Genomic DNA, 113,106 nt, shown 5'->3' with positions numbered 1-113,106 from the left:
TCCTTCTGGCCTCCGCTCATCTCTCTTCGCCCCCTCCTCCACCGGCCGCCGAGGCCTGGTGGGGACGGCTGGCTACAGTACGGCCATGACTTCCGAGGCCGTGCCCCTTCACCTCACGAGGCCGGCACCGGCCCACGTGGTGGCCGTACTCGCCTTCGACGGCATGGCGCCCTTCGAACTGGGCGTGGTGGTCGAGGTGTTCGGCCTCGCCCGCCCCGAGCTGGGGGACCTGCCCTGGTACGAGCTGCGGGTCTGCTCTGCGGAACCCGGCCGGGACCTGCGCGTGGTCGGCGGGTTCACGCTCCGCGCCGAACACGGGCTCGACGTCCTCTCCGCCGCGGACACCGTGATCATCCCCGGAGTCTCCCCGGCGGGTGGCACCATCGCGCCGGCGCTGGTCGACGCCCTGCTCAAGGCCCATGCCAGGGGGGCGCGCCTGGTCTCGATCTGCTCCGGCGCCTTCGCGCTCGCCGCGACCGGTCTCCTCGACGGCCGCCGGGCCACCACCCACTGGCGCTACGCCCGTACCCTCGCCGAGCGGCATCCCGCGATCGAGGTGGACGCGGACGTCCTCTACGTCGACAACGGCGACGTACTGACCAGCGCGGGCAGCGCCGCCGGCATCGACCTCTGCCTCTACCTGGTCCGCGCCGACCACGGCGCCGCCGTCGCCAACACCGTGGCCCGGCGCTTCGTCGTGCCGCCCCACCGCGAGGGCGGCCAGGCCCAGTTCATCGAGGCGGCCATCGGAGAGATAGGACCCGACGGCGCCGACGACGGGATCTCCCGGAGCATGGCCTGGGCCCTTCAGCGGCTGTACGGTCCGCTCTCGGTCCCGGCGCTGGCCCGCGCGGCGAACATGTCGGAGCGTTCCTTCCTCCGCCACTTCACCCGTCGCAACGGTGTGAGCCCGATCCGCTGGGTGGTCTCGCAGCGGATCGCGGCGAGCCTGCCGCTCCTGGAGTCGGGCGAGGGGACGGTGGACGAGGTGGCCGCGGCGGTCGGCTTCGACTCCACCGCGACGTACCGCCACCACTTCACCCGGCAGATGCGGACGACGCCGACGGCCTACCGGAAGGCCTTCGTCAGGGTCGCCGCAGTCGCCACACCCCTGGCGGGATCTTGACGAGTGGAGGCGTTTACGCCACTCGTCGCAGGGGTGGCGGGAACAGAGGATGGAGTCATCGCCGCAAGGGAGTCCACCCGGCCGGCGAGCCCCCGCACTCTGCCCCGCACAAGGAGTTCCCCGATGTCCGCGACCCTCTCGTCCACCGCTTCCGCCGCGCCCGCCACCGCCGCGCCCGCCACCTCTGAGCCCACCAGCGCCGTCCTCTCCGTCCCGGCCGCGGCTCCGGCCGCTGCGGCGGCCCACTACGCCGCCCGGCTCGCCTTCGAGGCGGACGTCTCGGACGTACGGGCCGACCTGCTCTCCGGTGTCCCGGGGCTGGTGGTGGTCGACTCCCGCAGCGAGGCCGCCTGGGACCAGGGTCACATTCCGGGGGCGCTGCATCTTCCGACGGCACGGATCGCGGAGCTGGCGCCCTCGCTGATCGACCCGGCGCTGACGGTGGTCACCTACTGCTGGGGCCCCGGCTGCAACGGCGCCACGCGTGCCGCCCTCGCCTTCGCCCGGCTCGGCTACCAGGTCAAGGAGATGCTGGGCGGGTTCGAGTACTGGGTCCGCGAGGGCTTCGCCTTCGAGACGGCCCGGGGCACCGACCAGCGCGCCATCGACGATCTGACCGCCCCGCGCTCGGGCATCTCCTGCGCCTGCTGAACGCCGTACGGTCGCGCGAGGGTCTCCTGCCCCCGGACCTGCCAGGGCCCCAGCCCGCCAGGCCCTCAGACCGCCAGGGCCGTCGTGATCACCAGGGGAGGCCTGGCCCGCTCCGCCGACCAGGTGCGGCCGGCGGCGAGGTCCGCGTCGACGAGGCCGGGGAGGCCCAGGGCCTCCTCCACCGTCGGGCGGTGCTGGACGAGGAGGGTGAATCCGGCCCGCTCCAGCAGGGCCGGGTAGAAGTCCACGGGCCACGCGTGGTTGGGCATCACCTGCCAGCTGCCGTCCGTGCGCCGGAGCCGTACGGGCAGCTCGTCGCCCGGGGCGTAGTGCCCACCCGGGTCGCCGATGCTCAGCGAGGCGTACTCCGTCCCGCTGCACGCGGGATCGGTGGCCAGCAGGACGAACGGGCCGCCGGGCCGCAGGATCCGGCGGATCTCCCGGAACACCGCGAGCACCGCTTCCTCGGTCGGCAGCGAAGCCAGGACGTGGTTGCACATCACGGCGTCGGCGCCGCCGTCCGCCAGGCAGGCCGCGCGCCCGTCCGTGACCAGGTGGAATTCGGCGACCGCCGTCCCGGCGCCGCGGGCCAGCGCGAGCATCTCGGGGGAGGTGTCCACGGCCAGCACCTTCGCTCCGAGCAGCCGGGCCCCGTGGTCGGCGACCTTGCCCGGCCCGCATCCGTAGTCCACCAGAACGGATCCGCTGCCGACCCACCGGGCCAGGGCCCGGAACACGAAGGGATACCCCAGCAGCCAGTCCGTGGCCGCCTCCACGGCGGCGAAGGCCTGCGCGCCCTCCGGCCCGGACCAGGCGACGGGCTCCTGCCCGCCGCCGTGGTCCGCGCCGCCCGTTTCGCCGCCCGTTCCGCCCCGCGCGGCTCGTCCGGGTCCCTCTGGCCAGTCGTTCACAGTTCCCACTATCGGGCCGTGGGGGCCCGGCCCGCATCCCGTTCCGCCGCCTCGGCGATCCGTTTGACGGCCGCCAGCCGTCGGTCCCAGTCGGCCGCGAGGGTGGCCATCCATCTGGCCGTCGCGTCCAGCGCCGCGGGCCGCACGGTGTACCGGACCTCGCGTCCGGCCCGGCTGCCGGAGACGAGCCCGGCGGCGTCCAGGACGGCGAGGTGCTTGACCACCGCCTGCCGGGAGACGGGCAGGCCCTCGGCCAGGGTGGTCGCGCTGACCTCGCCGTGAGCGGCGAGCAGGCCGAGCAGCTTGCGCCGGGTCGGGTCGGCCAGCGCGACGAGGACGTGGTCGACCGCCTCTTCGGCGCCGGGGAGTTCCCCGCTCACGCGACCGGTTGTTCGGCGCGCTTCCTGAAGGCGTCGAGCACCTGCGGCCAGCCGCCGGTGTTGTCCTTCAGCGCCTTGTCGCGCAGTTCCTCGGAGCCGGCCAGTGCCGCGAACCCGCTCTCCACGACGCGCAGTCGGGTCTTGTCCCCCTCACGGCTCAGGGTGAACTCCACCAGGGTGCTGTTGTCCTCGCGCAGCTCCTGCCCGGGGAAGGCGCTGGCCCACCGGTACGCCAGGTAGGTGGGCGGCTCGACCTTCTCCACCCGTACCGGGAACTCGCCGTACTCGCTGTTCTTCGCCACGACCGACTCCCCTTCCCTGGCCACCATGCCGGCCAGGCTTCCCTCGTCGGCCACCCAGAAGCCCGGCTCGGCCACCAGGGACCAGACCCGTTCCAGGGACGCCTCGATCAGGGTGTCGCGTTCGATCCGGTCCGCGTTCATCAGGGACTCCTTCGTCGCAAGCCATTGAGTGATTCGGTGCAACTCCAGAGTTGCACGTCGACCCTCGTCGCGCAACCGCAAGGTTGCACGAGGACGAGTGGTGCGGGTTCGCCTACGCTCGGGTCCATGGTGCAGAGCCGGGCGGAAGACGTGGACGCATACCTCGCCGAGGTCCCCGAGGAACGCAGGGAGGCCCTGACCCGGCTGCGCGAGCTGTGCCGGACCGAGCTGCGCGGATTCACCGAGGTGATGGCGTACGGGATGCCCGCGTACGAGCGGGAGGGCGTCGGGGAGATCGCCTTCGCGAGCCAGAAGCAGTACGTCTCCTTCTACCTGATGCGCGACGACGTCCGCGAGGCCTTCGAGGAGCGGCTCGCGGGCCATGACATGGGCAAGGTCTGCCTGCGCTTCCGCAGGCCGGAGAAGATCGACTTCCCCCTTCTGAGAGACCTGCTGCGGGCCACGGCGGCCGGTCCCGGGAAGGTCTCCTGACCGCCGCGGCGAGACGTTTTCGGAACAACCGAAAAGAAAGTTGCGCGCAGGCTGTCACAACCGTGGACCGGCCGGTGTCTTGTGTCCGAACCCTCGAAACGAAGGAGATGGACACCATGGCCGAGACCACCAACGTCATCGTGATCGGCGGCGGATACGCCGGAGTGATGGCCGCCAACCGCCTGAAGCAGCGCGAGGACGTCACGGTGACCCTGGTCAATCCGCGCGCGGTCTTCGTGGAGCGGATCCGCCTGCACCAGCTGGCGGGCGGAACCCACGGAGCCGTGGTCGCGTACGACGAGGTCCTGGCCGAGGGGGTGACCCTGCTCGTCGACTCCGTCGAACGCATCGACACCGCCGAGCGCGGCGTGACCCTGGCCTCTGGTGGCCGGCTCGCCTACGACTACCTCGTCTACGCGGTGGGCAGCGGCAGCGCGGACCCGACCGTGCCGGGCGCGGCCGAGTTCGCCCACCCGATCGCCACCCTGGAGGACGCGCAGCGGCTGCGGCCGGTCCTCGACGCCGCGCCGTCGACGGCCGCGGTGACCGTGGTCGGCGCCGGTCCGACCGGCATCGAGACCGCCGCCGAACTGGCCGAGCAGGGCCGGGCCGTGACCCTGGTGTGCGGCGGGGTCCTCGGCCCGTACCTCCACGCCCGCGGGCGGCGCTCCGTGGCCCGGCGGCTGACGGCGCTCGGGGTGAGCGTGCTCGAAGGCCCGGACACCAAGGTGACGGCCGTGACGCGCGACGCCGTCCGGCTCGCGAACGGCCGCGAACTGGCGGGCGCGGTGACCATCTGGACCGCCGGTTTCGGCGTCCCGGACCTGGCCGCGCGCAGCGGGCTGAGCACCGACGCCCTGGGCCGCCTGCTCACGGACGAGACGTTGACCAGTGTGGACGACGAACGCGTCTTCGCGGCCGGGGACTCGGCGGCGCCCTCGGGCCTGGCCCCGCGGATGAGCTGCCAGGCCGCGACGCCGATGGGCGCGCGGGTCGCCGACACGGTACTGAGCCGGATCGAGGGCGAACAGCCGGAGACCCTCAACTCCGTGTTCGCAGGCCAGTGCATCAGCCTGGGACGAGGCGCAGGCATCTTCCAGTTCGCCCACAAGAACGACACCGCGCTGTGGTTCCACATCGGCGGCCGGACCGGCGCGAAGATCAAGGAAGTCGTGTGCAAGGGCACCGTCAAGCACCTCGCCGCGGAGGCCGGCAAGCCGGGTTCGTACGGCTTGCACCGCGTGTCCGGAGGCGACGCCCGCGGCCGGCGCCTGGAGGCCGAGCAGGGCGGCATCAGGGCCGCCGCCGATCAGACCGCTTGAGCCTGCCGGCCGATCAGATGATCATGAGCTGATTCGAACCGCCCGAAGGCCAACGGAAACTGACGGAAGAGAAACCACCATGGACACCCCGGTGCAGGGACCTGATCAGGCGACCGAGACCTTCGTCGCCCACCGCAACCTGCTCTTCACGGTCGCCTACGAGATGCTCGGCTCGGCGGCCGACGCCGAGGACGTGCTGCAGGAGACGTGGCTGCGCTGGGCGGGCGTCGATCTCGCCCGGGTCACCGATCAGCGCGCCTACCTGGTGCGCATCACCACCCGCCAGGCGCTGAACCGGCTGCGCACCATGAGCCGCCGCAAGGAGGCCTACGTCGGCCAGTGGCTGCCGGAGCCGCTGCTCACCGCGCCGGACGTGGCCGAGGACGTGGAACTGGCCGAGAGCATGTCGATGGCGATGATGCTGGTCCTGGAGACGCTCGGACCGACCGAGCGGGCCGTCTTCGTGCTCCGCGAGGTGTTCGGCCTCGACTACGAGGAGATCGCGACCGCCGTCGACAAGACACCGGCGGCGGTCCGGCAGATCGCGCACCGGTCCCGAAAGCACGTCGACGCCCGCCGCCCCCGCCAGACGGTTTCCGCGAGCGAGACCCGGGCGGCCGTGGAATCGTTCCGCCGGGCGTTCGAAACCGGGGACCTGCAGGGCCTCCTCGACGTGCTCGCCCCCGAGGTCGTCTACATGGGCGACGGCGGCGGCATCAAGCAGGCCGCACTGCGGCCGATCGTCGGCGCCGTCAGCGTGGCCCGGGTCTTCGCCGGCATGTCGGGCAAGGCCGTCAAGGGCGGCATCTCGTTCTTCTTCGCCCCCACCATGGTCAACGGCACCCCGGCCCTGGCCGTCCACATCGACGGTGAGTTCGACGGAGTCATCGCCTTCCACGTCCAGGACACCCGCATCGCCGGCCTCTACTTCGTCCGCAACCCGGAGAAGCTGTCCCACGTCGCGACCGAGACCACACCCACCCTGCGGTGAACGCCGGGCGGTACCTGCCCGGCGGGGGAGGGCCGGTCGGGGATGGCTGGCAGCATGTCACCCATGCCCTCCCCTCCCTTCGCGGGTTCCGAGCCCGCACCCGCCGAACCGGTCCGCCACCGGGACCACGGCATGTGGCTGGCCGGCTTCACCGGCCGGGTGCTCGTGGTCTGTCCGCGGTGCGGCGGCCGCGCGCTCGTCCTGCCTCGGCCCGGCCTCCCGGAACCGAAGTACTCCGGCGCCCTGCTCTTCCAGCCCCGTCGCCTCGCCTGCGGGGGGTGCGGTGCGGTCGCCGACTGGGCGGCGCGGGAGCGGGGCGCCGCCCTGGTCGGGGTTTCGGTCGGCGGCACCGAGGACCCCTTCTTCCGGCGTCCTCTCTGGCTGCAGACCCGTTGCGCGGGAAAGGTCCTGTGGGCCTACGACGAGGAGCACGTCGAAGCCCTCGCGTCCTACGTGGGCGCCCGGCTGCGCGAGCGGTACACCTCCCCGACGTTGTCGATGTTCGCCCGGCTGCCTGCCTGGATGAAGTCCGCGGCGCGCCGTGACGAGGTACTGGCCGGCCTGGAGACCCTGCGGGGTCTCTCCCGGCTCTCGGCCCCCGCCGACCGCTCCGACGCGGCCCACGAACGGGGCGACCGCCCGCGCCACCAGGGCAGCGTGCTGTTCCGCGGCGGCCCCTACCCGGACGGGGCCGGTGACGCGGGCGGGTGACACGGGCCGCGGCCGGGCGGGCGGCCTGGCGGGCGGCCGCGGAGGCACGCACCGGCCGAATGCGGTGCGCCGGGGGGACCCGAACGTGTGGCTGTGGGAGGGGATGCCGGGGTGAGGGGCCGGTATGCGGGTACCTCGCATCCGAAACCCCGTCGCAGGAGGAACCCATGCTCGGTACCGACTACCGCACCGGCTCGCCCAACTGGATCGACCTCGGGAGCCCCGACATCCCCCGGGCCGCGGCCTTCTACCGGGCCGTCTTCGGCTGGGAGTTCCACCTGCTCGGGCCCGAGACAGGCGGGTACGGGTTCTTCCAGGCGGACGGGAAGACCGTCGCCGCGGTCGGGCAGCTCGACCCGGGTGCCACCTCCGCGTGGACCGTGTACTTCCGGACCGACGACGCGGAGGCCACCACCCGTGGTGTGCGCGACGGCGGCGGCACCGTCCGCGTCGAGCCGATGGACGTCATGGGGGAGGGGTGGCTCGCGCAGTACACCGACCAGCAGGGCGCCGATTTCGCCGTCTGGAAGCCGGGCCGGACCCCGGGACTGGAGCTGACCTCCGCCGACAACGCGCTGTGCTGGGTCGAACTGCACGTGCCGGACCCGATGGCGGCGCTGTCCTTCTACGGAGCTCTCTTCGGGACGCGCTCCCGGGAGATGGAGGCGCCCGGGATGACCTACCAGGTGCTCAGCACCGCCGACGGGGACCAGGAGGACGGCTCCTTCGGCGGGGTGGCACCGCTGACGGAGGGGGAGACGGACGCGCGCTGGGTGCCGTACTTCGCGGTCGCGGACGTGGACGCCGTGGTGAGCACCGCACGGACCGCCGGCGGCACGGTGCTGATGCCGGGCGCCGACGTGCCCGACGTCGGGCGGATCGCCTGGCTGGCGGACCCGAGCGGGGCGGTCTTCGCCCTGCTCAAGGCCGCGCCGCCGGCGGAGTGACCACGAACCGGACGGTCAGCCGGTGAAGGCTTCGACGAGCGTCCATACGGCCAGCACGGCCATGCACAGGGCGCCGAAGCGCTGGACGGTCTTGAGGGGGACCCGCTTGGCGATGAACCGGCCCACGATCAGGGCGAGGGCGGAGACCGACATGAGGGCCGCGGCGGAACCGATGGCGGTGGGCAGCCAGCCGTTGGTGGCGGCGAGGTTGGCGGTGGTGATCTGCGTCAGGTCACCCCATTCGCCGATGAAGACGGCCATGAACGCCGTGGTGAACACGGGCCAGAAACCGGTGACGGCCTTGGCCGCCGAGTCCGCCTCGTCGTCGTCCGCGCCGGAGCGCATCATGACGACGGCGCCGAAGGCGAACAGGGCGGCGGAGGTGAGCTTGACGGCCGTGTTCGGCAGCATGCCGATCAGGCTTCCGGCGCCGACGGCGATGGCCACGTGCACGATGAACGCGGTGGAGGTGCCGAACCACACGTACAGGGGCCGCATCCGGGTGCCCATGGCCAGTGAGGCGAACATGGTCTTGTCGGGGAGCTCGGCGAGGAAGATCAGACCGAAGGCGGTGAAGATCGCCACGGGGTCGAGAGTCATTCCGGATGCTGCTTTCTGCTGGAGCCGGGCTCTGATGGCTCGGATCGGCACCCAGCAGGGGGGGCGACGGGAAGAACCACTCGGCCCGGCACGACGAAGCGGCCCACACGGTGATGTGGGACGGGTCATGCCTTGGCCGAAGGTCTCGTCCGCCCCGCGCGTGAAGCGCGGTGGCCCGGTGGCCGGGACCCGTCGGGGCGTCCAGTATGTCGACCAGCGGTTTTCGGGACTACTCCCCTTCGCTGCCGACAACTGTAACAGCGGCGACGGGTGCCCCGTGAGGGCCGGAGGTCCCGGGGCGGCTATCCGAAACGGACCGGGAGGTACTTGACCCCGTTGATGAAGTCCGAGCGCAGGCGGCGCACCTCCCCCGTGAGGGACACCTCCGGATGGCGGCGCAGGAGCTCCCGGACCAGGGCCTTGATCTGGGTGCGGGCGAGGCCGGCTCCCAGGCAGAAGTGGGGGCCGCCGCCACCGAAGGTGAGGTGCTCGTTCGGGGTGCGGCGGATGTCGAAGGCGAAGGGGTCGGCGAAGACCTCCTCGTCGCGGTTGGCGGAGGTGTAGTACGTGACCACCTTCTGCCCCTCGGCGACGGGCCGCCCGTGCAGGACGGTGTCACGGGTGGCGGTGCGCCGGAAGTTGTGGATCGAGCCGCCCCAGCGCAGGAACTCCTCCGTCGCGGTGGTCCACAGGGCCTCGTCCCCGGGGGCCGCGGCCAGTTCGGCACGCGCCGCGGGGTGGTCGATCAGGGCGATCAGGGCCGCGGAGAGCAGGTTGCGGGTGGTCTCGTTGCCCGCGACGCAGAGCAGGACGAAGAACATGTTGATCTCGTCCGGCGACAGCCGGTCCCCGTCGACCTCGGCGTGCACCAGCGTGGAGAGGATGTCCTCCCGGGGGCGGGCCCGCCGCTCGTCGGCCAGCGCGTCGCAGTAGGAGTAGATCTCGGCGGCCGCGAGATCGCTGTCGTGTTTGCCGGCCGAGAGCTCGGGGTCCTGGGAGCCGGCCATCCGGTTGCTCCACTCGAAGATCAGCCGTTCGTCCCCCTCGGGCACGCCCACCATCTCGCAGATCGTCTGGATCGGCAGCCACGCGGCGACCTCCGCGACGAAGTCCATGTCCCGGCCCGGGGTGACCGCCCGCTCCACCAGGGTGACCGCCCGCTCCTGGATCCGGGCCGCGAGCCTGCGTACGACCCGGGGGGTGAAACCCGCGCTGACCAGCGAGCGGTACCGGGAGTGGCGCGGGGCGTCCATGCCCAGCAGGACCAGGCGCAGGGTCTCCAGGGACTCGGGGTTCTGGTCACGGATCATGAACGAGCCGAGTTCGGTGGACCAGAGCTCGGGGTCGCGGCTGACGGCTTTGACGTCGGCGTGGCGGGTGACGGCGTAGAAGCCGGCGTGCGGGCCCGGCACCTCGTGCCAGTGGACCGGGTCCTCCCGGCGCAGCCGGGTGAAATGGGCGTGCGGGACCTCACGGGCCCAGGTGTCCTCAAGGAGGTCTATCTCGCCGGTGGGCAGCATGGGGCGGTTCCCTTCGTCGGACGGTCGGGGTGGCACGGATCGCGGTCGTACGGATCTGGTCGTACGGATCGGGGTGGCGTGGATCGGGGTGGCGCGGACCGGGGTGGCCGGATCGGATTCGTGCGGGTCAGCCGGCCCTGCCGAGTCCCAGGACGGCGCCGAGGGCGTCGACGACGAGCCCGTCGGGGACCGCTCCCGGCTCCAGGCGGTGCTGCATGGCGAGTCCCAGGAGGATGCCGAGCACGAGGGCCCCGGTCTCCTCCGGCGTACGGGTCAGGGGGGTGCCCGTGGCCTCGGCCCAGTCGGCCAGGCCCTCGCCGAGCTGGGCGCGGACCTCGGTGTACCGCTGGGCGAGCCGGTCTCCGATGAAGGGGCGGCCGCGTGCGGCGTGCAGCCACAGCTCCGTCTCCAACAGGAGCCAGGAGTCGCCGTGCTCGGGGTGCGGGCGGGTGAGGCTGCCCCACATCGCGGAGAAGTGGACGGCCGGGTCGGCCGGGTCGCCGGCCGCGATCTCGGCCGCGAGCTCCTCGCTCGTACGCTCCTTCCAGACCTCCAGGAGAGCCAGCAGCAGGCCCTCCTTCCCGCCGAAATGGCTGTACAGCGCGCCCGTGGTGCGCCCGGCCGCCTCGGCGACGGCTTCGGCGGAGACGGCGTGGAACCCCTTGCGGGCGAAGAGGCCGGCCGCCGCGTCGATGAGGCGGGCGCGGCTCTCGGACTTGCGCTGCGCCTGCGGGGTGCGATGCCCCCGCGGGGTGCGGCGCCGGGGCTCTTCTCGCGTGCGGGACGGCTCCACGGGGCCTCCGGGGCGCTGGTCGTAGGGCAATGCCGGGTCGGACCGGGTGCGCAGCACATCGGGTGAGCAGCCACACCAGTGCGCAGCCACCTCGCGTGGCGAGTTATATCGGGCCGCCGATATAAGTTGCGCCCTTCCTGACGAAGTGTCAAGCGGTACCGCAGGACCGCACGGGCCCCCGGTGGCACGCTGAAAGGGTGCGCGCCGCCCTGATGGAGCTCCGTACGGGCACCGGCCCCCTGCCGGCGGCCGCGCGGCGGGCCGTCCGGGTCACCCTCGCCGCCGGCATCGGCTTCTACGGGTTCCTGTACGGGCTGGACCGGCCCGTCGAGGCCACCTATGCGCTCTTCGCGGCCGTCGCGCTGGCCGGGCTCTCCCGGATCCCGGGCAGCGGACGCCTGCGGGCCCGGGTCGTCGCCCGGGTGCTCCCGGCCGCCTGTGCGCTGGTGGTCCTGGGCACCTGGCTGTCCGTGCGCACCTGGGCCGCCGTGGCGGGCATGCTGGTCATCGGCTTCTGCGTGGCCTTCTCCTCGGCGGCAGGACCCCGCCTGGCGGGCGCCGCGCCCGGGCTTCAGCTGCTGTACATCCTGCCCAGCTTCCCGCCGTACGCCCCCGACACCCTCGGCCAGCGGCTGACCGGCACCGTCGCCGGGGTCCTGCTGCTGATCCTCGCCGAGGCCACCGTGCTGCCCGACCCGGTCGTCCCCGGCTACCGCGACCTGGCCGCCGCGGCCGCGGCGGAGGCGGCCAGGTGCGCCGCCGTGCTGGAGCGGCCGCCCCACACCCTGCCCATGGCGGAGGTCGCCCGTGCCTCGGAGCGGGCGCAGGCCCTGCGGCCCTCCAAGGTCGGGGAGGCACAGCGGCCCGCGGGGCCCGGCGTACGCGAACGCGCGCTGGCCCACACCGGGCTGGCGGCCCGCACCCTGCTGGCCCGGCTCCGGTCCCTGCCCCCGCTGGAGCCCATCGCGCCGGACGGGACGGCCGGGCTGGAGCTCGTACGGGCCGTGCGCGAGTCGGCCGACGGGACGGCCGCGCTGCTCGGGGAGGGAGGCCCGCCCCCGACGAGCTCCACGCGGCTGCGGGACCTGCAGGTCTCCCTGGCCCGGTCCGCGGTGACCGGGCCAGGGCCCGGGTTCCGCAACGCCGCGCTGCTGGAGCTGGCGGACGCCGCGCTCGTGCTGCGGGGCGCGGCCGGGATAGCCGTACGGGGGCGCGCGGGGGCCACGGACGTGGTGGTGCCCGGGGCGGATCAGGTGTCCGGGCCGGCGGACCGGTTCTGGTACGCCTGGGAAGGGCCGGTGAGGCTCTGGTGGCGCCGGCTGGCCGGGAACGGCGGGCCCCGTTCCGTGCACTTCCAGAACGCCGTCCGGATCGGCGTGGCCCTCGCCGTCGCCCGTGCCGTCGCCGGACTGGATTCCCTGCCGCACGGCTTCTGGGCGATGCTCGCCGTCCTCAGCCTGACCGGCACCAACGCCGTGCAGACCCGGGCCACCGTCCGGCTGGCCCTGATCGGCACCTTGGTGGGCGCGGTCGCCGCGGGCGGGGTCCTCGCGCTGGCCGGGGAGGCGAGCACGGTGTACGCGATCGTGCTGCCGCCGCTGATGCTGTTCGCCTTCTGCGTCGGGCCCGTGCGCGGCGTGGGATGGGCCCAGGCCATGTTCACGCTGGTGGTGGCCATGGCCTTCGCCCAGCTCTCCCCGGTCACCTGGCAGCTGGCCGCGGTCAGGTTCCTGGACGTGCTGGTCGGCAGCGCGATCGGGATGGTGTGCGGGCTGCTGGCCTGGCCGCGCGGCGCCCACGACGAACTGGGGCGGGCCGTGGCCGAACTGCTGCACGCCGCGGCCGAGGACGTCCAGGCGGCCACGGCTGCCTTCGGGCGGGCCCGCGCGGTCGAGCCCGACCAGCGGGTGCGGCACGCGCTGGCCATGGCGGAGAGCGCGTACGCCCAGTACCAGACGGAGCGCCGGCATCCGGCCGCCGCCGCGGGCGAGGACTGGCAGGCGGCGATGATGACGGGCCACCACGTCCTGTGGGGCGGCCGCAGGCCCCCGGGCGCCCCGCCCGGCCCGCCCGAGGAAGCGGTGGTGCGGGAGTACGGGGCCTGGGTGGCGGCCGGACTGCGCCGCGCGGCAGCCGCCGCGGACCCCGTACACGCCACCGGGCCCGCGGATCCCGGTCCCGTCGGCCCCGCGCCTCGCCGGTCCGGCCCCGAGGGCGCCCCGCCGGTGTTCTACACCGCGATGGCCTGGCTCGACTCGCTGAGCGCGGACCTGAACCTGCTCGACCGCGGGGCCGGGGCGTCCGGGGCGTCCGGGCCCGGTCCCGCGGCCCCCGGTCGGGCCTGAGCGCGCGGTGGTGCGCCCGGAGCGGGGCTCTGCGATCGTGGAAGGCGGGACTCCGGCAGGCGGCGGCGGGGCTGTGGCGAGGAGCGGTGATGTCCGGATTGTTCGAGGCGAGCGTCGAGATCGACCGGCCCGTCGCCGAGGTGTTCGCGTACCTCGCGGACGGGCGCAACGACCCCGAGTTCAGCCCGCGCGTCCAGCGGATCACCCGGACCCCGGACGGCCCGACCGCCGTCGGGACGGTCTTCCGCAGCACGGTGAAGGACGCGGGGATGAAGACCGCCCGGGAGTTCCAGATCACCGAACTCGAGGCGCCGGGGCGGATCCGCTGGTCGGAGCTGAGCGAGAACCTGGTGACCGCCGAGGGCGGCTACGACCTGACGGAACTCCCCGGCGGCCGGACGCGGTTGCGGGTCTTCAACACCCTGACCGGACACGGGTTCGGCCGCCTCCTCGTCGGCTTCGCCCTGGGCGCCGCGCGCAAGGACGCCCCCGACTTCGGCCGCCGGATCAAGGCGGCGGCGGAGGCGTCCCCACGCTCTCGGTGAGACCGGGCCGGGTCACCGGGTCACCGGGTTTTCCGGCTCACCGGGCCACGGGGTTTCCGGTCAGAAGCGTCCGGGCAGGGACGGAATCGGCAGGGGCTTCGCGGGTGCCCCCTGCCGGTCCGCGCCCGGTGACGGCGCGCGGCAGGTGATGTCCGCGGCCGGCAGCCGTCCGGTGACCAGGTAGTCGGTGACCGGTGCGTTGGCGCAGGAGGAGGGGTCGGCCAGGTACACCCCGTGGCCCTCGGCGCCCAGTGCCAGCACCATCCGCGAACCCTTCAGCGCCCGGTGCAGGCCCTGACCGCTGGCCAGCGGGGTTTGCGAGTCCCACTCGTTCTGCACGGTCAGCACCCCGGCCCGCGCCTTCATCGGGGTCTGCGCCTCGAGCGGGCGCGGCCAGAAGGCGCACGGCTTGATGTTCGAGGCGAAGTCCCCGTAGAGCGGGTACGCGGCCTTGTCCCGGACCGCGTCACGCCGGTACCGCTGGGGATCGCGCGGCCAGGAGTCCGTGTCCCCGCACACCACGCTCCAGAAGACGGCGACGCCGTTGTCGGAGGCGGGTTCCGCCGCCCCGGACCGGCCGGCCAGGGCCCGCTTCATGTCGAAGTCCGGCCCCGAGGCGCCGGGAGTACGGGCCGGCTTCCCCTCGGCCGCCTCCTTGAGGGCCACCACCAGCGGGGTCACCTGCGCCGGGTAGAAGAACAGGCCGCGCGCCCCCCGGATGTCGTCACCGTTGATCTTCTGCCCCTCGAAGACGATCGGATCCCGGTCGGCGCGCGCCACCAGGTCCCAGAACGTCTTCGACACGGTCGCCGGGCTCTCGCCGAGGTGGTACTCGCCCGCGCGCTGCGCAGCCCACCGCGTCCACCGGGCGAAGGCCGGCTCGGCCTCCGTCGCCCAGGTCTGGAACATGCCCCGCCAGATCCGGTCCGGGTCCACGCCGCTGTCGAGCACGAAGCGGTCGGTCCGGCCGGGGAACATCTGCGTGTAGACCGCGCCGAGGTACGTCCCGTAGGAGTAGCCCAGGTAGGAGAGCTTCCGCTCGCCCAGCACGGCACGGATCGTGTCCATGTCGCGGGCGGTGTTGCGGGTGGTGATGTACGGGAGCACGGAGCCGGCCTTCTCCCGGCACTTCTCGGCGATGGTGCGCGCCCAGGCCACGTCGGAGGGGAAGGATCCCGGTCGGTACGGCCGGTCGATGCCCTGCTCGGAGTCTTCCAGCCCGCAGCTGATGGGGCTGCTGGCACCGACCCCGCGCGGATCGAAGCCGATGAGGTCGTACCGCTCGCTCACCTTCGCGGGCACCACCTCGCCCAGACTCAGCGGCAGGTCGAGCCCGCTCCCGCCCGGCCCGCCCGGATTCATCAGGAGGACCCCGTGGCGCTTCGCGGGGTTCGTGCTCTTCACCCGGGATATCGCCAGGTCGAGGGTGCGTCCCCGGGGTCGCCGGTAGTCGAGCGGCACCTTGATCGAGGCGCACTCGTACGAGGCCGGCTGCTCGGCGCTGCACCGGTGCCAGGCCGGCCTCTGCCGCAGGTATGCGGCATCGGCCTGGAGGGCGTCCGTGGACTGGTCGGTGTCGGCGGACAGGACGGAGTCGGTGGGCAGGGCGGAAGCCTGGGCGGCCGCGAGCAGCGGCACGGAGCTCGCGAGGAGCCCGGCGGCGGTCAGGAGGGATGCCAGTCGTTTCTTGCGCACGAGGGCCGTTCCTTTCGGGTGGGCGGTGGTCCGCACCCACCCTGGGTCACCGCACGGTCCGGGCGAATCCACCTGAGGGCCGGGGCCCTCTACTCCTCGCGAATGACCGGAAATCCGGACAACTGGCCGACGCGCCGGGGTTTTTGTCCTCACGTCAGGCATCAGGGGCACGGGTGTACGGCGGTCCGGCGCGGCACCGTAGCAGTCTTTCGGAGGGTCGCCCTGATGTTTGTCCAGTCCGGATGGGCCTTCGGTGGGGGAGCCCCGGCCGGCACTAGCGTCCCTTGGCACCCGGGGACCGGGGAGCGGAGTGCTCCGTTCGGCTCCCGGGCCGTCCCGGGAGCCAAGGAGGCACAGTGCTGTCAATCCGTCGGACGAACGTCGGTGGCATGTCGGTCGCTTCGCGTCACGTGATGGGCACGGGCATCGTCCTCGGCGCCCTCGCCCTCACGCTGATCGCGCTGCTGATACCGGTGCAGAGCTTCGGCGGCAGAACCGCCACGGCCGCCACGGCCGGGGCGAACGCGGTCACGGCTGCCCCCGTTCCCGCATCCGCCTCCCCCGATGACGACGGCGCCGGGGTGATGAACACGGCCTTCGGGCCGCTGACCCCTCAGGACCGCGAGTTCGTGCGCAAGGTCCGCCTCGCCGGACTGTGGGAACTGCCCGCGGGCCGGCAGGCCCAGGAGCGGGGGACCCGCCGATCGGTGCGGACGGCCGGCGAGCACCTCGTGGAGGGGCACACCGAACTGGACCGGAGGGTCCTGGAGGTGGGCCAGGCCCTCGGCATGGAACTGCCGGACCGGCCGTCCGGCCAGCAGCAGGCCTGGCTCGACCAGTTGGACCGGGCCCAAGGGGCCACGTACGAGCGGCTGTTCGTGCAGCTGCTGCGGCGGGCGCACGGAAAGGTGTTCACGCTCGTCGCCCAAGTGCGGGCGCAGACCCGCAACTCCGTGGTCCGCGAGCTCGCCACGGACGCCAACACCACGGTCCTGGACCACATCGCGGTGCTCGAAGCCAGCGGACTGGTCGATTTCGAAGGCCTCGCGGACAGCCCTGCCGTGGCCGCCCCGCCCACGGCCGCCCCTCCCACCGACACCCGACCGAGGAAGTGAAGTGATCACATGCGCGACAACGACTCCACGCAAGGCCCGGCACGCCGGGACAGGACAGGACACAAACGCAGGGCCCGTCCCCTGTACAAGGTGCTCGCCGCGGCATCCGCACTGGTCCTGGGAGGCGGCGGGGTGGTGATCGCCGGGCAGGTGGCCTCCGCGGGCCAGGACCCGGCTCGCCGGGCACCGGTGACGGCCACCATCGACTGCCCCGACGTGGGCGAGCGGCTGCGCGAGGTTCCCGATCAGGTGCGCGGCGAAGTGGACCGGGAACTAGCCGGTCTGGACACCCAGATCGCCGAGGCCTACCAGCGGCTCGCCACCGGCCGGGCGCAGGCGGACGCACTGCTGGGGGAGCTGAAGGGCCGGCGCGACGCGTCGATCGGCCGGGTCTCCGAGGCGATCGGACGGACCGCCGCCCGCCCCGACGGGCTGGCGGAGCTGAGCGCCTGCGCGATGCGGGAGGCGCCGGCCGCCGAGGAGGAGACCGCGCGGGGCGGCACGGAGGCCGTCCTGAAGGGAGGACCGGCCCGCGCCGACTTCGTCCCCATCGGCTCGGTGAAGCCGAACGTGCGGCGCCCGGCTCCCAAGTCCGGTGCCTCCAAAGGTTCCTTCTCCGTGGAATGCGGGCGCAACGACGAGCGCCACCTCAACCCCGACAACGTGATCGTCGCCCCCGGGGTGAGCAACGGCGCCCACCACATGCACGACTACGTCGGCAACCGGACCACGGACGCCTTCTCCACCAACAACAGCCTCGCCGCCTCCGGGACCACCTGCACGAACGGCGACCTGTCCACCTACTACTGGCCGGTGCTGAGGCTGCGCGACGGCAAGGCCGAGCAGGACGCGGGAGCCCCCGGCGGCGGCCAGGACGCCAACGTCGGCACGATCCTGCGCCCGAAGCAGGTGACCATCCAGTTCAAGGGAAGCCCCGTCTCCCGGGTCGCCGCCATGCCCCGCTTCCTGAGGATCATCACGGGCGACGCCAAGGCCTTCACCAACGGCCCGGCCAACGCCAACGCCTCGTGGAGCTGCACCGGCTTCGAGAACCGGCAATTGAAGGACAAGTACCCGATCTGCCCCAAGGGCACCGACGTGGTACGGACGTTCGCCTTCCAGAGCTGCTGGGACGGCAAGAACACCGACAGCGCCAACCACCGCACCCACGTGGCCTTCGCCGGGCGGGACGGGTCCTGCCCGGCGGGCTTCAAGGCCGTCCCGCAACTGGTGCAGCGGATCGTCTACGCGACGCCCCCCGGCGCGCGCTTCGCGGTGGACAGCTTCCCCGAGCAACTGCACAAGCCGGTCACCGACCACGGCGACTTCATCAACGTCATGCCGGACGAGCTGATGGCCCGGGCGGTGCGCTGCGTCAACGGCGGACGTGCCTGCCGCTGACCCGGCGAAAGGCGGTGCCGGCCCCGGAGCACGCTCCGGGGCCGGCACCGCCTCGTTCGTTCGTCCGCTCCACCCGCTCGGGCTTGCGCCTTCTAGAGGCCGTTGACGCGGGCGATGCGGCCGTCGCCCGGAGACGGGCGGAAGTCGGCGGCCACCACGCGCGCCCGGCGGCTGCCCCGGACCGGCCGCAGCCGGACCTGGGCCATCAACCGGCGGCTGCGCAGCGCCAGTTCCAGTTCGAATCGGGTACGAGGGTCCCTCAGACCGGGCCCGAAGAGCTTCTCCAGCTGGCGCATCCGGTAGCGGACCGTCTGCGGGTGCACGCTCAGCGCCTTGGCCGCCTCGGGAGCTCCACCGCCCTCCAGCCAGGCGAGCAGGGTCACTTCGAGCCGCTCGCTCTGGCGCGGGGTGAGGTCGGCCAGCGGCCGCAGCCAGCGTGCGGCGAGTGCGTGGGCCAGCGGCTCGTCCTGGAGCAGGAGCAGCGTCGAGAGGTGGTCGTCCACGAAGACGGTCCGGGCGTCCGGACCGGACCGGGCCTGCGCCGGGACCAGCGCGAGCAGGCGTACCGCCCAGCGCAGGGAGGATGCGGTGTCGCCGGGGGCCACCGGGTGGCCGACCACGGCGAGCCGGCCGCGCAGCACGCCCTCCAGGGCGGTACGGGCCTCGGGGTCGGGGGTCGGGACGAGCAGGCACGGCTGGCCCGCGACCATCCCGCCGAGGCAGTCGTCGAGGAGGGCCGCGAGCTGCTGGGTCTCGCCGGGCGATGCCAGGGCGACCGCGCGTACGGCGACGGGGAGCGGCCAGCCGGCCGGTCCGGCCAGTTCGGCCAGTTCGGTCCGGGCCGATTCGCGGTGCGGGGTGTCACCCGTGAGCAGGGCGAAGAGTTCGCGCCGGGCGTGCTCGCGCACCGAGCCGAACCGTTGTAAAGGGACGGCTTGGAGCGGTGGCAACTCCCCGCCGCGGAAAGCCGCGTGCGGGTGTGCCTGTGGGTGGGGCCGGGCGTGCTCGGTTTCGAAGGCCGCGGCCGGCGTGGTGGTGGGTCCGGGGCCGGACCGGGTCTGCGCGTGGGGGTCCGGCGGCTCCGGCGCGGGGGCCGGTTCGGCTCCGTCGGCCGCGCCGGTGTCCGTGTCGCCGCACCCGGCGCCGCCACCGCCCTCGCGGTAACCGAGGGCGGTGAGCAGTGCCCCCTCCATCCTCCGTCTGACCACCTCGTCGCCGAGGTCCTCGACGAGCGCCGAGAATCCGGGGACGGTCTCCCGCAGTTCCTCCACCATCCCCGCCGCCACCGTGGGCAGTTCCTTGCGCAGGACCCGGGTCCACTCGCCGCGCGGGCGGGACCAGATGCGGTTCAGAAGTTCGCACATTGTTACCTCGTTCAAGCCGGGGTATGGCCTGCCCCGTGGGACGGTGGCAAGCCCGCAGTCCCGCGGCATCGGCTCGATCGCCGTCGGGGAGGTGCGGCGGCGGATCAGGCGTCAACCCCGTCGCAACCGCACCACTGGAAGGGAATCTTCCGGGGATGTTCGATGCGATGGCTGTGCGAGGGCCAGAAATTATCACGTTTCGATAAATCCTGTGGAGGGCTTGCATACCTCCACGATGCTTCTGCACTCCGGCCCCCGCTCCCGGCCGGCCCGGTGGGCCAAGTGCCCATCTCCCGCCCGCCGAGGAGCGGTTGCGACGTCGACCCCCGGGCGCCGAGCGCGAGGTGGAAGTGCTCGGGTCCGGACGTATGGGAGACCACATGCCCTTGCTCCAGCCCCGCCCGCCCGGTCGTTCGCACCGGGCCCGCCGTACGAGAGGCCGTACCCGGCGCCACGCCGGAGCGCCGTCCGCGCCGGTCTCGGGCCCGGTGACCGGCCCGATGTCAGGCCCGGCATCCGCAGTCGTCTCCCCGGCGGCGTCGACGCCGGCGGTGCCCGGCGCCTCCGGCCGGCGGGCGGTGCGGCGCCCGCCGCTGCTGTCCGCGTCCGGGGGGCCGCACCCCGCGGCCCTGGGTGCGGCCGGCCTCGCGGCTCTGGCGGCCCTGCTCGTGGCGGCCCGCGCCGGCGCACTGACCCGCCTGTGGGACTTCCTCGACTACGGGGCCGGCGTGCTCTCGCTGGTCTCCCTCACCGGCGCCGTCCTGTGGGGACTGGCGGCCACCGACCGCAGGCTCCTCGCCTCCGGGCACCGGCTCGTCGCCCAGGCCGCGCACCGGGGCCTGGCCGTCGCCGGCCTCGGCTTCCTCCTCCTGCACGTGTGGATCAAGGTCGGGCGGTCCCGGACCGACGCCGCCGCCGTGGTCCTGCCCTTCGCGGACGGCCAGCGCCCGCTGCTCATCGGCCTCGGCAGCCTGGCCGGCTACGGATTCGTCGCCGTGGCCGTCTCCGGCGCCGTCCGCGGCGCCTTCGCCACCCGGGGGCGGTCGCTGTGGTGGCGCGCCCTGCACATGGCGGCGTACCCGGCTTGGGGTGCCTCACTGGTCCACGGGCTCAAGTCCGGTCGCGCCGCCAGTGCTTGGGTGACCGTGGGGTACGCCCTGTGCCTGATCGGCGTCGCCGGACTGCTGACGCTGCGGCTGCGCGCGAAGCTGCGTACGCTCGCCGCCGCGAGGCCGTCCGGCACCCCGGCCGCGCCGGCGGCGCCACCGGTGCAGTCCCCGCCGCACGCGCCGTCCGTACCGCCCCGGGTGCCCGGGCAGGCGCCGCCGCACCGGCCGGCGCCCTTCGTGCGCAGGCCGGCGGAGTGGGCGGCCGAGCTGCTGACCGCGCGCCTGACCCGGCAGCCGGGCGCCACGGTGTTCCCCACCCGCCCGGAACGGGCCGCGGATCCGTCAGCGGGCCCGCGCGTCTCGCCGTCCGGCTCGTCTTCGCCCGAGCCGCTCGACGGCGTACGGAGCGGGCGGTGAACGGCGGCTCCGGAACGCGTCCCGCCCTCGGCTGCGTGGGAGGGCCCCGGCTGCTGGCGGGACTCGACGCCGCCGAGCGGCTGGACCGGGCCGGTCATCTGGACGTGCACGGCGCGCTGCCGCGCTACCCCTCCGAAGAGCTCGTCGCACTCGCCGAGGGCATCGCCCTGGGCGGGCGCGGGGGAGCGGGCTTCCCCTTCGCCCGCAAGCTCCGGGCCGTCATCCGGTCCGCCAGAGGTCAAGAGGGCCGCAGCGCCGTGGTCGTCAACGGCACCGAAGGCGAGCCGAGTTGCCTGAAAGACGCCGCCCTGCTCCTCTATGTGCCGCACCTCGTGCTCGACGGCGCGCTGGTGGCCGCCGCCGCGCTCGGCGCCGAGGACGTGGTCGTCGGCGTCACCCGGCCCGACGTGGAGCGGTCCCTCACCGAAGCCGTCGCCGAACGGGGCCCGGCCGGGCGGCGCGTGCGCGTCGTCCGGCTCCCCGAACGCTTCGTCACGGGCGAGGGAAGCGCCCTCGTGAACGGCCTGGACGGCGGGCCCGCCGTACCCTCCGGGCACCGGACGAGGACCAGCGAACGGGGACTCGGCGGCCTGCCCACCCTGCTGTCCAACGCGGAGACGTACGCACAGCTCGCCGTCGCCGCCCGCCTCGGCGTGTCCGAGTACGGCACGGCCGGGCTGCCCGGCGAACCCGGCACGACCCTGCTGACCGTCGCCGGGACGACCGTCGTCGAGGTACCCCTGGGCACCTCCCTGGAGTACGTACTGGACCTGTGCGGCACCGTGCCCGGACAGGGGGTGCTGATCGGCGGCTTCCACGGTCGCTGGCTGGATCCGGGGGCGGCGCGCGAGGCGTTGATCTCCCGGAAGTCCCTGGCGGCCTACGACGCGGTACTGGGCGCGGGCGCGGTGCTGCCGCTGCCCGAGGACACCTGTCCGGCGGGCGAGGTGGCCCGGGTCGCGCGCTGGCTGGCAAGGGAGTCCGCGGGCCAGTGCGGTCCGTGCGTACGGGGCCTGCCCTCGCTCGCCGACGCCGTGGAACGGCTCGTGACCGGCGGGGGCGGGGCGGCCCTCGACGCGGTACAGGCCCGGATGCGGGGGGTGCGCGGCCGGGGAGCCTGCTCCCACCCGGACGGCACGTCCTCGTTCGTGGCCTCCGCGCTGGCCGTCTTCCCCGACGAGTTCCGTGACCACGCACTCGGCAGCGGCTGCGGACGCCGCGTGCTGGGCGCCCTGCCGCTGCCCGAGGACGAGAGCCCCGAACGGCTCGTCGTGGACTGGACGTTGTGCAAGGGCCACGGCCTCTGCGTGGACCTGCTCCCCGATGTGGTGCGGCTCGACGAGGACGGATATCCGGCACGCGGCGTCATGCCGGTCCCCGGCCCGCTGCGGCCCAAAGCACTGCGCGCGGTGCGCCGTTGCCCGGCGCTCGCGCTCCGCATCCAGGAATGAGTTCACGCTTTGGCGTGATCTGACAAATTCCCGCGCGATCGAATGCAGCGGTCTCCGCAGACCTTATGAATATCCCGACGGAAGCGCGCCGGATGGAAACCGAAGGAGAAAACCATGGGCAACAGGAACCGGGCGACCACGGCCGCCGCCGGATCGGTGCTGACGGTACTTCTGCTCGCGTCGGGATGCGGCAGCGACGAGGGAGCCGCCCGTACGGTGACCGTCCAGGCGGCGGGAGCCGAACGGGCGGTGGGCCACGGCGCAGGGGACGGCAAGGGCTACGGCGCGGACGCGGAGGCCGAGGCCGAGGCGGAGGCGGAGGCCGAGGAGGGTTCGGACGCGGCCGGCAGGCTGGAGGTCCGGGAGATCCCCGACGTGGGCAGCGTGGTCACGGACGCGGCCGGAGCAACGCTCTACCGGTTCGACAAGGACACCGCCCGGCCGCCCCGGTCGAACTGCGACGACGCCTGCGCCGCCCTCTGGCCCGCGGTCCCGGCGGACGGAGCCCAGGCCCCGGCGGGCATCGACGCCGGGCTGCTCGGTTCGGTCGAGCGGTCCGACGGCACCCGCCAGCTCACGCTCGCGGGGTGGCCCGTGTACCGGTACGCACAGGACACCCGGCCGGGCGAAGCGAAGGGCGAGGGCGTCGGAGGCACCTGGCACGCGCTGGCTGCGGACGGCGGCAAGGCGGCGGACGGCGGCAAGGCGGCGGACGCCGGCAAGACGCCGGATGCCGGTGAGGCGGACGCCGCCGGTAAGGAATCCGCTCCGCTCTCCGCCGTGGCCGACGCGAAACTCGGAAAACTCATGGTGGACGCCCAGGGGCGCACCCTCTACCGCTTCGGAAAGGACAGCGCCTGGCCGATGAAATTCGGCTGCCTCGACGCCTGCTTGGACACATGGAAACCCGCCGCCCCCGTGGAATCGGAAAAAGCCGTCGGAATTCCCGCAGGACTGGTCGGATCCGTGGAACGTCCCGACGGAACCCGTCAATTGACGATCGACTGCTGGCCGGTCTACCTCTTCACCGGAGACACCGCACCGGGCCAGACCAACGGACACGGCGTACAGGGCCTCTGGTTCGCGGTGGACGACGCGGGCGAGAAGATCGCGGCGGCGGGCTGACCGGCCGTGCCCGGCCGGAAAGACGGGGCGCCCCGCGCGCCCCGCGCCATCGCCCTGCTCGCAGCCCTCCTCTGCGCGGCCTGCGTGGCCTGCACGGCAGGCGCGGGCCACGCAGGCGGAGGGAGGGCGGCGTCCCCGCCCCCCGCTCCCGAGCCGCTGGACCGGATCGCGGCCGCCCTGGGGTGCGTCCCCGAGGTGACGGTCGACGCGCAGGAGGTGCGCGAGGGCGCCTGCTCGGTGGAGGGGCAAGCCTTCCGGGTGGCCACCTTCGGCACGGCCCAGGGCCGGGCCGCATGGCTGTCGGAGTCCCGGCAGTACGGTGGCACGTACCTCGTCGGAGAACGCTGGATCATCACGGCGCCCTCGGCGGACGCCCTCACCCGGGCCCGGAGCCGCCTCGGCGGAACCCTGGACTCGGCGCCCGGACACACCCATGGCGCCCACCCCTCGGTGATCCCGACGGGCACGGGGGCGCGACGCGCCGCCGACGCCTGAGAGCACGGATGCCGCACCGAGGGTACGTACGGTCGGAGCAGCCGTCCCCGGCGGTCACCTCCACCCGGCAGCACCGGCCTCGCGCACCCGTCCACCGCCCCCGCGTCCCACCCCGTACGCGCGAGCCTCCCCCGCCCCGCCCGTCGTTGAGCGGAGACTCACAGATGGCACAGCCCACCCCCCTCGCCCTCAAGCCCGGCACGGCCTGGGCCGATGCCTGGCGGCGCGCCCTCGCCGCGGCCCCGGAGGCCTTCCGCGAGGACCGCGTCCTGAACCTCTGGGCCGGCGACTGGCAGGGCGACGGGCACGCGCTGCCCGCCACCAGCCCCGTGGACGGCAGCCCGATCGCGGGCCCGCCCCGGCTCGACGCGGACACCGCGACCAAGGCGGTACGGGCCGCCCTCGACCAGCACCGCACCTGGCGGCAGGTTCCGCCGGCGGAGCGCCGGGCCCGCGTGAGCGCCGCCCTCGACGCCCTCACCGAACACCGCGACCTGCTCGCCCTGCTCCTGGTGTGGGAGATCGGCAAGCCCTGGCGGTTGGCGTGCGCGGACGTGGACCGGGCCGTCGAGGGCGTGCGCTGGTACGTGGAGCACATCGACACGATGCTGGAGGGCCGGACCCCCCTCGACGGCCCGGTGTCCAACATCGCCAGCTGGAACTACCCCATGTCCGTCCTGGTCCACGCGATGCTGGTGCAGGCCCTCGCGGGCAACGCCGTCATCGCCAAGACACCCACCGACGGCGGCCTGGCCTGCCTCACCCTCGCCTGTGCGCTCATCCACCGCGAGAACATCCCGGTGACCCTGCTCAGCGGGAGCGGCGGCGAACTCTCCGAGGCACTCGTCCGCTCCCCGGAGATCGGCTGCGTCTCCTTCGTCGGCGGTCGCGACACGGGCGCCCGCATCGCCACTGCCCTCACCGACCTCGGCAAACGCCACATCCTCGAACAGGAGGGCCTCAACACCTGGGGCATCTGGGACCACACCGACTGGACGGCCCTGGGCGCCGCCATCCCGAAACTCTTCGACTACGGCAAGCAGCGCTGCACCGCCTACCCCCGGTTCGTCGTCCAGCGCACCGCCTTCGACGCCTTCCTCGCCGCCTACCTCCCCGCCGTCTCCGCCGTCCGCACCGGACACCCCCTCGCCGTCGCGCACCCCGAAGACCCGCTGCCCGAGCTCGACTTCGGCCCCCTCATCAACACCGCCAAGGCCGCGGAGCTCACCGAGCACGCCGCGCAGGCCGTCGACCGCGGCGCCGTCCCCCTCTTCCGCGGCACGCTGGACCCGGGCCGCTTCCTGCCCGGCCAGGACACCTCCGCCTACGTTGCCCCGCTGGCCCTCCTCAGCCCGCCGGCCTCCTCGCCGCTCTACCACGCGGAGCCCTTCGGCCCGGTCGACACGATCGTGCTCGTCGATACCGAGGCCGAGCTGCTGGCGGCGATGAACGCCTCCAACGGGGCCCTGGTCGCCACCCTCTCCACCGACGACCCGGCCACCTTCGGCCGCCTCGCACCCCAGATCCGCGCCTTCAAGATCGGCCACGGTACGCCCCGCTCGCGAGGGGACCGGGAGGAGCTCTTCGGCGGGTCGGCGCCTCCTGGCGGGGCGCCTTCGTCGGCGGCGAGCTCCTGGTCCGGGCCGTCACCCACGGACCTGCCGGCGAACGGCTCCCGGGCAACTTCCCGGAGTACCAGCTCATGCCCTGAGGAGGCGCCGAGGAGGCGCTGCGCCGGAGCCCGGGCGCTCTGATTACAGTGAGATCACCGCCGTGCCGTGCGGAACGCCAAGGGGGCGGACCGCCGCGGCCCGGCAAGAGCCTGGAATGGAGCCGCCAGATGGAGAGTCCCAGCCGTACCGCGCTGATCGAGGACCTGATGGGGCGCTTCCCGCACGTGCCCCGGGAAGCCGTGATCAAGGAAGACCTCCTGCGGGGCGGCATGGCCTTCGACGAGTCCGCGCTCAGCGGAGGCGCCGACGGGGCTTCGGGCGACGTCAAGCCGAAGTCGTACTTCATCTTCTCCTTCGACCACCGCACCCTCCCGGAGCTCGGCGCCGCCGCACTGAACCGGCCCCCCGAGGAGATCGTCCTCACGGGCGGCCCGTACGAACTGCGCCGCACCGTGGTCTCCGTACGGGTCAACCCGGACTCCCCGTACGTGGTGCGCGGCGGGGAGTCCGGCGCGCTCGGCCTGTACCTGGACGGCGTACGGATCGCGGACGTCGGCCTGCCGCCGATGCCGGAGTACTACCGGCACGAGCTGTCGAACGGCAAGTCGGTGATGGAGGTCGCGCCGACCATCCAGTGGGGCTACCTCATCTACCTGACGGTCTTCCGGGTGTGCCAGTACTTCGGTGCCAAGGAGGAGTGCCAGTTCTGCGACATCAACCACAACTGGCGCCAGCACAAGGCGGCCGGCCGCCCCTACACCGGTGTGAAGCCGGTCGAGGAGGTGCTGGAGGCGCTGGAGATCATCGACCGGTACGACACCGCGGGCATCTCCCGGGCCTACACCCTCACGGGAGGCTCGATCACCTCCAAGGTCGGCGGCCGCGACGAGGCCGACTTCTACGGCCAGTACGCCAAGGCCATCGAGGAGCGCTTCCCCGGCCGCTGGACCGGAAAGGTCGTCGCGCAGGCACTGCCCCGCGACGCCGTGCAGCGCTTCCACGACCACGGCGTCAAGATCTACCACCCCAACTTCGAGGTGTGGGACGAGTACCTGTTCAAGCTCCACTGCCCCGGCAAGGAGCGCTACGTCGGCCGCGACGAATGGCACCGCAGGATCCTGGACTCCACGGAGGTGTTCGGCCCGCGCAATGTGATCCCGAACTTCGTGGCGGGCATCGAGATGGCCGAGCCCTTCGGGTTCACCAAGGTGAGCGAGGCGATCGCGTCCACCCAGGAGGGCCTGCGGTTCTTCATGTCGCACGGAGTCGTCCCGCGCTTCACCACCTGGTGTCCGGAGCCGACGACCCCGCTGGGCAAGGCCAATCCGCTGGGCGCCCCCCTCGAGTACCACGTCCGCCTGCTGGAGACCTACCGGGCAACGCTGGAGGAGTTCGGCCTGAGCTCCCCGCCCGGCTACGGCCCGGCCGGCCCCGGGCGTGCGGTGTTCTCCGTCTCCTCCTTCATGGACAGCCTCGAGGGGCTGGAGGAGAAGGAGGAGACCGAGTAGCTCAGAGGTCGAGGACCAGGTCCGAAGTGGGCAGGGACTGGCAGGTCAGGACGTCGGTGTCGGGCAGGTCCTCCGAGGGGGCCACCAGGTGGGCGGCCGTGCCCTTGAGCACGGTGCAGGCACAGCTCTCGCACTGCCCGACCCGGCAGCCGCTCGGCATGGCCACCCCGGCCGCCTCGCCGAGGGCGAGGAGCGGGCCGTCGTCCTTGCGCCAGGTGGCGCTGCGCCCGGACCGGGCGAAGGTGACGGTGTACTCGGCGTCGTCGGGCACGGTCACCTCCCGCCGGGCCGGGCGGAACTTCTCGCTGAACACCTCGAAGCGGGGGACACCGCGCGCGATCAGCGCCCCGGTGAGAGCGTCGAGCATGGGCTGCGGACCGCACATGTAGAAGCGGGCGCGGCGGGCGATGAGACCGGGGTCGATGTCGTCGACCGTGATGAACCCCGTGCGGTCGAAGTCGCGGCCGAGGACGTCCTCCGTACGGGGAGCGGCGTAGTGGTCCACGACCGTCAGCGCCGGTATGCGGGCGGCCAGCTCGCGCAGCCGGTCCCGGAAGGGATGGTCGGCCGCGTTGTTGTTGCCGTAGTGCAGGACGACCTCGGGGACCGTGCCGCCGGTGGACGCGAGGGTTTCGAGGTAGCTGAGGAACGGTGTGATGCCGATGCCGCCGGCAAGCAGCACGACCGGTTCGCCGGTGTGCGTCGGGATGGCGAACACGCCTCCCGGGCTCGCCAGGTGAAGCCGGTCCCCGACCCGGAGCTCCTCGTGGATCCGGGTGGAGAAGGCTCCGCCGGGGATGTGGCGTACGGCGAGCCCGTAATCGGTGCGGCCTTCCGCGAGGGCGGCTCCGGTGAGGGAGTAGCTGCGTCCGTGGGCCGGGTCCTGGACGGTGCCGTCCGGGTTCTCGGCACGCACGGTCAGGTGCTGGCCGGGCCGGAAGTCGGGGAGGGCCCCGCCGTCCACGGGGGCGAGGCGCAGGCCCCGGATGCCGGGGCTCACCTCGTCAAGGGCCGTCACGGTGAAGGGGCGGGTACCGAGCCAGGAGCCGTCGCCGGGCACCGGGCCGATCCGGCAGGCGGCGGACCGCAGTGGCGCGGAGCCGCTGAGGGGGTCGGTGTCGGCATGGTCGACGAGCCGGTTGAAATTGCTGCCCGACGGGGCGGTCGGGTCGGCGCCGGGGAGGGCGAGGTCGGTGGCGTCCTGCCACCAGCCGTACTCGCCGACGACGACGGAGGGGTGGAGGGAGTCGTCGAAACGGGCGCGCAGCCGGATGGAGCCGCGGCGTGTGGCGAGCTCCACCCACTGGCCCTCGCCGATGCCGTGCGCGGCGGCCGTCCGGGGATGCAGATCCACCGAGGGGTCGGTGGCCCGGCGGCGCAGCGAGGTCAGGGAACGCTGCTGGCTGTGCACGAAGTAGCCGTGCTTGGCACAGGTCAGCACGAGGGGGTACGCGGCGTCCGTGGGAGCGGGGTCGTGGTGCTCGGGCACCGCCGGGTAGCCGTGCTCCAGCAGCCGCTCGGAGTAGAGCTCGACGCGCCGGGTGGGCGTGGCGAAGCCGGTCACGGTGTCCCCGTCCCCGTCCCCGTCGGCCGCTACGGGGGCGGCGTACGTGCGGTAGGCCTCCTCGCGGGGCACCCGGACGCCGCCCGGCTGCCGGCGCAGCTCCTCGACGGTCAGGCCGAGGGGTTCGAGCTGCCAGTTCCAGGCGGCCTCGACGTCCCCGCCGAAGAAGTCCGCCCCCATGCCCAGGCGGCAGGCGAGATCGAAGACGAACTCGGTGTCGCTGCGGGACTCGCCCTGCGGCTCGACCATCCGGGGCCGGAGCTGGACCTGCTCCTGGGCCCGGTGGCTGACCTCGAAGCCGAAGCGCAGGGCCTCGTGCTCGTAGGAGCTGTTGACCGGAAGGACGATGTCGGCGCTGCCGCTGGTCGGGTTGTGGAAGAGATCGAGGTGGACCTGGAAGTCGAGTGCGCGCAGCGCCCGCGCGGTGCGGTCGGAGTCGGGCTGGGCGACGACGAGGTTGGATCCGAAGCCGATGAGTGCACGGACCGGGTAGGGGCGGCCGGTCTCGATGGCCGTGCACAGGTCGCCGGAGTTGACGTAACCGGAGGCGGGCGGGCCCAGCGGGTGCTTGTCGAGGCCGAGGGCCTTGGCACGCTGCTCGGGAGCGAACTGGGCGACCGACGTGGCCGGGTTGTAGGGCGGGGCGGGGGCCACGTGGTTGCCGCCGCGGGTGTCGTAGGAGCCGGTCAGCGCGTAGAGGGTGGCCAGGGCCCGCTCGGTCTGCGTGGCATTCGTACTCTGCCCCACTCCGGTCCACCCGTAGTAGGTGACCGAGGGGGCGGCGGCGATCTCCGCGGCGAGGGCGCGGATCTCCCGCTCGGGGATCCAGGTGGTGGCCGCGACCCGGGCCGGCGGCCAGGCCGCGCAGGCGGTGGCGTACCGCTCGAAGGCGGGCGCGCAGTCGACGACCGAGCCGTCGCGGAGGGCGACCGGCCGGGTGCCGCGCAGCGCGAAGCGCTCCGGGCGGTGGGCGGCGCGAGCGGTGTCGCAGGCCTCGGCCCGGCCGGCCTCCGCGTCGAAAACGGCGAAGCCCGTGCGCTCCCGGGGCGTGCCAGGGAGCTCGTCCGCGCGCAGGAACCGGCCGGTGTCGGCGCGGACCAGGAGGGGAGCGTTGGTCCAGGCGCGGACGAAGGCCGCGTCGTACCCCTCGTCGGCGATCAGCAGGTGGGCGAGTCCCAGGGCGAGCGCGGCGTCGGTGCCGGGCCGGACCCGCAGCCAGTGGTCGGCACGCAGCGCGCTCGTGGAGCGGCGCGGGTCCACGACGGCGAGCTTCGTGCCGCTCGCCTGGGCGGCGGAGAGGGCGGCGGACTGGGCCAGCCAGGTCTTGGCCGGGTTGAAGCCCCACAGCAGGGCGAGGTCCGCGTTCGCGTAGTCGGGCGGCGGGATCGGCGAGCCGAAGGTGAAGGCGTGTGCGACGTCCTTGTGCCAGTTGCAGATCTCCGCGCTGTACACCGTGTTCGGGCTGCCGAAGCGGCGTACGAAGCGCTCGATCCACTCGGTGGCGTCCGAGACCATGGTCCCCGAAGGCGTGGCCACGGCGAAGGCCACCGACTCGGGGCCGGTCTCCGAGGCGATCGTTCCGATCTTCTCGGCAATCTCCGCCATGGCTTCGTCCCAGGAGACGGGCACCCAGCCCGGGTCAGGGTCCGACTTGGGGTTGGTCCGGCGCAGCGGGGTGGTCAGCCGCCGGGTGCTGTGCGCGATCTCGGGGGCGGAGCGGCCCTTGGGGCACATGGCCGTGCCGGTCGGATGGTCGGGGTCCGGTCGCACGCCGGTCAGCCGGCCGTCCTCGATGGTGAAGATCGCGCCGCAGCGCGACTTGCAGAGGGTGCAGAACCCTCGCTTCTCCTCGGACACGACATCCTCCTGGCTCGCAGACCTCTCTTCATTGGACAGTCCGGCGTACGGCACTGACCAGCGGCGATGGTCGCGAGTGGAGCACCGGAGGACCCGCCCGGCCGGGACCTTCGCCCCGGGCCGAACGGGTCGTGCACGCTGCTCAGGGGAGGTTCAGGGGTGTCGTTTGTGAACCAGGCGGAAGGCGGCATAGAGGGCCGCGGCGGCCAGGGCGAGGAGGATGGAGGTTTCGATGAGCTGGGTCGGCCAGTGGTGCGAGGCCGGGTGGAAGTCCAAGTACCGGGCGGTTACGTTCAGATCGGCGGGGCAGCCGGGCAGGTCCTCCATCCGCTCGAAACAGGCGCTCTCGGAAAGGCGCTCGCCGGTTGCGGTGAGGAACCCGGAGTCCATGACAAGGGCTGAGGGCGGCAGCGTCGGATCAGGGCTACCCGCCAGGGGTGCGGTCTGCGTCACCACGGGCAGGAAGGACCAGCGCAGCGTCCCGAGGACCAGCAACACGACGCCCGTGAGCAGACCCGTGACCGCCATGGCCGCCAGCGTCCGCCGGACCAACTGGCCGACCAGGGCGCCGAGGGCCACGCCGAGCAGGCAGTAGCCGAGGAGGACCGGGCCGGTGGCCTCGTACGGTCCGCGATCGGCCCAGTGGAGCTGCCAGGTCCCGCCCACCCCTGCCCAGCCCACGCGGTAGACCCCGATCAGGGCGACCGAGCCGAGCACTGAGACGGCGGCCGCCGGCAGGACCTTCGAGCCGAGCCAGGCCTTCGCCGTCGTCGACTGGGTGAGGGCGAGCCGCCAGGTCCCGCTCTCCAGCTCGCGGGCCACCATCGGGCCGGCGACGAAGGCCCCCACCAGGAGCGGGAGGAACAGAATGGTGTTGCCCGCGTACTGCACGAAGAGCCGGAGCGCCTCCCCCGCGTAGTACTCGGACGTCATGTACGTCCGGTCGGATCCCGGACCACCGCTCCACACGCGCAGCGTGATCATCGTGGCCAGGCCCACGGCCACGAGTGCGGGCACCGCCCGGAGCACCCTGCGGTGCTGGCGGACCGTGACCCAGTACGGCCCCTTCAGCGTCAGTGTGCTCATGCCGACACCCCCTCGGTGACATCGGCCTCGACGGCGAACGCCGGGGCTTCGGGCGCGCGCAGGTGGGCGAGCAAGAGTTCCTCCAGGGACGGTGGGGTCGTATGCCAGGTGTGGCTGTCGACGGGGCCCCGCGGCCGTACGAGTGCCGTGAGCTGGCGGCCCGTCTCGCGGGCCTCGACGACGGTGTGCGCGGAGAGTTCATCGCGGGCGGCGGCGGGGCCGGTGAGCAGCAGGTGCGCCGCGCCGACCTCGTCGATGGGGCCGGAGAGGCGGATCCGGCCGCCGTCGACCAGGAGGAGGTGGTCGCAGGCGCCCTCCAGCTCGGTGAGGATGTGCGAGGACATCACCACGGAGGTGCCGTTCTCGGCGGCGTCGGCCATCAGCGTGCCCATGAGCCGGTGCCGGGCGAGCGGGTCGAGGTCGGCCATGGGCTCGTCGAGCAGGAGCAGGCTCGGGCGTTTGCCGAGGGCCAGGGCCAGGGCGACGCGGGTGCGCTGCCCGCCGGAGAGCGTACGGATCTTCGTGCGCGGGTCGAGGTCCCCCGCCTCGACGACCCGCTCCGCCGTACTCGCGTCCCAGCGACCCGGGTTGAGCTCGCGGCCCATGCGCAGGGTCTCGCCGACGGTGAGCTGAGGGTAGAGGGGTTTCTCCTGGGCCACGAAGGCCAGTTCCTCGCGCGGCACCGAGCGGAGGTAGCCCTCAGTCGCGGACGCGAGCCCGGCAGCGATGGCCAACAGGGTCGACTTTCCCGCCCCGTTGGGTCCTACGAGTGCACAGACCCGGCCCTCGGGCAGCCGGAAGGAGCAGTCGCGCAGTGCCCACCTTCCCCGGCGTCCGTAGCGCAGGCCGAGGCCGTCCGCCTCGATCACGGTGTGCGTCATGCGTGTTCGTCCCCCTTGAAGTGCTCTTCCAGTACGGCCGAGAAGAGCGCGGCCGCGTCGTCCCGCTCCATCCCGGCATCCCGGGCCCGCCGTGCCCAGTCGGCGAGTTCGGCGCGCAGCGGGGATTCCGCCGGGGCGCCGCCCAGGGACTTGCGGATGAAGGTGCCCAGACCCCGCTTCGCCTCGACGAGCCCCTCGCGTTCCAGCTCGCGGTAGGCCTTGAGGACGGTGTTCGGGTTGATGGCGGTGGCCTCGACGACCTCGCGCGCGGTCGGCAGCTTGTCGCCCGGCTCCAACAGCCCCAGGCGCAGGGCCTGTTTGGTCTGCTGGACGATCTGCAGGTACGTGGCGATGCCGCTGCGACGGTCGATGCGGTACTCGAGCACGACAACACCACCCTTTCACTAGGCAAGTAGTGAAAGGGTGGTGCAGGGGAGTGCTTCTGTCAACAGTCCTCCGCTATCTCACGCGAAGGCGGGATCCGGAATCGAGCCGCGCAGCGCCGGAGCGATCCGGGACTGGAACAGTGCGAGGGAGTCACGGTGTTGGGCCTCGGTCAGCCCGCCGGGCTCGGCCTGGAGGTGCAGGACGGTGTGGCCGAACTCCTCGTGGTAGCGGTGCACCTTCTCGATCACCTGCTCGGGGCTGCCGATCAGGGCCGAACTCCGCTCGACGAAGTCCTCCAGGGTCGGGAACACCGGATCCAGCCCCTGCGCGGCGTGGGCCGCCAGGTACCGGGCGAACGCCGGCCGGTACGCGGCCACCGCGCCCTGTGAGGTGGGCGCCGTGTGGAAGCCGGCCGTGCCCGCGCCCACGACCGCGTGCGCCGGGTCGTGTCCGTAGTGCTCCCAGCGCTCGCGGTAGTGGCGGATCAACGCGGCGTACGGGCCGATGGGATGGGTGACGTTCGCGGAGAAGAGCGGGTCTCCGTAGCGCGCCGCGAGATCCACGGACTCCCGGCTCGTGGCGCTTCCGTGCCAGACCCGCAGAGTCTTCTGGAACGGTCGGGGCAGCACCTCGGCGCCGGTCAGCGCGGGGCGGAAGCGCGGCCGCGCCGTCACTTTGTCCTCCCGCCAGATCCGCCGGAACAGCTCGTAGCCCTCGGAGTTGCGCTCCCACTGGTCCTCGGAGGTCACGTCGAACAGCTCGCGCTGCGCGGAGCCGTTCCCCTTGCCGATCATCAGCTCGAGCCGGCCGTCACTGAGGTGGTCGAGCGTCGCGTAGTCCTCGTAGGCCCGCACCGGGTCCAGCAGGCTCAGGGTGGTCACGGCGGTGTACAGCCGGATGCGCCGGGTCAGGGCGGCGACGTGGGAGAGCACGACGGGCGGGGAGGACGACAGGAACGGCCGCTCGTGGCGCTCGCCGACACCGAACCCGTCGAAGCCGAGCTCCTCCGCCAGCAGTGCGGCGTCGACGACCTGCCGGAACCGTTCGCGGGTGGGGGTCGGGGCGCCCGTCGCCGGATCCGTGCCGTCCGTGATCAGGGTGATGGCCAGGAATTTCACGTCGACGCTCCTCGAAAAGGGCGTGCCCGAAAATAGGGGACGCGGAAATGGCGGGAGTATGAAAAGGAACCGGCACTGTTAAATGCGTGTGGCGGCAATGTGATCCGTGCCGCCCGGCGCCCGGAAGGCCAGGAAGAAAGGCCTGTGGCGCACGGTGAAACCGATCGACTCGTACAGGCGGATCGCACCGGTGTTCTCGGCGGCCGTGTGCAGGAACGGTACGTCCCCCCGGTCGCGGATGCCCGCCGCGACCGCGCGGACCAGGCGCGTCGCGAGGCCCCTGCCGCGGAAGCCGGGATGGGTGCAGACCGCGCTGATCTCCGTCCAGCCGGGCGGGCGCAGCCGCTCCCCGGCCATGGCCACCAGCCGGCCCCGGTGGCGGATGCCCAGGTACGTGCCCAGATCGATGGTGCGGGGCAGGAAGGGACCCGGCTTCGTCAGTCCGATCAGTTCCAGCATCTCCGGCACGTCGGCCGGACCGAGCCGCACCGCCTCGGGCGAGGGCTCGGCGCGCAGCGAGGTGTCGACCAGTTGGACGCCCCGCGCGGACCAGACGGTCTCCCAGCCGGGGGGCGGCGTCAGGACACCGGAGAGCGAGACGACCCCGTCGGGTCCGGCCAGGGAACGCAGCGCGTCCCAGGACCGGGGGTCGGCCGGATCGGCGATCGCGGAGAACACGGCGACGTCCGCGGCGTACCGGGCGGCGAGGCCGCCGGCCCGCACGGCGAACTCCGCGTGCGGGCCGGACAACGAGGCCCAGGCGGGGTTGTCGAGGACGTGCGGGGTGACCGGGGCCGCCGGGGTCCCCGGGCTGGTGGGCGCGGGCGCGGGCGTGGGCGCGGGCGTGGGCGTGGTGGTGGTCATGGGGGCGGAACCCTCCTTCCGTGGGATTGCCCGGGCCGGGGACGGCCGCGGGATCAGGAATTGGTGGTGGGCAGCCCGGGCGGGTTGACCTGGGAGGTGGTCACGGCCTCGTCGGAGAGGTGCCAGGCGGTGAGGAGCTGCGCGTACTGCCCGTTTCCGGCGAGGTGGTTGATGGCCTGCGCCACGGGCTCGGCCAGTCCGCTGTCCTTCTTCGCGGTCGCGGCGATCAGTCCCTGGAGGGTCTCGCCGGCGCCGGAGAACGAACCGGCCTTGCGGGTCGGGGCGTTGCCGCTCGCGGTCTGGGTGATGTGGTAGGCGATCGACGGGTTCGGACCGAAGTTGAGGTCGATCTTCTTGCCGCTCAGGGCCAGGTAGACGCTGTTCGCGTCGGGGAAGTACTTGACCGTGATGTCCTTGCCCTCGGACTGGAGCTTCTTCTGCCACTCGAGGAGGATCTTCTCCTGGTTGGTGCCCTTGCTGACCGACACCGTCCTGCCCGCCAGGTTGCGGTAGTCGCCGCCGAACTCCCAGGTGTTCTCCTTCAGGGCCTCGAAGGCCAGGTTGTCCTGCCGGTAGGAGGCGAAGTCGTACTTCTTCTTGCGCTCCTCGGTGACCGTGACGTTGGAGAAGGCCACGTCGACCTTGCCGCTGTCGATGCCGACGAAGAGGTTCTCCCAGGTGGAGTTCTTCACCACCGGCTTCAGGCCCAGGGTCGCGGCGACGAGGCGGCCGAGGTCGGGCTCCGCTCCGGTGAGGGTCTTCTGGTCGGTGCCGACGTAGGCGAGGGGCGGGAAGCCGGCCGGCAGGGCGCCGACCCCGATGACCAGCTCACCGCTGTCGCGCACGGCCTTCGGGAGCTGTGCGCGCAGGGACTCGACGACGGGGACGGACAGCTCGGCCTGCTGCGCGGCCCCGTTGGACAAGGCGCCGATGGTCACCTTGCCGGAGCCCGATGTGCTGCCGGTGGCCTTCGCGTCTCCGCCGCACGCGGTGAGTCCGGCGGCGAGGGCGATGGCGGCGGTCGTGGCGCCGAGGCCTCGGACGAGTCTGTTGCGCAGGGAGGACGGGTGTTGCATGGCGTTGCCTTTCGGGTGTTCGGCGATGCGGGGAAGGCCGATGCGGGGAGGGTGAGGCAGGGAAGGCCGTGGCAGGGAAAGCCGTGGCAGGGAAAGCCGTGGCAGGGGAAGCCGTAGGCAGGGGAAGCCGTGGGAAGGAGAAGGGGAGCCGAGGCGGGGAGCTCAGAGCACCTTGCTCAGGAACTCCCGCGTCCGCGGGTGCGCGGGGTGGTCCAGCACCTGCGCGGGCGGGCCCTGCTCCACGATGCGGCCCTCGTGGAGGAAGGCGATCTCGTCGGCGACCTCGCGGGCGAAGCCGATCTCGTGGGTCACGATGACGAGGGTCGTGCCCCCGGTGGCCAGGTCCTTGATCACGGAGAGCACCTCGCCGACCAGCTCGGGGTCGAGCGCCGAAGTGGGCTCGTCGAAGAGGATGACCCCCGGCCGCAGGGCCAGGGCCCGCGCGATGGCCACCCGCTGCTGCTGCCCGCCCGACAGCTGTCGCGGGTAGGCGCCGCCACGGTCGCCGAGCCCCACGCGGCGCAGCAACTCCTGCGCCAGGGCCTGTGCCTGCGGCCGGGACAGCCGGCCGGTGGCCACCGGGGCCGCGGCCACGTTGTCCAGTACGGTCAGGTGTGGGAAGAGGTTGAAGTTCTGGAAGACGAAGCCGATCCGGCCGCGCTGGGCGAGGATCGCCCGTTCCCTCAGCTCCTTGAGCCGGCCCCCGTGCCGCTGGACGCCGATCAGCTCGCCGCCGACGCTGACGTGGCCGGCCTCGGGCTTCTCCAGATGGTTCAGGACCCGCAGCAGGGTCGACTTGCCGGATCCGGAGCGTCCCAGGATCACGGTGACGGTGCCGGGCGCGACGGTCAGGTTCACCCCGTCGAGGACCCGCCGGCCGCCGAACCACTTGTGCACGTCGTGCACCTCGATGGCGGCCGGCCGCGGGATCGTGGCGGCGGTGGTACTCGCGCTCCCGGTCATCGGGCCGTCTCCTTCCGATAGCGGATCCGCAGGTCGCGCAGCCCGGCCCGGGCCCGCTGGAGGGGAGTCGGCGCCGGGGTGCGCAGGGCTCCGCGGGCGTAGTGCCGTTCGACGTAGTACTGCACGACGGAGACCAGGCTGGTGAGGATCACGTACCAGACGGTCGCCACCAGCAGCAGCGGCACCACGTCGCCGGGATAGGTGCTGCCGAGGCTCTGTACCGAGCCGAACAGGTCGAGCAGGGACACGTAGAAGACCAGTGAGGTGGCCTTCAGCAGGCCGATGAGCTGGTTGACGTAGGAGGGCACGATCGAGCGGAGCGCCTGCGGGAAGACGATCCTGGCGAACTGGTACCGCTTGGGCAGTCCCAGGGCCGCGGCTGCCTCCTGCTGCCCCTGGTCGACGGAGAGCACGCCGGCCCGGACGATCTCGGCGGCGTACGCGGCCTCGCTCAGGCTCAGTCCGACCACCGCGACCACCATGTCGGTGGCGAGCCGCGACTCGTCGAAGGTCAGGAAGGCGGGCCCGAAGGGCACACCGATGCTGAGGGTCGGGTACAGGGCGCTCAGGTTGTAGAGGAAGAGCAGGACGACGATCAGCGGCACGGAGCGCAGCAGCCAGATGTAGGTCCAGCTCACCGACCGCAGCACGGGGCTGCCCGAGAGCCGTCCGAGGGCCAGGAGGACGCCCCCGGCCAGACCGAGGACCGCGCTGTACGCGGCCACCTGGAGGGTGATGAGCAGCCCGTCCAGGATCACCGGGCGGGCGAACCAGTATGCGAAGCGGTCCCATTGGTAGAAGGGATTGGTGATCAGCCCGTGGGCGGCCTGCGACACGAGGACGAGGACGACGATGCCGGCGACCCACCGGCCGGGCCGGCGCAGCGGGAGGACCCGCTCGGCCGGCCCGGGCGGCCCGGGCGGCCCGGAGGGACCGGCGGGCGCGGAGAGGAGCAGTGATTCGGTCAAGGACACTCCACGGCATCGAATAGGCGCAGAATCGAAAAGCAGCCGTCAAGCCGAACAGGAGAGGCCGCCGATATCTCTTTGTCTGCGGCGTAAGCTAGGCAGCCCGGAGAAGGGGTGTCAACGGCCTGGATATCCGGATGCCTGAAGTCGTGTTCCGATTTCATCCGCCGTACATAAAACGCCTCTTGGTGAAATGAAACTCAGCGGCCGTCCGGTGCGGTCACCGAGTTCAGGCGGCCCCGCAGTCCGGCCACCCGGACGCGCAGCAGCCCCAGTGGCGTGGGCGGAAGGCCGCGCGAGCTGCCGCGCGCGTAGTGCCGCTCCACGTAGTACTGGCCCGCGCCGAGCACGGTGGTGACGGCGACGTACCAGAGGGTGGCCACCATCAGCAGCGGGATGACCTGGTAGTTCTGGTTGTAGACCAACTGCACCGAATACAGCAGGTCGTGCACGGCCAGCACGCTGACGATGCTGGTGCCCTTGAGGGTGCCGATCAGCATGTTCCCGGCGGTCGGAACGATCGAGCGCATTGCCTGGGGAACCACGATCCGGTAGAGCGTGCGGCGCCTGCTCAGCCCGAGCGCCTGCGCGGCCTCGGTCTGGCCGGGGTCCACGGAGAGGATGCCGCCGCGCACCACCTCGGCGGCGTACGCGGTCTCGTGCAGGGTCAGGCCGATGACGGCGGTGAGGGTCGGGCCGAGCAGGTTCACCGTGGTGACGGTGAAGAGCTGGGGGCCGTAGGGGATGCCCAGGCCGAGCGTCGGGTACAGGGCGCCGATGTTGAACCAGAACAGCAGCTGCACGAGGAGCGGCGTGGACCGGAAGATCCACACGTAGCCCCAGCTCAGGGTGCGCAGGACGGGGTTGGCCGACAGCCTCATCACGGCGAGCAGGGTGCCGAACAGGAACCCGAGGACCATCACCACGCCGGTCAGCCAGAGGGTCAGCAGCAGCCCGTCGAGCACGGCGGAGGTGGTGAAGTACCGTCCCACCAGGCCCCATTGAAAGGCGTCGTTGCGGACGACTGAGGCCAGCACCATCGCGAAGACCAGCAGCGCGGCGGCGGCGGACAACCGGCGGCCGACGCGCCGGCGGGGCACGATCGGCGGTGGCTCGGTACCGGGGGCGGATGCGGGGGACGCGTGGGGCCCGCGAGGCGCGCCGGAATCGCCGGAGCCGGAATGGCCGGAGCCGGAATGGCCTGAGCCGGAATGGCCTGAGCCGGAAACACCGGAGTCTGAGACGTCGGAAACGGTGGTCATGGAAGTACTCCGGAGAGTGGGAGGGACGGCGGGCGCGGCAGGGGCTGCCGGACACGGCCACGGGTACGGGTGCGGGCACGGGTACGGTCGTCGTCACGCTCGCCGTGTCCCTCAACACGGCCGGACCGGCCTGCGCGCAAGGCGGAGCCGGAACGCCGCCGATCGTATGCGGCCGCGGCACGAACGTGTCAACAGTGCGCGGTTCAGCGGACGGTCGGGCCCGTCCGGCATCCGGTCCGTCGCTTGACGAAGAGAGCTTCGTACTGTTCAAGTAGTCGCATGAACGCCCATCAGCGCCTGGTTTCGCGCGACTACATCGACTTCGGTCGGGTGTGGTCCGCGGCCTGTTGCGCCTGACGCGGCAGCGGGCCGTCTGACCGGCCCTTCCCTCCCTCGGTGACCCCGTTGCGGGCCGAGAACTCCCTTTGCGCAACCGTCCTGCGGGCCGTCACCGCCGCAGGGTACGGGCTGTCGCGAACCCGGACGCGCGCTGCCGCCGCACCCAAATGCCCTGCCCTGCCCTGCGTCGTCACGCCCACACCGTCACGCCCGCACCGTCGCGCACCCCTGCCCGGCCGTCCCGCCCCGCTTCGTCCGCAGCGCCACTCCGTTCCGTCCCGAGCCTGCGGGACTGACGGCTCATCACGCATCGCCGCTCCGCGGGTGGTTCACCCTGCCCGGGCGCGATCCGCCGCTCTTGCGAAAGGCCACACCCATGCCCGTGGAGTTCCTCGGCATAGCCGCCACCAACGACGGCTCCGAAACCACCGCACGATCCGGCGCCGCCTTCGACAAGGAGTACACGCTCAGGCTGGCCAGGGCGCACGAGGAGTACGGCTGGGACCGGGTGCTGTTCGCCTACGGTTCCGGTACCCCGGACCCGGCGCCGGCCGCCGCGTACATCGCGAGCAAGCTGGAACGGCTGCAGATCCTGCTGGCCCACCGGCCCAACGTCTCGTACCCCACCTTCGCCGCCAAGACCTTCGCGACCCTCGACCAGATCAGCGGCGGCCGCCTGGCCGTCCACTTCATCACCGGCGGCAACGACCACGAGCAGGGACGCGAGGGCGACGTCCTCGGCAAGGACGAGCGCTACGCCCGCACCCGCGAGTACATCCGGATCGTCAAGAAGATCTGGACCACCCACGAGCCCTTCGACCACGAAGGGGAGCACTACCGCTTCCACGACTTCGTCAGCGACGTCTTCCCCGTCCAGCAGCCCCGCCCGAAGGTCTCCTTCGGCGGTTCCTCACCCGCCGCCTACGCGGCCGGCGGCGCCGAGGCGGACATCTACTGCCTGTGGGGTGAACCCCTGGAACAGACCGCCCAGCAGATCGAAGCCGTACGGGCGGCGGCGCGGGCCGCGGGCCGTACCGAAGCGCCCCGCATCCAGGTCGCGTTCCGCCCGATCATCGCCCCGACCGAGGAGCTGGCCTGGGAGAAGGCCCACCGAACGGTGGGCGCCATCCGCGAGCGCAGGCGGGCGGGCACCGTGCAGCGCCACCGCAACGGAGTCTCGGAGGCCGCGGCCCCGCAGAACGCCGGATCGCAGCGCCTGATCGCCATCGCCGAGGCCGGGGAGCGCTACGACCGGGCGCTGTGGACCCCGACCGCGGCCGCCACCGGGGGCGCGGGCAATTCCAACGCCCTGGTCGGCACCCCGGAGACGGTGGCACAGGCGCTGCTGGACTACCACGACCTCGGCGTGGACATCCTGTCGGCCCGGGGCTACGACCTGCTCGGCGACGCCGTCGACTTCGGCCGGTACGTGATCCCGCTCGTCCGCGAGGAAGTCGCCAAGCGTGACGCCGCGCGGGACCCCGGACTCGGCGCCCGGTCCGAGGCCGGCTTCCCCCGCCAGACCCTGACGGCGGTGCGCGGATGAGCCCCCTCGCGAACGGGCCCCGGTCCGGACCGGGAAGGGCGCCGGGCTCCGCGGACGCCTGCGCACCGCGCTCGTACTCCTGCCCCTCCCCCTGCTGGCCACCCTGACGGCCTGCGGCTCAGGTGACGGATCCCTTCCGTCGGCCGCCGCCCTCGTCTCTCCCGCGCCGGCCGACGATCCGGTCGCCGCCGTCCGCGCCGTCGAGCCGATCGCCGCCCTGCTCCCGGCAGAGGTGCGCAAGGCGGGCAGCCTGCGACTCGGCGGCTCCGTCGGATCCCCTCCGTCGGCGTACTACCCGAACGGACAGGACAAGCCGCCCGCGGGCCAGGACATCGACATCGCGGCCGCGGTGGCCAAGGTCCTCGGCGTGAAGCTGGAGCGGCAGGACGCCTCCTTCGAGACGATCCTCCCCGCCCTGGGCAGCGGCAAGTACGACGTCGGCACGGGGAACTTCGGCGTCACCACCGAACGCCTGAAGTCCGTGGACTTCGTCACCTACATCAACGACGGCCAGGGCTTCGCGGTCCGGACGGGCAACACCGCCCTGACCGGCCAGGTCTCCGACCTCACCCAGCTGTGTGGGCTGACCATCGGCACCGGCGCCGGTACGACGTTCGAGAAGACCTTGACCGCGCAGAAGGAGGTCTGCGCGGCCGCCGGGAAGAAGCCGTACGAGGTCAAGGTCTTCTCCGAGACCGGGGCCGTGACGACGGCCCTCCAGCAGGGCCGGATCGACGTCGTCATGTCGACGATCAACGGGCTGCGCCACCAGGCCGCGCAGCCCGCCGCGCAGACCACCTTCCTCGGCGAGTACCACCGCCTCGACGTCGGCTTCGCCTTCAAGAAGGGCTCTGCGCTGACCCCCGCGTTCCAGGCCGCCGTCAACGAGCTGATCAAGGACGGCACCTACGCGCGGATCCTGAAGAAGTGGGGCACCACCCCCTCCGCGATCGACACCTCGCAGATCAACCCGGCCGAGCACACATGAGGGACCACGACCGCGACCACAGCCGCGCCCCCGAACGCGTCATGGTGGAGGTCCGCGGCGTCCACAAGAGCTTCGGCCCCCTGGAGGTGCTGCGCGGGGTCGACCTGAAGGTCCGGGCGGGGGAGGTCACCGTGATCCTCGGGCCTTCCGGTTCGGGGAAGTCCACCCTCCTGCGCACCATCAACCACCTGGAGAAGGTCGACCGAGGCTGGGTCAGCGTCGACGGCGAGCTCATCGGCTACCGCGGCCACCGCGGCAAGCTGCGCGAACTCAAGGAGAAGGAGGTGCTGAAGCAGCGGACCCACATCGGGTTCGTCTTCCAGGACTTCAACCTCTTCACGCACCTCACCGTGCTGGAGAACCTCGTCGAGGCTCCCGTCTCCGCGCTGCGCCGGTCCCGGGAGGAGGCCGGGGCGACGGCCCGCCGGCTGCTGGAACGCGTGGGTCTGAGCGAGAGGGCGGACGCCTACCCGCGGCAGCTGTCCGGCGGGCAGCAGCAGCGGGTCGCCATCGCCCGCGCGCTCGCGCTCGAGCCGAAGGTGCTGCTCTTCGACGAGCCGACCTCGGCGCTCGACCCCGAACTGGTCGGCGAGGTCCTGGACGTCATCAAGGACCTGGCACGCACCGGAACCACCATGCTCGTCGTCACCCACGAGCTCGGCTTCGCCCGGGAGGTCGCCGACACCGTCGTCTTCATGGACGGCGGGGCCGTCGTGGAGCAGGGACCGCCCGGGGCGCTCCTGGACGACCCGCAGCACCCCCGCACGCGCGCCTTCCTCGCCAAGATGTGGTGAGGGGAACACGAGAGGGAGGCCACGAGAGGGAGAACACGAGAGGGATCAGCCGGCGAGCCTCCTCAGCTCCTTCAGCCAGTGCGGTGTACGGAAGGCCGCGCCACCGTACATCGGGAGGGCTATGGACTCCCCGTACCGGGCCAGCTGGTCCCAGGGCCGGTTGATCCCGGTGGAACCGTAGCGGCGCACCCGGGTGACGGCGTCGAGGTCCAGGACGTCGACGAGCACCTCCTCGCCGGGGCCGGCCTGCTGGCGGATGGTGCCCTCGGGGTCGACGATCGCGCTGGCGCCGACCCCGGCCGGGTCGGCGGCGTTGACGTTGACCACGTACACCTGGTTGGTCCAGGCGTTGGCGCGGGCGCAGACCAGCTCCATCTCCCGGTCCCTGGTGGGTGTCAGCGTGGGCTGGATGACGATCTCCGCTCCCAGCCACGCGAGTTGGCGGACCGTCTCCGGGAAGGAGCCGTCGTAGCAGATGGCCAGGCCGGCCCGCCCGATGCCGGGGAGCTCGAAGACGGTGAACTCGTGGCCGGGGCGGGCCTTTTCGTACGGCTGCCAGGGGAAGACCTTGCGGTAGGTGGCGACGATCTCGCCCTCGGGCGAGACCGCGATGGCCGTGTTGTAGATGTGGCCGTCCTCGGCGCGCTCGTAGAGGCTTCCCGGGACCAGCCACATCTCGGTCTCCCTGGCGAGGGAGCAGATCCGGTCGGTGAGCGGTCCGGGGATCGTGACGGCTGCCTGCTCCATCCAGTCGTCGGGCGCGGGCCGCAGCAGCGGGCCCTCGGCGGCGAGCAGGAGCTCGGGGGCGATGACGAGTTGCACGTGGGGGAAGAGCTCGTGCGTGGCGCGGACCTGGTCGCTGAAGCGCTGCCAGCTCGCTTCGAGGTCGTGGGCCACAGGGGTGGTCTGAAGGGCGGCGATGGCGAGAGTGCGCATGGGTGTGGTCAGTCCTCGGTGACGGTGAGCGCGGCGACCGACGTGCGGCCTTCGCGGAAGAAGGGGCGGAACCGGGCGCGGGCGGCGAGCAGGGCCAGGGCGCCCAGGGCGAGGGAGCCGGTGCCGAGGAGGAAGACCCCGCCGACACCGTGGAAGGAGGTGCTCCCGTATGAGGGGTCGTACATGTCGTGCGCGCTGCGGGCGAAGGCCGCCAGCATCAGTACGCCGCCCAGCAGGGGCAGGACGCCGCGCAGCAGGAGGTTGCGCGGCGAATCGCGCAGGCTCCGCCGGAAGTACCAGACGCAGCTCAGGGCGGTGGTGCCGTAGTAGCAGGCGATGAGCAGCCCGACACACAGGACGGCGTCGCCGAGGAAGTCCGCGGAGACGAGCCGGAGCAGGACCAGCGTGCCGGCCGCTGCCGTTCCGCAGGCCAGGGTCCCGAAGGCGGGCGTGCGGTGCCGGGGGTGGATCCGGGTGAAGGCGCGCGGCAGGGCGCCGTGGGCGGCCATGGACAAGGTGCCTCGGGAATTGCCGACGAGGCAGGTGAGAAGGGCCGAGACCGCCGAGACGCAGACGGCGAGCTCCATCACCTTGGCGAGTGCCCCGCCGAGTACGGGGGGAGCGAGGGTCGTGAGGACGTCGGCGGCGTTCTCCGCGTTGCCGAGGCCCAGGCCCGTGGTTGCGGTGCCGGCGAAGCTGATCGCCGCGAACGCGGTGAACAGGTAGGTGCCGAGGAGCAGGAGCGTGGAGATGACGGCGGCCTGCCCGGCCACGCGCTCGCCGTCCCGGGTCTCCTCGTTCGCGGCGAGCAGGGAGTCCCACCCCCAGTAGATGAACAGACAGAGCAGGACGGCTTCGGCGAAGGGCCCGAATCCGTCGAAGGCGCTGGGGTCGAGCCACTCCAGGGAGGGGGTGACGGCCCCGTCGCGGGCGAAGGCGGCCGCGCCGAAACCGAGCAGGGCCGCCATTTGGAGTCCGAGGAGCACGTACTGCACGGAGGCGGCCAGGTGCAGTCCCCGGGCGGAGACCAAGGTGCACGCGGCCAGCAGGAGCAGGGCGGTCACCGTGACGGCGGCATCGTTCTCGGCGAGGGAGTGCAGACCGAGCAGGTTCAACAGGTACACGGCGCCGACCTGGGACAGGGCGGTCATCGCGATGAGGGTGGCGACGATCACGACCCAGCCGCCGGTGAACCAGCCGGCCACCGGTCCGAAGGCGCGGGTGGTCCACACGAAATTGGTGCCGCAGTCCGGCATCTCGCGGTTGAGCTCGCGGAACGCGAAGGCGGTGAGCAGGATCGGTACGAATCCCAGGAGCAGGGCGGCCGGGGCCAGGTCTCCCACGGCGAGCGTCACGAAGCCGAGGGTGACGGCGATGCTGTACGCCGGTGCCACGGACGACAGCCCGAGGGTGACGGAGGCGAGCAGGCCCACGGAGCCGCCGCGCAGCCCCTTGCCGACGGGGGTGGGCGCCGGCCCGGTTCTGGCCCCGGTGTCGGTCGGGTTGGTCATGATGCCTCCTGGAGGCCGCAGGTGTGGTGCGCAGAGCGTGAGACGCTGCGTTAAACGGAGATTTAAGACCTGAGCTTCCTGGACCGTCAATAGATAGAGCGATATCGTTAAACCGAGATTCAGACGATCGACCTCTGGAGGAGATGGCGTGGCAGCCAGGAAGGGGACCGGCAAGGAAAACCGCCGGGCCGAGCTGGGCAAGGCGGTGGAGCGCGCCGTACTGGTTCGCGGACTGGAGGGCCTGCGGCTGCGCGATGTCGCCGACCAGGCCGGGGTCACCCCCGCCGCCGTGCTCTACTACGGCGATCTGGACGCCCTGGTCCACGCCACGTACCAGCAGGCCATCGAGCGCTACAGCCAGGAGCGCGAGGAGGCCGCGGACCGCTTCGACGACGCCCGCGACAAACTGCGGGCCTGCATCGACCACGGAGTCGCCGGCGGCCCCGACGACGCGCTGACGCGGCTGCTCTTCGAGTACTGGCCGCGCTGCCTTCGGGACGCCCGGGCGGCGGCGCTCGACAGCGCACTGACGGAGCGACAGATCGCGGTGTATTCCGCCATCTTGGTGCTCGGGCAGGCCCAGGGACACTTCCTGCTCCAGGATCCGCCCCGCCTGCTCGCCGCGAACTTCGTCGCCATGGAGGACGGCTACCAGATGGAGGTCCTCGCCGGCCGGCGTACGCGCACCGAGGTCATCGCCGCCCTGCGCTCCTACGCCCGCGCCGTCACGGGCCACGAGCTGACCGGCCGGGAGTCGGCCGACGCCTCCTGAGTCCGGCCCTTCCTGAGTCCGGCCCTTCCTGAGTCCGCCCCGGACGCGCCGCCGGCCCGCCTCGTCACGAGGCGGGCCGGCGGCAATCGAGTGCGTACGTCGCCCCGTTGAGGGCTGACCGCGGACGGGTGCGACGGTCGGGTCAGGGGCAGGTGGCCAGGAGCACGGAGACGACCGTGCAGCTGGCGCTCGCGCCGTCGTTGAGGGGGCCCGGGTCGGTCGGTGCGGACGCCGTACGGGTGGCGGAGACCGTGACGCGGCCCAGCGAGAGCAGCCCCAGCGGCACCCGGAACGTCTTGGTGGCGGAGGCGCCGTTGGCGATGGTTCCGTAGGTGCAGGTCACGGTGGACCCGGCGGCCGTGCAACCGGGGGACAGGGTGTTCGCGGAGGCACCCGGCGGCAGGGTCGCGGTGAGCGTCGCCGAAGTGGCCGTACCGGGACCGGTGTTGCGGGCGGTCAGGGTGTAGGTGAGGTAGGGGACCAGCAGGCTGAAGCCGGGCTGTGCGGTCAGGTCCACGTCGATGTCGGCGGGCGGGAGCTGATAGGTGTACCGGCCCGGGCCGGTGACGGCGCTGGTGCCGCCGGCCGTGGTGACCCGGACGTCCACGGGGCCCGCGGCGTGGGCGGGCGCGGTGGCGGTGCAGGACGTGGGGGTGCAGGAGAGGCCGGTGGCCGGGTTGCCGGCGCCGAAGTCGATCGCGGTGGCGCCGTCCAGGCCGGTCCCGTTGACGGTGACGACCGTACCGCCGGCCGTCGTGCCGACGGCGGGGCTGAGCGAGGTCACCACGGGGACGGGGACGTAGGTGTAACGGCCGGTGGGGGAGGGGCTGCTGGTTCCGCCGGCGGTGGTGGCCTGTACGTCCACGGTACCGGCCCCGGCCGGAGCGGTGGCGGTGCAGGAGGTGGCCGTGCACGTGACATCGGTGGCGGGGTTGCCCGCGCCGAAGGTCAGGGCGGCGCCGGTCAGGTTGGTGCCGGTGACTGTCACGGCCGTACCGCCACCCGCGGGTCCGGCGGCCGGTCCGACGGCCGTGACCGTCGGCGGGAGGGTGAAGGCGAACACGATCCGGCCGTCACCGGCGTTGGCGCCCTCGGTCAGGGTGACGTGGGAGCCGGGAACCGTTCCGGAGACCAGGCTGGACCCGCCGCCACCGCCTCCTCCGCCCCCACCGGTGGCGCCGTATCTGCCGCCGCCCCCGCCCCGGCCTCCGCCGCCGTACCCCGCTCCGCCGCGGCCGCCGGCGCCCGTCGGGCTGAACACGCCCTGGCCGGCGGCGCCGCCGGAGCCGTTCGGGAAGGCGCCCGGGGAGCCGTTCGGGCCCTCGTTGTCCGCGCCGGGCCCTCCGGTCCCCGAGGCCCCGCCGACCGTGTCGGTGCCCGCGCCGCCGCCCGTACCGCCCTGGGCGTCGGGGACCAGGCCGTTGCCGTCGGCCCCCGGTCTTCCGCTGTCGCCGCCGGCCGCTCCCGGGTAGGCGGGAGAGCCGATGCCCGCCCCGCCCGCGCCGCCGCCCGAACCGGCCGTCAGCAGGGGCGCGTTGGCGGCGGTGGTCACCGCGACGAGGGCGCCGCCGAATCCCGGCACGCCGAACTGGGTACCGGCCGCCCCGTTGGCGCCGCGCCGGCCGACGGCCACGTTGAAGGTCTGCCCGGGCGTGGCGGGGACGGTCGCGACGAGGTGCGCGCCCTTGCCGCCGGCGGTGCCGTCGGCGGCGTTCCCGCCCCCGGCGCCGTCCAGGGTCACCACACTGCTGGAGACGCCCTCCGGCACCGTGACGCTTCCGGAACCCCCCGCGGAGCAGGTGATCGTGGTCGTGGCACCCACCAGGACGGGGGCGGCACACACCCCCTCCGCCGACGCGGAGGGCGCCAGCACCGTCAGGCCGCCCGCGGCCAGAGCCGAGGACGCGGCCATCGCCAGCAGTCGGCGCCGCCACGGCGTGCGCGGTCCGTTTAACACAGCAGTCGAAGACATCGAAGTCTCCCCCTCTCGCCTCCGCCCGGCAGCGGCCGGAGGCGAATACTCCCGGGAAGCCGCGGCCGGACGCTCCCGTACGGCGAACCGGAGTGCAGCTTGCTCCGGCGGCGCCGCTCGTTCGCCGGTATTCCGGGGCCCGTTGGAAGGACGGCGGCCCGGTGATACCGGCGGAAGCATCGCAGCGGCCGGGGCGCGGCGGGCGCCAAATGCCGGATCGTCCCGCCAAACCGTTGGAAACCCCGAAATCGGCGCCCACGCTCGTACGAATTTCCGAGAAGATGAGGGGTTGCGGTGCGGCGGTGCGGCGGTGCGGCTGTGTCGAATGTGGTGCCGCGGCGTCAGCCGGCGGGGTCGAGGAGGTGGGGGCCGTTGTTGCGGACGCTGTTGACGGCGGTCGAGACCGCGGTCACCGCGAGGCGGCCGTCGGCGGGGGCGTGGAGCAGGGCGCGGAGATCCGTCGTGTCCTCGTGGGAGGGATCGAGCCAGGCCTCGTAGTCGCCGGGGTCGAGGGCGAGCGGCATCCGGGGATGGATGCGCCCGGCCGCGTCTGTGGCCTCGGTGGTGATGATCGTGGCCGTGGTGAGCCAGGCGCCCGGGTCGTCCCGGTCGGCGACGGCGGGGTCGCGCCAGAACTCGTACAGCCCCGCCATGGCCATGACGGAGCCGGTCTCGGGCCGGATGAAGTAGGGCTGCTTATAGGCCTTGGCCGTACCGGTGGCCGGTACGGCGACCCACTCGAAGAAGCCGTCCGCGGGCAGCAGACACCGGCGTTTGGCCAGGGCACGCCGGTAGGCCGGCTTCTCGTGGACGGTTTCCACCCGCGCGTTGATCATCCGGGATCCCACGGCCGGGTCCTTGGCCCAGGACGGCACCAGACCCCACCGCACCGGACGCAGCTGCCGCCCGATCTCCCCGGTGTCCCGGTCGGCGCGCTCCAGCACCGCCCACACCTCGTCGGTGGGCGCGACGTTCCAAGAGGGCCCCAGGGCCGGGCCCGGATCGAGCCGGGCGTCGAAGAGGCCCGAGAGGTCTTCCGGGGCCCGGGAGGAGGCGTATCGACCACACATGCCTCCACTGTCCCACTCTTCCCGAGCAGGGAGGGGCAGAGTCCGCCGGACGCCTGGGATCTGTCGTCCCGCTCTCGTCCCACTCTCGTCCGGGCGACGACGGGAGTGTGACGACGGGTCCCGGCCGGCAGTCGATGTCAGCACCGGCTGGGAGGATCGCACCCATGCCTCTTCCCCGGCCCGATGACCTGACTTTGCTGGTGGTGGCCCACGCCACGTACGTAAGCGAGGCCCGCCTCGCGGACGTGGACGTCCGGGAACTGGTGGAGGAAGAGGCCGCGGCGCCGGAGGACGGCCGGATCCACCAGGATCCGGGCCGCCCCCTTCTGGCAGTCGACCTCGAGGTCGAGCCCGGGCGGACCTTCAGGGTTCCGGTCCGGTGGTTTCCCCGCGTGTCGGCCCACCTCAGCCTCTGGAACATGGATTTCGCGGAGTACGCCGATGCGGCTGACGGGTCAGGGACATTCCGCGGCTTTGGCCGGGACTGACACCTCACCGTCGATCGGGGGGCAAGGCACGCTCACGCGGCGCGGGCCCGGGTGGAGACGGTCACGTGGTCGACGCGCATCGGGTGGCCCGGCTCGGTGTCCGGACCCGGGGCCGCGCCGTCGGCCAGGGGGAGGCCGCCGCCGATGGCCACGTTGAGGATCAGGAACAGTCCGTGGTCCACCGCCCGTTTCCACGTGCCCGGGTCCATCCGGGAGGCGGCCACCCGGTGGTGAACCCGGCCGTCCAGGTACCAGCGCACCTCCTCGCCACCGGGGGAGAGGTCGACCTCGACGGCGTACGTGTGGAAGCCCGTACGGCAGTCCCCGCACGGCAGCGGTCCCGAGCCCAGGCCCACCGGTTCCCGGCACGGGCCGCCTTCGAGGGTCCCGCAGTGCATGGTCGCGAAGACGCTGTCCCGGCCGTTCACCGATTCCATGATGTCGAGCTCCCCGATGCCCGGCCAGCCCGTGTACCCGTCGCGCAGCGGCGCCCCGAGGGTCCAGAACGCCGGCCAGTAGCCGGCCGCCTTGGCGCCGGTCACCTCGGGCAGGGCGATCGCGGCCTCGATCCGCAGGGTTCCGCCGGGCGGGGCCGCGAAGTCGGAGCGCCGGGTTTCGATGCGGCCCGAGCTCCACGCGCCGTGCGTGCGGGTGGGGACGATCTCCAGTGCACCCTTGCCGTCGAGGCGGACGTTGTCGGTGGAGTCGGTCATCGTCTCGATCTCACCCGTGCCCCACTGGGCCGCGGGGCAGCCCGGGTAGCACGTGCCGATGTCGTGCAGCCAGTCGGCGGAGGACGGCGGGCTGCCCGCGGGGCCGTCGAACCCGTCGCGGAACACCTCGGTCCACCCCGCCGACCGCGCCTGCGCCGTTGGTTTCCCGGTCGCGCCCACAGCGGGAAGCGCCCCGGAATCCGTGAGCAGCCGTTCGAGCCGCGGGGTCAGGACGACGACCGCCACGTTGGTCAGGTGGGCGTCGTCCCGGTAGAGCAGGATGCGGTCCACCACGGCCGGGCACGTCGGCCCGTCGCCCGGGCACAGGACCGGATTCACGCTCACGGCGCGTACGCCGGGCAGGGCGCCGGAGGCGATCAGCCGGGCCAGGGGATCGGGCTGCCGGGCGTCCGCACGGCTGAACGCGCAGACGGCGGGCTCCTCGGGGCTGCCGGAGACGCACGCGGGGACGTCCGTACCCGGTACGGGGGTGTCCTCGATGTAGACGATCGGCGCACCGATCGCCCGCAGGGGTGCGAGGGTCTTCTCCCAGCCCTCGGCGAGGAGTCCGGCATCGGCGGTGTAGCGGTTCAGGGAGGAGATGACGATGAGCCGCGGCTTCGGCTGCTGCCGCAGCCGCTCCAGGGTGTCGCCGCGCCAGGTGTCGCACTCCCGGTAGGCGCGGCCGAGCTGGGGACTGTCCACCGCCAGCCGTGGCAGCGGGCAGCCCTGCTTCACGAACTCCTGCAGGGCCCAGCCCCGTTGAGAGGCCATGGCCAGCATCGCCGAGAACCACTGGCCGGCGTGAGAATCCCCGAGCAGCACGATTCGGTCCGGACTGTCCACCGCGCCGAACAGGCAGTCCGGGCTGCGCGTCACGGCCGGCGCCACCTCGCAGTCCCCGTCCGGCGGGAAGTCCTTGCGCGCCTGCGCCGGAGCCGGCACGACCGGGCCGGCCTCCAGCGGTGCGGAGCCCGTACGGGAGAGCAGGTGCGGGCCGGACGCGGCGCCCGGCGGCAGCCCGCCCAGGTGGACGGGCGTCGCGGGACCCAGCAGGTTCAGCGTGGTGGTGCCCACCACGAGCGCGAGAACCACCGGCAGGACCACGGCCGTGATGCCCACCGACAGCCCGCGCCGCGGGAGTTCGGAGACGGTGCGGCTGCGGCGCAGCGGCTGCTCGACCCAGCGCATGGTCGCGTAGGCGGGGAGGGCGCCGGCCAGGGTGAGTGCGGCCTTCACCGGCCAGTCCTGGGCGCCGAAGCGGGCCTCGGCGAGGACGAGCACCGGCCAGTGCCACAGGTACAGGTTGTAGGAGAGCCGCCCCACCGCCCGGGGACCCCGCCCCGCGAGCAGCCGGCCGATCCCGTAGATCCCCGGTGTGCTGCGCTCGCCCCGGCCCGGTATGGCGGCGAGGATCACGGCAGCCGCGCCCAGGGTCGGCACCAGGGCCGCGTGCCCGGGGTAGGGCGTGGCCGCGTCGTACGCGAAGACGCTCCAGACGATGGCCGCGCCCCCGGCCCAGCCGCAGAGCAGCCGCAGCGGGCGCGGGCCGCGCATGAGGTGCCAGGGCAGCAGGGCCACCAGCGCGCCCACGCCGAATTGCCAGACCCGCGAGGGCGTGGCGAGGTAGGCGAGGGAGGGGGAGTGTTCCGTCCAGCGCAGCGACAGCGCGAACGACGCGAGCACGACCGGTACGGCGGCCAGGGCCACGGCGGCACGCACGGCGCGGCCGCGGCGTACGGCCCGGGCCGCGCCGAGCACGATCAGGGCGAGCAGCGGCGCCCAGACGAGGTAGAACTGCTCCTCGACGGCGAGGGACCAGAAGTGCAGCAGTGGGCTCTGCTCGTGCCCGGCGGCGAGGTAGTCGGTGCGCTGGGCGACGAACCGCCAGTTGGCGGCGGAGAGCGCCGCAACCACCACGTCGTACTCGAGGTCGGCGCGGCGCAGCGGTACGGTCAGCCAAGCTCCGGCCAGGGCCACCGCGCCGAGGACGACGGCGGCGGACGGCAGGAGCCGGCGGGCCCGCCGGGAGAAGAAGTCCAGGAGCCGGATCCGGCCGGTGGTGATCGCCTCGCGGACGAGCAGGCCGGTGATGAGGTAGCCGGAGACGACGAAGAAGACGTCCACGCCGACGAAACCGCCCGCGAGGCCCGGAACGCCGGCGTGGAAGGCGAGGACCGCGAGGACGGCGACGGCGCGCAGCCCTTCGATGTCGGGCCGGAACGCCGAGCGGTGCGGGCTGGGCCCGGACTCGCCGGAGCGCCCCGGGGCACCCGGGGGACCGGGTGGTGGAGCGGCGTCGCGCGGACGGTCGCGCCTCGGGTCGGGCGTCTGCGAGGACGGCGCGGGGGAGCGTACGGGGGAGTGCATGGTGGTGGAGCCTTTCAACTCAGCCAGGGAAGCATGGGGTTGACCAACCCGGATGCCACCAGGCCGGTGAGCAGGAGCACCGCCGAGGCGGCGAGGGTTTCGGGCCAGCGGCGCGGCAGCACGCCGGTGCGGGAGCGGTGGGCGAAGGCCCGTACGAGACTGCGCGGGCGGGCGCCGGCCGGAGCGGGGGCGGCCTCGGCGGAGGCGGAGGCGGGGGCGGGGGTGGAGGAGAAGGTGGAAGAGGAGGTTTCCCCGGACGTCGCCCCGCGCGCGGCGGGTGCCTCCGGCCGCAGCTCGGTGATCAGGTCGCGGACCAGCGGGCCGTTGATCTGGCACTGCACCAGGAAGTAGAGGAGCAGACCCCAGTTGGGCTCCCAGCCGTTGCGGGCCACGGCCAGCGCCAGACCCGCCGCGGCCGCGCCGTTGGAGAGGACCAGCCAGAGCAGCGAGACGCCCACCACCCGGCGGGCCATCCCGCCGGATCGGGCGGGGCCCCGGGTGCCGGTGGGTACCCAGTCGGCGCTGCGGCCGCGCAGGGTGTGCAGGAAGGCGGTGGCGGCTGCGACGCTCGTCAGGACGTTCGCCCGGATCACCTCCACCCGCCAGCGGGTCCTGCTGATCCGCGGCAGCAGCACGTGCCAGAGCCACAGCGGGGCGAGCAGGGGCAGGACGTGCCAGGGCCGGATGTCGTCGGGGTACCAGAACATCATCACCAGGGGCGGCAGTGGCGCCGCGAAGGTGTTCACGGCGGCGGCCAGGTAGCCGACGACGCCCTCGTAGAAGCACAGCCGCATCCGCCAGGGCGCGCCCATCCCCCGCAGGACGGGCGAGGTGAGCAGGTGGAGGTTGCCCATCGCCCACCGGTACTGCTGGCTGACGAAGGAGGTCACCTCGTCGGGGGAGGTGCCCTTGGCGACCAGGACCGGCACGTACAGGGTGCGGAACCCCCGCGCGTGCAGGGCGAGGCCGGTGTACAGGTCCTCGCTGTGGTCGAGGCGGGCGAAGCCGCCGGCCAGGTCGATGGCGGCGCGCCGGTAGACGGCGTTGCTGCCGCAGCAGATGGCGGCGTCGCTCGCGTCCCGGGACGGCTGGATCCAGCGGAAGAACCATTCCTGGGCGGAGCCCGCGGCCCGCTGGATCCAGCCCATGGTCCCGTCGGTGTCGAAGCACTGCGGGCTCTGCACGATCCCGACGGCCGGGTCGGCCAGATAGGGCACGAGATGGCGCAGGAAGTCCGGCCGGGGTGCGAAGTCGGCGTCGAGGATCGCGATGAACTCGGCGTTGCTCAGGGTCAGTGCGTGATTGAGGTTCCCGGCCTTCTTCAGGTGCCCCCGGTCGGGCCGTACGACGTACTCGTAGCCGTACGAGGCCGCCAGCGCCGCGACTTCGGGCCGGTCGGCGTCGTCCAGGACCCATGTGGTCAGTGCGCCCGGCCAGTCGACGGCCGAGACCGCGCGGTAGGCGTTGTCCAGGACGGGGAGCGGTTCGCCGCAGGTCGGCAAGTACAGGTCCACGCCCGGCAGTCGGGCGGGCTGCCAGGCGCGTACGAGCACCTCGTGCGAGGGTCGCGTCAGCCTGCGCTGGCGCAGGCTGTTCACGGAGGAGAGGGCGAGGGCGACCAGGTTGAGCCCCAGGACGGCGAGGAAGGCCCACAGGGCCGGAGTGCGCAGCGCGAAGGTGAACATGGTCGCGGCGGTGAAGACGAAGGCGAGGCTCGTGCTGATGAGGACCCAGCGTCGTTGCGGGCCGAAGTACCAGTAGAGCTCTTCGTCGGACGGAGGTTGCGGAAGATGATGAAAGCTCATAAAGCCCCCCACGGCTTATTTATGCGCCCGTTTCAGGTGGCCACCATAGCGCCAGAGGTATAGACCATTTGTTTCCGCACGGCCAACAAGCGCAATCGGCCACGGGATTGGCGCATCTCGAGTGGTCCAGACCTTTGTTTCGTCCATTCGACCGGCCGCACCGGCCCCGCCCGGGAAGATGCAGGTCACGGGCGAGTGAACAGACACCGAAGACTTGCGCGGCCGGGCGGGACCCGCGGGATCCTTCTGCTTCGGCCGCGCCGGATGCGCCCCAACCGGCTACGCTCGCGCCGTGCTTGAGGATCCGGACAGGGAGAGTGCCGGCGATCTGCCCGACTGGCAGTCGCCGCCGCGCATGATCGGCGGACACGTCGAGGGACCGGCGGTGATCGGCCGGACGGACCGGCTCGTGGTGCTCGTCCGGCAGGTCTTGGCCTACCCGGCCGGGCTCGAGATCGAGGTGGAAGCCCACGCGCGCGGCGCGTCGCCACCGCCCGGAGGGCCGGCGTATGACCCCGCCGGTTCCACCGGGCCCGCGCAGCCGGCCTTCCGCCTTCGACTCGGCGACGGCACCCTCGTGGTGCAGGACGAGGACGCCGGACTGCGGGACGGGCGCGGACCCGTGATGGTCGTCAGCGGGTACGCGGACTCCTGGGGAGGTCCGGACGGCGGCCATGACCTCCGGCTGACGCTGTGGACGTGGCCGCTGCCGCCGCCGGGTCCGCTCGCGCTGTCGTGCGCGTGGCCGGAACGCGGACTGCGGGACGCCACCTTGGTCCTGGACGGGGCCGCGGTGCGCGCCGCGGCCCTTCAGGCCCGGCCGTTCTGGACCGCAGGGGCGTGAGGACCCGCCGGTGACGGATGCAGGGGTCGCGGCTCGCGGCACCGCCGCGGCGTCGGCACCGGATCGCCGGGGGCGGGACCCGGAGGACCCGGGGCCGGGCTGTCAGGCCCCCGTCGCCGTCGCCACCGTCTGCGCGGGGTCCTCGTACACCGGGTCGAGGGCCAGCAGTGCTCCGCCGCGGGCCGGAGCGGTGAAGCCGAGGGTGGACAGCAGGAGGCGGCAGCCGCCCGTGTCCGGGGCCATCACGCGCTCGGCCATCAGCCGCTCCACGCGTGGGGCGAGCCGGTCGCCGAAGTAGGTGAAGTACCCGCCGAGCACCACCGCGCGCGGGTTCAGGACGTCCGCCAGCAGGGCCAGCCCGAGGCCGAGCCCGTCCGCGATCCGGTCCAGGGCCTCCAGTGTGCGGGCGTCCCCCGCGGCCGCCCGCGCCTGGAGGTCCGTGAGCCGCGCCTCCAGGTCGAGGGAGGGGTCGTGTACGGGATCCCCGGGGCCTGCGGCGTGCCGCAGCAGGGCGGTGAGCCCGACCATGGTCTCCCAGCAGCCGCGGCGCCCGCAGGCACAGAGCGCGCCGCCCGGGTCGAGCGGCATGTGGCCGATCTCCCCGGCGAACCCGCAGGCTCCGCGGTGGAGCCGGCCGCCGCTGATGATGCCGCCGCCCACGCCCGTCTCGCCGGTGACGTAGATCAGGTCGTGGATGCCGGCCGCGGAAGCCTCCAAGTACTCGGCCACCGCGCCGAGTTTGGCGTCGTTCTCCAGGCGCAGTGCGGGCGCCCCGCGCCCCAGGCGGGCGCGGATCCCGCTGACCGCCTCCACGTCGTGCCAGTCGATGTTCGCGGCGTAGACGACGGTGCCCGCGGCGATGTCGACGACCCCGGGGGCGGCGACGGTGACCCCGGCCGTGGCGATCGCGGCGGCGTCGAGGGTGGCGAGGGCCTCGCCGACCAGCCCGGCGGCGCAGTCCAGGACGGCCTCGGGGCCGGCGCCGCGGACGTCCATGGCGACCCGCTTCTCGAAGGCGGTGCTCCCGCCCAGGGTGAGGGCGACGGCGGCCAGGTAGTCGACGTTGATCTCCAGGCCGATCCCGCACAGCGCGCGGCCGTCGATCCGGACGCTCTGGCCGGGGCGGCCCACGGAGCCGTCCCGCTCGGCGTCGCCCTCGCGCACCAGGCCGAGCTCGATGAGCTCGGTGACCAGGCCGGTGACCGTGGGTCTGGGCAGCCCCGCGTCATCGGCGATCCGCGCACGTGAACGCGGTCCGGCGTCGCGCAGGAGACGCAGTACGAGGCCGAGGTTGGCGCGGCGGATGGAGGCCCTCCCGGCGGGCCTGGACGGGCCGTTGATCACGACGGGGCCGATGCCGGCATCACCCCGCCCGCCGCCGTGCTCCGTGCTTCGCGGATCTGCCCTCACCGGTGCTCCTCACTGCCGTCCCCGAGAGTCTGCCACCCGTGGCTCCGGGTCCCGCCCCAGTGTTCCGCAGTGGATGCGGTGCGCGGGGTTGACTGGACCCTCATTAATTCGGATCCTAACAAAACTAATGACTCGACGGTGAATGCGACGGCGAGGAGGCCGACGGCGTGAGCGCCCGGTACCACCTGCGGTTCCAGATCCATCCCTACGAAGGCATGGACGCCGTCGCGGCCGCGGCGGCCGAACTGGCCAAGACCTGCACCGACACGGGCGTGGCCGAAGTGGTGCTGCTCCTCGGGGCCGAGGAGCACTTCACCGGCCACCTCGCCGGACATCACGAGGACCTCTGGTACGAGGCGGCGGCCACCGCACAGGAGATCCTCCGCGGTGCCGGCCTGGACGTGAGCCTCAACCCCTGGGTGACCACCGGCCACGCCGACCGGGGCCGCACCGACACCCACGGCTTCGCACCGATGGTCTCCCCGACCGGTGAAGTCTCCACGGCCCAGGCCTCCTTCGCCTGCCCGCGCTGGCGCGCCTGGCTGACCGGACACTACGGACGCTTCGCCGATCTCGGCTTCCGCGTGCTCTGGCTGGAGGACGACTTCCGCTTCCACAACCACGCCCCGCTCGGCTGGGGCGGCGGCTTCGAACCCCTCATGCTCGACCGGCTGGCCGCCCTGGCCGGACGCCCGGTCCCACGATCGGAACTGGTCGCCGCACTCACCGCCCCCGGCCCCCCGCACCCGCTCCGAGCCCTGTGGCAGCGGGTGTGGCGGACCGCGCAGCAGGAGGTGGCCGTGCAGGTGGCCGCCGAAGTGCACCGGCGCTCGGGCGGCCGTTCCCGTACCGGGCTGATGAGCTCGGGCCTGGACGCCGCATCCGTGGAGGGCCGGGACTGGGGCGCGCTGTTCACGGCCCTGGCCCCCGGGGGCCGCGCCGCGCACCGCCCGCACTTCGCCCCGTACGCGGACGCCCCCGGACGCGAACTGGCCCGGCAACTGTGGATGCCGGAACTCCAGCGCTCCCTGCGGCCCGAGTTCGTGGACAGCGAGCCGGAGATCGAGAACTGGCCGCACACCGCCTGGTCCAAATCCGATGTCCAGACCTGGTCGGAGATGGTCGCGGCCCAGCTCTCCGGGGCGGACGCCCTCCTGCTCAACCTGTACCCCATGCACGGCGCGAGCCCCGGCCGCCACCCCCGGATCGCCGAACTGCTGCGCCGCGCCCGGCCCGCGCTGGACCTCGTCCACCGGCAGCACCCGCGCGGACAGCGCACCATCGGCGTCGGCCTGCCCTTCGCCCAGGACGCGGCCGCCCACGTGCGCGCGCACGGCGGAGACCTGACCGAGCTCGCCGTCGACCCGGGCCCGGCCGCCGAGTTCCTGCTGCGCTACGGAGTACCCGTGACCGCCGAACCGGCTCCGGTGCAGGCCCTGTTCGGCCCGTCGGCCTGGGCCTTCGACGATCCCTCGGTACGGACCCTGCTGGCCGGAGGGCTGCTGCTCGACGGGACCGCCGCCACGATCCTGCACCGGCGCGGCTTCGGCCCCCTCATCGGGCTGGCCGCGGCCGAAACGGTGGACCGGGAGGCCCCCGCAGCCGCCGGGGGACCGGGCCCGTACGCCACCGAGCACCTGTGCGCGGCCGCCGGAGAGGACCTCGCGGGCCTCCTCCTCAGCGTCAACACCCAACCCGCCCTGGCCCGGCTCCGGGAGGTACCCGGGGCGCAGCGCTGGAGCGAGGTCCGCACCCCGGACGGCAGTGCCTGGGGGGCGGGCCGCACCGTCTTCACCAACACACTCGGCGGACGCGTCGCCGTACTCGCCGCGACCGAGCCCCACGTGCTGCCGGCCGACGACCACGCGCAGCGGCTGCTGCACCGCACGGTCCGCTTCCTGGAGGGGGAGGGCGCCCGCCTCCCCCTGGTCAGCGGCGGCCCGTACCTGATCCCGCACCTCTCGTACGCGGACGGCGTCACCACCCTGACCGTGGCCAACGGCTGCCAGGACCCCGCCCGGCCGGTGGTGGACCTGTCCGGCCTCCCGGACATCGACGCGGTCGCGGCCACCGTCCTGGCACCCCTCGCCGAGCCCCGCCCCGCCGACACCGGACGGCGGGGGCACACCCTGCGCCTGGACCCCGAACTGCCCCACCGGGGCTGGGCCGTCCTGCGCTGGTGACCCACCGGCCCGGCCCCCGCAATGCCCCGTACCTCCCCCGTCAAGGACCCCGTACCGACCCCCGCCAGGCCCCGGACCGCCCCGTACCGATCGCCCGCAAGGAACCCGTACCGGACCCACCACCAGGGAGCCCCATGAGACCGCTCCGCCCCACGTCCCTCCTCTGCGCCGCGGCCCTGGGCCTCGGCACCACGCTCGTGGCCGGTACCCCGGCGGCCACCGCCACCGCCGCCGGGACCGTCACCATCGCCTCACCCGCCCTCGCCGTGCAGGTCGACACCGCCTTCCCGCGGGTGGTCCAGTACACCGACCAGGCCACCGGCGGCGTCCTCCACGGCAACGAGGACCCCCTCACCCAGGTGAACCTCAACGGCTCCGCGCAGACCCCGGCCGTGACCAGCAGCGTCTCCGCCGACCACGTCGACTACACGATGGCCTTCACCAACGGGGACACGGTCAAGGCCACCCTCTCCGTCAGCGGCAGCACCCTCACCTTCGCCGTCACCTCGATCACCGACAGCGCCGTACCCATCAGCTCGCTGTCGATCCCGCAGCACAACCTGGTGTCGGTGCGCAGCGCCCAACCCGGAGCCGCCGTCGAGACCACCCGGATGAACACCAACACCACCGGCACCGGAGACACCTTCACCACGCTCACCTCCGGCACGACGACGGACGGCGCCCCGCAGGGAGCCATGTACGCGATCCTCAACACCTCCTCCCTCGCGGCGTCGATCGCCACGAACTCCTCTTACGACAGCCCGTCCGGCCAGAACACGGCGGACAGCGGCCGGATCCAGAAGCAGACGGTGGCCAAGTCCGGCTACCGGCGGGCCGGTCTGTGGAGCGGCGACTGGCTGCACCGGGCCGCCGGCGCACCGGGCACCGAACCGCTGCCCTACGCCAAGGTGGTGGTGACCGGGGACCGCAACGCCGACTCCACCGTGGACTGGCAGGACGGAGCCATTGCCTTCCGCTCCGTCATGACCAACCCCCAGGGCTGGCAGGACACCGCCCGTCGGGTCGTGCAGCGCATCCCGTACAACTTCGCCTCCCAGGCCACGCACCCCTTCCTGCAGACCCTGGACGAGACCAAGCGCGTGGCCCGGGCCACGGACGGGCTCGGCCAATTCGTGCTGCTCAAGGGCTACGGCTCGGAGGGCCACGACTCGGCCCACCCCGACTACGGACTGGTCGGCACCCGGCAGGGCGGCGCCGCCGACCTGAACACCCTCATCGCGGCGGGCGCCGGCTACAACGCCGACATCGGCGTGCACATCAACGACACCGAGGCCTACCCCGTCGCCCGCACCTTCGACCCGGCGCTCCTCAACAACGGCGGCGCGGACAAGGGCTGGGACTACCTCGACCAGTCCTACCACCTGAACTACCGCCTGGACGGCACCAGCGGAAAGCGCCTGGCCCGCCTGCAAGAGCTCAAGGCTGTGGCCCCTGACCTCAAGTTCCTCTACGTGGACACCTGGTACGGCGACGGCTACACCTCCCAGGCCCTGGCCCGCGAGATCAACGGCCTCGGCTACCAGCTCACCACCGAGTTCCCCGACAAGTTCGAGGAGCAGTCCCTCTGGTCCCACTGGGCCAACGACCTCAACTACGGCGGCAGCAACTACAAGGGAATCAACTCCCAGGTGGTGCGCTTCATCCGCAACCAGCAGCGCGACGACTGGATCGCCGGAGACCCGCTGCTCGGCGGCGGTACCCTGACCGCCTACGAGGGCTGGCAGGGCACCAAGGACTTCGCGAACTTCATCACCACCACCTTCACCACCAACCTGCCCACCAAGTACCTCCAGGGCTTCACCATCCGCAAATGGGCCGCGAACCGCATCGACTTCGACGGCGGAGTCAGCGCCACCCTGAGCGGCAACACCCGCACCATCAGCAAGGACGGCCACCCCGTCCTGATCGGCGACAGCTACCTGCTGCCCTGGAACCAGAGCGGAGAGTCCAAGCTCTACCACTGGAGCGGAGCGGGCGGCACCTCCACCTGGAACGTGCCCGCCTCCTGGGCCCAGAACGGCACGGCCAAGCTCTACAAGCTCACCGACCAGGGCCGCGTCCTGGTCTCGGACCTCCCGGTGACCGGCGGCAAGGTCACCGTCACCGCCACCGCGAAGACCCCGTACGTCGTCTACCCGTCCGCGGCGCCCGCGCAGCCGGACGCCGGATTCGGCGAGGGCGGCCCCGTCCGGGACCCGGGCTTCACCTCCGGAAACCTGTCGAAGTGGACGGTCACCGGGTCCGCGTCCGTCACCCGCAACGCGGTGGGCCAGTCCCAGCTGACCCTTGGGCAGGGCGCCACCTCCGTCTCGCAGCAGCTCACCGGCCTGACGCCGGGCACCTACGCGGCGAGCGTGTACGTCTCCACGGCCACCGGACGCAGGGCCACCCTGGCCGTGACCCCGGCGGGAGGCACCGAGCAGAGCGTCTACGCCACGAGTTCCCCGTACGGGAACAACGTCGGGGCGGACGAGAAGAACGGCAGCACCATGCAGCGGATGCGGGTGCTGTTCGACGTCCCGGCGGGTCAGTCCACCGCCACCCTGGCCCTGCGCGCCGACGGGGCGGCGGGCACGGCCGGCTTCGACGACGTGCGCGTCGTGCGCACGGCCCGCAGCCCGCAGGGCGGCCACACCTTCGCGGAGGACTTCGAGAACGTCGACTCCGGCTGGTACCCCTTCGTCGTCGGCTCGGCGGGCGGCAGTACGGCGGACCCGCGGACGCACCTGGCCCAGCTCAACGCCCCTTACACGCAGGCCGGCTGGAACGGCAAGCTGATCGACGACGTGCTCGCCGGCGCCAACTCCCTGAAATCCCATGAGGAACGCCCCGGGCTGCTCTACCAGACCATCCCCCAGACCCTGCGCTTCGAGCCCGGCCACCAGTACAAGGTGACCTTCAAGTACCAGCAGTCGGTGGCCGGGGACTACGCCTTCACCCTGGGCGCCGGCACGGGACAGGTCTCCTCCGACACGCTGCCGCAGGCCCGGACAACGAACACCTTCACCAAGACCTTCACGGCCGGGGTGGATGCCTGGATCGGCATGCGCAAGCTCACGGCGGAGACCTCCAACGCCGACCGGGACCTGGTCCTCGACGACCTCACCGTCGACGACCTCGGGGCCACGGCCTCGCCCAACCTGGCCCTGAACAAGCCGACCACGGCCTCCTCGGTCCAGTCCGCGGACTATCCGGCGACGGCCGCCACCGACGGCAGCGCCACCAGCCGCTGGTCCTCGTCCTTCGCCGCCGACCCGCAGTGGATCCAGGTCGACCTCGGATCCGTGAGGAACGTGAACCGGGTGGTACTCGGCTGGGAGGTCGCCTACGGCCGCGCCTACAAGGTCCAGCTGTCGGACGACGGGGTCACCTGGCGGGACGTGTACTCCACCACCACGAGCGACGGGGGGAGGGACGAACTGACCGGGCTGAACGGCAGCGGACGCCACCTCCGGGTGACCGGCACCCAGCGGGCCACCGGCTACGGCTACTCGCTGTGGGAGGTCGAGGCGTACTCCTGACGGCACACGGAACCGGCCCCCACCCCTGCCAGAGGGGTGGGGGCCGGTGTGCCGTCAGGGATCAGAAGCGGCTGGAGACGGTGGCTCCGGCGAAGTCCTGCGCGGCGTGCAGGCTGACGTAGAGGTAGCCGGCCGGCGGGTTGTTGACGGTGAGGGTTTCGGTGTTGCCGGTCTGGGCCGAGCGGGCGGTGTAGTTGCCCGTGGTGGCCCAGGTGGTGGGGCTGTAGTAGAGGTCGGCGTTGCCGGTGCCGCCCGAGACGGTGATCTTGAGGGAGGCGGTGCCGGCGGGGACGTTCACGTAGAAGTAGCGGTAGTTCCCGGCGGTGGCCGAGACGTTGGAGCGGCTGCAGTCGGCGCCCAGCACCCGGATGTCGGCGTCCGCGCACTCCACCTGGGCCGTCCCGAACTGGGTCGAGACGGTCACGCCGGCGAAGCCCTGGACAGCGTGCAGGCTGATGTAGACGCGGCCGGCCGCGGGGTTGTTGATGGTCAGCGACTCGGTGTTGCCGCTCTGCGCCGAGCGGGCGGTGTAGTTGCTCGTCGTGGCCCAGCCGCTGGGGCTGTAGTAGAGGTCGGCGTTGCCGGTGCCGCCCGAGACGGCGATCTTGAGGGATCCGGTGCCGGCCGGGACGTCCAGGTAGAAGTACCCGTAGTTGCCGGTCGTGGCGGAGACGTTGGAGCGGCGGCAGTTGTCGCCCAGCACCCGGACGTCGGGGCTGGTGCACTCGCCGGGCCCGGCGGTTCCGACCGTGACCGCCTTGCTGGTGGTGGCGGTGGCGCCCTTGTTGTCGGTGACCGTGAGCTTGACGGTGTAAGTACCCGCCGCGGCGTAGGTCTTGGCCGGGTTGGCGGAGGTGGAGGTGGTGCCGTCACCGAAGTTCCAGGCGCGGGAGGCGATGGTGCCGTCCGCGTCCGTGGAGGTGTCGGTGAAGGTGACCGCCAGGGCGTTCACGGCGGAGGTGAACCCGGCCACCGGGGCCTGGTTGGCCGGCGGGTTGGTGCCGCCGCCGCAGTCGCCGGCCGCGCACTTGACCAGCCAGGCCGCGAAGTCGGCGTCGTAGCGGGTGCCGATGGTGGAGGTGAGCAGGGTGCGGGCGGCCGCCCAGTTGCCGGCGCGGTAGTGGCCGAGCAGCGTGGCGACGTCCTGCGGGTGCGACTGGATCAGGTAGCGGACCGCCAGGTAGCCCCAGCGGTAGACCCGGGTGGAGTCGGAGTTGTCGTACGTGGTGTCGAACAGCGTGCTGAGCTTGTATGTGTTCTTGCCCGCCTCGATGGCGGCCTGGTCGTACGTGACGCCCCGGTAGGAGTAGGAGATGTACTCGGCGAAGCCCTCGACCCACATCACGGTCGGGGTGGTCATGCCGGCGTCGAAGTCGCCGTACATGTTGAAGCGGCCGTCGAGGTAGTGGGTGTACTCGTGGTTGAGGTTCCAGATCTGGAACTGCGGCCGGACCCACTCCGCCTCGTAGGCGATGAAGCGCGGCTGATTCCCGGTGACGGAAGGGTCGCCCTCCAGGTACATGCCGCCGTTGTTGGTGCTGATTCCGAAGATGACACCGGCGTAGGTCTGGTAGTCGGCGCTGGAGTCGAAGGCGACCACCTCGAGCGCGGTGTTCTTGTCGTTGGCGACCGGGCCGCCGTCCTTGGCCACGTTGTGGAAGAAGGCGTCCTGGTTGGCCAGGCTGGTGCAGCTCGCGCCGAGCTCGGCGGCGGTCATCTGCTGCGCGACGATCCGCAGGCTGGGGCTACAGGTGTGGTTGACCGTCAGGACGGCGGCACGCACCCGCGCCGGCAGGTCGCAGGTTCCGTAGAAGGAGCAGTTGGTGGCGTCGTACGAGGTGGTCATCTCGGCGAGCGGCACCCAGAGGGAGGCGGTCCGGCCGGTGATCGAGGTGCGGTCCAGCAGCTGCTTGACGAGCGGACGCACGGTCGCCTGGAGCGTCGAGTGCTGGAGGAAACGACCCAGTTCCCGGCCGGCGTTGGCCGTCAGGTAGCTCTTGTCCGTGCCCAGGAGCGCGTCATGGGTGACGGCGAAGTCGCGCAGCACGGTGAGGATGCTGGGGTCGGCCTGGACGGCGGGCAGGAACTCGGCGGTCTGGTGCCCGCGGAACAGGACCGTGTAGGCGTTGTTGACCGCCGCGACCATCGAAGAGGAGCTGTTGTAAGAGGAGTTGTAGCCGGTCAGCAGTCGCTTGGCGACGCCGAGGTAGCGCGCGTTCTCCTGGGCGCTGTCGATCAGGATGACCGACTCGCCCAGGGTCGGGCCGTTGGCGTCGGTCACGTCGGCCGCGCGCGGGGAGGCGAAGAAGGTGTCCAGGGCGCCCCGGATCGAGCTCTTCAGGGCCGGGCCGTAGGTGCCGACGGTGGACTCGTTGTACCACTGCACGTAGTAGCCGGCGCGCAGGAAGAGGACGAGCTGCCCGGTCTTGGTGCTGTTGTCGCCGGGGTAGGTGGCGGCGGAGGTGCGCAGGGCGTCGGCCACCGAGACCATCTGTGCCTCACGGAAGGCGGCCTTCGCGTCGTTGCCCTTGAGCAGGAACAGCGAGTTCACGCAGTCCATCTCGGAGGCCTTGATCTGCTGGACCAGCGCGGCCCCGGTCTTCGAGGTGAAGTCCGCGACGTTGCAGGCCGCGGCCAGGGCCTCGGCGGCGGCGCCGGGCGCCAGCTGCGCCTTGGACGACTGCTGTTCGGTGCGCGCGGCCTCCTTGGTGGCCCGGAGCGGGGCGCGCTCGGACAGGTCCGCGTCCGGACGTGCGGCGTGCTCGGCCCTGAGCGCGGCCGCCGCCGCGGCCGGGGTCGAGGGCTGCGGGGCGGCGCCGGACTTCATGGCCGGAGCGGGCGCGGCGGGCTTGATCTCGCGCGCGAAGGCCTGGCCGGCGGGGGCGAGCATCGTCAGGCCCAGACAGCAGGCCAGGGCGGCTATCAGGGGCCGGGCACGGCCCTTGGTGGTGGGGGAACTGCGCATGGGGGGTGGGCCTCCGAGCCGGTCTGCGGCCGCGCTGGCAACGCGGCGAAGGTGGAAAGCGGACCGTGACGACGACGGGAGTTGGTGGGGATTTCAACTCTGTCGTGTACACGGCTATGCAGTGTGCGATGTAACATGGCACACATCACATGGCTCTGGAAGTACCCGCGGGACAGTTCTCCACATCTGAGTGACCGTCAGGTGTGGTGCCGGAGGGTGATCTGTCCGGTTCGCCTGAGGTCATCCCGGTTCCCCGCCACCGCATCGCGCGGCGCATCCGCCACCGCATCCCCACCGCATGCGCCGCGCGCGGGGCGCGCCCATACTGAGTCCGTGAGGCGTACTCGTACGGTCTTGCTGTGCATCGCCGGTCTGATGGGCGCGGCCCTTCCGACGGGGACGGCCGCTGGCGTGGAGACGGCCGCCGCGGCTCCGGCTCCCGGTGCGTGCGTGAACTCTCCCGGCCCCGCCGAGGGCGACGCCCTCAAGGTGCTCACCATCGCGCAGCAGGCCCAACGGGAGTTCGGTCTGAACTCGGTGGTCCTGCGGGTGTCCTCCGATGGCCGCGAGGTGCTCACCAAAGCCCTCGGGGAATCGATGACGGGAGTCCCCGCCGAGCCGTCCATGAAATTCCGTACGGGGTCCGTGGCCATCGTCTACATGGGCGCCGTGCTGCTCCAACTCGTCGACGAGGGCAAGGCCTCACTCGACGACCCCGTGTCCCGGTGGCTCCCGGACGTGCCGCACGGCTCGGAGATCACCCTGCGCATGCTGGGAAGTTCCACGTCAGGCCTGCACGACTACGTCACCGCACCTGCTTTTCTTGCCGAGTTGGAGGCCAAGCCGTTCCGCCAGTGGACGGCGGCCGAGGTCATCGGCATCGCGACGGAGAAGCCGCTCCTCTACGAGCCGGGCACCAACTGGAGTTACTCGCACGCCAACTTCAATCTGCTCGGCGAGGCGTTGGAGAAGATCAGCGGCCTCCCGCTGGACCGGCTGCTGAAGGAGCGGGTGTACGAACCGCTCGAGCTGAGCGGGACCAGCAACCAGTACACCCCGCAGATCCCCGAACCGGTCCTGCACTCCTTCACCTCGGAGCGCGGCACCTACGAGGAGTCCACCTTCTGGAACCCCTCGTGGACCACCACTCCCGGTGCGGTCCTCGTCCAGAACATCTGTGACCTGGACCGGTCCGCGCGCGCCGTCGGGACCGGGGAGCTGCTGTCCGCGAAGTCCTTCAAGACCCAGCTCGACCCGGGCACGATCGGCCTCGGCCACCCGACGGCCTCCTGCCCGGACACCGTCTGTCTCCTGACCAACACCCAGGCCCACCACTTCGGCCTCGGCGTGATCGTCGTCAACGGATGGATCCTGACGAACCCGTCCTTCTCCGGCTACGCCGCCATCCAGGCCTACTTGCCGGCGGAGAAGCTCGCCATCTCCGTCACCGTGACCCAGGGCCCCAAGAGCCCGGCGGGCAACTCGGCCCAGGTCATCGCCGAGCGCATCTCCGCCGCCCTCGCCCCCGGACACGTGCTCAAGATGCGCTGACCCCGTTCTGCACGATCCCGCTGTGCGCGATCCCGTTCTGCACGATCTCGTTCTGGGGTCGTGGCCCTCGATCACCACGGCAACAACTTCGTCGACGGCTACGAGCCGGAGGGCTTCCTCCACGTCTGGGAACGCCCCCGGGACGTCTCCTTCGCCCTCGACGCGCTCGCCCGGGAACAGCCCCTCGGCCCGGTCGGCGTGGCCGGCTTCTCCATCGGCGGTTACACGGCCGCGGCGCTGGCCGGAGCCCGCGTCGATCCGGGGATCCTGTGGGCCGTGCTCACGGGCGAGGCGCCGCTGCCGGAGATCCCCGAGTACCCCGGAGTGCTGGAGGCGGGCTGGTGACCCGGGAGAGCCTGGAGGCCGTACGGGTACCGGTGGCCATCCGCTGGGCCGGAGCGGACACGATCACCCCGTACGAAGCCGACACGCGGCCCTACCTGGAGTACATCCCCACCGCGAGCGGCCGCTCGGTCGGCCCGGCCGTCCGGCACGACGACTTCTTCGCCCCGGAGCCCGCAGACCCGACCGCGAGGGTACGGGCCGGCGAGGATGCGGCGGCCTTCTTCCTGGAGCAGCTGGGCTGACCGGAACGGGGCCGGTGCCGGTGCCGGTGCCGGGTCACAGGCTCGCGAACAGATCCTCCAGCGGCGCCGGTACGCGGTCGGGGTCCAGGGCCTCGACGAGGACGCGGCCGTAGCGGATCTTGCGCCCCTTCTTCGTGCCGAGGAAGCGCCGCACCTGCTGCTGCGCCGTGCGGCCCTGCTGCGCGGGCTGGCGCAGGAAGGTCCGCAGGGCGCGGTGGTCCCCCTCTTCCCGGACGAGCTCCTCCACCCTGGGCACGCCCAGCGCGCGGATGAGCTCGTCCTCTAGGTCCGCCGCGCAGACGAAGAATCCCTGCGGCTCGGCGCCGGCCCGCTCCCAGCCGCGCGCGTAGAAGTCGCGCTCCCTCTCGTCGCACAGGCCCGTGAGGCGCAGGCCAAGGCCCTGCGGCCCGAGGAACCGGGCGAAGCGCGCGACGCTCATCGCTCCGCCCATCGGCAGGACGCAGACCCCTTCCGCGGCCAGGTTCCGGCCCCGTCTCGTGGCCAGGGCGTCGACCGCTTCGGCGTCGCTCGCCCCTTCGAGCAGCACGACGGTCCGCACCGGCAGCCGCGCGGCGAGCTCGCGCGCCTCGTCCGCAGCCTCCCCGGCGACTCCCACGTCGCCGAGCCCAGCGGCGTCACCGGCCGCCCACGCGGTCACTGCATCCCCGAACGCCACCATGTCAGCCATGGGGCGAGTCTGATCGACTTCCAGGCGCCGCGGTACGGAATTTCCGCCGGTGAGGGCCCCCGCCGGCCGGGACCGACTGAGGGGACCGACTGCCGGGGCCGCCTGCCGGGACCGACTGTCCGCAGTGCCCACCGGGACCGCGCGGACGAGCGGAATGCGCCCGTCCCGGCCGACCGGCCCGCTCCGCCCGTCCGCGCGGACCCGGACGATCGAACCTAGGATGGACGGGAACCGGGTGCGGGCGGCTCGCCGCGACGCCGCCAGTCCAGGCCGCCCGGGTGGGAGAGCCATGACAGAGGTCGCCGACACGGCACGGACCGTGATCCTGACCGTGGACGACGATCCGGGAGTGTCCCGGGCCATCGCGCGCGACCTGCGGCGACGCTACGGCTCCGGCTACCGGATCGTGCGCGCCGAATCCGGCGAGTCCGCGCTGGACGCCCTGCGCGAGCTGAAGCTCCGCGGCGACCTGGTGGCGGTGATCCTCGCCGACTACCGCATGCCGCAGATGAACGGCATCGAATTCCTCGAAGAGGCCCTCACCGTGTACCCGGGCGCGCGCCGCGTCCTGCTGACCGCCTACGCCGATACCAACGCGGCGATCGACGCGATCAACGTCGTCGACCTCGACCACTACCTCCTCAAGCCGTGGGACCCGCCAGAGGAGAAGCTCTACCCGGTCCTGGACGACCTCATCACGGCCTGGCGGACCGGCGACCACCGGCCCGTGCCCGCCACCAAGGTGGTCGGACACCGCTGGTCGGCCCCCTCGTCGAGCGTGCGGGAGTTCCTGGCCCGCAACCAGGTGCCGTACCGGTGGTACTCATGCGAGGAGCCGGAAGGGCAGCGGTTGCTGCGGGCGGCCGGCGCCGACGGACAGCGGCTGCCCGTGGTGATCACCCCCGGGGGCACCGTGCTGATCGAACCGGCCGCGCCCGACCTGGCCGCCCACGTGGGGCTCGCGACCACGCCGACCGCCGACTTCTACGACCTCGTCGTGATCGGCGGAGGCCCGGCCGGGCTCGGCTCCGCGCTGTACGGGGCCTCCGAGGGGCTGCGGACCGTACTGGTCGAGCGGTCCGCGACCGGCGGACAGGCCGGGCAGAGCTCCCGCATCGAGAATTACCTCGGGTTCCCGGACGGAGTGTCCGGAGCCCAGCTCACCGAACGCGCCCGCCGCCAGGCCGGCCGCTTCGGCGCCGAGATCCTCACCGCACGCGAGGTCACCGGACTGGAGGTCAACGGCGCGGCCCGCCTCGTCCGCTTCTCCGACGGCTCGGCCATCGGCGCGCAGAGCATCATCCTGGCGACCGGGGTCTCCTACCGCCAGCTCGGGGCGCCGGGCTGCGACGGCCTCACCGGCCGCGGGGTGTTCTACGGCTCCTCGCTCACCGAGGCCTCCTCCTGCCTCGAACAGGACGTGTACGTCGTCGGCGGCGCAAACTCCGCCGGACAGGCGGCCATGTACCTGGCCCGCGGCGCGAAATCGGTGACGCTCCTGGTGCGCGGGAAGTCCCTGGCCGCGTCCATGTCCTACTACCTGATCCAGCAGATCGAGGCCATGCCCAACATCACGGTCCGCACCCGCACCACCGTCGAATCGGCGCACGGCGACGGCCACCTCGAGCAGCTCACCCTGCGCGACGTGGACAGCGGCGCGACCGAACTCGTCGACACCCAGTGGATGTTCGTCTTCATCGGCGCGGCCCCGCTCACCGACTGGCTGGACGGTACGGTGCTGCGCGACGACCACGGCTTCATCCTGGCCGGGCCGGACCTCACCCCGGACGGCCGGCCGCCGGCCACATGGGAACTGGACCGACCGCCCTACCACTTGGAGACCAGCGTGCCCGGGGTGTTCGTGGCGGGCGACGCACGCGCCCGGTCGGCGAAACGGGTCGCGTCAGCCGTCGGAGAGGGAGCCATGGCCGTGATGCTCGTCCACCGGTACCTGGAGGAATCGTGAGCGGGCAGGCGATGCCGTGCTCCCCGCAGGAGATCGCCTCGCTCTTCCTGTTCGAGAAGCTCACCCCGGAGCAGCTCGGGAGGCTGTGCGCCGAGGGTCGCGTCGAGCGGTTCGACACCGGCCCCGTCTACACCGAGGGCGACCCCGCCACCTGCTTCTACGTGATGATCGAGGGCACCGTCGTGCTGTCCCGCCGGGTCGGCGGCGACGAGGTGGAGGTCGGCCGGACCTCCCAGCGCGGGGTGTACGCGGGCGCCATGCAGGCCTACTTGGGCGACCGCGTCCAGCAGACGTACAACAACTCGATGCGGGTGACCGAGCCGACGCGCTTCTTCGTCCTGCCCGCGCAGTCCTTCTCGGACGTCATGCGGGAATGGTTCCCGATGGCCGCGCACCTGCTGGAGGGGCTCTTCTTCGGCGCGAGGAGCACCCAGCAGGTCATCGGCCAGCGCGAACGGCTCCTCGCCCTGGGTTCCTTGTCCGCAGGACTCACCCACGAGCTCAACAACCCGGCCGCGGCGGCCGTCCGGGCCACGGCCACCCTGCGCGAACGCGTGGGCAAGATGCGGCACAAGCTGGCCCACATCTCCCAGGGGAACTACCCCCGCGAAGCGATCGCCGAGCTCATCGAGATCCAGGAACGCACCGTCGAACGCGTGGCGAAGGCACCGGCGCTGAGCCCGCTCGAGGCCTCCGACCGGGAGGACGAGCTCGCCGACTGGCTGGAGGACCACGGGGTCCCCGAGGGCTGGCGGATCGCACCGGTCTTCGTCCAGGCCGGCCTGGACACCGACTGGCTGGAGCAGGTCGCGGCGAGCGTGGCCGGGGACCTCCTGCCGGCAGCGATCGGCTGGCTCAACTACACGGTCGAGACCGAGTTGTTGATGGACGAGATCGACGACTCCACCACCCGCATCTCCCATCTCGTGGACGCCGCGAAGCAGTACTCGCAGCTCGACCGCGCCCCGCACCGGGTCGTCGACGTCCACGAACTCCTCGACAGCACCCTGCTGATGCTCTCCGGCAAGATCGGCCCCCGGATCCGGGTGGTCAAGGAGTACGACCGCTCTGTGCCGGACGTCCCGGCCTACCCCGCGGAACTCAACCAGGTGTGGACCAACCTCATCGACAACGCCGTCTTCGCCATCGGGAGCACGGACCGCGAGGGCACGCTGACGGTCCGCACGGCACGGGCGGGCGACCGGCTGCTCGTGGAGTTCCGCGACACCGGGCCCGGCATCCCGGCCGAGATCCGCAGCCGCATCTTCGACCCCTTCTTCACCACCAAGCCCGTCGGTGAGGGCACCGGTCTCGGCCTGGACATCTCCTGGCGGATCGTCGTCAACAAGCACCACGGCAGCCTCCAGGTCGAGTCGGCCCCGGGCGACACCCGCTTCCAGGTGCTGCTGCCACTGACCGCCCCGGAACCCGAAGCCGAAGCCGAAGCCGAAGCCGTTCCCGAGAAAGAGGAGCCCGTATGACCGCCATCGACGGAGTCGACCCGAGCGTCCCGCCCTCCGGCAGCGGCTGCGCCGATTGCGACGCGGTGGGGGGCTGGTGGTTCCACCTGCGGCGCTGCGCCCAGTGCGGCCACATCGGCTGCTGCGACTCCTCGCCCGCCCAGCACGCCACCGGGCACTGGAAGTCCACCGGGCACCCGGTGGTGCAGAGCTACGAACCGGGCGAGGACTGGTTCTGGGACTACGCGGCCGACGAGCTCTACGAGACCGGCCCCGAGCTGACCCCGCCGTCCGGCCACCCGTCCGGCCAACCGGCCCCGGGCCCGTCCGGGCGGGTCCCCGAGGACTGGACCCGTCAGCTCCACCGCTGATCCGGGCGGGTCAGAACGGCCTCGTCGGCAGGTACTTGCCGTCCAGGGTGATGACCGCACGCTCGCCGCCATCGGGGTCGGCGACCTTCTTCACGTCGAGCTTGAAGTTGATCGCGGAAACGATCCCGTCGCCGAGCTGCTCGTGGACCAGGGCCTTCAGCGTGGTGCCGTAGACCTGGAGCATCTCGTAGAAGCGGTAGATCGTCGGGTCGGTGGGCACACCGCCGGGTACCGAGCCGCGGGTCGGGATGGTCTGCAGCAGCCGCGCGTCGTCGGCGTCCAGGCCGAGGAGAGCGGCCACGGCCTCGGCCGAGGCCCGGGGCAGCGGGTGCTGGCCGAGGACGGCCGCGGTGACGAAAGCGACCGACAGGCCCGCGGCGTCCGCGATGCGCTGCCAGGTCAGGTCCTCGCGGATCTTGGCGTCCACGGCCTTGACGGCCAGGGCCTGACGGGCGGTGTTGTCGAACTGTGCGTGCACCATGAGAGGGCTTCCTTTCGGTGAGCCGCTCACCGGATGTGGGGGCGAGCGGCGGATGGGATCGGGAAATGCGGGCCGGGGATCGGGGGAGCGGAGGCGCTCAGGCAGCGGGAGAGAGAGGGTGCGGGGAGCCGAGCTCCTCGACGCCCCCCGCCCGGATGTCGTAGACCCAGCCGTGCAGGGTCACAGACCCCGCGGCCAGGGCGCGGGCCACCGACGGGTGGGTGGCCAGGTTCGCCAGCTGCGCGCGCACGTTCTCCCGTACCAGGGCATCGACCCTGCGCCCGTCCTCCTCGGCGGCGGTCCGGGCGAGTGAGGCGTCCGCGTGGCGCAGCCAGCCGGCGACCGCCGGGGCGGCGCTGAGGTCGTGCCGCTCGGCCAGGGCCGTCATCGCACCGCAGGCGGAATGCCCGCACACCACGATCTCGCTCACGCCCAGGACCGCGACGGCGTACTCGATACTGGCCGCCACCCCGTCCGTACCGGGGGCATGGGCGGGCACGAGATTGCCGGCGGTACGGATGACGAACAGCTCGCCCGGCTCGCTCTGGGTGATCAGCTCCGGTACCACCCGGGCATCGGAGCAGCTGATGAACAGGGTGCGGGGCCGGTGGGTCGTCGCCAGCAGGGCGAAGAGCTCCGCCTTGGCCGGGTAGACCTCCCGCCGGAACTGCGCGACGCCCTCGATGAGGTCGTGCATGGTCACTCCCTTCGATGACTGCCGACCCGTGGGGCCGACGAGATTCACCATGCACGACCTGCATCTATAGTGTCCAAGACGTATTACCCATGTCTGCTATAGATGACATCTATACTTGGCTCCATGGCCCTGGAACTCCGTCACCTGCGCTACCTTCTCGCCGTCGCCGAACACGCCGGCTTCACCCGTGCCGCCGAAGAACTGCGCATCTCCCAGCCGACCCTGTCCCAGCAGATCAAGCAGCTCGAAGGCATGGTCGGCGTCCAGCTCCTGGACCGCACGGGCCGCGGCGGCGTCCGCCTCACCGATGCCGGCGAAACCTACGTCCAGCACGCGCGCCGGGCCCTGCGCGACCTCGCCGCCGCCGAACGTGCCGTCCACGACGTCGCCGACCTCTCGCGCGGCCACCTCCGGCTGGCCGTGACCCCGACGTTCACCGCCTACCTCGTCGGGCCGCTGGCCGCGGAACTCCACGCCCGTCACCCCGGCATCACCCTGGACGTCAAGGACATGGCCCAGGACCGCATCGAAGCCGGCCTGCTCGCCGACGAGCTCGACCTGGGGATCGCCTTCGTCGGGCCGCACCTGCCCGGCATCACCGCGACCCCGCTGTACGCCGAGACCCTCAGCCTCGTCACCGCGGCTCGCCCTGCCGCCGACCCACAACCACCCTTGCCCGTAGCAGATGTGGCTGACCGTCAACTAGCTCTGCTCAGCGGAGATTTCGCCACCCGAGGCCATATCGACGCCTACCTGGCCGACCACCGGGTACGGCCGCGCATCGCGGTGGAGGCCAATTCGGTCCAGACCCTCACCGAGATCGTCCAGCGCACCGACCTCGCGACCGTCCTGCCCGACGCGGTCACGGAGGACCACCCCCACCTCGCCCCCGTCCCCCTCGCACCACCCCTGCCCACCCGCACGGTCGCCTTCCTCGGGCGCGAGCACGCCTACCGGAGCTTCGCCGCGGCCGCCTTCATCCGGCTCACCCGCCACCACGTCCGGGCCCGCGGCTACACCCCTGCCTGAGCATCCCCACCGTGCCCTGCGCGGCGCAGGGCGGCGGGTGTGGTGCCGTACCAGCGCTTGACTGCCCGGCGCAGGGCGCGGGCGTCGGCGTAGCCGCTCCGGGTGGCGATCGAGTCGACGCTGAGATCGGTGTCGTGGAGCAGCCGGGTGATGTGGTCCCGGCGCACGGTCTCGACCTCCTCGCTCCACGTCGTGCCGTGTTCCTCGAGGCGGCGCTGGAGGGTCCGGGGGCTGAGGGCCATGCGCTGCGCCACCGAGGACAGCGTCGGCGCACCCCCTTCGTGGGCGGAGGCCAGCGCGGTGCGGAACAGATCCAGCCAGTCGTGCAGCGGTATCGCGCTGGCTAGGGTCTGCTCGGCGTGCCGGCGGAGCACGGTCGAGAGCCCGGGCTGGGCGTGCGGCGTCGGGGTGTTCAGGTCGGCGGTGCGGAAGGTGATCGAACTGGCCGGGGCCTCGAACTCGATGTTCCGGGTGCCGTAGAGCTCGATCAGGGCGTCGTGCCGCGGCGGCGCCTTCGCGGCGAGGGAGACCTGCAGGGGAACGAGGCACCGCCCCGTGGCTTCGCCGAGCCGACGCCGGTACAGACCGAGGGCGTAGCCGCGGATGCCGCAGGCCGCCTCGTGGGCTATGTCGGCCCGGTTGACGTGGCCGATGGTGACGCGTTCGCCGTCCTCGGCGATCCGCATGCCGTCGGTCAGGGGGTCGGCGACGGCGGCGAAGTAGGCGGCGGCGTCCCGGATCCCCTCGAGCGGAGTGGGTGCGGAGGTGATCAGGTAGTCCCAGACCCCCAGGGTGCCGATGCTCGACTCCCGCGCCAACAGCACGGACATCTCGGTCCAGTGGGCGTGGACCGTCGTGAGCTCCGCGATCCGGATGGCCGTCGCCGAGGGAGTGCGGAACCGGTCGTCGTCGAGGTGCTGGGGCGCCATGCCCGGCAAGTGGGCGTATCCGTGCGGGCGTATGCCGACCAGTCGCGCGACGTTGACGCTCAGACGGGCGAGGGCGGAGGAGGTTGTCCCCTGATGTGCGTGCGAGACCACAGTGGCAGAGCATAGTCCAGCGCGAATTGCCAGGTCATCGTGAGGGTTGGGCGCCTACGGCCCCCAACACGGCGTGCAGGGTCCCCCCTTGGCGCGGTCGGTCCCCTTGGCGGCGCGTGCGGCCCTGGGGGAGGCCAACTGCCCTGCCGTAGCGTGGCGATCATGCCCGCACGGCACGGCACGGCACGGCACGGCACGGGCGGCACGGATACGGTGAAGCTCCCCCACGGGGGTGGGGGGCTCGCGATCCGGCCGCGCGGGGTCCGGCTCCCGGCCTCTGCGCCGAGGGTGCGGGACGACGGAACCGGATGCTGGGGGAATCGACATGTTCACGGTGGTCTCGTCCGACGGTACGGCGATCGCCGCCGAGCGCCACGGCACCACGGGCCCGGTACTGATCCTCGTCGGCGGCACCTTGATGACCCGGGCCCGGCACGCACCGCTCGCCGCCCTCCTGGCGCGCGAGTTCAGCGTCGTCAACTACGACCGGCGGGGCCGCGGTGACAGTGGCGACCACGCCGCATACGAGGTGCAGCGCGAGGTCGACGACCTCGACGCGCTGATCGAGCACGTGGGAGGGCCGGTGCTGCTCTTCGGGATGTCCTCCGGAGCGGTCCTGGCGCTGGAGGCCGTGGCCCGGGGCAGCTCGGTCTCCGCCCTGGCCCTCTACGAGCCGCCGTTCGTCGTCGACGGCACCCGCCCGCATCTGCCGGCCGATTACGTGGACCGCGTGGAAGCGGCCCTGGCCCGGGGGAGCGCCGGCGAGGCCCTCACCCACTTCCTGACCACGGGCCTGGCCCTGTCCGATGAGGACATCGCCAGGATGCGGAACACCCCGGTCTGGGCCGCGTGGGAGGCCGCCGCCCCGACCTTGCCCTACGACGGCCGGATCATGGCCGGCACCATGTCCGGCCGGCCGCTGCCCACCGACCGGTGGTCCTCGGTGCGCGTGCCCGTCCTGGTCGGGCACGGCGGCGCGGGCGAGACGTACATGGCCCACGCGGCGAAGGAACTCGTCTCCCACGGCGACAACTACACCCTGCACACCCTCCCCGGCCAGACCCACGCCGTGGACCCGCAGGCCCTGGCGCCCGTGCTGACCGCCTTCTTCCACGGCCTGATGCTGGACGCGCGGCCGGCCGGGGAGGCCGTGCTCAGCAGCGGCGGCGGTCCTGGGTGACGGCGCCCTGGGCCGTGGCCACCGTGCGGTCGTAGCAGCCGCCCGGCACCCCGGTCCCGTACAGCCGGTAGCGGGCGGAGGTGGTGGCGACCGCGTGCCGCTGGTCGCGCGGGACGTTCGCGGTGTAGGTCGCGTCGCCCGTGTACCGGTCGTCGAGCCGGGAGCGGCCGGTCTCCCGTCCACCGCGCAGGATCACGGTGTCCGCGCGGTCGCCCAGCGAGATGACGGTGCGGAGCCGGTCTCCCGCACCGAGCGTGGTCTCACCGTCCATGGTGTACGTCCGGCTGGTCCGCGTGGTGACGGCCCCGCGCGTCACGCTCTCCTCGTCGGTCCAGGTCGCGGTGAGCGCGTCGCGGTCCTCTCCCTCGGTCCAGCGGTGGACGGAGCCGAGCCGCACAGTGCGGCTGACGGTGGTCGTGACCCGGCCGTGGGAGGTGTCCAGGTACCCGGCCACGGTCAGCCGGTGCCCGCCCTCGGTGTCCACCCGGTGCTCGGCCCCCGGCGCCGCGGGCGTCCAGCGTGAGGAGTTGGCCGGATCGCTCTGTTCCTCGCGGGTCAGGGCCCCGCCGACCACTTCGCGGCCCGCGTCCTGCCAGAGCAGCAGATTGGTGGGAGTGCTCCAGCCGCTCTGCCCGGCCGGAACTCCGGCGACGGAGACCTCGATGCGGTGCGGACGGCCGTCGTTGAGGAGGGCGGCGTACGGGGTGAGGTCGTAGCGCAGCGGCTGTACGTCGAAGGCGCGCGGACCCGGGGTGACGTACCAGAGGAACGGGTTGGACCAACCACCGGTCCAGACGGTGGGGAAGGGTACGGCGATGCCGGCGAGCCTGCCGTCGACGGAGATGCGGACCTCGCGGTGGGGGCCGCCGGCGGCCTTGCAGGAGTACGGGGCGGGGTCCGGGGCGCTCAGGTACCAGTACTCCTCACAGCCGCCGCCGGAGCCCGTGGCGTAGACCTCGGCGAGGAGCCGCTCCGTATTGCGCGGGAGCGTGACGGCCGGCGTGGTGAGCGGGACGACCCGGTCCGGGGGGACGACCCGCTCCGGCGTGCGGCCGGCTTCGGCCGCGTCCTCGGCCGCGTAGAACGTCAGGGTGACCTTGACGTCGATGACACCGGTGTAGGTGTCGTTCACGACGTTGCCGATGAGCATCTCGACGGGCTGCGGGCGGCTCAGCGTGTCGCGGTACCGGGTGACGTCCTTCTCGACGGACCAGGCGATGCCGTCCGGCGACGGCTGGGGCGTGGAGGTGCGCAAGAGCTCCACGCCGCCGAGGGAGAGATGGCCGAGGCGGTCGTACTGGCGCCCCTTGACCTTGCCGTCGAGACGGAGCACGACCTTCGCCCAGTCGGCCGGACCGCAGGCGGTGGGAGGCGCGTAACTGCCCCGGTACGGGGTGAAGTCGCGGAACTGCGCCTCGGCCAGGGCCACCTCGCAGGACCGCGTCGCGGGCCGGGCCACGGGCGGGGCGGCGGTGAGCGGATCGTGCCAGTCCGTTCCGAACTCGGCGGGCGGTGGCGGCTGCGCGCCCGTCGGTGAAGGTGCGGGGGCCGGGGCCGGGGTGGGCGCGCCGCCGGGTCCGGCCGCCGCTGCCGGGCCCGCGGCCGTGAGGGTGGCGGCCGCGAGGGCGAGCGCGCCCAGCGCGCCCGTGAACCTGTGTCGTCTCATGGGCCCGCAGTGAATCCCGGCCCGGCGCGGGGGCGCCAGAGCCGTGCCCCGGACCTGGCCGGATCCCGTCGCCGAGGGCGGCGGGCAGCGGATCCCGTCGCTCCGGCCCGCCCCGCGCCGCCGCCCGCGTCAGAGCTTCCCGAAGGCCACACCGCGCCAGATCCAGCCCGCGCCGAGGACCGCTTCGCGGAGCGGGTCCTTCAGGTCCGAGCTGTCGAAGCGGAACACCTCGGCGGCCCCGAGCGGGCCGACGGCCCCGCGCTCGGCCTTCCGGCGCCGGGACACCGTGGTCACCTGCCCGCGCGCGGCCTCGGCCGACCGGGCCAGCCGGGGCGTGCTCCCCAGCCAGGTGACCTCGAACTGCCGGTCGATGCTGCGGACCTCGCGGGCGGCCCGGTCCAGGCGCAGATGGATCTGGAGCACGCGGCTCACCTGGGTGCGGGCGAAGAAGGCGTGCCACGCGGGCTCCCGGACACGCCACTCCGCCACCAGGTCGGCGCCCTCGGGGGCGCCCCCGCGCACGACGTACGGCGCGTCCGCCCCGAAGAGCCCGAGCAGGACCGCCCGTACCTCCTCGGCGGAACGCGGCGCGACACCGCTGTCGGGGTGCTCGGTGCCGGTGAGTTTGTCGAAGAGACCCATCGCACCACCGTAGGGACATCCGGCCGTTCGATACAAGATCGAACGGCCCGCCGCTGCGCCGCTGCTCCCGCGGCCACCGCCGGTCTTCTGGACCGAAGCGTGCCGATCGTGTCCCTGCTCTGTAACAGGCGTCTGAGACACCCTGGATGAGGGAAATCCGTTCCTGCAGGCCGGCCGGGGTGCCGGTACGGAGCAAGGCGGCGGCCACGACGGCCCGCTGCCCAACTTTCGTGGCCACCGCGGTCTGCGCCCATCATCGGGAGTCGACAGCGGCCGCGCAGGGCCGACAACGGGGAACACCACGAACAACGGGGGAACACCATGAACACTGCCGTCCGTACGAGCCGCAGGGGCTGGAAGTCCTACGTCATCGGGGCCGCGACGGTCACCGCGCTGCTCGCTTCCGCGGCGTGCTCGCCGAACGGGGGCGACGGGCCGGACGACCCCAAGCCCACGGCCCGGCCGAGCAGCCCGGGGACGCCGAGCACCTCGGCCACGCCCGGCGCGACCGGCACGCCGAAGACCGGCGACACGCCCCCGGCGGAGCCGACCCCGGGAGCGACCGGCACCGGCGGCGTTGGTGACGGCGCCGTCGCCCTCTGCGCCCCGGGAGACGTCTCGATCACTTCCAGCACCGAGGACGACAAGGGCCAGGGCGTCCGGCACATCCTCCTCACCCTCACCAACACCGGCAAGAAGACGTGCAAGGTCTACCGCTATCCCCTCATCCAGCTCGGGAACGCCCAGCGCCTGGTTCCCGAGATCAAGGAGAGTGCCCCCACTCAGGGAGAACCCTTCTCCACCATCGCCCCGGGCAAGGAGACGTACGCCGCGCTGCTGCTCAACGGTCCCATGGACGAGGCCCCGGCGAAGACCATGACCGTTCAGCTCCAGGACCGCGAGCTCGGGAGCAAGCTGGGCGAGCCGGTCAAGGTCGCCTTCCCCGGTGTCGACACGGTGTACTACAACGACTTCGCGAAGGTCACCCACTGGATGACCGCCTCGGGTCTCGCCCTGCGCTTCATCATGTCGTCCTGACGATCCGGCACCCCGGGCAGTCCTCTAAAGTGACTCCACCGGTCGGTCCGTGCGTCCCGGAGCGTGCGGACAACGACCTTGTGGACAGGGGGAGTCGGTGGAGTCACTGCGGCCCGGCGACCCGCCGGAGATCGGCGGGTACCGCTTGCTGGCACGGCTCGGCGAAGGCGGCATGGGCGAGGTCTTCCTGGCCCGCACGGCGTCCGGCCGGCCGCTGGCGCTGAAGACCGTCCACCGGGAACTGAGCCGGGATCCCGACTTCGCGGACCGCTTCGCGCGGGAGATACGCGCCAACGACCGCGTCCGTTCCCCGTGGACGGTCTCGGTCGTCGACTTCAGCGCTCCCGGGGCGTCCCCGCAATGGCTCGCCACGGAGTACGTCGCCGCGCCCTCCCTGGGCGAGTGGGTGCACCGGCACGGACCGCTGGCCGAGCCGGCCCTGCGGAGCCTGGCCCGGGAGCTCCTCGCCGCGCTCATGTCCGTACGGGCGGCGGGTGTGGTCCACCGCGACATCAAGCCGGGGAACGTGCTCCTCGGCCGGGAGCGGCCCTTCCTCATCGACTTCGGCATCGCGCGGGCCGTGCACGACCCGCGCCACACCCGGACGGGAGCGGTCATCGGCACGCCCGGCTTCCTCGCGCCGGAGCAGGCGACCGGAGCCGTGGCCGAGGCCCCGGCGGACGTGTTCTCGCTCGCGGCGGTCCTCGTCCACGCGGCCACCGGCCGCAGCCCCTTCCTCGCCGACGGCGAGGAGCCGGGGCTCCCCGCTCTCCTCTACCGGATCGTGCACGACGAGCCCGCTCTCGGCGGCGTCCCCGAGGGGCTCCGTTCCCTGCTGGGGGAGTGCCTGGCCAAGGAGCCGCAGGAGCGCCCGACCGCCGAAGAGGTGCTGGCCGGGGTCGGCGGCGCGGCAGGGGAGGAATGGAGGCGGTCGCTACCGCCCGCGCTGGTTGCGGAGGCAGGCCGCCGGGAGGCCGAACTGGGCCGCATCCTTGCCGCTTCCGAGCCGCTCGCGGTGCCGGTGTCCGTGCCGATGCCAATGTCCGTGCCCGTGTCCGTTCCCATGCCGCCTCCGGCGCCTCCCGCCGCGTTCGCGGCGACACCGCCCCTGCCGTCCGCCCCACCCGCCCGGCCGCGACGCGTGCCCTGGGTGCCGGGGGCGGCCGTCGGCGCCGCCGTCCTCGTCGTCGCGGCCACCCTCGTGATCAAGATGCCTTGGCGCGGGGACGGGGGCGGCGACGGATCGGCGACCCCGTCCGCATCGGCGTCGGCGCTGTCGCGGTCGTGGGTCGGAACGTGGACCGGCACCGGCCCCGGGACACCCGACGCGGACGGAGTCTCGAGGGCCAGGACGGGCGAGTTCTCCGTCACGGTCACACTGAACGCGGGGTCCGTCGGAGACCTGGTGGGCCGGCAGGTCAGCGAGGTGAAGGAGACCGGCACCGGACGGAACCTGGGGTGCACTGAGGCCCTGGAACTGCGGCAGACGAGCGGGGACAGGGCGGTCTTCGGGGCGGTGACCAGCCACCCGACCGACCCCGCGGCCACCTTCGACTGCCCCCGGGGCAACCTCTACGTGCTGACCCTGGCGGAACCCGACCGGCTGAAGCTGGAGGTCGAGGGTGCCCAGTCGGCGGGCGCCCCCGAGGCGCTGGCCCGCAGCGGCTAACGCGACAGGCGGCCCGCCGCGGTGTGGGCGAGCCAGCCGACGACCGCCCCGGCCGCGTACCAGAACAGGTCGGGTGGATTGAAGGTGGACCCGAGGACGAGCCGGGCGGCCGTGCTGTGCCGGGAGAGCTCCGAGGGCACTGCGGTGAGTTGGAGGAACTCCACCGTCCAGCTCACCGCGAGAGCGCCCGCGGCAGCCCGTAGCGCCGTCACCCGCGGCAGGGCCAGCACGATGAGGGTGAAGATCAGTACGGTGTACAGCACGTCTCCGCCGTACTTGGCCGGGTCCCCCGTCGCCACGGCCCGTAGGCCCAACCCCGCGCCCACGGTCACCACCACCGCGGCGGCGGCCGCGAGACGGGTCCGGGCCCGGAGGGGTCCGGCACGGTCACGACTCGCAGGCATGGGGATGGTCACGGGACCACCTTGCCAGACGGCCGCCACCCGTCGTCCCCGGCCTCCGCTCCCGCTCGCCGGCGGAGCGGAGGGGCCGGGTGGGCCCCGTACCCAGGCGGGTTGAGTAGGACGACTCATGCCCGTCCGGGCGGTGGCCGACACGCTGGGGGTACGAAGACCGCACACCCCCGGAGGTTCGATTCCATGATCAGCCACGTCGCCGCCGCCCTGGCCCCGGTGTTCGGGCGGATGACCGTCTCCGAGGACACGTCGGGCCCCCTCGTCGGCGGGACCATCCTGGCCGCCAACCACACCAGCCTGGCCGACCCCGTCATCGTGGTCGCCGCCCTGCGCCGACTCGGCGTCGACCCGGTGATCATGGCCACGGCCGGCCTGTGGCGGGTCCCGGTGCTCGGCGGCGCGCTCGCCCGCGAAGGACACGTTCCGGTCCACCGGGGAACGGCCCGCGCGGCGAGTTCCCTCGCCGACGCCGCCGAGGCGCTGGCGGCGGGGCGGTGCGTGCTGATGTACGGGGAAGGCAGGATCCCCGCCCGCCGCGACTCCGGGGAAGCCGCGCCCCTGCCCTTCCGCACCGGCCTGGCCCGCCTCGCCCTGGCCACGGGAGCACCCGTCCGCCCCGTAGGCCAGGCAGGCGCCCGCCGTGTCAGCTCCGGGACGACGGCCAAACAGCTCGCCGGAGTCCTCACGGCCCCGGTCCGCAGGCCGCGCCTCCATGTCCACGTGGGCGCGCCCCTGTTCCTGCCGGACGGCCTGGCCGAGGCAACGGCCGCGGCCCACGGGGCGGTCACCTCGGCCTGGCGGACCGCACTGTCCGGGCTCGCCGGAGTCGGCGCGCCGTAGGCCACCCGGGAGCCCCGCTCCGACAGGGCCGTCAGCGGACCGGGCGCAGGGCCGCCAGGTCGCGGGCGGCGAGTTCGGGGCGGGCCGTCAGGGTGCTGTGCACCGCGTCCAGGACCGGCAGTTCGGCGTGGCCGCGGGCCAGGTCCACGTCCTTGGCCGCCAGCGACACGGGGAAGTGGGAGCCCTCGGCGTAGGCCCGGGCCACCGCCCCGGCCAGTGGCCCGCGGGCCAGCTCCGCGCGCAGCAGCTCCTCCGGCAGGCCCAACGCGGAGCCGAGCTCCAGGGCTTCGGCGACCAGCGCGACCCCGCCGATGGCCGCGTTGATCAGAACCAGTTTGAGCGCGGCGCCGGAACCCGCCGGACCGCACTCGGTCACCTTGCCGAAGGTGTCCAGCACCCGGCGGACCGGACCGGGCAGCGGGCCCCCGGCCAGTACCCACAGCTCGCCGGAGGCGGCCCGGTCCACACTGCCCATGACCGGCGCGTCGGTCAGCACCACCCCCGACGGCAGCCGCCCCGCCACGTCCCGTACGGCCCGCGGGCCGACGGTGGAGGTGTCGATCCAGTGGGTGCCCGGCCGCAGGGCGGGCAGCAGCTCCCCGGCCACGGCGCGCAGGGCCGCCGGGTCGGCGAGCATGGTGATCACGAGGTCCGCCCCGCGGACCGCCTCGGCGGGGGTGGCGGCCGGGACCGCGCCCGCCTCGGTGAGCGCGCGGGTCTTGTCGGGGGAGCGGTTCCAGACCGTCAGCCGGTGACCGGCGGAGAGCAGTCGGCGTGCCATCGGGGCGCCCATGCTGCCCAGGCCGAGGAAGGCGATGTGCGGCGCGTGGTCCGCGGTGGTGTTCATGAACCCGACGCTAGGCCCGCCCCACCCATGCGACAAGCGAATGAATAGCATGGCTCCCATGCCGATCCCGCATGACCTCTACGAGGTCTTCCGCAGCGTGGCCCGCCACGGTTCCTTCACCGCCGCCGCCCAACTCCTGGGCTACACCCAGTCCGCGGTGTCCCGGCAGGTGCAGACCCTCGAAGAGGAGTGGGGCACCCCGCTGTTCGACCGGCTGCCGCGCGGGGTGCGGCTCACCGAGGCCGGCCGGGCCCTGCTGCCGCACGCCGAGGCGATCGGCACGCGACTGCGCGCCGCCCGCGCCGAACTGGACGCGCTGCGTGCCCTCGACGGGGGCCGCCTGCGGATCGGAGCGTTCTCCACGGCCGACGCCGCCCTGCTGCCCCGCACCCTGGCCGCGTTCCGGGCCCGGCACCCCGCCGTGCGCGTGACCCGGACCGAGGGCGGATCCGCCCGGCAGCTGGCCCTGCTGGCCGCCGGTGAGCTGGACCTCGGCGTGGTCGGGACGGCCTGCGGGCAACCGCTGGAGGGCTGCGAACTGCACCACCTGCTGGACGAGCGGATGTACGTGGCGGTGCCCCGCGGCCACGCGCTGGCCGGACGGCGCTCCGCCCGGCTGGCCGAGTTCGCCGGAGAGGAGTGGATCGCCGCGAGCAGCCGCCCCGAGGAGACCCTGATGGCCGGCGCCCCGGCCCGGGGCTTCCAGCCCCGGATGGGCTTCCTGGCCGCCGACTGGATCGCCAAACAGGGCTTCGTGGCGGCCGGCTTGGGGGTCACCCTGGTGCCCGAGCTGGCCGCCTCCTCGGCCCGCGCCGACATCGTCCTGGTTCCGCTGCGGGCGGCGGACTCCCCGCGCCGCGAGGTGTACGCGGCGACCCCGCGCGGCACGGCCCCCTCACCCGCGACGACCGCCTTCCTGGCGCTCCTGCGCTCAGTGGCCGCCGAGTTGACCGCCTGACCGGACAGGCCCCTTCGCCCTGGTGGGTCAACAGCCTTACATCGCAGTTATGTTGGTGCGCGCTCAGCCTTCCGCGGCCCGTGCGGACGGACCTCGGCAGGGGAGTACGTGGCAAGTGCGCTGGAACTCGCCCGTCCGGGCGTACGGACGTTCTAGCGTGCCTGCCATGATCTCGCTCAGGTTCCGGCGGGCCCTGCTGCTCGCCCTCGCTTCCGTCCTGCTCTGCGTCCCCCGGACGGCCACGGCCCAAGCCCCTCCCGATCCCGCGGGCCCCGCGCCGGCGGCGACGCCCGACCGTCCCTCCTACGAGGTGTCGTTGCGCGGCGACACCGACGGCTCGCACTGGACCGGCCGTCAGACGGTGTCCTTCCGCAATTCCGCCCGCACTGACCTGCGTTCGGTCGACGTCAGGCTGTGGGGCAACGGCGCCGACGGCTGCGGAACCCGGGAGGCCCCGTCCCCGGTCCGGGTGGGCCGGATCGCCGGGGGCACCCCGCGGCCGCTCACCGTCGACTGCACCGCCCTGCGGATCGACCTGCCCGCGCCGCTCCCGTACGGGGCGCGGACGAGCATCTCCTTCGACGTGGACATCACCGTCCCGGACCGCGTCCACCGCTTCGGCAAGGACGGCGCGCACCGCTACCTCGGCAACGCGCTGCCCCTGCTGTCCGTACGCGACGCCCAAGGCCGGCACCTCGACCCGGACGTCGGCTTCGGCGAGAGCTTCCACACCCTGACGGGTGACTTCCGCGTGGTCCTCGACCACCCCAGCGCGCTCGTCGTCCCCGCGACGGGCACCACCACCCGCCGCGCGGGCACACCCGGCCGCACGGTCAGCACCAGCGTCGCGCACGGGGTGAGGGACTTCGCGTGGGCGGCGGGACCCTTTCTGTCGAAGACGGTGACCACGCCGGGCGGAGTACGGCTGAACGCGTACTGGACCGCCGCGACTTCCCCCGAGGGCGTCGCCATCGACCTGAAGGACGCGGTCGGCTCGGTCGACGAGTTCGGGAAGCGCTTCGGGCGCTACCCCTACGGCGAGCTCGACCTCGTCATGAGCGACAACCTCGACGAGTTCGGCAGCATGGAGTTCCCGGGCCTCGTCCTGCTCTGGACCGAGCCGGAGGGTTCGGCCGTCGTCCACGAGATCGCCCACCAGTGGTTCTACGGCATCGTCGGCAACGACCAGTTCGCGTCCCCCTGGCTGGACGAATCCTTCGCCCAGTACGCGAACCAGTCGTACTACGGCGAGGACACCACCGGCTGCTGGGAGGACCAGGGCGCCTGGCCCAGCGAGACGGCCGCCCTCACCCGTTCCATGGCCTACTACGCGGACGGCCACCGCTCGGAGTACGTCCGAGTCGTCTACCAACGCGGCTCCTGCGCCCTGCACGACCTGGAACGCGCTCTGGGCACCACGGCGATGACGGCCATGCTGCGCGGCTACGTCCGCGACCACTGGCTGGGCGTCTCCACCACCACGGACTTCAAGCGCGCGGCCCAGGCGGCGACGCCCCGGGACCTCACCCCCTTCTGGGCGGAACACCGGATCAACTGACCGGGTCCGGCACGAACCCCGGGCGCCAAGTGATCTTCCGGCTGCGGTTCGAGAAATGCGGACGGCTTCCCGAGGTCCTGTACCTCGTCCCGGAACGCGCGGCGCCACTGATCCGGCTCACGGAAGCGGTTGCCGACCGGTGGCCCGAGACTCCGCCCTACGGCGGCCGGTTCGCCGAGACCGTGCCGCACCTGACCATCGCCCAAGGCCAGGAAGGCGAAGTCCTGGAGGAGATCGAGGCCGACCTCGGCGGCAGGCTCCCCTTCACCTCCCGCGTGTCGTCGGTCGGGCTCATGGTCCACGACGGCACGCGGTGGCAGCCGCGGGCGTCGTTCGCACTCGGAGACCGACCCCGACACCGCCCCTGAACCCTCTCGGGGGCGCGGTCGGGGTCGGTCCCGGGTCGGTCCCCGATGTCCGGCGCGAGCGCCGTCCGTAGCGTCGTTCGCATGTGGAGAAACGGGAAGAACGGGACCGGCGGCAAGCGCCGGATGTCGCCCTGGAAGCGGGCGCTGCTGATCGTCGGGTCGCTGGTCGCGAGCTTCGCCCTGGTCATGGGCATGCTCTTCACCTGGCTCTACACCGGGGCCAAGGTGTCCACCGTCGGTGCGGTGGACTTCCGCAACGCCCTCGCGGTGCCGCCCCTCGCCGCCTCCACCGTGGACGCGGACGGCACGCGCGTCTTCGACCTGCGGATGCAGCCGGGGGAGACCGAGTTCACCCCCGGGACCAAGACCCCCACCTGGGGGTTCAACGGGAGCCACCTCGGCCCCACCCTCCGCGCCGCGAAGGGGGAAAAGGTCCGGGTGAAGGTGGCCAACGCCCTGCCGGAGGCCTCCACCGTCCACTGGCACGGCATGCACCTGCCCGCCGCGATGGACGGCGGCCCGCACCAGATGGTCCCGGCCGGCGGCAATTGGGCCCCGGAGTGGACGGTGTCACAGCCGGCCTCGACCCTCTGGTACCACCCGCACCCCCACGGCGCGACCGAGTCGCACGTCCAGCGCGGCCTCGCCGGCCTGTTCCTCCTGGACGACGCGCAGTCGACGGCCCTGCCCCTGCCCAAGACGTACGGGGTCGACGACATCCCCGTCATCGTGCAGGACGTCTCCTTCGACGGCGCGAAGTTCGACCACGATCACAAGCTGATGCGCAACGTCGGTTTCCTCGGTGACCGGACGATGGTCAACGGCACCCTGGATCCGTACGTCACCGTCCAGGACGAACTGGTCCGGCTGCGCCTGCTGAACGCCTCCACCGCCCGCGTCTACACCTTCGGCTTCGACGACGGCCGCGCGTTCCGGCAGATCGCCTCGGACGGCGGTCTCCTCGAAGCCCCCCACACCACCGACCGCCTGCGCCTGTCGCCGGGTGAGCGCGCGGAGGTCGTCGTACGCATACGGCCCGGCGAGCGGACGGTCCTGCGCTCGTATCCCCTGGACGCCGGCCTGGACTTCTGGAACCAGCGCTTCGGGGGCGGAGACGACTCCTTCGACGTGATGCAGCTGCGCGGGGCCCCCACCCTTCGGCCGTCGGCCGAGCTGCCGCGGGCTCTGGTGGCCTCAACGCTCCCCACCGGCGAGGACTCGGTGCGCAGCCGTTTCTTCGAGCTCAGGATGTCCGGCATCAACGGCCGGAAGATGGACATGTCCCGGGTGGACGAGACGGTCACCCGCGGCGCGGCCGAGACCTGGACCCTCCGCAACAACGACGGAATGCCGCACAACTTCCACGTCCACGACGTCCAGTTCCGCGTACTCGACATCAACGGCGCAGCCCCGCCCATACCGTTGCGGGGGCCGAAGGACACCGTCTTCGTCCCGTCCGGGGCGACGGTCCGCATAGCCCTGCGCTTCGAGGGACCCGCAGATCCGGACACCCCGTACATGTACCACTGCCACCTCCTCTACCACGAGGACGAGGGCATGATGGGCCAGTTCACGGTGGTGGACCCGGGCGGACCGGCACCCACCCCCAAGCTCCCGCCCACCCCCGGCGCACATCAGCACTAGGTGTATTGACCCGCGGCGTTGTTCACGCGGCTGATGGGCGGGACGTGCCGATGGCTTCGGCGGGACGCTGTGCGGGCCGGCCCACGAGGCGCTCACGGCCTCGCCGTACCTGGTCAGGGCGTGTATCGAAAGTATTTCCTAGGGGATTGTCAGGCTGCCCGGCTACGGTGCGGGCATGGTGAACTTCGTGCTGGTCGCAGGTGCACGGCTCGGGGCGTGGGCGTGGGGCGAGGTGGTGCCGTATCTGCGCGCGGCCGGCCACGGCGCCTATCCGTTGACGCTGTCCGGTCTCGCTGACAAGCAGGGTGTACCGGCGGGGCAAGCGACTCACGTCCAGGACATCGTTGCAGAGGTGGAACGCCAGGGTCTGCGTGACGTAGTCCTGGTGGGTCACAGCTACTCGGGCATCCCGGTAGGTCAGGCCGCGGAGCGGATCGGTGACCGACTGGCCCGCGTGGTATTCGTCGACTCGAGTGTTCCAACTGACGGCAAGTCGTTTGTCTCCGCCTGGCCGGACGGCGGGGTAGCAGTGGAGGCATCGATCGCCGAGAGCGGAGGGTTTTGGCCGCTCGCGCCAGCTGCTCATTACGACGGCGAGGGTCTCACCGATGAGCAGATCGCACGCCTCGTGCGTGGCTCGACGCCTCACCCAGGTGCCACGCTGACCGAGCCCGCTGTGCTGTCGGGGCCGCTCGGTGAACTTCCGGCGACATACATCCTGTGCGTGATGCCAGGGACCGAGCCTGAGGACGCCGAGCCCGACGAAGATGTGGCGGAGCTGCTGAACAGCAAGCGCTGGCGGCTGGTCAAGATGGACACAGGCCATTGGCCGATGTTCTCCCAGCCGCGCGAGCTGGCGCGGATTCTCCTCAATGCCGCCGTGGATTGACAGCACATCCGTGCCTGCGGGCTGGTTCCGGACGCGCTTGACGTGTGCTGGGCACAGCCATGCGCCAGGGTGGCGGTGGCGCGCCATTGCTTGAGGCGGTGGAACCAGCGTTCGACGACGTTGCGTCGCCGGTGGACGGCCTTGTCGAAGTGGCAGGGCCGTCCACCGGCGCCTGGCTCGGCCTGCGAGTTGGTCGACACGTTCCGGGATCGTGGCTTTGATGCCGCGCCTGCGGAGATGGGTGCGAAAGGTCCGAGAGGAGTCCGATCGCGACCAGCCAGTCCACTTCGCCCCAGGTCTGGGCCGACCACAGACTTCACCGTGCGCCCCGCCCGCCCGCCGATGCCGGCCGCCTGGCCGAACTCCGATGGACGTTCAAACAAGAGGACCACGAGGGACGACCACCGACCCCGGCACGGCCCCTGAAAGAGGTAGAGCGCTGGATCCAGGAGCGGCTCGGGGACATGGGGCGAGTTTCCCGGTCGCACCGGGGTGGGGCGATCAGATTTCCGTAGGGGCGAACGGGTGGGGGTCGGCCAGGGCGAGGGCGGTCGATGGCGCGGCCGTGCTTGTCACGGTCGGCCCGGCCGACGAAACGGCGCCCTCGTGTTCCGTGCAGGCCGACAGGAGAAGCACGGAGCCGGCGATCAGGCAGGCCGTTCGTACCCGAGTCCGTATCCGCATGCCGCTCCTCACCTCACGCACCACAAAGCCACGTGGGCTTCATTCTCACCCGGCGGACGAGCACTGATGCAACCCCCAACCCCGCGCGAGCCGCCCTGGGGGCGATCACCGGGATTTCGTGATGTGGTGCTGGGAGCGCCGATGAGTTTTACGGCGACTGGCTGTCTACCTCTGTGAAGGACCGAAACCCCCGCAGCCACCCCGAAAGGGTGAGGAACATGAAGTACATGATCCAGATGAACGTGCCCGCCGCCGAGTGGGACGCCATCATGTCCTCCTACTCCGAGGACGACATGAAGGCCATGTTCGCCCACATGGGAGCCCTGAACGAGGACATCACCGCCGCCGGCGAATGGCTGGACGGGCAGGGCCTCGGTGGTCCCTCGCTGGCCAAGACGGTACGGGCCGGAACCGACGGGCGGCCGCAGGTGACCGACGGGCCGGCCTACGAAGGGACCGTCCTGGCCGGGTACTGGCTGGTCGACGTCAAGAGCGAGGACCGGGCCCTGGAGATCGCCGCACGCGCGTCCGCCTGCCCCGGCCCGGGAGGGAAGCCGGGCAGCGACCCCGTCGAAGTCCACCCGATCCCCGGAGACCCGACCCAGGCCTGAACCGAGCAGACCGAGCCCGATCTGGGGCCGCCGACCGGGCGTGCTGCGGTCGGTGAGCCCGGGTGGCTCCGTGCAGCGGATGGCGGCCACCAGCAGCACGGAGGCCCTCGCACCCCGCCATTCGGCCACCGGCGCCCGCCATTCGGGCCGGGCGCCGCGGGGCGAGGTGGCCGGTCACGCCATGAGCAGCAGCCGGGTGTTCGGTACGAGCTTCCGGTTGACGCTGGTGCTTTGCACGAAGATCGTGAAGTCGTCATTGTGGTCGGGCTTGACCCGCGCCTCCACGGCCGGCAGGCCGAGCAGGGCTCGGGCCTCGGGTCCCGTGTACACCCGGTCCGTCTTCTTCTCCAGCACCGCGATCTGCTTCTTCGCCTGGATCTTCTCCGGCTTGCTCAGCTGGTAGAACGCGCCACCGGTGCGGTACGTGTGCCCGGACTCGACGACCCACTCCCGGATCGCCGCGTCACGGGCCACCGCGAGCAGCTGGTACGCGGAGGGATCCACCGGAGCGAGACCGGCCGCCTTGATGGTGTCCTTGTTGACCGCGTCCCCACCGGTGGAGAACACCGCCCGAGATCCCCGGATGCCCTTGGCGCGGCCCACCATGAACTTCTCGGTGGCCTCCTTGATGACCTGCCCGGCCTCCTCCAGACCCTGTGTGCTCGTGGCGTCCCAGATGGCGATGTTCTCCTTCGGGAAGCCGCACTGCATGGCCTCGCGCTTGCCCATCTGGTCCGGCACGAGGACGGCCAGCGTCCAGTTGTCCGCCTGCGTCTCGATCATCTCGGCCACGGCCTTCACCAGTTCACGCGGATCCCGGGCAGGGGCGTCCGGCGAACGGTGGCTCGCGTTCTCCTGCCCGTCGGTCAGCACGAACGTCAGGAAGCTGTGGTCGCCGTACAGTTGGGCCGTCTGAGCCAGCTCGCGCTGCGACTTCAGCGAGGCCGCCAGCAGCGCCGTCATGCCACCGGTCCGGTACAGCTGCTTCAACGACGGCATCCGCAGCACGTCCTTGTCGTAGACGACGCACTCCACCTTGTCCGCGAAGACGTACACCGTGACACGGGTCTCCTGGTCCAGTTCGCCGGACCGGCGGGCCAAGTAGGCGATCTGCTGGTCGGCGACTTCGACGACCTTGCGGCTCAGGTGCGACATGGACGAGCTGGCGTCCAACACAAGAGCAACGTGGTTGATGTAGTTCTGGTTTCCGGACATGGAAGCTCCCCCTCGTTCCGACTGGATGCTCCTACCGTCTCATCCACCACTGACAATCGATCTTGGATCCGGTGCCGGACCCGGGGTCCCCGTCCAGGCGCGAACTCGGCTCCGCGAGGGTCTTGTGGGGTGTCGAAACGTTACGCCTGCGGCGTTCGAGTGAACGGTCGTTCCTGTCGGCTCCGCCGGGCGTTGAATCGGCTGACGCACCCGCCCAAGGGAGCGTCCCCAGATCCTTGAGTCCTTAGGGGAACCAATGCGTATTCGCTCTGCCGTCACCGCTTCCGTCCTCGCCGCCGGCATCCTGCTGGGCGGCGCCGGCGCGGCCCTGGCCAACGACGGTGTCGACATCGACTACTTCTCGGGCGGTCACAAGGCCTTCTCGTCCAACTGCTCGACCGCGGCCGCCGTCCCGGCGCCCTTCGGCCCCGCCTACACCTCCTCCTGCGCGAAGGAAGGCGAGGCGGAGTGGGTCAAGGGTGCCCACCTCGGCGCCTAGGAGGAACGCCCGGCCTCGGCCGGCGCGCGGGGGCGGTCGGACGGCGACGTCCGCCGCCCCCGCGGTGTCTCCGGGTTCAGCGGGCCCCGCCCCGCGCCGCGAGCCCTCGCCGTACGGCCAGGACGAGCACCGCCGTGGCGAGGACGGCCACACCGCCCAGCCGCAGGATCGCGTCGTAGGCCTCCTCGGGCGACCGCTGCGGCGTCATCGCGGAAATCCCCGCGGCCGTCGAGGCCAGCGCGATCGCACCGCCGGTGACCAGGAACGTCAGCAGTACCCCCGAAGCCTCCCCGGCCCTGGCCGGAGGGACGAGCTGCTGGGTCGCCACGCTCGCGTAGGTCCAGCCCAGCCCGAGGCCCAGGCCGCACCACGCGAACACCGGTACGTACAGCCACCAGGCGCTGACCTGGGTCAGCGCGTACATCCCCGTGCCCGCGCCGATTCCGGCCAGCGCCATCACCGTGGTCGGCCGCAGATGCCGGCCCAGCCGCGCTCCGAGCGGCCCGCTGAGGGCCACCAGCAGCGCAGGGGCCAGGAAGACCGTGCCGGCCAGCAGCGGTGAGAGCCCCCGTACGCCCTGCAGGTAGAGGGTGGCGAGGAAGACGGTGACCCCGTAGGCCATGTTCGTGACCGTGCCCATGCCGGTGACCAGGACGTACGGGATGTCGCGGAACAGCCCCAGATCGATCAGCGGGTGCCGGGCCCGCCGCTCCCGCACCAGGAACAGCCCGCCGCTCACCACCGCCACCGCGAAGCCGAGCACGACGCGAGCACTGCTCCACCCCCAGGCGTCCGCGCGCTCCACGGTCAGGGTGAGGGCGGCCAGCGCCCCGACGATCAGGGCGCATCCGAGCAGATCGAGCTCGCGCGGCGCAGACGCATCGCGCGAGTCCGGGACGTACGCGAGCGCGGTGAGCAGCGAGAGCAGGCTCAGGGGCGCCATCAGCCAGAAGATCCAGCGCCAGCCCGGTCCCTCGGTGAACCCTCCTCCCACGAAGGGCCCGATCGCGGTCCCGATGTTGGCGACGCCGAAAACGGCGCCCAGGGCCTTGGCGCGGGACTCCTCGGGAAAGGTATTGGTGATCACCGACACGGCCACCGGGAAGACGAACGCCGCGCCCACGCCCTGGGCGATCCGGGCCGCGACCAGCGCACCGAGGCCGGGAGCCAGCGCGCACCCCACCGTCCCGGCGGTGAACAGGGCGGTTCCGGCCAGCAGTGTGCCCCGCCGGCCGAAGACGTCCCCCACACGGCCGCCGACGATGAAGAAGCAGCCGATGGCGAGCATGTAAGCGGACAGGGTCCACTGTGCGGCGGACACCGTGACGCCGAGCTCCGCGGCGATCCCCGGAACGGCGAGGTTGAGTGCGAAGAAGTCGAGCTGGATGCAGAACAGGGCGACGGCGACCGCGATGAAGGCCCCCTTCCGCGCCGCGGTGGAAGTCTCTGAGCGCATCAGGGGCGTTCCTCCCGGCGGTCAGCGGGGCGCTACGGCGCCGGAGTCCGGCGACTGCTGGAGCCCGGAGGCGTCGACGGCCTCGAAGTCCGAACCCTTGAAGCCCTTGAGCGCGTTGAGCTGCGCATTGTCCCAACCAGGGTTCTCCTCACCGGTGAGGTACCAGGCCGACCCGTTGTCGGCGACGATGGCCCCGTACTTCTTCAGCGCCTCGGCGACGGCCAGGGCCTGAGGGCCCAGGGCCGAGGTGTCCACGGAGCTCTTGAGCCGCAGCCGCAGCCCCATGGGAGGCAGGGATGCGTCCGCCGCGGCGCCCGCCTGATGCCTTGCCGGCCAGATGTAGCTCTGATCCGTACGGGGCACGGTCATCCGGATCGCGTGGTCGACCAGCCCGCCCGCGGCCTCGTCGTAGCGCACCAGCCCGGGCAGGATGGCCAGGCCGGCGGCATCCGCCGATGTCCAGCCGGCGGGCCGCAGCTCGTGGCTCCGCAGGTCGAAGACCGCGCCCGAGCCGGCCCGCCAGGCGTTGTCGCCCTGCTGCGTCGCGTTCCAGAGCTCGTAGGACTTGCACAGGGCGCGGTCCCAGACGACCACGTGGCGGTCCCCGGAGCTCGCCGGGCCGTTCTCGATGCGGGCGTTCTGCGGGATGCGGTACCCGGAGGCGTCGCTTTCCTCGGCGATGTCCAGCGAGACCTTCGATTCCGGCACCGTCGTGTCCGAGACGGTGATGGGAATGCCGAAGGGCTCCCCCTCGATGAGCCCCGCCCCGAAGTCGGGGTGCAGGGGCTCCGTGGCACCGATCGAAGAGACGTACCGGTCGGAGCTCGGGTGCACGGGAAGCGTGTCCACGGGAGCGTGCCAGAAGCTGTCCGGCGGAGCGGTCCGGCAGGTACCGTCCTGCGGGCCGGCGGCGACCCGGGCGGCCGCCGAGAGGGAAACTCCCTGACCGGAACCCGTGTACCCGGACATCAGGAACGTGGCGGCGACGGCGGAGACAACGGCCACCACGGGGGTCCGACGCCTTCGGGGAAGTACGGCTCCCTGTTTCGTCGTCATGGCCTCACCTCGTGCGGAGGATCCGAGCCGGCGCCCGCTGCCCGCGGCGTTCGCGGCCCGGCGTGGCTGCTTTCCCGTTCCCGCGATCTCTTCCAGCGTAGGCACGTTCCGGTCCCGCTGCTCTGCCGCCCGCGGAAATCCCGGGTGCGGTGCCCGGGGGCGGTCGCCGGGTGGCTCGGCCGGCACGTGTCGCGCTCCTGGCGCCCCGCGAGTGCTCCCGGTGGCCCGTTGTGGCCCGGGGAACGGCCTGGGTTCAATGAGATGGGTCGACCGAGCACATGCCGAGACCCCGTGACGGCGGCCCGCGTACGCCTCCCCGCCGTCGGCGTTCCACACCCCTGACCCCGCGCATCTCCTGCTTCAGCGTCGCCCTGCCGTCTCCCCGAACACGAGGTGATCACTGATGACAGGAACACGGACGCACGAAGACGGCCACGCCGACGGCCGTGGCAGCGGCCGGGGCCCGGGAGCGCACGACTTCGACGCGCGCTCAGCGGAGTTCATGAGCCGCTTCGGCCTGGGGGGCGGGGCGGCTCGCAGCACGCGGCTGACCGCGGGGCTGAACCGGATCGCGGTGAGGATCGCACCGTACGCCGACCCGTTCGCGGCCCAGTTGCTCAGCGACCTCGCCGTGTGGGTGTTCGCCTTCGACGACCTCTGCGACGAGGACCTTCCGCATCTCACCCCCACCGGGATGCTCACGATGGTCGCCCGGCTCCAGCGGACCATCGAGGCCCCCGAGGTTCCCCTCGACGGAGACCCCTTCGGCCTGGCGCTGCGCGACATCCGGCTCCGTGTGGATGCGATCGCCACCCCCGTACAGGTCAGGAGGTGGGTCGACGCGATGCGGGGCTACTTCCTCGCCGAGGCCCGCATCGGCGCCGACACGACCGCACCGCGAGGTCCGCAGGCCGTGAGCGACTACCTGCTGACCCGTCTGCACTCCGGAGCCGCCCTGGCCGTACCCGTCCTGCTCGACGCGGTGAGCGCCGGGCTGCCCGCACCAACGTGGGAGGACCGGCGGATCCGTGCGCTGACCGAGATGGCGGCGGGGATCGTCGTCGTGGACAGCGACATCCATTCCTTCGCGAAGGAGAGCGAACGCGGCAGCCGCAGCGGCAACCTGATAGCACTCCTGGAAAGCCCGCGGGGACCCGGACCCGGACCCGGATCTGGACCCGGATCTGGACCCGGCTCCAGACCTGGCCGGGGCCTGCGAGCCGCTTCCGAGCTCCGGGACTCGATGATGAGCCGATTCCTCCACCTGGGTCGGCAGACGTCGACGGCCTCGGCGGACCCGCGGATCCAGCGCTTCCTGGACGCACTCACCCAGTACATCCACGGCGTGCGGGACTGGTGCGGGGCGACCTCCCGCTACCACCCCGGGCAACCGGACCACACCCATCACCAGCCCCGCGGAGCCGGAACCGCGGGGCGCCCACCCGACGACACCCCCCTCGCACCCCCGCCGATCGCATCGATCGCATGGTGGTGGGCCGTCGACGGCCCACCACCCTCTCCGTGATCCGGATCACGGCCCGAGGCGGGCCGGACCCCGTCGTCAGCCGCCGCTGCCGCGCCAGATGTTGTCGAAGGCCGCATTCTCGATGGCCCGGCGCTGCCGTACGGACGCCAGCTCCACCACTGCGTCGTTGACCGCGGCCAATACCGTCGCGACGCTGTCGTCGGCCACGTCCGGAGCGTCTCCGGCGAGGTCGTCGCCGCCCTCCAGCGCCTGCGCCAGGAGAACGAGGACAGGATCCTCCGACCTCCACCGCTCCTGGGCCCGACGGCGGGCGGGCGAATCGGCCGGGACCAGCTGACCGGCCCGTAGGGAGAACCCGCGGCGGCGTTGCCGTACGAGCTGCCCCTCCTCCTCGAGCACGGCCTGGTAGCTCGCGGACAGGCCCAGCCCCCTGCGCCACAGCCAGTCCGCGACGGACTCGTAGGGCGCCTCCCGAACGAGCGATGCCGCCGCCGCGTCCAACGCCGCGTCCAACAGGGGATCGCCCAGCGTCGCCGCCCCGCCCGGCACGATGTGATCGCCGTCCAGCCCGATGGCCCGGGCGGCAAGGAGGTCGACCACCTCGGCCCCCGCGAGCGCGAGCGACAGGTCGCCCTGTTCGGCAGTCGGGCCGGACTCCACGTCCATGGCAATGATCAACAAGTCCCGCGGTGTGGTCATCAAGGGCTCCTCTCAACCGTGCAGGCAGGGCGCCGGCCAATTATCGATCAGCTCGGCCACCGGTGGGGGACCCCGCCCGGGCCGTCCGCAAGACGTCACATTCACCGCCGGGGCCGCCGGGCGTCTTCGAGTGAACAGGGGTAGTAAGTCCACCTTTGTAGTTTGCCTGTATGTCCGTTATCGTCATGTCGTGGGAGAAGAGAAGAAGCCACTGCGCCAGATCGCCGAAGAGCTCCAGCTGACCGTGGGCCTGCTGGTCCGCCGGCTGCGGGCCGTCTCCTCCGAAGGGGGAGTGACGCTGTCCCAGACCTCCGTCCTCAAGCGCCTGGACCGGGACGGCGTCCACACGGCCACCGAACTGGCGCGGGCCGAGCGGGTCCGCCCGCAATCGGTCATCGCCACGGTCAACGCCCTCCAGGCGGACGGCTACGTCGAACGAACCGCCCACCCCACCGACGGGCGCCGCCAGCTCATCTCCCTCACCGGCAAGGGCCGCGCCTTCCTCGCCCACCGCGAGGGAGCGGGCCACGACCTGCTCGTCCAGCGCCTGGACGCATGCCTCACCCCGGCGCAGCTGGACGTCCTCGCTCAGGCCCTCCCGGTACTGCGACGCCTCGCAGAGGACTGACCGGGTTTCTGTGCGAGCCCGTCACCGATCGCACGCACGCGCGCACCCCGTCCCCGTCCCCGTTCCCGTGCCCCCCACCCGTACCCGTACGACCAACGAAGGAAGGCACCGCATGTCCGAGGTCACGCTCGACAAGAACACCGCCCTGGTCCTCATCGACCTCCAGAAGGGGATCCTGTCCCTGCCCGTGGTCACCCCGGCCGAGCAGATCCTCTCCAAGGGCATCCGGCTCGCCGACGGCTTCCGCGCGGCCGGCCTGCCCGTGGTCCTCGTGAAGGTCGCCTGGTCCCCGGACGGGGGCGACCTGCCCACCACCCATACCGACCGGCCCGGTCCGGCCACCGCGCCTCCGGCCGAGTTCTCCGCTCTCCCGGCCGAACTGGCCACCGGCGCGAACGACGTCCTCGTCACCAAGCGGCACTGGGGCGCCTTCACCGGCACCGAGCTCGACCTCCAGCTGCGCCGCCGCGGCATCAAGCGGATCGTCCTCGCCGGCATCTCCACCAGCATCGGCGTCGAGTCCACCGCCCGCTCCGCCTGGGAGCACAGCTACGACCTCGTTTTCGCCGAGGACGCCACCACCGACACGGACGCGGACTCCCACGCCCACACCTTCGGGAAGATCTTCCCCAGGATCGGGATGGTCTGCTCCACCGACGAGATCCTGACCGCCCTCAAGAACCTCGACGACTGACCTTCGCTACGGGAGCAGCTCTACGGGAGCAGCTCTACGGGAGCAGCTCCAGGGTGATGTGCGGGGCCAGCGCGCGCAGGAAGTCGGGGGCGTCGAAGATCTCGCCCGCGGAGGCGACACCGACCGCACGGGTGCGGCCGCTCAGGACCCGGTCCAGGGCTTCCACGACGAGCGGGGCCGTGACGGCGTAGATGTCCTGCCCGTGAGCCACGGCGCGGCGTTCGGTGCCGCCCGAGCGCACGACCGCCTCGACGAGGAAGGTCTGGTCGGACCGTCCGCTGTCGTCGGCCGCGGCCGGCGCCGGCGTGTCGGGGGCCGCGATGTCCCGTACCGCCTCGACCGTCATGTACGTGGTCACGTCCGGGATCGACAGGTGGCTGGGCACGGTCACCACGTCGGCCATGGTGAACTCACCGATCACCTGCCGGGGCCCCATCGGCTCGGGGAACCGCCACTCGAGGGTCGGCGAGGCATCGGTGCGGTACTCCCACTGCCCGCCCGTGTAGCGCATGCGCCGCTCACCGCGCCGCTCCCGGGAGACCGCGCCCGAAAGCCGCGTGCCGGCAGTGGGGTGCCAGCTGCTCAGGGCGTACGCGATGTGTGCCTCCTCGGCCTCGGTCCAGTCACCCATCGCCGCGGTGGCCAGCAGGTCGCCCAGACCGCCGAAGAAGGCCATCGCGGGGACGATCACCGCGCCGGCGTCGCGCGCCCGGTCGGCGAAGTGCGCGAAGGTGTCGATGTTCGCCTCGAGCTCGGCGGCCACGTCCAGGTAGGGGATCCCGGCCCGCAGGGCCGCCTCGATCACGGGGCCGGTCGTCGAGGCGAAGGGTCCCGCGCAGTTGATCACAGCGGCCGTGCCCGCGAGCGCGCGGTCCAGCGCTTCGGCGTCGCCCACCGTCGCCGGCCGGGCCTCCAGGCCGGTCTCGTAGGCCAGCGCCTTCAGCTTCTCGCCGTCGCGGCCCGACAGGACCGGCACGAAACCGCGTTCCACCAGCTCCGTGACCACGAACCGTCCGGTGTGCCCGTAAGCGCCGAACACCGCCACCATCTGACCTGATCCCATGGTCCCGCTCCCCTGTAATCGCTCGTCGCCGTACCCGCACGACCGACGCAGGCCCTGGTTCCAAGGCCCGCCTCGCTCCGTCCTGAACATCGTGTCGCGGACACCACGAACCCACCACTGTCCGGAACGACATGACCCATACACTTCCGGACATGACCACTGTCGCGCTGGCCGTCACCGACGGCATGCTGCACTTCGAGTTGTCCCTGGCCTGCGAGGTCTTCGGTTCCGACCTGACCCACCTCGTGAACCCCTGGTACGAGCTCTCGCTTTGCGGGCCGGGCTCCGTACGGATCGACCGCTTCCGCCTGGAGCCCGACCACGGACTCGACCACCTCGCGCGAGCCGACACCGTGATCGTCCCGGGCTGGGCCGACGTCGACCGGGACCCGCCGGCCGAGCTCATCGACGCGGTACGCGCGGCCCACCGGGCCGGCGCACGCGTGGCCTCCCTGTGTACGGGAGCCTTCGTCCTGGCCGCCGCAGGCCTGCTGGACGGCAAGCGCGCGACCACGCACTGGGCACACACCGAGGAACTGGCCAGACGCCACCCGCTCGTCACCGTGGACCCCGACGTCCTGTACGTGGACAACGGCAGCGTGCTGACCTCCGCCGGCAAGGCCGCCGCCATGGACCTGTGCCTGCACCTCGTGCGCCTCGACCACGGCTCCGCCGCGGCCAACAAGATCGCCCGCCGCCTGGTCGTCCCGCCCCACCGCGACGGCGGCCAGGCCCAGTTCGTCACGACCCCCGTGCCCGCCCCCGGCAACCACCCGCTCGCCGACCTCTTCCCCTGGGCGCTGCAACGCCTCGACGAGCCGCTCACCGTGGAGGACCTGGCCCGCCGGGCCCGGATGAGCTCGCGCCACCTGGGCCGCCACTTCAAGTCGGTGACCGGCACCACCCCGTTGCAGTGGCTGCTCACCCAGCGCATCCGCCACGCCCAGGAACTGCTGGAAACCACCGACGACACGGTCGACACCATCGCGGCGGCCACCGGCATGGGCACCGCCACCACCCTGCGCCGTCACTTCGCCCGCACGGTGGGCGTCCCGCCGGACACCTACCGCCGCACCTTCCGCTCCCGGACCGCCCCGGCCGGTACGGCGGCATGAACCCCTCCCGTCCCCCCGCGCGACACCGGCCCTGCGGAATTCCGTACCTTTCCCCTCACGGCGATCGATTGCGATCATGAGATTCGGTTCGTCCGTTGACGCGGTGGAACGGCCTCCTTAGATTCGCCGCATGGCGAACCCCGAGGACCTCAGCGCGGCCGACGACCCACGATCCGCGGCACCTTGCGCCTGGTGGCGGAGTGCCGCGATCTACCAGATCTATCCGCGCAGTTTCGCGGACGGCGACGGCGACGGCATCGGTGACCTCGCCGGGATCCGCGCACGGCTTCCGTACCTGCGCCGGCTGGGCGTGGACGCGGTGTGGATCAGCCCCTGGTATCCCTCCCCGATGGCCGACGGCGGGTACGACATCGCCGACTACCGGGACATCGACCCGGTGTTCGGCACCCTGGCAGAGGCCGAAGCACTGCTGTCCGAGGCGCATGACCTGGGCATCCGGGTCATCGTCGACATCGTCCCCAACCACTGCTCGGACCAGCACCCCTGGTTCCGCGCGGCCCTCGCGGCCGGCCCCGGCTCGCCCGAGCGCGCGCGCTTCTGGTTCCGCCCCGGCCGCGGCGAGCACGGCGAACTTCCGCCCAACAACTGGCAGTCGGCCTTCGGCGGCCCCGGCTGGCGACAGGTGACAGAGGCCGACGGCACGCCCGGCGAGTGGTACCTGCACCGGTTCGCCCCCGAGCAGCCCGACTTCAACTGGGAGAATCCCGAGGTTCACGCGGAGTTCGAGTCGATCCTGCGGTTCTGGCTCGACCGGGGCGTGGACGGCTTCCGCATCGACGTCGCCGACAACCTCGTCAAGGATCCGGCGCTGCCCGACCACGAGGGCGGGCCCACTCCCTGGGCCGACCAGGACGGCGTCCACGACATCTACCGGGCCTGGCACAAGGTCCTCGACGCCTACGCCCACGAACCGGTCTTCGTGGGCGAGGTGTGGACCTCCGACCCGGAGCGCTTCGCCCGCTACCTGCGCCCCGACGAACTGCACACGGCGTTCAACTTCCCCTTCCTCCAGAGCCCGTGGGACGCGACGGCCCTGCGCACGGTCATCGATTCCACCCTCGCCGAGCACGCCCCGGTCGGCGCCGCCGCCACCTGGGTCCTCTCCAACCACGACACCACCCGCCACGTCACCCGCTACGGACGCGCGGACACCTCCTACGCGCTCGACGGCCGCCGCGTGCACGGCGTCCCCGCCGACCTCGGCCTCGGGCGGCGCCGGGGCAGGGCCGCGGCCCTGCTGACGATGGCCCTCCCCGGTTGCGTCTACGTCTACCAGGGCGACGAGCTGGGCCTCGAGGAGGTCGAGGGCATCGAGCCGGCTCTCCGCCAGGACCCGACGTTCTTCCAGACCGGAGGCGAGGACCTCGGCCGGGACGGCTGCCGGGTCCCCCTCCCGTGGGGAGACGAGGCGCCGGAGGCGAAGTCCTGGCTGCCCCGGCCGGCCGAGTGGGCCGCCCGGAGCGTGCGCGAGCAGAGCGCCGACCCCGATTCGACGCTCGGCTTCTACCGCCGGGCCCTGGCGCTGCGAGCCACCCGCCCGGCCCTGCTCGAAGGACGGTTCACCTGGCTTCCCGCCCAGCCGGGCGTACTCGCCTTCGCCCGCACCGCGGCCGGGCCGGAGCCCTCCGTACGCTGCCTGGTGAACCTTTCGGACGGCCCGGTTCCGCTTCCGGAGCACGTCGAAGTCCTGCTCTCCAGCGGGCACGTGGAGAACGGAGCCCTGCCCCCGGACACCGCGGTCTGGCTGCGCTGAAGGAGCCGGTGCACGCCAGCGACGTGCGCCCCTACGGCGGCGGGGGGCCGGGTCCCCGGCCCGCGCTCCGGCATCCGCCCGTACGGGCCCTGCGCGGCGGCAGGGCCATGGCCGCCAGCGGCAGGGTGACGGCCAGGACGCAGCTCGCGACGGCGAAGGCCGCGGAGGTGGCGTCGACGCCGATGACACCCGCCGCGTCGGCGGTGTTCTCGTTGGCGGCCAGTACGACGGCCCCGGCCGCCGCCAGCCCGACCGCCCCGCCCAGTTGCCGGATGCTCTGGCGCAGGACGGAGGCGTCGGCCCGCTTGGCCGGGGGAACCGCTCGCATGAGCTCGGCGCTCAGGGCAGGGACCGGCAGGCCCATCCCGACCCCCGCGAGGAGCATCCCGGGGACCTGCCAGAGGTACTCGCGCGACGGCAGGACGGCCGTCCAGGCCACCGCGCCGACGGTGGCCGCCGTCAGACCGAGCAGGACGGGCACCCGGACCGAGCGGGAACGCTCCAGCAGGTACCCGGAGAGGAAGGTGCCCGCCGCCGAGGCCGCGACCAGGGGAAGCAGGGCGATCCCGGTGGCCAGGAGCGAGAGGCCCATCGCCTGGCGCAGGTACACCGTGCCGTGGACCAGCACGATCAGCTGGGGTGCCTGCACCAGGAAGGTGAGCGCCACGGCCACGGCGTACGGGCGGATGCCCAGCAGCCGCAGGTCGAGGAGGGGGCGCGGGGACCTCAGGATGAGGCGCGCCGCCACGCCCATCGCCACGAGGCCCGTCGCCAGCACGGTGAGGGTCTTGCCGTTGGCGAAGCCCCAGACGCCGCACTGGTAGAGACCGAGGATGAGCGTGACCAGGGAGAAGATCACCAGGAGGGGCTGAAGCACGGACAGGGAACCGCCCTCCGCCCGGTTGCTCAGTCGTGCCCTGGCGATCATCCACAGACAGGCGGCTCCGACGGGCAGGTTGACGAGGAAGACGGAGCGCCAGCCGAGGAGCTGGGTGAGGACCGCGCCGACGATCGGGCCGAGGACGAGGAAGAGCTGTGCCAGACCGGCGTAGACGGCCAGCGCCCTGCCGCGGGCGTGTTCCTCGTAGACGTCGGCGATCACGGACGTGGCCACCGGCATCATCAGCGCGCCACCGATGCCCTGTACGGCCCTCACCGTGACGAGGTACGGCTCGGCGGCGTCACCCGACGGGGCCAGAGCGCAGAGTCCCGACGCGACGGCGAAGACCGCGGTGCCGACCCGGAAGGTGGTCAGCCGGCCGAACCTGCGGGCCAGCATGCCTCCGACCGGTACGAACGCGGCCAGCGCGAGGACGTAGACGAGGACCACGCCGTGCATCATGAAGGTGGTCAGCCCGAGGCCGCGCGCCATGGGGTCGAGGGCCACCGCGACGACGGTCTGGTCCAGGCCGACCATCCCCGCGGCGCACCCGACGGCCGCGAGGACGTAGCGCTTGCGCGGTGGAGGCGGGTCTTCGGGCGAAGGACGCGGTTGCGGAGTCGACTCCTGCTCCCGACGGGTCGGGCACCCCCGGAACCTGGGGTGGGACGGGCGGCGGGCCTGGTCCCGGGGCGGCGGGGCGGATCGCGCGGCCAGGTCCCCGCGCGCCCGCCCAGTATGGGGCGGTGACGGCCGGTCCGGCGTGGACCGGGGGCCCGGCGTGGCGGCCGGCCGAGGAGAGGCCGCGGCCGGCGGCGCCGCTCCGCGGTGCGCTTCACCCGCGCGGGGGAGAGCTACGCCGGGGGCGCGGGCCAGATGCCGCCGAGCAGGAGCCGCAGCTGGCCGGCGAGCCGGGTGGCGTCGATCGCGTCGCCGGAGGTGAGCGCGAGGCGCGCGAAGTGCTCCGCGCAGGCGACCAGCGCGTGGGCGAGGACCTCGGGGTCCGGTGCGGGCCCTTCGGAGGGCCCTTCGGCGGCCGGGGCGGACCCGATCCACGAGGCGACCCGGCGCCGGAACCGCGCCCGGTCCGCTTCGATGCGGGCGTGGACGGCCGGGGGGGTGCTCGCCGGAGTCAGCAGGATCAGACGCCAGGTGTCCGGGTCCTCCCGCAGCATGGCGGCCATCCGGTGCACCGCCTCGCAGGCGATGTCGACCGGGTCGCGGGTGCGGCGGGTGTCGGGGACGCTCGCGAGCAGGCGCGTGAAGGCGAGTTCCTGCTGCCGGTCGAGGAGGGTGAGCAGCAGGTCGTCGAGATCGTCGAACGCCCCGTAGACCACCGAGCGCGCGACCTGCGCCCGCTTGGCGATCGCGTCGATGGAGACCCGGGCGTAGCCGTCGCTCACGATCACGGCGAGGGCCGCGTCGAGGAGTTGCTCGCGGCGTTCGGCGATCGGGACGCGCGGAGCGTAGGGGCGCCGCCTGCGCGGCCTGTCGCTTGGAGACGTCGGTGTCGACACCTTGGCATCTTACGACAGTCGTGTCTTAATTTAAGACAGTCCTGTCTTATTGGGGGAGCGGCGTACCCGCCGCCGAGAACACGAGGGAGCGGTCCGATGGCCCGACTGCACGGCGAAGAGGTCGAACCGCACGAGGACTACGGGTTCTTCGGTCCCGGATCGGTGGTCTGGAAGGTGTGGAGCTACCCGACGGCGCCCACGGTGGGCTTCCAGCGCTCCGTGGTCGTGGAGGAGCTCGACCCGCCGCTGGTGGCCGCGGTCCACGGCACCCAGGGCATCTACGACCGCACGCGCACCCGCTACGACCGCACGCTGCGCTACTTCGCGATGGTGGCCTTCGCCGGCACGGATCAGGTGTGCAAGGCGGCGGACGTCCTGGTCAAGGTCCACTCGAAGGCCATCGGTCAACTCCCCTACGGCGAGGGCACCTACGACGCCAACGACCCCGCCTCGCAGCTGTGGATACAGCTCACCGGCTGGCACTCGATCCTCTACGCCTACGAGAAGTACGGGCCCGGCAAGCTCACCGCCGAGGAGGAGAAGGAGTACTGGGAATCCTGCGCCCTCGCCGCGGAGTTCCAGACCTGCTCGCCCGACGAGGTCCCGCGCGACCGCGCTGGGATCCGGGCCTACTTCGCGCACATGCGCCCGCGGCTGGAGGCCAGCCCGATCGCCCGGCAGGCCATGAACCACCTCCTGAACACCGACCTCGTCCTCCCGCCGACCCCGTGGTGGATGAGGCCCGCGCGGCTGGCCGTGGCCAGGACGCACCGGATCGCCACCATCGCCACCATGCCGCGCTGGATGCGGGAGATGGCGCAGATCCGGCAGTCACGCCTCCTGGACGTCCTCGTCGTACCGGTCATGCGGACGTCCTTCGCGCTCGCCCACCTCAGCCCTCGTGTCGAACTGTTCCTGCTGGGGATGCTCTCCCCCTCCACGGTCAAGGTGGTGGCGCCCATCAAGCTCGGCGTGCCTCCCCGCACCAAGGAGGTCCTCACCCCCGAACAGGCCCGCACCCGCCACGGCTACGCGAAGCCCGCCGAGGCGCACGCCGAGTTCCGGGCGCGCCAGGCGGTACGCGTCTTCGGCGACGGGACGCCTCCGAGCGACCAGGGACTCATCGAATCCCAGGAGGTGCTGGGCCCGCTGGCCTGACGCGGCGGGCCCGGCCGGCAGGCTCGGAAGGGGACGGCCTGGTGCGGGAGCCGGTCTAGTGCGGGAACCGGCCGCAGAGCCAGTTGCCCGGTTCCGCCGGGTCGTCGCTCATCCAGAACTGCCGCCACAGCAGCGCGAATTCATCGCGACTGAGGTGCCCGTCGCCGTTCAGGTCGAGCAGTTCGAAGATGCCCGTCATGTCGACGGGCCGCCCGTTCCAGGTCTCGACGAGCCGGTGGTGCTCCTCCGGCGAGATCCGGCCGTCGCCGTTGGAGTCCACGGCCGCGAACACGGTGTCGGCGGTCGCGGTGACCTCCGCGACCATCGCGGGCAGCCTGTCGACGAGGGAGAGCAGCTCACCCATGTCGACCGCGCCGTCCCCGTTCGCGTCCCCCGCTTCGAGCAGCGCCGCCCACCAGCCCATCAGCAGCGTCTCCACGCGTACGCGCAGCTCCGTCCCGGGACCGACTCCCGGAAGCCGGCTCCAGCGGTCGACGAGGGCCGCGAAGTCCTCCTCGCGCAGATAACCGTCACCGTCCGCGTCGAACGCGGCGAACATCCCCCTGAGCTTCTGCTCCTGAAACGCGCTGGCCATGACGGGCCTCCCTCGTAGCGGACAGCGCGTAACTCTAGGTGGCGGCGCGTCCCCGCCTCCACGGGCACATCCGGGCGAGCGGTCACCCCTCAGTGGTGCCCGGCCTGCTCGTCGAGGGGGACGCTCAGCCCGTCGAGGGGCACGCCCAGCCCGTCGGCCAGGGCGGTCAGGGTCGCGCCCAGGGGGAGCGCGACCCGGGTGGCGGCGTCGCGGTCACCGCGGGTCGGGTCCCGGTTGACGATCAGTACGGGCTTCCCGGCGCGGGCCGCCTGGCGGACGAACCGGAGCCCGGACATCACCGTCAGCGAGGACCCCAGGACCAGCAGTGAAGTCGCCGCGTCGACCAGGTCGCGGCAGTGCCCGACCCGCTCCGGCGGGACGTTCTCGCCGAAGAACACCACATCCGGTTTGAGGATGCCGCCGCAGATCGCACAGGGCGCCGGGCGGAAGTCCGCGACCTGGTCGTCGGTGAGGTCGGCGTCACCGTCCGGGTTCAGCGCGGCGGGCGTCGGTGCGAAGCCCGCGTTCGCCTCCTCCAGCCGCCGGGCGAGCTCCCGGCGGGGGCTGAGGGTGCCGCAGGAGAGGCAGACCACCCGGCCCAGGCTTCCGTGGAGTTCCACCACCCCCTCGCTGCCGGCGGCCTGGTGCAGCCCGTCGACGTTCTGGGTGATCACGCCCGAGAGCATCCCGTGCCGCCCGAACGCCGCGACGGCACGGTGTCCGGCGTTGGGTGCGGCCTGCCCGAACGTGCGCCAGCCGAGGTGGCCGCGTGCCCAGTACCGGCGCCGGGCCCGAGCACTCGAGGTGAACTCCTGGTACGTCATGGGCGTGTGCCGGCGCAGGCTGCCGCGCTCACCCCGGTAGTCGGGGATGCCCGATTCCGTGGACATCCCGGCCCCGCTGAGCACCAGCACCCCGCCGGCCCGCAGCGCGTCGGCCACCGGCCCCGGGTCCGTGGTGCCGGGCGGCAGGTCCGCGGTCGGGGTCCAGCTCAGAGTGGGACGCGTACGCATGCCGCCAGCGTACGGAAGCTCCGGGACATCGGCACGGGACCCGTCCGAGAGTGGTTCCGCCGGCGGAGCCGCTCTCAGCCGTCGGGGGCTCGGTGGAGGACACCGCAGGCAACCGAGCCGCGGCGGGCGAACGGGGGACCGCGTGCGACGGCGGCCGGCTCGGATCGGGCCTCCCATGCCGAACTCTGGTTGCTCATAGGTCACTTGGCTCGGACTGGCCCGCCCGGCGACCTTGCCGCGCAGGAGATAACACTGTTACTTTCTCCGTACGAAGTTTCCGTACCAGCGCAGCGGGGGGTTGCCATGGACGCCATGCAGATCACGATCCTGGACGACGGGAGGGAAACGGTCGTAGTCGCGCAGGAGGGCCCGGGAGGCCGGATCCTCCTGACCCCGCAGGCCGCGGAGCAGGCCCTCGGCTGGGTCCGCAAGCCGCACGGCTGGTGCCGGGGCGACCTGTGCGTCCCCTCGTCCGCCGCCGCCCGGGCCGAACACGAGGGCCTGCTCGATCCGGTGGCGTTCGCCGGGCTCCTCGACCGCCCGGTCGCGACCGACACCGGGGTCATCGCCCTCGGAGTCTCCGCGGAGGAGCGCTCGCAGGCCCTCGCCGGGGCCACCGCCCCGGACTTCACCCTCCCCGACGTCGACGGCGTGCCGCACTCGCTGAGCGACCTGCGCGGCCGCAAGGTCGCCCTGGTCTTCTGGGGCTCCTGGTGTGGCTGCCGCTACGACCTCCCCGAGTGGGAGCGCCGTCACGCCGCTCTCGCCGAGCACGGCTTCAGCGTGCTCAGCGTCGCGGTGGACCGCCGCGCCGACGACGCCGCGCCGTGGATCGCCGAGGCCGCGGTCACCCACCCCGCACTCATCGACACGGACGGAGTCGTGTCCGACCTCTACGACGTCCTGAACGTCCCGACCGTCCTGTGGATCGACGAAGAGGGGAAGGTGGCCCGCCCCCACGACACCCAGTTCGCGACCGACCTGTTCCGCGAACTGTCGGGTCTGGACTCCGGTGCGGCGCTGGCCGCGCTGGACCGCTGGGTCCTCACGGGAGAGAGCGGACTGTCCGGCGAGGACGTCGCCCGGCACACCCGCCGCGCCACGGCCACCCAGCAGTCGGCCCGTACCGAAGCGGCCCTGGCCCTCTGGCTCCACCGGGGCGGCCGCGCGACAGAAGCCGAACGGCACTTCACGCGGGCCGAAGAGCTCGCACCGGAGGACCTCACCATCTGGCGCGGAACCATGCCCTTGCGCGGTGTAGACCCCATGGGCGACGAGTACTTCGCCAAGCGCACCGCACTCACCGAAGCAGGCATCCCGATCTACCGCCCCCTCGGCGACTGGCAGCAGGCATGAGCGGCGACCTCTACACCCGTACCCAGGCCCAAGGCCAGGAAGCGCTCCGCGCCGCCCTCCTCGACCTGGCCGCCCGGCTCCTCGCCGCGGAGGGTCCGTCCGCCCTGACGATGCGCCGCATCGCCAACGAGGCCGGCTGCTCCACCACCGTCCTCTACCGCCACTTCGGCGCGAAGGACGGGATCGCCGAGGCCCTGTACCGGGAAGGCTTCGCCCGCCTGCGCCGCAGCCTGGAAGCCGTCCCCCCGTCCGCCGACCCACCCACCCACCTGGCCGACCTGGGCCGCGCCTACCGGGCGAACGCCCTGACCGAACGCAACCTGTACCAGGTCATGTTCGCCGGCCTCATCCCCGGTTTCACCCCCACCCCCGAGGCCCGCGCGGTCGCCGCCGCCAGCCTGGAAGTCCTCCGCGAAGCCGTACGGGCCTGCGCGGCGGCCGGCGTCCTGCGCCCGGCGGTGGACGTCGACGAGGTCACGGACATCATCTGGGCGGCCGCCCACGGCTCGATCACCCTGGAACTCGCGGGCCACTTCACCGCCCAAACGGCAGAGCACCGCTACCGAACCCTCACCAGAGCCGCCGTGGCCGCATTCCTGCAGGCGCCCGGGCGGCCCTGAGCGAGCGTCATGCGCGGCTTCGCCGGGGGATCCGCCCGTGCCCGGGTCCCGGGCTTCCCCGCCCGCGTACCGTGGCGGTACGACCCACAGGGAGGAAGAGCCGATGAGCGCGCAGCCCGACCAGGTCACCGCCACGCCGTACGTCCCCGCTCCGGGAGCCCCGGCAGAACTCCTCGATCGGCTACGCACCGACCGGCGTGCCCCGCAGTGGGTGCCGGCCTTCGAGGAGGAGTGGACCGCCGCACTGGAGGAGTCCCGCCGCACGTTCTCCCTCGCCGCCCTGTACGAGACCGTCCAGGCCTGGCAGGCCCGCCTCGCCTCCGCGCCGGCGGTCGACGACTTCCTCGCCTCCGGCTGCGACGACAGCGACTTCGTGGACATGTCCGAGCCGCGGAGAAGCCGCCGGTGACCGGACAGCCGTACGCGATCCGCTTCTCCGCGCCCGCCGCCAAGGCTCTGGCCGCCCTGCCCGAGCACGCCGAGGACATGGTCTGGGACATCCTGGACGCCGCGGCGGCCGATCCCTGGGGGTTCCACCAGTGGAACCCCGCAGACCCCGAGGGCCGGGACGTACGGCTGGCGTCCGTCGGCCGGCTGTCGCTCACCTACTGGATCAACGGGCCCCTGCACCGCCTGTCCGTCCTGAACGTCCTCTGGCTCGGCTGACGGCCGGCGCGCCAGGTGCCCCTCAGACCGCCGGAGGGTTGAGGCGGGCGAAGCCCTCCTGCCGGTGGTACGGGAAGTAGGGGTAGGGGGCCGTGCGGCTGCTGGCCGCGTCGAGCTTCGCCATCTGCTCCGGGGTGAGCGCCCAGCCCACCGCGCCGAGGTTCTGGCGCAGTTGCTCCTCGTTGCGGGCGCCGATGATGACGGAGGACACGGTCGGCCGCTGGAGCAGCCACCGCAGGGCGATCTGGGGGACGGCCCTGCCGGTCTCCCCGGCGATCTCGTCCAGGGCGTCGATCACGCGGTAGAGGTACTCGTCCTCGACCGGCGGGCCGTAGTCGGCGGTGTCGTGCAGCCGGCTGCCGGCGGGCAGTGGCCGGCCCCGGCGGATCCTGCCCGTCAGCCGGCCCCAGCCGAGCGGGCTCCAGACGATCGCGCCCAGCCCCTGGTCGAGTCCGAGGGGCAGGAGCTCCCATTCGTAGTCGCGGCCGACGAGGGAGTAGTGGACCTGATGGGCGACGTAGCGCGGGCGGCCGTGCAGGTCGGCCGCGGCGAGGGACTTCATCGCCTGCCATCCGGAGAAGTTGGAGATGCCGGTGTAGCGGATCTTCCCCGCCCGGACCAGGTCGTCCAGCGTGGACAGCACCTCCTCGACGGGAGTGCCCGCGTCGAAGGCGTGCAGCTGGAAGAGGTCGATGTGGTCGGTGTCCAGGCGGCGCAGCGCGTCGTCCACGGAGGTGATCAGCCGGGACCGGGAGGTCCCCGCCCCGTCCGGGCCTTCGCCCATGGGCAGACCGGCCTTGGTGGAGATGAGCACCTGGTCCCGGCGCCCCTTGAGGGCGGCTCCCAGGACCTCCTCGGAGGCGCCCGCGGAGTAGACGTCGGCGGTGTCGAACATCGTGACCCCGGCGTCGATGCAGATGTCCACCATGCGGCGCGCCTGCTGCACTCCGGTGTCGCCCCAGGCGCCGAAGAGGGGTCCCTGCCCGCCGAAGGTGCCCGCTCCGAAGCTCAGTTCCGGGACCAGAAGCCCGGACGCACCCAGCCGCCTGTACTCCATGACGCATCCTCTCCTCACCCGCGGCTCCATCTAATGGGGCCGTGGTTCCGTTAAGATGGCCCGAGCGTAGCAAGTCCCGAGAGTTAATGGAACTGGAGTCCCGTTATGGAGTTCGCCGAAGCCGGGCCGGACAGCGCGGCCGAACCAGGGCCAGGGCCAGGGCCAGGGCCAGGGCCAGGGCCAGGGCCAGGGCCAGGATCAGAGCCAGGGTCCGTGCCGGCGTCGGGGCCGGGGAGTGCGCGGCCCGGCGGGCGGACGGCGCGGGTGCGCGAGGCAGTGCTCCGAGCCGCCGAGGACGTCCTCGCCGAACGGGGTTTTGCCCACCTGGACCTCGCCGACGTCGCGCGGCGCGCGGACGTCGGAAAGACGACCGTCTACCGCCGGTGGGGCACCGTCGCCGGCCTCATGGCCGACCTGCTGCTGGACATGGCGCAGCAGTCCCTTCCGCGGGCGCGGACGGGCTCGCTCCCCGGAGACCTGACGGCCAACGCCCGGCTGGTGTGCCGCACCCTGGCCGACCCCCGCCAGGGGGCCCTGTTCAAGGCGGTGATCGCGGCCGCCACCAGCGACCCCGAGGCGGCGCGAGCGCTGCACGGCTTCTACGCGGTGCGCGTCGAGGAGTGGGCGCCGTGCGTCCGGGAGGCCGTGGCCCGCGGCGAGGTACCCGCGGGCACCGACCCGCACGAGGTGATCCGCGCGGTGTCAGCCCCCCTCTACTACCGCCTCCTGACCACGGCCCTCCCGCTCGACGACGCCGCGGCCGACCGCTGCGCGGCCGCGGCGTCGGCGGCCGCCCGCGCGGGGGCGTACGTGCGGGAGGAGTAGTGGCTCAGGGGCGGGGGCGTCGGTGAAGGCGGGCGCCACGGCCCGGGCGGGTTATGGGTAGATTGCCGGATGCCGGGAAAGTTCTCGACATCGGCGCACCGCCGCATAGAGTCGCAGCTCAGGAAGCCGGTTCCGCAGCCGTGGGGATGAACCGCCGCCGCCGGGTCCGGCCTCCTCGAAGGGCGCCCGGTCACAATGAAGTGCTGGGCGGTGCGGTGGCCGAGAACGGAGAGGGTCTGATGAGCGGGGCCGACGAGGGACGGCAGTGGCCGGACGAGGTCAGTGTCGACAACGCGAGGACGACGCTCCTCCAGCTCCTCGCACGAGCGGGGGTCCCTGCCGGTGACGCGCTCGAACTGACCGGTCTGCTGGAGGCGGGCACGCTCGCGCTCGCGCACGGGGAACTGAGCGGCCGGGACCGGAGCGCGCCGGGGGACAAGGGCGAGCCGTACGAGTCGGGATGGCTCGACGGCGCCGGGGACCTCTTGGCCGAGCTGGGCGCCGTCACCGAGCGGACCCTGCTCCGGGTGGTGAGCCCGGAGGGGGAGGAGGAAGCGGCCGCACAGCGCCCGCGGGCCAGGCGCATGGAGGTCGAGCGGGCCCAAGTGGCGCTCACACCCCTGTACCTGTCGTTCACCGAGGTCTCGGAGCTGGATCCGGAGGCGACCGAAGAGGTGCTCACCGCCGTCCTCGCCACGATGAGCACGAGACAGCGGGCCCGGTACGCGGGGCGGCTGACGGAGTTCACCGGGACCCACCGGGCCCGGCTGGGGCGGCTGTTCGCGAGGTTCGGAGCGGGCAGCGCCATCACGGTGCACGGCCGCTTCTCGCTCGTCCACTCCGCCACGAGCATCGCCGTACTGGAGCGGCTCCTCGCCGAGCCGCAGGCGCTGCGCGAGGAGTGGGACGCGGCGGAGCTGCCGCCCGCGTGGCTGGACGGGCTGACGACGGCCTGGGACGCCTCGGCCTGAACGCCCGCCCCGCCCGATCGTTCCGCCCCGCCCCGCCCTGATCGGCTCTCTCGAGCTGCTGACCCGCTCTCCTGACCTGCTCCCTTGACCCGCCGGGGCCATTCGATCAAGATCCCCGCATGACCCTTCCCGGACTGCCGCGCGAAGACCGCGTGTTGAGCCCGTACACCGGCTACACGCGCGCGCACTGGGAGGCGGTGGCCGACGGGCTGCTGCGCGCCGCCTGGCGCTGGGCCACGCCGCACGGAGCCCTGCTCGACCTGCCGGGACCGCCGTCCGCCTCCGGGGTGCGCTCCGACGGGCTCGAAGGGTACGCGCGCACCTTCCTCGCCGCGGCGTTCCGGGTGTCCGGGGCCGGGGGCGAGGACCCGTACGGCTGGCTGGAGCGGTACGCGGACGGCCTGGCGGCGGGAACCCGCACGCCGGGCCGTGACGACGCGGAGTCCTGGCCGGTCATCCGCGACCTGCACGCGGGGGGC

At 72.6% G+C, this 113,106-nt stretch carries 99 protein-coding genes and 1 pseudogene (1 of these 100 cut by a window edge); 56 read left to right on the top strand and 44 right to left on the bottom strand.

Annotation, left to right across the window (positions count from 1 at the left end; genetic code table 11):
• Window positions 1-85: 85 nt before the first annotated feature.
• A complete protein-coding gene (locus ACFYM0_RS04555) occupies window positions 86-1,126 on the top strand; it encodes a helix-turn-helix domain-containing protein (RefSeq protein ID WP_388496411.1) in 1,041 nt (346 codons plus the stop codon).
• Window positions 1,127-1,249: 123 nt separating this feature from the next.
• Window positions 1,250-1,777 carry a rhodanese-like domain-containing protein gene (locus tag ACFYM0_RS04550; protein ID WP_388496409.1) on the top strand — a complete coding sequence of 176 codons (528 nt, stop codon included), beginning with the start codon at window positions 1,250-1,252 and terminating at the stop codon, window positions 1,775-1,777.
• 65 nt (window positions 1,778-1,842) lie between these two features.
• Here ACFYM0_RS04550 and ACFYM0_RS04545 read toward each other — a convergent pair whose 3' ends face one another.
• From ACFYM0_RS04545 to ACFYM0_RS04535, 3 genes are read right to left on the bottom strand one after another with little or no spacing between them, the layout of a single operon-like run.
• Window positions 1,843-2,688, bottom strand: a complete 846-nt coding sequence (locus tag ACFYM0_RS04545) for a class I SAM-dependent methyltransferase (RefSeq protein ID WP_388496408.1) — start codon at window positions 2,686-2,688, stop codon at window positions 1,843-1,845.
• An 8-nt stretch (window positions 2,689-2,696) separates the two neighbouring features.
• Window positions 2,697-3,068, bottom strand: coding sequence for an ArsR/SmtB family transcription factor (locus ACFYM0_RS04540; RefSeq protein ID WP_388496406.1), 372 nt, complete (start codon window positions 3,066-3,068; stop codon window positions 2,697-2,699).
• Window positions 3,065-3,511: an SRPBCC domain-containing protein gene (locus ACFYM0_RS04535; RefSeq protein ID WP_388496404.1), complete on the bottom strand. Its 447-nt coding sequence runs from the start codon at window positions 3,509-3,511 to the stop codon at window positions 3,065-3,067. Before ACFYM0_RS04535 ends, ACFYM0_RS04540 begins: the two co-directional genes overlap by 4 nt.
• A 126-nt stretch (window positions 3,512-3,637) precedes the next feature.
• On the opposite strand from ACFYM0_RS04535, the gene ACFYM0_RS04530 reads away from it, so the two are divergent.
• The 5 genes from ACFYM0_RS04530 (at window position 3,638) to ACFYM0_RS04510 (ending at window position 7,974) form a co-directional block, all read left to right on the top strand.
• A complete protein-coding gene (locus ACFYM0_RS04530) occupies window positions 3,638-4,003 on the top strand; it encodes an iron chaperone (RefSeq protein WP_388496403.1) in 366 nt (121 codons plus the stop codon).
• 116 nt (window positions 4,004-4,119) lie between these two features.
• Complete coding sequence (locus ACFYM0_RS04525) at window positions 4,120-5,325, top strand: NAD(P)/FAD-dependent oxidoreductase (RefSeq protein WP_388496401.1); 1,206 nt, start codon at window positions 4,120-4,122, stop codon at window positions 5,323-5,325.
• Window positions 5,326-5,404: 79 nt separating this feature from the next.
• The gene (locus ACFYM0_RS04520) at window positions 5,405-6,316 is read left to right on the top strand and encodes an RNA polymerase sigma-70 factor (RefSeq protein WP_388496399.1); all 912 of its coding nucleotides are present in this window, start codon (window positions 5,405-5,407) and stop codon (window positions 6,314-6,316) included.
• 63 nt (window positions 6,317-6,379) lie between these two features.
• The gene (locus ACFYM0_RS04515) at window positions 6,380-7,027 is read left to right on the top strand and encodes a hypothetical protein (RefSeq protein WP_388496397.1); all 648 of its coding nucleotides are present in this window, start codon (window positions 6,380-6,382) and stop codon (window positions 7,025-7,027) included.
• Window positions 7,028-7,194: 167 nt separating this feature from the next.
• On the top strand, window positions 7,195-7,974 hold the full coding sequence (locus ACFYM0_RS04510) for a VOC family protein (RefSeq protein ID WP_388496395.1): 780 nt from the start codon (window positions 7,195-7,197) through the stop codon (window positions 7,972-7,974).
• A gap of 15 nt (window positions 7,975-7,989) precedes the next feature.
• Here ACFYM0_RS04510 and ACFYM0_RS04505 read toward each other — a convergent pair whose 3' ends face one another.
• The 3 genes from ACFYM0_RS04505 to ACFYM0_RS04495 form a co-directional block, all read right to left on the bottom strand.
• A complete protein-coding gene (locus ACFYM0_RS04505; protein ID WP_388496394.1) occupies window positions 7,990-8,574 on the bottom strand; it encodes a TMEM165/GDT1 family protein in 585 nt (194 codons plus the stop codon).
• A gap of 302 nt (window positions 8,575-8,876) precedes the next feature.
• Entirely contained in the window at window positions 8,877-10,094 is a 1,218-nt protein-coding gene (locus tag ACFYM0_RS04500; protein WP_388496392.1) for a cytochrome P450, read from the bottom strand.
• 127 nt (window positions 10,095-10,221) lie between these two features.
• Window positions 10,222-10,887 carry a TetR/AcrR family transcriptional regulator gene (locus tag ACFYM0_RS04495; protein ID WP_388496391.1) on the bottom strand — a complete coding sequence of 222 codons (666 nt, stop codon included), beginning with the start codon at window positions 10,885-10,887 and terminating at the stop codon, window positions 10,222-10,224.
• 197 nt (window positions 10,888-11,084) lie between these two features.
• On the opposite strand from ACFYM0_RS04495, the gene ACFYM0_RS04490 reads away from it, so the two are divergent.
• Window positions 11,085-13,232, top strand: coding sequence for an FUSC family protein (locus ACFYM0_RS04490; protein ID WP_388496389.1), 2,148 nt, complete (start codon window positions 11,085-11,087; stop codon window positions 13,230-13,232).
• Window positions 13,233-13,321: 89 nt separating this feature from the next.
• Entirely contained in the window at window positions 13,322-13,777 is a 456-nt protein-coding gene (locus tag ACFYM0_RS04485) for an SRPBCC family protein (RefSeq protein WP_388496387.1), read from the top strand.
• Between the two features lie 60 nt (window positions 13,778-13,837).
• Here the strand turns inward: ACFYM0_RS04485 and ACFYM0_RS04480 are convergent, their stop codons facing one another.
• Window positions 13,838-15,472, bottom strand: a complete 1,635-nt coding sequence (locus ACFYM0_RS04480; RefSeq protein WP_388496385.1) for an alpha/beta hydrolase — start codon at window positions 15,470-15,472, stop codon at window positions 13,838-13,840.
• 389 nt (window positions 15,473-15,861) lie between these two features.
• Here ACFYM0_RS04480 and ACFYM0_RS04475 point away from each other — a divergent pair, with 389 nt between their 5' ends.
• Together ACFYM0_RS04475 and ACFYM0_RS04470 are read left to right on the top strand one after the other, a co-directional pair.
• Window positions 15,862-16,587, top strand: a complete 726-nt coding sequence (locus tag ACFYM0_RS04475) for a DUF4142 domain-containing protein (protein WP_388496384.1) — start codon at window positions 15,862-15,864, stop codon at window positions 16,585-16,587.
• Window positions 16,588-16,596: 9 nt separating this feature from the next.
• Window positions 16,597-17,988, top strand: coding sequence for a DUF1996 domain-containing protein (locus ACFYM0_RS04470; protein WP_388496382.1), 1,392 nt, complete (start codon window positions 16,597-16,599; stop codon window positions 17,986-17,988).
• A gap of 92 nt (window positions 17,989-18,080) precedes the next feature.
• Here ACFYM0_RS04470 and ACFYM0_RS04465 read toward each other — a convergent pair whose 3' ends face one another.
• On the bottom strand, window positions 18,081-19,352 hold the full coding sequence (locus ACFYM0_RS04465) for a PucR family transcriptional regulator (RefSeq protein WP_388496380.1): 1,272 nt from the start codon (window positions 19,350-19,352) through the stop codon (window positions 18,081-18,083).
• A 500-nt stretch (window positions 19,353-19,852) separates the two neighbouring features.
• On the opposite strand from ACFYM0_RS04465, the gene ACFYM0_RS04460 reads away from it, so the two are divergent.
• From ACFYM0_RS04460 to ACFYM0_RS04435, 6 genes and pseudogenes are all read left to right on the top strand, one after another.
• Entirely contained in the window at window positions 19,853-20,878 is a 1,026-nt protein-coding gene (locus tag ACFYM0_RS04460) for a hypothetical protein (RefSeq protein ID WP_388496379.1), read from the top strand.
• A complete protein-coding gene (locus tag ACFYM0_RS04455; protein WP_388496378.1) occupies window positions 20,875-22,329 on the top strand; it encodes an NADH-ubiquinone oxidoreductase-F iron-sulfur binding region domain-containing protein in 1,455 nt (484 codons plus the stop codon). Before ACFYM0_RS04460 ends, ACFYM0_RS04455 begins: the two co-directional genes overlap by 4 nt.
• 114 nt (window positions 22,330-22,443) lie before the next feature.
• Window positions 22,444-23,454, top strand: coding sequence for an SCO0930 family lipoprotein (locus ACFYM0_RS04450; protein ID WP_388496376.1), 1,011 nt, complete (start codon window positions 22,444-22,446; stop codon window positions 23,452-23,454).
• 6 nt (window positions 23,455-23,460) lie between these two features.
• Window positions 23,461-23,949 carry a hypothetical protein gene (locus ACFYM0_RS04445; RefSeq protein WP_388496375.1) on the top strand — a complete coding sequence of 163 codons (489 nt, stop codon included), beginning with the start codon at window positions 23,461-23,463 and terminating at the stop codon, window positions 23,947-23,949.
• 164 nt (window positions 23,950-24,113) lie between these two features.
• A pseudogene (locus ACFYM0_RS04440) lies at window positions 24,114-25,660 on the top strand (aldehyde dehydrogenase family protein).
• A gap of 129 nt (window positions 25,661-25,789) precedes the next feature.
• Window positions 25,790-27,130 carry a radical SAM protein gene (locus ACFYM0_RS04435; RefSeq protein ID WP_388496374.1) on the top strand — a complete coding sequence of 447 codons (1,341 nt, stop codon included), beginning with the start codon at window positions 25,790-25,792 and terminating at the stop codon, window positions 27,128-27,130.
• A 1-nt stretch (window position 27,131) separates the two neighbouring features.
• Here the strand turns inward: ACFYM0_RS04435 and ACFYM0_RS04430 are convergent, their stop codons facing one another.
• The 10 genes from ACFYM0_RS04430 to ACFYM0_RS04385 all read right to left on the bottom strand — a co-directional run bounded on the left by ACFYM0_RS04430 (window position 27,132) and on the right by ACFYM0_RS04385 (window position 39,156).
• Window positions 27,132-30,551, bottom strand: a complete 3,420-nt coding sequence (locus tag ACFYM0_RS04430; protein ID WP_388496372.1) for a molybdopterin-dependent oxidoreductase — start codon at window positions 30,549-30,551, stop codon at window positions 27,132-27,134.
• Window positions 30,552-30,704: 153 nt separating this feature from the next.
• Window positions 30,705-31,637: an ABC transporter permease gene (locus ACFYM0_RS04425; protein WP_388496371.1), complete on the bottom strand. Its 933-nt coding sequence runs from the start codon at window positions 31,635-31,637 to the stop codon at window positions 30,705-30,707.
• Entirely contained in the window at window positions 31,634-32,518 is an 885-nt protein-coding gene (locus tag ACFYM0_RS04420) for an ABC transporter ATP-binding protein (RefSeq protein ID WP_388496369.1), read from the bottom strand. Before ACFYM0_RS04420 ends, ACFYM0_RS04425 begins: the two co-directional genes overlap by 4 nt.
• Window positions 32,515-32,904: a GntR family transcriptional regulator gene (locus ACFYM0_RS04415; RefSeq protein WP_388496368.1), complete on the bottom strand. Its 390-nt coding sequence runs from the start codon at window positions 32,902-32,904 to the stop codon at window positions 32,515-32,517. Before ACFYM0_RS04415 ends, ACFYM0_RS04420 begins: the two co-directional genes overlap by 4 nt.
• 78 nt (window positions 32,905-32,982) lie before the next feature.
• Window positions 32,983-34,023, bottom strand: a complete 1,041-nt coding sequence (locus ACFYM0_RS04410; RefSeq protein ID WP_388496366.1) for an LLM class flavin-dependent oxidoreductase — start codon at window positions 34,021-34,023, stop codon at window positions 32,983-32,985.
• A gap of 78 nt (window positions 34,024-34,101) precedes the next feature.
• Window positions 34,102-34,887 carry a GNAT family N-acetyltransferase gene (locus ACFYM0_RS04405; RefSeq protein ID WP_388496365.1) on the bottom strand — a complete coding sequence of 262 codons (786 nt, stop codon included), beginning with the start codon at window positions 34,885-34,887 and terminating at the stop codon, window positions 34,102-34,104.
• A gap of 53 nt (window positions 34,888-34,940) precedes the next feature.
• Window positions 34,941-35,963, bottom strand: coding sequence for a transporter substrate-binding domain-containing protein (locus tag ACFYM0_RS04400; RefSeq protein WP_388496364.1), 1,023 nt, complete (start codon window positions 35,961-35,963; stop codon window positions 34,941-34,943).
• A 162-nt stretch (window positions 35,964-36,125) separates the two neighbouring features.
• A complete protein-coding gene (locus tag ACFYM0_RS04395; protein ID WP_388496363.1) occupies window positions 36,126-36,926 on the bottom strand; it encodes an amino acid ABC transporter ATP-binding protein in 801 nt (266 codons plus the stop codon).
• The gene (locus ACFYM0_RS04390) at window positions 36,923-37,882 is read right to left on the bottom strand and encodes an amino acid ABC transporter permease (protein WP_388496744.1); all 960 of its coding nucleotides are present in this window, start codon (window positions 37,880-37,882) and stop codon (window positions 36,923-36,925) included. The genes ACFYM0_RS04395 and ACFYM0_RS04390 overlap by 4 nt, the downstream gene beginning before the upstream one ends.
• A 212-nt stretch (window positions 37,883-38,094) precedes the next feature.
• The gene (locus tag ACFYM0_RS04385; RefSeq protein ID WP_388496362.1) at window positions 38,095-39,156 is read right to left on the bottom strand and encodes an amino acid ABC transporter permease; all 1,062 of its coding nucleotides are present in this window, start codon (window positions 39,154-39,156) and stop codon (window positions 38,095-38,097) included.
• Between the two features lie 715 nt (window positions 39,157-39,871).
• On the opposite strand from ACFYM0_RS04385, the gene ACFYM0_RS04380 reads away from it, so the two are divergent.
• The 3 genes from ACFYM0_RS04380 to ACFYM0_RS04370 are packed head-to-tail and all read left to right on the top strand — an operon-like array spanning window position 39,872 to window position 42,823.
• Complete coding sequence (locus ACFYM0_RS04380; RefSeq protein ID WP_388496360.1) at window positions 39,872-41,041, top strand: LLM class flavin-dependent oxidoreductase; 1,170 nt, start codon at window positions 39,872-39,874, stop codon at window positions 41,039-41,041.
• Between the two features lie 58 nt (window positions 41,042-41,099).
• Window positions 41,100-42,029, top strand: a complete 930-nt coding sequence (locus ACFYM0_RS04375) for an ABC transporter substrate-binding protein (RefSeq protein ID WP_388496742.1) — start codon at window positions 41,100-41,102, stop codon at window positions 42,027-42,029.
• Window positions 42,026-42,823 carry an amino acid ABC transporter ATP-binding protein gene (locus ACFYM0_RS04370; RefSeq protein ID WP_388496359.1) on the top strand — a complete coding sequence of 266 codons (798 nt, stop codon included), beginning with the start codon at window positions 42,026-42,028 and terminating at the stop codon, window positions 42,821-42,823. The genes ACFYM0_RS04375 and ACFYM0_RS04370 overlap by 4 nt, the downstream gene beginning before the upstream one ends.
• A 45-nt stretch (window positions 42,824-42,868) precedes the next feature.
• Here the strand turns inward: ACFYM0_RS04370 and ACFYM0_RS04365 are convergent, their stop codons facing one another.
• Together ACFYM0_RS04365 and ACFYM0_RS04360 are read right to left on the bottom strand one after the other, a co-directional pair.
• Window positions 42,869-43,759, bottom strand: a complete 891-nt coding sequence (locus ACFYM0_RS04365) for a carbon-nitrogen hydrolase family protein (RefSeq protein WP_388496358.1) — start codon at window positions 43,757-43,759, stop codon at window positions 42,869-42,871.
• A gap of 8 nt (window positions 43,760-43,767) precedes the next feature.
• Window positions 43,768-45,270, bottom strand: a complete 1,503-nt coding sequence (locus ACFYM0_RS04360) for an APC family permease (protein WP_388496356.1) — start codon at window positions 45,268-45,270, stop codon at window positions 43,768-43,770.
• 148 nt (window positions 45,271-45,418) lie between these two features.
• Here ACFYM0_RS04360 and ACFYM0_RS04355 point away from each other — a divergent pair, with 148 nt between their 5' ends.
• A complete protein-coding gene (locus tag ACFYM0_RS04355; RefSeq protein WP_388496354.1) occupies window positions 45,419-46,042 on the top strand; it encodes a TetR/AcrR family transcriptional regulator in 624 nt (207 codons plus the stop codon).
• Between the two features lie 142 nt (window positions 46,043-46,184).
• Here the strand turns inward: ACFYM0_RS04355 and ACFYM0_RS04350 are convergent, their stop codons facing one another.
• Both ACFYM0_RS04350 and ACFYM0_RS04345 read right to left on the bottom strand, forming a co-directional pair.
• The gene (locus ACFYM0_RS04350; protein ID WP_388496353.1) at window positions 46,185-48,014 is read right to left on the bottom strand and encodes an IPT/TIG domain-containing protein; all 1,830 of its coding nucleotides are present in this window, start codon (window positions 48,012-48,014) and stop codon (window positions 46,185-46,187) included.
• A 341-nt stretch (window positions 48,015-48,355) separates the two neighbouring features.
• Window positions 48,356-49,084: an SOS response-associated peptidase gene (locus ACFYM0_RS04345; RefSeq protein WP_388496351.1), complete on the bottom strand. Its 729-nt coding sequence runs from the start codon at window positions 49,082-49,084 to the stop codon at window positions 48,356-48,358.
• 200 nt (window positions 49,085-49,284) lie between these two features.
• Here ACFYM0_RS04345 and ACFYM0_RS04340 point away from each other — a divergent pair, with 200 nt between their 5' ends.
• Complete coding sequence (locus tag ACFYM0_RS04340) at window positions 49,285-49,572, top strand: DUF6924 domain-containing protein (RefSeq protein ID WP_388496349.1); 288 nt, start codon at window positions 49,285-49,287, stop codon at window positions 49,570-49,572.
• A 32-nt stretch (window positions 49,573-49,604) separates the two neighbouring features.
• On the opposite strand, the gene ACFYM0_RS04335 is transcribed toward ACFYM0_RS04340, so the two are convergent.
• Both ACFYM0_RS04335 and ACFYM0_RS04330 read right to left on the bottom strand, forming a co-directional pair.
• On the bottom strand, window positions 49,605-52,655 hold the full coding sequence (locus ACFYM0_RS04335) for an SGNH hydrolase domain-containing protein (protein WP_388496347.1): 3,051 nt from the start codon (window positions 52,653-52,655) through the stop codon (window positions 49,605-49,607).
• Window positions 52,656-52,669: 14 nt separating this feature from the next.
• Window positions 52,670-54,460 (bottom strand): glycosyltransferase family 2 protein, encoded by a 1,791-nt coding sequence (locus ACFYM0_RS04330; protein WP_388496345.1) that lies wholly within the window; start codon window positions 54,458-54,460, stop codon window positions 52,670-52,672.
• Window positions 54,461-54,752: 292 nt separating this feature from the next.
• Between ACFYM0_RS04330 and ACFYM0_RS04325 the strand changes: the two genes are divergently transcribed.
• The gene (locus ACFYM0_RS04325) at window positions 54,753-55,304 is read left to right on the top strand and encodes a hypothetical protein (protein WP_388496344.1); all 552 of its coding nucleotides are present in this window, start codon (window positions 54,753-54,755) and stop codon (window positions 55,302-55,304) included.
• Between the two features lie 102 nt (window positions 55,305-55,406).
• Here ACFYM0_RS04325 and ACFYM0_RS04320 read toward each other — a convergent pair whose 3' ends face one another.
• On the bottom strand, window positions 55,407-56,714 hold the full coding sequence (locus ACFYM0_RS04320) for an ROK family protein (RefSeq protein ID WP_388496342.1): 1,308 nt from the start codon (window positions 56,712-56,714) through the stop codon (window positions 55,407-55,409).
• 167 nt (window positions 56,715-56,881) lie between these two features.
• Here ACFYM0_RS04320 and ACFYM0_RS04315 point away from each other — a divergent pair, with 167 nt between their 5' ends.
• Window positions 56,882-58,897, top strand: a complete 2,016-nt coding sequence (locus ACFYM0_RS04315; protein ID WP_388496341.1) for a hypothetical protein — start codon at window positions 56,882-56,884, stop codon at window positions 58,895-58,897.
• 134 nt (window positions 58,898-59,031) lie between these two features.
• Entirely contained in the window at window positions 59,032-62,439 is a 3,408-nt protein-coding gene (locus ACFYM0_RS04310) for an endo-alpha-N-acetylgalactosaminidase family protein (protein WP_388496340.1), read from the top strand.
• 61 nt (window positions 62,440-62,500) lie between these two features.
• Here the strand turns inward: ACFYM0_RS04310 and ACFYM0_RS04305 are convergent, their stop codons facing one another.
• Window positions 62,501-65,404 carry a collagenase gene (locus ACFYM0_RS04305; protein WP_388496339.1) on the bottom strand — a complete coding sequence of 968 codons (2,904 nt, stop codon included), beginning with the start codon at window positions 65,402-65,404 and terminating at the stop codon, window positions 62,501-62,503.
• A 333-nt stretch (window positions 65,405-65,737) separates the two neighbouring features.
• Here ACFYM0_RS04305 and ACFYM0_RS04300 point away from each other — a divergent pair, with 333 nt between their 5' ends.
• From ACFYM0_RS04300 to ACFYM0_RS04290, 3 genes are read left to right on the top strand one after another with little or no spacing between them, the layout of a single operon-like run.
• On the top strand, window positions 65,738-66,955 hold the full coding sequence (locus tag ACFYM0_RS04300) for a serine hydrolase domain-containing protein (protein WP_388496337.1): 1,218 nt from the start codon (window positions 65,738-65,740) through the stop codon (window positions 66,953-66,955).
• A gap of 60 nt (window positions 66,956-67,015) precedes the next feature.
• Complete coding sequence (locus ACFYM0_RS04295; RefSeq protein ID WP_388496336.1) at window positions 67,016-67,300, top strand: hypothetical protein; 285 nt, start codon at window positions 67,016-67,018, stop codon at window positions 67,298-67,300.
• Complete coding sequence (locus tag ACFYM0_RS04290) at window positions 67,297-67,542, top strand: hypothetical protein (protein ID WP_388496334.1); 246 nt, start codon at window positions 67,297-67,299, stop codon at window positions 67,540-67,542. The genes ACFYM0_RS04295 and ACFYM0_RS04290 overlap by 4 nt, the downstream gene beginning before the upstream one ends.
• Before the next feature lie 34 nt (window positions 67,543-67,576).
• On the opposite strand, the gene ACFYM0_RS04285 is transcribed toward ACFYM0_RS04290, so the two are convergent.
• On the bottom strand, window positions 67,577-68,230 hold the full coding sequence (locus ACFYM0_RS04285) for a TOPRIM nucleotidyl transferase/hydrolase domain-containing protein (protein WP_388496332.1): 654 nt from the start codon (window positions 68,228-68,230) through the stop codon (window positions 67,577-67,579).
• A 289-nt stretch (window positions 68,231-68,519) separates the two neighbouring features.
• On the opposite strand from ACFYM0_RS04285, the gene ACFYM0_RS04280 reads away from it, so the two are divergent.
• From ACFYM0_RS04280 to ACFYM0_RS04270, 3 genes are read left to right on the top strand one after another with little or no spacing between them, the layout of a single operon-like run.
• Window positions 68,520-70,196, top strand: coding sequence for an FAD-dependent oxidoreductase (locus ACFYM0_RS04280; protein ID WP_388496331.1), 1,677 nt, complete (start codon window positions 68,520-68,522; stop codon window positions 70,194-70,196).
• Between the two features lie 11 nt (window positions 70,197-70,207).
• Complete coding sequence (locus ACFYM0_RS04275; RefSeq protein WP_388496740.1) at window positions 70,208-71,677, top strand: ATP-binding protein; 1,470 nt, start codon at window positions 70,208-70,210, stop codon at window positions 71,675-71,677.
• Window positions 71,674-72,027 carry a UBP-type zinc finger domain-containing protein gene (locus ACFYM0_RS04270; RefSeq protein ID WP_388496330.1) on the top strand — a complete coding sequence of 118 codons (354 nt, stop codon included), beginning with the start codon at window positions 71,674-71,676 and terminating at the stop codon, window positions 72,025-72,027. The genes ACFYM0_RS04275 and ACFYM0_RS04270 overlap by 4 nt, the downstream gene beginning before the upstream one ends.
• A gap of 10 nt (window positions 72,028-72,037) precedes the next feature.
• Here the strand turns inward: ACFYM0_RS04270 and cynS are convergent, their stop codons facing one another.
• Window positions 72,038-72,508 (bottom strand): cyanase, encoded by a 471-nt coding sequence (gene cynS, locus ACFYM0_RS04265; RefSeq protein ID WP_327256981.1) that lies wholly within the window; start codon window positions 72,506-72,508, stop codon window positions 72,038-72,040.
• Between the two features lie 97 nt (window positions 72,509-72,605).
• Complete coding sequence (locus ACFYM0_RS04260) at window positions 72,606-73,205, bottom strand: carbonic anhydrase (protein WP_388496328.1); 600 nt, start codon at window positions 73,203-73,205, stop codon at window positions 72,606-72,608.
• A 123-nt stretch (window positions 73,206-73,328) separates the two neighbouring features.
• Between ACFYM0_RS04260 and cynR the strand changes: the two genes are divergently transcribed.
• A complete protein-coding gene (cynR, locus tag ACFYM0_RS04255; RefSeq protein ID WP_388496326.1) occupies window positions 73,329-74,234 on the top strand; it encodes a transcriptional regulator CynR in 906 nt (301 codons plus the stop codon).
• Here the strand turns inward: cynR and ACFYM0_RS04250 are convergent.
• Window positions 74,219-75,274, bottom strand: coding sequence for a helix-turn-helix domain-containing protein (locus ACFYM0_RS04250; protein WP_388496325.1), 1,056 nt, complete (start codon window positions 75,272-75,274; stop codon window positions 74,219-74,221). The genes cynR and ACFYM0_RS04250 overlap by 16 nt on opposite strands.
• A gap of 325 nt (window positions 75,275-75,599) precedes the next feature.
• On the opposite strand from ACFYM0_RS04250, the gene ACFYM0_RS04245 reads away from it, so the two are divergent.
• On the top strand, window positions 75,600-76,454 hold the full coding sequence (locus ACFYM0_RS04245; protein ID WP_388496324.1) for an alpha/beta fold hydrolase: 855 nt from the start codon (window positions 75,600-75,602) through the stop codon (window positions 76,452-76,454).
• Here ACFYM0_RS04245 and ACFYM0_RS04240 read toward each other — a convergent pair.
• On the bottom strand, window positions 76,429-78,120 hold the full coding sequence (locus ACFYM0_RS04240) for a peptide-N4-asparagine amidase (protein ID WP_388496322.1): 1,692 nt from the start codon (window positions 78,118-78,120) through the stop codon (window positions 76,429-76,431). The genes ACFYM0_RS04245 and ACFYM0_RS04240 overlap by 26 nt on opposite strands.
• 129 nt (window positions 78,121-78,249) lie before the next feature.
• Window positions 78,250-78,762 carry a hypothetical protein gene (locus ACFYM0_RS04235; RefSeq protein ID WP_388496320.1) on the bottom strand — a complete coding sequence of 171 codons (513 nt, stop codon included), beginning with the start codon at window positions 78,760-78,762 and terminating at the stop codon, window positions 78,250-78,252.
• Between the two features lie 321 nt (window positions 78,763-79,083).
• On the opposite strand from ACFYM0_RS04235, the gene ACFYM0_RS04230 reads away from it, so the two are divergent.
• On the top strand, window positions 79,084-79,800 hold the full coding sequence (locus tag ACFYM0_RS04230) for a DUF4232 domain-containing protein (protein ID WP_388496318.1): 717 nt from the start codon (window positions 79,084-79,086) through the stop codon (window positions 79,798-79,800).
• Window positions 79,801-79,897: 97 nt separating this feature from the next.
• On the top strand, window positions 79,898-81,469 hold the full coding sequence (locus tag ACFYM0_RS04225; protein WP_388496316.1) for a serine/threonine-protein kinase: 1,572 nt from the start codon (window positions 79,898-79,900) through the stop codon (window positions 81,467-81,469).
• Here ACFYM0_RS04225 and ACFYM0_RS04220 read toward each other — a convergent pair.
• On the bottom strand, window positions 81,466-81,873 hold the full coding sequence (locus ACFYM0_RS04220; RefSeq protein WP_388496738.1) for a DUF2809 domain-containing protein: 408 nt from the start codon (window positions 81,871-81,873) through the stop codon (window positions 81,466-81,468). The genes ACFYM0_RS04225 and ACFYM0_RS04220 overlap by 4 nt on opposite strands.
• 195 nt (window positions 81,874-82,068) lie before the next feature.
• Here ACFYM0_RS04220 and ACFYM0_RS04215 point away from each other — a divergent pair, with 195 nt between their 5' ends.
• Window positions 82,069-82,725 (top strand): lysophospholipid acyltransferase family protein, encoded by a 657-nt coding sequence (locus ACFYM0_RS04215; RefSeq protein ID WP_388496315.1) that lies wholly within the window; start codon window positions 82,069-82,071, stop codon window positions 82,723-82,725.
• 31 nt (window positions 82,726-82,756) lie between these two features.
• On the opposite strand, the gene ACFYM0_RS04210 is transcribed toward ACFYM0_RS04215, so the two are convergent.
• Window positions 82,757-83,572 (bottom strand): NAD(P)-dependent oxidoreductase, encoded by an 816-nt coding sequence (locus tag ACFYM0_RS04210; protein ID WP_388496313.1) that lies wholly within the window; start codon window positions 83,570-83,572, stop codon window positions 82,757-82,759.
• Between the two features lie 58 nt (window positions 83,573-83,630).
• Between ACFYM0_RS04210 and ACFYM0_RS04205 the strand changes: the two genes are divergently transcribed.
• The 6 genes from ACFYM0_RS04205 (at window position 83,631) to ACFYM0_RS04180 (ending at window position 90,284) form a co-directional block, all read left to right on the top strand.
• Complete coding sequence (locus tag ACFYM0_RS04205) at window positions 83,631-84,530, top strand: LysR family transcriptional regulator (protein ID WP_388496311.1); 900 nt, start codon at window positions 83,631-83,633, stop codon at window positions 84,528-84,530.
• A 166-nt stretch (window positions 84,531-84,696) separates the two neighbouring features.
• Window positions 84,697-86,088: a M1 family metallopeptidase gene (locus ACFYM0_RS04200; RefSeq protein ID WP_388496309.1), complete on the top strand. Its 1,392-nt coding sequence runs from the start codon at window positions 84,697-84,699 to the stop codon at window positions 86,086-86,088.
• A gap of 29 nt (window positions 86,089-86,117) precedes the next feature.
• Window positions 86,118-86,456 (top strand): 2'-5' RNA ligase family protein, encoded by a 339-nt coding sequence (locus ACFYM0_RS04195; protein ID WP_388496308.1) that lies wholly within the window; start codon window positions 86,118-86,120, stop codon window positions 86,454-86,456.
• An 81-nt stretch (window positions 86,457-86,537) separates the two neighbouring features.
• On the top strand, window positions 86,538-88,100 hold the full coding sequence (locus tag ACFYM0_RS04190) for a multicopper oxidase family protein (RefSeq protein WP_388496307.1): 1,563 nt from the start codon (window positions 86,538-86,540) through the stop codon (window positions 88,098-88,100).
• Between the two features lie 175 nt (window positions 88,101-88,275).
• Entirely contained in the window at window positions 88,276-88,989 is a 714-nt protein-coding gene (locus ACFYM0_RS04185) for an alpha/beta fold hydrolase (protein WP_388496305.1), read from the top strand.
• 902 nt (window positions 88,990-89,891) lie between these two features.
• Window positions 89,892-90,284 carry a YciI family protein gene (locus ACFYM0_RS04180; RefSeq protein ID WP_388496304.1) on the top strand — a complete coding sequence of 131 codons (393 nt, stop codon included), beginning with the start codon at window positions 89,892-89,894 and terminating at the stop codon, window positions 90,282-90,284.
• A gap of 174 nt (window positions 90,285-90,458) precedes the next feature.
• On the opposite strand, the gene ACFYM0_RS04175 is transcribed toward ACFYM0_RS04180, so the two are convergent.
• The gene (locus ACFYM0_RS04175) at window positions 90,459-91,499 is read right to left on the bottom strand and encodes a vWA domain-containing protein (protein WP_388496302.1); all 1,041 of its coding nucleotides are present in this window, start codon (window positions 91,497-91,499) and stop codon (window positions 90,459-90,461) included.
• A 256-nt stretch (window positions 91,500-91,755) separates the two neighbouring features.
• Between ACFYM0_RS04175 and ACFYM0_RS04170 the strand changes: the two genes are divergently transcribed.
• Window positions 91,756-91,998, top strand: a complete 243-nt coding sequence (locus tag ACFYM0_RS04170; protein ID WP_388496300.1) for a hypothetical protein — start codon at window positions 91,756-91,758, stop codon at window positions 91,996-91,998.
• Between the two features lie 76 nt (window positions 91,999-92,074).
• On the opposite strand, the gene ACFYM0_RS04165 is transcribed toward ACFYM0_RS04170, so the two are convergent.
• Window positions 92,075-93,454 carry an MFS transporter gene (locus ACFYM0_RS04165; protein ID WP_388496299.1) on the bottom strand — a complete coding sequence of 460 codons (1,380 nt, stop codon included), beginning with the start codon at window positions 93,452-93,454 and terminating at the stop codon, window positions 92,075-92,077.
• A gap of 21 nt (window positions 93,455-93,475) precedes the next feature.
• A complete protein-coding gene (locus ACFYM0_RS04160; protein ID WP_388496297.1) occupies window positions 93,476-94,510 on the bottom strand; it encodes a hypothetical protein in 1,035 nt (344 codons plus the stop codon).
• Window positions 94,511-94,913: 403 nt separating this feature from the next.
• On the opposite strand from ACFYM0_RS04160, the gene ACFYM0_RS04155 reads away from it, so the two are divergent.
• On the top strand, window positions 94,914-96,035 hold the full coding sequence (locus tag ACFYM0_RS04155) for a terpene synthase family protein (RefSeq protein ID WP_388496295.1): 1,122 nt from the start codon (window positions 94,914-94,916) through the stop codon (window positions 96,033-96,035).
• 36 nt (window positions 96,036-96,071) lie between these two features.
• On the opposite strand, the gene ACFYM0_RS04150 is transcribed toward ACFYM0_RS04155, so the two are convergent.
• Entirely contained in the window at window positions 96,072-96,695 is a 624-nt protein-coding gene (locus tag ACFYM0_RS04150; protein ID WP_388496293.1) for a GPP34 family phosphoprotein, read from the bottom strand.
• Window positions 96,696-96,885: 190 nt separating this feature from the next.
• Between ACFYM0_RS04150 and ACFYM0_RS04145 the strand changes: the two genes are divergently transcribed.
• Window positions 96,886-97,323: a MarR family winged helix-turn-helix transcriptional regulator gene (locus ACFYM0_RS04145; RefSeq protein ID WP_388496291.1), complete on the top strand. Its 438-nt coding sequence runs from the start codon at window positions 96,886-96,888 to the stop codon at window positions 97,321-97,323.
• A 112-nt stretch (window positions 97,324-97,435) separates the two neighbouring features.
• Entirely contained in the window at window positions 97,436-98,017 is a 582-nt protein-coding gene (locus tag ACFYM0_RS04140; RefSeq protein WP_388496289.1) for a hydrolase, read from the top strand.
• A gap of 34 nt (window positions 98,018-98,051) precedes the next feature.
• Here ACFYM0_RS04140 and ACFYM0_RS04135 read toward each other — a convergent pair whose 3' ends face one another.
• Window positions 98,052-99,080 (bottom strand): saccharopine dehydrogenase family protein, encoded by a 1,029-nt coding sequence (locus tag ACFYM0_RS04135; protein ID WP_388496288.1) that lies wholly within the window; start codon window positions 99,078-99,080, stop codon window positions 98,052-98,054.
• A gap of 152 nt (window positions 99,081-99,232) precedes the next feature.
• On the opposite strand from ACFYM0_RS04135, the gene ACFYM0_RS04130 reads away from it, so the two are divergent.
• On the top strand, window positions 99,233-100,195 hold the full coding sequence (locus ACFYM0_RS04130; protein WP_388496286.1) for a helix-turn-helix domain-containing protein: 963 nt from the start codon (window positions 99,233-99,235) through the stop codon (window positions 100,193-100,195).
• Window positions 100,196-100,325: 130 nt separating this feature from the next.
• Window positions 100,326-101,969, top strand: a complete 1,644-nt coding sequence (locus ACFYM0_RS04125; protein ID WP_388496284.1) for a glycoside hydrolase family 13 protein — start codon at window positions 100,326-100,328, stop codon at window positions 101,967-101,969.
• Between the two features lie 31 nt (window positions 101,970-102,000).
• Here ACFYM0_RS04125 and ACFYM0_RS04120 read toward each other — a convergent pair whose 3' ends face one another.
• Both ACFYM0_RS04120 and ACFYM0_RS04115 read right to left on the bottom strand, forming a co-directional pair.
• Complete coding sequence (locus tag ACFYM0_RS04120; protein ID WP_388496283.1) at window positions 102,001-103,386, bottom strand: MFS transporter; 1,386 nt, start codon at window positions 103,384-103,386, stop codon at window positions 102,001-102,003.
• 317 nt (window positions 103,387-103,703) lie between these two features.
• A complete protein-coding gene (locus ACFYM0_RS04115) occupies window positions 103,704-104,366 on the bottom strand; it encodes a TetR/AcrR family transcriptional regulator (protein ID WP_388496281.1) in 663 nt (220 codons plus the stop codon).
• A 96-nt stretch (window positions 104,367-104,462) separates the two neighbouring features.
• Here ACFYM0_RS04115 and ACFYM0_RS04110 point away from each other — a divergent pair, with 96 nt between their 5' ends.
• Window positions 104,463-105,524, top strand: a complete 1,062-nt coding sequence (locus tag ACFYM0_RS04110) for an oxygenase MpaB family protein (protein WP_388496280.1) — start codon at window positions 104,463-104,465, stop codon at window positions 105,522-105,524.
• Between the two features lie 55 nt (window positions 105,525-105,579).
• On the opposite strand, the gene ACFYM0_RS04105 is transcribed toward ACFYM0_RS04110, so the two are convergent.
• Both ACFYM0_RS04105 and ACFYM0_RS04100 read right to left on the bottom strand, forming a co-directional pair.
• Complete coding sequence (locus tag ACFYM0_RS04105; protein WP_388496278.1) at window positions 105,580-106,119, bottom strand: EF-hand domain-containing protein; 540 nt, start codon at window positions 106,117-106,119, stop codon at window positions 105,580-105,582.
• 89 nt (window positions 106,120-106,208) lie between these two features.
• Window positions 106,209-107,132: an NAD-dependent protein deacetylase gene (locus tag ACFYM0_RS04100; protein WP_388496276.1), complete on the bottom strand. Its 924-nt coding sequence runs from the start codon at window positions 107,130-107,132 to the stop codon at window positions 106,209-106,211.
• A gap of 303 nt (window positions 107,133-107,435) precedes the next feature.
• Between ACFYM0_RS04100 and ACFYM0_RS04095 the strand changes: the two genes are divergently transcribed.
• The 4 genes from ACFYM0_RS04095 to ACFYM0_RS04080 all read left to right on the top strand — a co-directional run bounded on the left by ACFYM0_RS04095 (window position 107,436) and on the right by ACFYM0_RS04080 (window position 109,774).
• On the top strand, window positions 107,436-108,488 hold the full coding sequence (locus tag ACFYM0_RS04095) for a redoxin domain-containing protein (protein WP_388496274.1): 1,053 nt from the start codon (window positions 107,436-107,438) through the stop codon (window positions 108,486-108,488).
• Window positions 108,485-109,108: a TetR/AcrR family transcriptional regulator gene (locus ACFYM0_RS04090; RefSeq protein ID WP_388496272.1), complete on the top strand. Its 624-nt coding sequence runs from the start codon at window positions 108,485-108,487 to the stop codon at window positions 109,106-109,108. Before ACFYM0_RS04095 ends, ACFYM0_RS04090 begins: the two co-directional genes overlap by 4 nt.
• 103 nt (window positions 109,109-109,211) lie before the next feature.
• Window positions 109,212-109,517: a DUF6247 family protein gene (locus ACFYM0_RS04085; protein WP_388496270.1), complete on the top strand. Its 306-nt coding sequence runs from the start codon at window positions 109,212-109,214 to the stop codon at window positions 109,515-109,517.
• Window positions 109,514-109,774 (top strand): hypothetical protein, encoded by a 261-nt coding sequence (locus ACFYM0_RS04080; RefSeq protein WP_388496269.1) that lies wholly within the window; start codon window positions 109,514-109,516, stop codon window positions 109,772-109,774. Before ACFYM0_RS04085 ends, ACFYM0_RS04080 begins: the two co-directional genes overlap by 4 nt.
• A gap of 22 nt (window positions 109,775-109,796) precedes the next feature.
• Here the strand turns inward: ACFYM0_RS04080 and ACFYM0_RS04075 are convergent, their stop codons facing one another.
• On the bottom strand, window positions 109,797-110,831 hold the full coding sequence (locus ACFYM0_RS04075) for an aldo/keto reductase (protein WP_388496267.1): 1,035 nt from the start codon (window positions 110,829-110,831) through the stop codon (window positions 109,797-109,799).
• A gap of 105 nt (window positions 110,832-110,936) precedes the next feature.
• On the opposite strand from ACFYM0_RS04075, the gene ACFYM0_RS04070 reads away from it, so the two are divergent.
• The 3 genes from ACFYM0_RS04070 to ACFYM0_RS04060 form a co-directional block, all read left to right on the top strand.
• Window positions 110,937-111,656, top strand: coding sequence for a TetR/AcrR family transcriptional regulator (locus tag ACFYM0_RS04070; RefSeq protein WP_388496265.1), 720 nt, complete (start codon window positions 110,937-110,939; stop codon window positions 111,654-111,656).
• Window positions 111,657-111,895: 239 nt separating this feature from the next.
• Window positions 111,896-112,627, top strand: coding sequence for a hypothetical protein (locus ACFYM0_RS04065; RefSeq protein WP_388496263.1), 732 nt, complete (start codon window positions 111,896-111,898; stop codon window positions 112,625-112,627).
• A gap of 119 nt (window positions 112,628-112,746) precedes the next feature.
• On the top strand, window positions 112,747-113,106 hold the 5' end (the start) of the coding sequence (locus ACFYM0_RS04060; RefSeq protein ID WP_388496262.1) for a DUF2264 domain-containing protein. The gene runs 1,563 nt beyond the window's last position; only the first 360 of its 1,923 coding nucleotides appear in the window; its start codon is at window positions 112,747-112,749; its stop codon lies beyond the right edge, outside the window.

This window comes from Streptomyces sp. NPDC006487 (genome assembly GCF_042870555.1).
Taxonomy (GTDB): domain Bacteria; phylum Actinomycetota; class Actinomycetes; order Streptomycetales; family Streptomycetaceae; genus Streptomyces.
The sequence above is the reverse complement of the archived record's forward strand: the minus strand, read 5'-3'. Positions and strand labels throughout refer to the sequence as shown.

Bases quoted from the DNA above. Each gene is read 5' to 3' on its own strand.
- ACFYM0_RS04170 (WP_388496300.1), top strand. From the start codon at position 91,756: ATGCGTATTCGCTCTGCCGTCACCGCTTCCGTCCTCGCCGCCGGCATC.
- ACFYM0_RS04520 (WP_388496399.1), top strand. From the start codon at position 5,405: ATGGACACCCCGGTGCAGGGACCTGATCAGGCGACCGAGACCTTCGTC.
- ACFYM0_RS04280 (WP_388496331.1), top strand. From the start codon at position 68,520: ATGACAGAGGTCGCCGACACGGCACGGACCGTGATCCTGACCGTGGAC.
- ACFYM0_RS04175 (WP_388496302.1), bottom strand. From the start codon at position 91,499: ATGTCCGGAAACCAGAACTACATCAACCACGTTGCTCTTGTGTTGGAC.
- ACFYM0_RS04155 (WP_388496295.1), top strand. From the start codon at position 94,914: ATGACAGGAACACGGACGCACGAAGACGGCCACGCCGACGGCCGTGGC.
- ACFYM0_RS04460 (WP_388496379.1), top strand. From the start codon at position 19,853: ATGTCAGGCCCGGCATCCGCAGTCGTCTCCCCGGCGGCGTCGACGCCG.
- ACFYM0_RS04075 (WP_388496267.1), bottom strand. From the start codon at position 110,831: ATGGAGTACAGGCGGCTGGGTGCGTCCGGGCTTCTGGTCCCGGAACTG.
- ACFYM0_RS04245 (WP_388496324.1), top strand. From the start codon at position 75,600: ATGTTCACGGTGGTCTCGTCCGACGGTACGGCGATCGCCGCCGAGCGC.
- ACFYM0_RS04500 (WP_388496392.1), bottom strand. From the start codon at position 10,094: ATGCTGCCCACCGGCGAGATAGACCTCCTTGAGGACACCTGGGCCCGT.
- ACFYM0_RS04120 (WP_388496283.1), bottom strand. From the start codon at position 103,386: ATGGTCGGCCTGGACCAGACCGTCGTCGCGGTGGCCCTCGACCCCATG.
- ACFYM0_RS04400 (WP_388496364.1), bottom strand. From the start codon at position 35,963: ATGCAACACCCGTCCTCCCTGCGCAACAGACTCGTCCGAGGCCTCGGC.
- ACFYM0_RS04485 (WP_388496387.1), top strand. From the start codon at position 13,322: ATGTCCGGATTGTTCGAGGCGAGCGTCGAGATCGACCGGCCCGTCGCC.
- ACFYM0_RS04335 (WP_388496347.1), bottom strand. From the start codon at position 52,655: ATGCACTCCCCCGTACGCTCCCCCGCGCCGTCCTCGCAGACGCCCGAC.
- ACFYM0_RS04360 (WP_388496356.1), bottom strand. From the start codon at position 45,270: ATGACCAACCCGACCGACACCGGGGCCAGAACCGGGCCGGCGCCCACC.
- ACFYM0_RS04425 (WP_388496371.1), bottom strand. From the start codon at position 31,637: ATGAGCACACTGACGCTGAAGGGGCCGTACTGGGTCACGGTCCGCCAG.
- ACFYM0_RS04270 (WP_388496330.1), top strand. From the start codon at position 71,674: ATGACCGCCATCGACGGAGTCGACCCGAGCGTCCCGCCCTCCGGCAGC.
- ACFYM0_RS04180 (WP_388496304.1), top strand. From the start codon at position 89,892: ATGAAGTACATGATCCAGATGAACGTGCCCGCCGCCGAGTGGGACGCC.
- ACFYM0_RS04555 (WP_388496411.1), top strand. From the start codon at position 86: ATGACTTCCGAGGCCGTGCCCCTTCACCTCACGAGGCCGGCACCGGCC.
- ACFYM0_RS04535 (WP_388496404.1), bottom strand. From the start codon at position 3,511: ATGAACGCGGACCGGATCGAACGCGACACCCTGATCGAGGCGTCCCTG.
- ACFYM0_RS04350 (WP_388496353.1), bottom strand. From the start codon at position 48,014: ATGTCTTCGACTGCTGTGTTAAACGGACCGCGCACGCCGTGGCGGCGC.
- ACFYM0_RS04095 (WP_388496274.1), top strand. From the start codon at position 107,436: ATGGACGCCATGCAGATCACGATCCTGGACGACGGGAGGGAAACGGTC.
- ACFYM0_RS04475 (WP_388496384.1), top strand. From the start codon at position 15,862: ATGTCGGTCGCTTCGCGTCACGTGATGGGCACGGGCATCGTCCTCGGC.
- ACFYM0_RS04240 (WP_388496322.1), bottom strand. From the start codon at position 78,120: ATGAGACGACACAGGTTCACGGGCGCGCTGGGCGCGCTCGCCCTCGCG.
- ACFYM0_RS04070 (WP_388496265.1), top strand. From the start codon at position 110,937: ATGGAGTTCGCCGAAGCCGGGCCGGACAGCGCGGCCGAACCAGGGCCA.
- ACFYM0_RS04085 (WP_388496270.1), top strand. From the start codon at position 109,212: ATGAGCGCGCAGCCCGACCAGGTCACCGCCACGCCGTACGTCCCCGCT.
- ACFYM0_RS04510 (WP_388496395.1), top strand. From the start codon at position 7,195: ATGCTCGGTACCGACTACCGCACCGGCTCGCCCAACTGGATCGACCTC.
- ACFYM0_RS04260 (WP_388496328.1), bottom strand. From the start codon at position 73,205: ATGCACGACCTCATCGAGGGCGTCGCGCAGTTCCGGCGGGAGGTCTAC.
- ACFYM0_RS04125 (WP_388496284.1), top strand. From the start codon at position 100,326: ATGGCGAACCCCGAGGACCTCAGCGCGGCCGACGACCCACGATCCGCG.
- ACFYM0_RS04435 (WP_388496374.1), top strand. From the start codon at position 25,790: ATGGAGAGTCCCAGCCGTACCGCGCTGATCGAGGACCTGATGGGGCGC.
- ACFYM0_RS04470 (WP_388496382.1), top strand. From the start codon at position 16,597: ATGCGCGACAACGACTCCACGCAAGGCCCGGCACGCCGGGACAGGACA.
- ACFYM0_RS04065 (WP_388496263.1), top strand. From the start codon at position 111,896: ATGAGCGGGGCCGACGAGGGACGGCAGTGGCCGGACGAGGTCAGTGTC.
- ACFYM0_RS04110 (WP_388496280.1), top strand. From the start codon at position 104,463: ATGGCCCGACTGCACGGCGAAGAGGTCGAACCGCACGAGGACTACGGG.
- ACFYM0_RS04100 (WP_388496276.1), bottom strand. From the start codon at position 107,132: ATGCGTACGCGTCCCACTCTGAGCTGGACCCCGACCGCGGACCTGCCG.
- ACFYM0_RS04130 (WP_388496286.1), top strand. From the start codon at position 99,233: ATGACCACTGTCGCGCTGGCCGTCACCGACGGCATGCTGCACTTCGAG.
- ACFYM0_RS04220 (WP_388496738.1), bottom strand. From the start codon at position 81,873: ATGCCTGCGAGTCGTGACCGTGCCGGACCCCTCCGGGCCCGGACCCGT.
- ACFYM0_RS04165 (WP_388496299.1), bottom strand. From the start codon at position 93,454: ATGCGCTCAGAGACTTCCACCGCGGCGCGGAAGGGGGCCTTCATCGCG.
- cynR (WP_388496326.1), top strand. From the start codon at position 73,329: ATGGCCCTGGAACTCCGTCACCTGCGCTACCTTCTCGCCGTCGCCGAA.
- ACFYM0_RS04330 (WP_388496345.1), bottom strand. From the start codon at position 54,460: ATGAGCTTTCATCATCTTCCGCAACCTCCGTCCGACGAAGAGCTCTAC.
- ACFYM0_RS04205 (WP_388496311.1), top strand. From the start codon at position 83,631: ATGCCGATCCCGCATGACCTCTACGAGGTCTTCCGCAGCGTGGCCCGC.
- ACFYM0_RS04230 (WP_388496318.1), top strand. From the start codon at position 79,084: ATGAACACTGCCGTCCGTACGAGCCGCAGGGGCTGGAAGTCCTACGTC.
- ACFYM0_RS04160 (WP_388496297.1), bottom strand. From the start codon at position 94,510: ATGACGACGAAACAGGGAGCCGTACTTCCCCGAAGGCGTCGGACCCCC.
- ACFYM0_RS04140 (WP_388496289.1), top strand. From the start codon at position 97,436: ATGTCCGAGGTCACGCTCGACAAGAACACCGCCCTGGTCCTCATCGAC.
- ACFYM0_RS04150 (WP_388496293.1), bottom strand. From the start codon at position 96,695: ATGACCACACCGCGGGACTTGTTGATCATTGCCATGGACGTGGAGTCC.
- ACFYM0_RS04090 (WP_388496272.1), top strand. From the start codon at position 108,485: ATGAGCGGCGACCTCTACACCCGTACCCAGGCCCAAGGCCAGGAAGCG.
- ACFYM0_RS04420 (WP_388496369.1), bottom strand. From the start codon at position 32,518: ATGACGCACACCGTGATCGAGGCGGACGGCCTCGGCCTGCGCTACGGA.
- ACFYM0_RS04275 (WP_388496740.1), top strand. From the start codon at position 70,208: ATGCCGTGCTCCCCGCAGGAGATCGCCTCGCTCTTCCTGTTCGAGAAG.
- ACFYM0_RS04385 (WP_388496362.1), bottom strand. From the start codon at position 39,156: ATGACCACCGTTTCCGACGTCTCAGACTCCGGTGTTTCCGGCTCAGGC.
- ACFYM0_RS04550 (WP_388496409.1), top strand. From the start codon at position 1,250: ATGTCCGCGACCCTCTCGTCCACCGCTTCCGCCGCGCCCGCCACCGCC.
- ACFYM0_RS04530 (WP_388496403.1), top strand. From the start codon at position 3,638: ATGGTGCAGAGCCGGGCGGAAGACGTGGACGCATACCTCGCCGAGGTC.
- ACFYM0_RS04305 (WP_388496339.1), bottom strand. From the start codon at position 65,404: ATGCGCAGTTCCCCCACCACCAAGGGCCGTGCCCGGCCCCTGATAGCC.
- ACFYM0_RS04215 (WP_388496315.1), top strand. From the start codon at position 82,069: ATGATCAGCCACGTCGCCGCCGCCCTGGCCCCGGTGTTCGGGCGGATG.
- ACFYM0_RS04395 (WP_388496363.1), bottom strand. From the start codon at position 36,926: ATGACCGGGAGCGCGAGTACCACCGCCGCCACGATCCCGCGGCCGGCC.
- ACFYM0_RS04465 (WP_388496380.1), bottom strand. From the start codon at position 19,352: ATGTGCGAACTTCTGAACCGCATCTGGTCCCGCCCGCGCGGCGAGTGG.
- ACFYM0_RS04370 (WP_388496359.1), top strand. From the start codon at position 42,026: ATGAGGGACCACGACCGCGACCACAGCCGCGCCCCCGAACGCGTCATG.
- ACFYM0_RS04515 (WP_388496397.1), top strand. From the start codon at position 6,380: ATGCCCTCCCCTCCCTTCGCGGGTTCCGAGCCCGCACCCGCCGAACCG.
- ACFYM0_RS04235 (WP_388496320.1), bottom strand. From the start codon at position 78,762: ATGGGTCTCTTCGACAAACTCACCGGCACCGAGCACCCCGACAGCGGT.
- ACFYM0_RS04345 (WP_388496351.1), bottom strand. From the start codon at position 49,084: ATGTGTGGTCGATACGCCTCCTCCCGGGCCCCGGAAGACCTCTCGGGC.
- ACFYM0_RS04210 (WP_388496313.1), bottom strand. From the start codon at position 83,572: ATGAACACCACCGCGGACCACGCGCCGCACATCGCCTTCCTCGGCCTG.
- ACFYM0_RS04450 (WP_388496376.1), top strand. From the start codon at position 22,444: ATGGGCAACAGGAACCGGGCGACCACGGCCGCCGCCGGATCGGTGCTG.
- ACFYM0_RS04200 (WP_388496309.1), top strand. From the start codon at position 84,697: ATGATCTCGCTCAGGTTCCGGCGGGCCCTGCTGCTCGCCCTCGCTTCC.
- ACFYM0_RS04525 (WP_388496401.1), top strand. From the start codon at position 4,120: ATGGCCGAGACCACCAACGTCATCGTGATCGGCGGCGGATACGCCGGA.
- ACFYM0_RS04190 (WP_388496307.1), top strand. From the start codon at position 86,538: ATGTGGAGAAACGGGAAGAACGGGACCGGCGGCAAGCGCCGGATGTCG.
- ACFYM0_RS04135 (WP_388496288.1), bottom strand. From the start codon at position 99,080: ATGGGATCAGGTCAGATGGTGGCGGTGTTCGGCGCTTACGGGCACACC.
- ACFYM0_RS04285 (WP_388496332.1), bottom strand. From the start codon at position 68,230: ATGGCTGACATGGTGGCGTTCGGGGATGCAGTGACCGCGTGGGCGGCC.
- ACFYM0_RS04405 (WP_388496365.1), bottom strand. From the start codon at position 34,887: ATGACCACCACCACGCCCACGCCCGCGCCCACGCCCGCGCCCGCGCCC.
- ACFYM0_RS04310 (WP_388496340.1), top strand. From the start codon at position 59,032: ATGAGACCGCTCCGCCCCACGTCCCTCCTCTGCGCCGCGGCCCTGGGC.
- ACFYM0_RS04105 (WP_388496278.1), bottom strand. From the start codon at position 106,119: ATGGCCAGCGCGTTTCAGGAGCAGAAGCTCAGGGGGATGTTCGCCGCG.
- ACFYM0_RS04365 (WP_388496358.1), bottom strand. From the start codon at position 43,759: ATGCGCACTCTCGCCATCGCCGCCCTTCAGACCACCCCTGTGGCCCAC.
- ACFYM0_RS04505 (WP_388496394.1), bottom strand. From the start codon at position 8,574: ATGACTCTCGACCCCGTGGCGATCTTCACCGCCTTCGGTCTGATCTTC.
- ACFYM0_RS04380 (WP_388496360.1), top strand. From the start codon at position 39,872: ATGCCCGTGGAGTTCCTCGGCATAGCCGCCACCAACGACGGCTCCGAA.
- cynS (WP_327256981.1), bottom strand. From the start codon at position 72,508: ATGGTGCACGCACAGTTCGACAACACCGCCCGTCAGGCCCTGGCCGTC.
- ACFYM0_RS04185 (WP_388496305.1), top strand. From the start codon at position 88,276: ATGGTGAACTTCGTGCTGGTCGCAGGTGCACGGCTCGGGGCGTGGGCG.